A 98,482-nucleotide genomic window follows, 5' to 3' on the forward strand; every position below is an offset into this window, starting at 1 on the left:
GGCGTCCCGGTCGGCCTGGGCTCGCACGTGCACTGGGACCGGCGCCTGGACGCCCGCCTGGCCGCCGCGCTCATGGGCATCCAGGCGATCAAGGGCGTCGAGGCCGGCGACGGCTTCGAGCTGGCCCGCGTCCCCGGCTCCCGGGCCCACGACGAGATCCTCGCCACCGACCAGGGCATCAAGCGCGCCTCCGGCCGCTCCGGCGGCACCGAGGGCGGGCTGACCACCGGAGAACTGCTGCGGGTACGGGCCGCGATGAAGCCGATCGCCACCGTCCCCCGAGCGCTGGCCACCGTCGACGTGTCGACGGGTGAGGCGGCCAAGGCGCACCACCAGCGCTCCGACGTGTGCGCGGTGCCGGCGGCCGGCATCGTCGCCGAGGCGATGGTCGCCCTCGTCCTCGCGGACGCGGTGGCGGAGAAGTTCGGTGGCGACAGCGTGAGCGAGACCCGGCGCAACGTGCGGTCCTACCTCGACCACCTGCACATCCGCTGAGCCGCGGAGCCGGCCGGCTTCCCTCCGGCGGCACAGCTTTTCGTCGTTCATTCAGTTTCCCGACCACACACAGGGGTCCATCGTGTCCGAATCCGTAGACACCAAGCCGTTCACCGACGAGGCGGAACTGCGGCGCAGCAACCGCGCGGTCGTCGAGCGGTACATGAACACCAAGGGGCAGGACCGGCTGCGCCGGCACGAGCTGTTCACCGAGGACGGTGTCGGCGGCCTGTGGACCACCGACACCGGCTCTCCCGTCGCCACCCACGGCAGGAACCGGCTCGCCGAGCACGCCGTCTGGTCCCTGAAGTGCTTCCCGGACTGGGAGTGGTACAACGTCCGGATCTTCGAGACGGACGACCCCAACCACTTCTGGGTGGAGTGCGACGGCCACGGAAAGATCCGCTTCGGGGACTACCCGGAGGGCTACTACGAGAACCACTTCCTGCATTCGTTCGAGTTCGAGAACGGGAAGATCAAGCGGCAGCGTGAGTTCATGAACCCCTTCCAGCAGCTGCGGGCCCTCGGCATTCCCGTCCCCGAGATCAAGCGCACGGGAATCCCCACCTGACCGGACGTCTGACGCGAACGACATCACGCTGGATCGGAGTACGGCATGAAGGACGTCGTGAAGGACGTCATCCGCGATATTCGTATCCGCGGGGCACTGCACCAGCCGGAATGGGGCGATCTTCTCCAACTGAGCCAGGTGAGCGAGGCACTCGCCTCGCGCCCCACCCTCGTCCAACCCGACGACGTGGCCACCATGCGGACCCTGCTCGGCACCGTGGCCCTCGGACAGACCCTGGTGGTGCAGTCCGGGGACTGCGCCGAGGACCCGCAGGAATGCCGGCCCCACCACGTCGCACGCAAGGTGGCGGTGCTCGACCTGCTCGCCGGGGCGCTCGGCCTGATCACCGGCAAGCCCGTCCTGCGCGCGGGACGCATCGCGGGGCAGTTCGCCAAGCCCCGGTCCAGGCCCACCGAAGTCGTCGACGGTGTCGAACTCCCCTCGTTCCGGGGGCACATGGTCAACGGCCCGGAGCCGGACGCCGAGAGCCGCCGGCCCGACCCGCTGCGCATTCTCACCGGCTACATGGCCGCCAGCGACATCGTCGACCATCTGGGCTGGCGCGAGCGGGGTGCGGGCCGGGACGTGGTGAGTCCCCTGGTGTGGACGAGCCACGAGGCGCTGCTCCTCGACTACGAGGTGCCCATGCTCCGCATCGACGAGCAGGGGCGGCTGTTCCTGGGCTCGACCCACTGGCCGTGGATCGGCGAGCGCACCCGCCAGGTCGACGGCGCCCACGTCGCCCTGCTCTCCCAGGTGGCCAACCCGGTGGCGTGCAAGGTCGGCCCCTCGATGGAGCCCGACGAGCTGCTGGCCCTGTGCGAGCGGCTCGACCCGTGGCGCGACCCGGGCAAACTCACCCTGATCGCGCGGATGGGATCCGGCACCGTCGCCGACCGGCTGCCGCGCCTGGTCGAGGCCGTACGCGGCGCGGGCCACCCGGCCATCTGGCTCACCGACCCCGTGCACGGCAACACCGTCACCGCGCCGAGCGGCCACAAGACCCGGCTCGTGGAGACCGTCGCGCTCGAGGTCTCCCGCTTCGTGACCGCCGTGCGCGACGCCGGCGGCGTCCCCGGCGGTCTGCACCTGGAGACGACGCCCGACGACGTCACGGAGTGCGCCGCCACCGAGGCCGAACTCGCCTCTGTCGGCGAGCGCTACACCTCCTTCTGCGACCCCCGCCTCACCCCCTGGCAGGCCATGTCCGTGATCTCGTCCTGGACCGCCTGAGCCCCCACGCATCGAGCAGGAACAGGAACCGAACCCATGACCGGCATACCTCCCATCTCCGCGTATCCGCTTCCCGCCGAGGGCGACCTGCCGCCGGCCGTCGTGTCCTGGAAGGCCGAGGCCGACCGGTCGGTCCTTCTCGTCCACGACATGCAGCGGTACTTCCTCAAGCCGTTCCCCGACAGCCTGCGGCACGACCTGATCCGAGGCGCGGCGCACCTGCGCGAGCGCTGCGCCGAACTCGGCGTCCCCGTCGCCTACACCGCCCAGCCCGGCGGCATGACCGACGAACAGCGCGGTCTGCTCAAGGACTTCTGGGGCCCCGGCATGCGGACCTCACCCGAGGACCGTGAGGTGGTCGACGCCCTCGCGCCGGCCGAGCACGACTGGCTGCTCACCAAGTGGCGCTACAGCGCCTTCTTCAGGACCGACCTGCTCGAGCGGATGCGCGCCGCGGGCCGCGACCAGCTCGTCCTGTGCGGTGTGTACGCCCACGTCGGCGTCCTGGCCACCGCCGTCGAGGCCTTCACCCACGACATCCAGCCGTTCTTCGTCGCGGACGCCACGGCCGACTTCTCGGAGAACCACCACCGCTCGGCCCTCACCTACGCCGCGGAGCGCTGCGCCCGCGTCGTCACGGCGAAGGAGGTGTTCGCATGACGTACGCCGATCTGCTCGGCCAGGTGCTGAACGGGCCGGCGCAGCCGTACGCGCTGCTGCACCGTCCCGGCGCGACCGGCCCCGACGTCGTGGAGGTCCTGACGGGCGAGGTGTCCCTGCCCCCGACCCTGGCCGACATCCCGCTGCCCGCGAGCCCGGCGGACGGCGCCGGCGCGCACCACGAGGTCCTCGTCGTCGTGCCCTACCGGCAGCTGACCGAACGGGGCTTTTCCTGCGCCGACGACGGCACCCCGCTGGTGGCGATGACCGTCACCGGCCAGCAGCGGCTGCCGCTGGAGGAGGCGCTGGCCCGCATCCCCGATGTGCGGACCCCGCTGGCCGGCGGTGACTTCGACGTCGACGACGCGGCGTACGAGGACGTGGTGCGCCGCATCGTCAAGGAGATGATCGGCACGGGGGAGGGCGCGAACTTTGTCATCAAGCGCACCTTCGTCGCCGACATCACGGACTACGGGCCGCGCAGCGCCCCCGCGCTGTTCCGCCGGCTCCTGCAGCGTGAATCCGGCGCCCACTGGACGTTCCTGATCCACACCGGGACCCGCACGCTCGTCGGCGCCTCGCCCGAGCGGCACGTCAGCCTCCAGGCGGGCACGGCGGTCATGAACCCCATCAGCGGCACCTACCGCTACCCGTCGTCCGGCCCCACTCTCTCGGGCGTCCTGGAGTTCCTGGGCGACCGCAAGGAGACCGACGAGCTGTACATGGTCCTCGACGAGGAACTCAAGATGATGGCGCGGATCTGCGCCACCGGCGGCCGGGTCGTGGGCCCCTACCTGAAGGAAATGGCCAAGGTCGCGCACACCGAGTACTTCATCGAGGGACGCACCGACCGCGACGTACGCGACATCCTGCACGAGACGATGTTCGCGCCCACGGTCACCGGCAGCCCGCTGGAGAGCGCCTGCCGCATCATCACCCAGTACGAGCCCGGCGGGCGCGGCTACTACAGCGGGGCGGCGGCGCTGATCGGGCGGGACGCCGACGGTGAGCGCGTCATGGATTCCGCGATCCTCATCCGCACCGCCGACATCAGCGCGCAGGGACGTCTCGGCATCGGCGTGGGCGCCACCATCGTGCGCCACTCCGATCCGGCGTCCGAGGCCGCGGAGACCCGCGCCAAGGCCGCCGCCCTCGTCTCGGCCCTCGGCGGCGGGGAGGAGACGGAGCGCTTCGCCGACCATCCGGTCGTGCGCCAGGCCCTGGGCCTGCGCAACGCGTCCATCGCCGACTTCTGGCTCACCGACGCCGAGGCACGCGCGGCGGCGCGGCCGGAACTGGCCGGGCGCAGTGTCCTCGTCGTGGACGCCGAGGACACCTTCACGTCCATGCTGGACCAGCAACTGCGGTCCCTCGGGCTGCGGGTGACGGTCCGCCGCTTCGACGAGCCGTACACCTTCGAGGGGCACGACCTGGTCGTGATGGGGCCGGGGCCGGGCGATCCGCAGGAGGTCGCGCACCCCAAGATGCGCCACCTGCACACGGCGGTGGGCACCTTGCTGCGCGAACACCGCCCGTTCTTCGCCGTGTGCCTCAGCCACCAGGTCCTCGGCCTCGGGCTCGGCCTGCCGCTGCGCCGCAGGGAGGTTCCCAACCAGGGCGTGCAGAAGGAGATCGACCTGTTCGGCGGCGCCGAACGCGTCGGCTTCTACAACACCTTCGCGCTCGTCGCCGACAACGACGAGTTCGTCGCGGACGGCGTGGGACCGGTCCGGGTCAGCCGGGACCCGGCCACCGGGGAGGTGCACGCCCTGAGCGGGCCCCGTTTCGCCTCCCTGCAGTTCCACCCGGAGTCCGTGCTCACCCGGGAGGGGCCGCGCATCGTGGGCACGCGCCTGGCCGCGCTGCTCGCGCCGGCCGAGGCCGCCGGCCGGGCCTGAGGGCCCTGGAGCGGCCTCACCCGAGCTGCTTGGCCGGCGCGCACCCCCGAGCGCCGGCCCGGCACTCGCCGACATCAGACGAGTGGGAGACCAGATGCATACGTACGTCGTCGTCGACGCGTTCGCGCGCGAGCCCCTCACCGGCAATCCGGTGGCGGTGTTCTTCGGGGCCGACGACCTGACCGCCGAGCAGATGCAGCGCATCGCGCGGGAGATGAACCTGTCGGAGACCACGTTCGTGCTCCGCCCCCAGCAGGACGGCAACGACGCCCGCGTGCGGATCTTCACGCCGGTCAACGAACTGCCCTTCGCGGGGCACCCCTTGCTGGGAACCGCCATCGCGCTCGGCGGACGCACCGATGCGGACCAGCTGCGGATCGAGACCGCCATGGGCGTCATCCCCTTCGCACTGGGGCGCGACGCGCACGGCAAGGCCGTCTCGACCAGCATGCGGCAGCCGGTGCCCGTGTGGGAGCCCTTCGACCGCACCGACGAGCTCCTGGAGGCACTCGGCATCGATGCCTCGACCCTCCCGGTGGAGATCTACCGCAACGGCCCGCGCCACGTCCTCGTCGGCCTGGAGAGCGTCGAGGCGCTGTCGAAGGTGGACCCCGATCACCGCGCCCTGGCCCGTTTCCCCGACATGGCGACCAACTGCTATGCCGGGCAGGGCAGTTCCTGGCGCAATCGCATGTTCTCGCCCGCGTACGGGGTCGTCGAGGACGCGGCCACCGGCTCCGCCGCGGGGCCCATCGCCATCCATCTCGCCCGGCACGGCCTGATCGAGTACGGGCAACGCATAGAGATCACACAGGGCGTCGAGATCGGCCGCCCCTCTCCCATGGGCGCGCTGGCGCACGGGGAGGGCGACCACGTCACATCCGTCGAGGTCGCGGGCCCTGGTGTGGTCACCATCGAAGGGGTGCTTCATGTCTGACCTGACCCAGTCCCACCCGGCCCACGGCACAGCGGTGGCCGCCCGCGGCGGCACCACCCGGTCCGAAACACTCACCGGCACCGTCGAGGTGCCCTTCCCCGAGTTCCTCGCGCCGCCGGCCGAGCCGATGGGGCTGCTGAACACATGGCTCGAGGTCGCCGTCGAGCGCGGGGTGCGCGAGCCCCGCGCACTTGCCCTGGCCACCGCCGACGCGCAGGGCCGTACCTCCTCGCGCATCGTGGCCCTCACCAAGGTGACGGGCACCGGGATCGTGTTCATCACCCACGCCGACAGCCGCAAGGGCCGCGAACTCGCCGAGAACCCGTGGGCTTCCGGTGTCCTGTACTGGCGGGAGACCAGTCAGCAGATCACTTTCGCGGGCCCGGTCACCCAGCTGTCCGACGCCGAGTCGGAGTCCCTGTGGTTCGCGCGGGCGGTGTTCACGCACGCCATGACGACGGTCTCCCGGCAGAGCACGCCGCTGGACGGCCTCGACCACGTCGCCCGGCTGCGTGCCGAGGCCCTGGAGCTGGGCGAACCGCAGCGGCCGCTGCCGCGGCCCGCGACGTTCGTGGGCTACCGCATCGATCTCGCCTCCGTGGAGTTCTGGGCCAACGGCACCGACCGGCTGCACGAACGGCTCTGCTACGAGCGCATCGGCGGCGGCTGGGAGATCAGCCGGCTCCAGCCCTGAGTCCCCTGCCGGGGGACCCCGTACCGCTCCGGCACCCACCCCGACACCAGTCCCTGCGCCCCCGGGAGACACCATCACTTCGTCATCCGCCCCCCAGACCGCCACCGGCACGCCGGTGTTCACCGACCACCACGACCTGCGGGCCCGCAACCGGCGCGCCGTGGAGCAGTACATGCGCACCGGTGCCGAGGCCCGGCTGAGCCGGTACACCCTCTACACCGAGGACGGCACCGCGTCCCTCTTCTACACCGACATCGGCAAGCCCATCGTCGTCACGGGCCGCGAGAAGCTGAAGCGGCACGGCGAGCTGTCCCTGAAGGTGCTGCCCGACTGGCAGTGGTTCGACGTCCACATCTACGAGACCCAGGACCCGTCCGTCATCTGGGTCGAGTGCGACGGCGAAGGGACGATCCGCTTCCCCGGCTATCCCGAAGGCCGTTACCGCAACCACTTCATCCACGGCTTCACCCTGCTCGACGGGCAGATCGCCGCCAGCCGCGAGTACACCAACCCGATCGAGCACATGAAGTCGCTCAGCATCGAGACGCCGCACATCCGGCGGGACTGGATCCCCTCCTCCTGACCTCCGTCCCGCAGACCGCCGGCCGCCCCGGTGCGACAGTGCCCGGGGCGGCCGGCGGTCCGCGCGGTGCTCTCACCACTCGATGAGCGCGAACCCCGCGGCCATGCCGCCGCCGAAGCCGGCCGGCAGGATCAGCTCGCCCGGCCGCAGGGCCCTTTGCGCCGCGCCGAGTCGGGGTGCCGTTAACGAGCGGCGAACCAGGCGACAAGTAACCCGCCGGTAGCCTTCAGAGGTCGGCCCCTCGCCGTCGATGCGGCGAGGGGCCGAGTGGTGCCCGCCGGCGTTCAGGCCGCGGCCGGCTCCGGTTCCGGCTCGGGGTCGGTGGGGGCGGGACCGCGAGTTGGAGGCGGCTGCCCATGTTCAGCCGGACCTCGCCGTACGGCTGGATGTGCATCCAGAACAGCGGGGTCAGGGCGCGTTTGTCCTCGTCGGTGAGGACGTCGGCCCATTCGGGGTCGGCGAGCATGTCTTGGATCATGAGGGGGCAGGCGCCCGACGCCCACTCCCGAGCCTCCGGCCCATTACGACGTAATAGAGGAACCGGCGTCCGCGGACCCGACATCGGAAGTTCCGCTCCCGGAGGCCCTGGCCCCGCCACCCTCCCCAAGCTCCCCTACGACGACGGTGCCTTCCTCGCCATGCGCTGGCCGGTGCTGAGGACCCGCACCAGACGCGACACGGTGCAGCCCGGCCGCTGGGCCCACAACCCGACCTCGACGCCGAAGAGCACCCGCCGGGGCGGGACGGCCGGCGCAGAAGAACGCGCAAGCTCTGCCATCGCCCGCTGGCCCCTAATCGGGTTGTGCCAGCGCTTCGTCCCAGACGTTGCCGCCGTCTGCCCAGGTCCATAGCCACTGGCGCAGCGATGGTGCCGCATGTCGCAGGCCGTCATGAGGGTCCTGGCCCCAGTCCGGTTCCCAGCCGTCGGCATCCCAGAGCAGCACTGGGTGATCAACCGCTATTAGCGAGACGTACCACTCCATCGTGCAGCCGCCGCCCGTCAAGAAGAACCACGACGCCGACGGCCCCCACCCCGCCCGCTTGGCGTGGATGGTCGTCGCGCAATGCCAGTCCGGCAGATGCCAATGCGGAACACGGCGCGGCGTCAGCGACGCAAGGCCGCCCTCCGGCCCGAACCCCCCGTCGCCAACCTCTGTGTAGATGCGGCGGAGCAATCCAGGCAGGGGATACCCGATGCTGCGTTCAGCAAGGTCCACTTCTGTGTTCGTGAGAGGCGGGAACGGCTGATCCGGGAGACACCCACGAGAGGTGGGCACACTCTCCGAGCCCCACGCGAGTGCGTGCAGCCTCTCCAGAAGCGCGTCGTCGTCCGCAGCAGTGCGGTGCGCAGCATCGGTCACGAGCCGGGACTGTAGTACGCGCCACTCCCTGGTCAGCCCGCCAGGCCAGGTGAGACGCGCGTCGGCATGGCCCGGGCGCCAACCGCCGAAGGTCGGAACTGGCCTGTCTTCGGGCTATCTCCGGCTATGCAGCCCTAAGGCAACTGCATTGGCCGGCGAAGGCCCCCGGCAGCCACCGGCCCAAGCCCGCCGTGTCCCGCCCCGACGGACCGGTGCTCCTATCTCGGGCACCAGCCGCAAGGTACGGGCGCCCGGTGAGTGCTTCGTCAGTGTTGCGGGGCGTGCAGCGGGGAGTCGGGCAGGTAAGCGGACCGGACGCCCGGCTGCCATCCGTGCGCGAGGGAGGCTAGCGCGGCCACCGCGGCGGTCCTGACCGGCAGCAGGGTCCGGGGCGCAGGGTCGGTGCCGACGCCCGCGCGGTGCTCCAGGAGCCGTTCGGCAAGGGCCTGCTCGAAGACGCACTGATCGTCGTCGAGCAGGACGCGCAGCAGCCGCTGGTCCGGGTCCAGGGTGCCGGCCGCGTCGAGCCGTTCAGCGGCGTCGCGCGTCGGCGTCGGGCTTGTCCAGCGGGAGCGGGCCGGGGAGGCCGCCGGGATACCGCCCCTGGTGATCCGGATGCACACCGTGCTCGCGTACGTCGTCGACCAGGTCGAAGAACTGCCGAACGCCATGCTCGCCGCCGTGGTGGCGGCCTTCCTCGTCGAGGGCGTGGAGCGGCTGATGCGGTAACCCGTCGGCCCGAACAGTGGTCGGGGCACGCCGTCCGTCGTGGAGTACTGCTTTCACTGTCCGGCGTCCGGCCCGGCGAGCACGTCCGCTGCGCGGACTCGGGCTCGGCGACGGTGGTGTCGCGGACAAAGTGAAGAGGGCCGGGGGACCCGGCCCTCTTGCTCGATCGTCCCGTCCGCGCGTCAGGAGAGCGCCTTCTCCGGCTCGGGGGCGGCCGGCTTGGCACCGGGCGGGGTGGGCACCGGCAGCGGTCCGCTGCGCAGCAGCGCACCGCCGATGACGGCGCCGGCCACGAAGATGGCGGCGCACCACCAGAACACCTGGGTGTAGCCGTGGATCGCGGCCAGCTGGAACAGCGCCGGCCCCGGCTTCCCGTTGGCGTGGCTGGTCAGGTAGTCGGTGGCGGCGCTGGCCGCGATCGTGTTGAGCAGCGCGGTACCGATGGCGCCGCCGAGCTGCGTACCGGCGCTGATGGTCGCCGAGGCGATACCCGCGTCCTGCGGGGCCACGCCGGAGGTGCCGGTGTTCAGGGCGGCGGCGTAGATCAGGCCCATGCCGAGGCCGATCACCATGAGCGGGCCGAGGATCGCCGAGGCGTAGTGGGAGTCCGGACCGATCCGGGTCAGCCAGACCATGGCACCGGCGTTGAACAGCATGCCGGCGGTGATCAGCGGCCGCGGGCCGACGCGCGGCATCAACCGGATGTTGCCCACGTTGCTCGCCACGCCCGTGACGACCATCATCGGCAGCAGGGCGAGACCCGACTCGAACGCCGAGTACCCGAGGTCGGTCTGCAGGTAGTAGATGAGGAAGAGCAGCACGCCGAACATGCCGATGCCGACGACCAGCGAGGTGAGGTAGGCGCCGCCGCGGTTGCGGTGGGTCACGACCCGCGGGGGCAGCAGCGGCTGCTGGGCGCGGGTCTGCCAGAAGGCGAACAGGACCAGCAGCACGGCGCCGGCCACGAGGAAGCCCCAGGTCGAGGGGGTGTGCCAGGTGTGCGTCGCCGCGTTGGAGAAGCCGTAGACGAGGCAGAACAGACCGCCGGACGCCAGGAACACGCCCGGGATGTCCATCCGGGCCTTCACACGCGGCTGCTTGGGCAGCAGACGGGAGCCCACGAGCAGCGGGAAGGCGGCGAAGACCAGGTTGATGTACATGCACCAGCGCCAGTTGAGACCCGAGGTCAGCGCGCCGCCGATCAGCAGACCCAGGCCGCCGCCGCTGGCCGCGACCGCGCTGAAGGCGCCGAACGCCTTGCCGCGGTCCTTGGGGTCGGTGAACGTGGTGGCAAGCAGCGACAGGGTGGTGGGCGCCAGCAGCGCGGCGAAGACGCCCTGGCAGGCGCGGGCGACCACCAGCATGGTGAAGCTGTTGGCGGCACCGCCGACCGCGGAGGCGGCCGCGAAGCCGACCAGCCCGGCCAAGAACGTCTCCCTGCGCCCGAAGAGGTCGGCCAGCTTGCCGCCGATCAGCAGCAGGCTGCCGTAGCTCAGCGCATACGCCGTCACGATCCACTGCTTGTCAGCGCTCGAGAAGTCCAGTGCCTGCTGCGCCGACGGCAGTGCCAGGTTCATCACTGTCGTGTCGAGGGTCAGCATCAGGTAGGCGACGCAGACGACGGCGAGGATGATCCACCGCCGTGAATCTTTTGCCGTTGCCACGGCTGCCGTAGGCACGGCGTTGGGTGTGGACATGAGCTGTCTCCTAGTTGTTGCATCGGTCGGACTTAGCGGTGCCTCGTCCCTATGACAGGCCGCGGCAGCCGAATGTGACGGCCCCCGCCGCCAGGTGCCGGCGCCGGGGCCGTCGGGCTAGGGCCTGTCCGCGGCCCCGGGGTCCAGGACCTCGGACATCACCTGTGCCAGCACGCCCGCCGGGTTCTCGGCCGCGCCCATGGAGCGCCACGCGACATGGTTGTCGGGGCGCACCAGGACGGCGCCGTCGTCGGCGACCTCCCGTACGGCCGCCCAGCCGCCGTCGGCGTACTCCGCGCCGGCCCCGATCCGGGCCACGGTGAGAGGCACCGAGAACTTCTCGGCGACCTGCTCGGCCGCCTCGGCCCACGGGGTGCCCGCGGGGCCGGTGATCAGGGCGAACCTGTTCGAGTCCCCGACCAGGTCGTGGGTGGACAGGCGCTGCCCGTCCCGCTCGATCCACGCGTGCGGCAGCCGGTGCCCGGGCCGGGTGGTGGGGTGGTAGGCGTCGCCCATGGGCGAGCGGTGCGGCGGCTCGGTCCCGTCGGGGACGAGCGCCCCCTCCTCGTAGGCGAAGCCGATCTCCAGGTCGTGCGCCTGGCACTCGGCGCGATGGGTGCCGAAGATCTCCGCCGCCCTGGCGCGCGTGACCGCGCCGACCTCGGACGGGTCGAAGTACTGGGCGAACGCGGACGCGCGGCGCTGCGGCGGGATGTGCGGGCCGAGGCCGAGCGCGGCCTCCGTCATGAGCCGGTGGTGGAACCAGGCGGCCAGACCCCAGTCGACGTTGCGCCCGCCGACCGGCCGCCGCTCGGCCTCGTAGGTGTCGAGCAGGCTGTCGTCGGCGCGGCCGCAGAGCACCGCGGCCAGCTTCCAGGCGAGGTTGTGCACGTCCTGGATGCCGCCGTTCAGGCCGAGCCCGGTGGTGGGCGGCTGGCGGTGGGCGGCGTCGCCGACGATGAACACCCGGCCCGCCCGGTAACGGTCGGCGAGCACCCCCTCGACCGACCAGTGCGACACCTTGTGCACCGTCAGGTCGAGGCCGGGCAGGTCCAGCACCTCGCGTATCCGGGCGGCGACCGCCTCGTGGTCGGAGCGGTCCACGTCACCCAGGACGAAGTGCAGGCCCCACTCCTCGCAGCGCCTGCCCCACGTCGGCCCCATCTCCAGCAGGGTGCTGTTCAGGTCGGGGCGGTACGGGTTGACGAACCAGGTGATGATGGTGCCCTCGTGCCACCACTTCGACAGATCCGCGGAGAAGTACGCGGTGGTGACGTCGACCATCTTGGACACGCCCTGCATCCGCACACCGAGCGCGGGGCCCAGCGTGCGGCCGCCGTCGGCGGCGACGACGTAGTGCGCGGCGACCCTGGTGACCTCGCCGCTTTCCAGATCACGGATCCCGGCGACGACCCGGTCGCCCTCCTCCGCGAAGGAGACCAGTTCGTGGGAGAAGAGCACACGGCCGGGATTGCGCTCCTCGGCCTGCCGGCGCAGGATCGGCTCCAGCCGCAGCTGCGGCAGCTTCACCGGCAGCACGGGGCCGTCCGCCGCGTAGGCCTCGGTCGTCGCGCCACCGCCGAAGGCGTCCATCTCATGGATCAACCGCCGGTCCAGCGGCCCGTCGCCGGTGAGTGTGGTCTGCCAGCGCACCCGGCCGTACTGCTCGGTGGTCGCGGCGTGTTCGACCACGGTGTCGTAGATGCCGTGCTGGCGGAAGATCTCCATCGTGCGCTGGTTGATGTAGTGGGCCTTGGGCAGAAACGACGTGTCCGCATGCCGTTCCACGAGCACGTGGCCCACACCGTGGTCCGACAGGAAGATCGAGGCGGACAGGCCACAGCCGCCGCCCCCCACGATCAGGACCGGAACCTCGGTAACCTCCATATTCGGCCTTCCATAAGGTGAGGGCCGGCCCACATGCAGGGCGTCAGACGATCATGAGCGACCCTGGTCGCCGGCGGGCGGGCCGGGGAAACGGTTCAACCGATGTGTCGTCCCGGAATACGACGGTCGACGCCACCATGACGACGTTCTTCGGCCGATGCTGCGGTCCCCAGCATCGGCCGGAGTGGTTGGCCCGCACTGTTGCTCGGGTTGGCGTCGACTTGGCATGACCGGTGTCCTGCGACGCGGAAGGGACGTGTCACATTCCGCGGGGCCGCCTTGTCATAACGACCGGGACGAACAAACCATCCAGCGAGTGGGGGACCCATGGACGGTGCCGTTCGCGCTCAGAGTTCAAGGCGATGAAAAGGAAGAAAGCGATGAGTGACCTTCAGGCCGTCGTGGACCGCGTCGAGATCGAGGCACTGCGCGGCGAGTTCACCGACGCGGTGATGATGCGCGACTACGGCCGTTTGGCTCTGCTGTTCACGCCGGACGGCGTGTGGCGGATGCCCAACGTCCCCGTCGAGCTCGAAGGCCAGGAGGCGATCCGCGCCTGGGGCAGGCGGGTGCCGGACGTGGTCGACTTCCTCGTGCAGAACACACACCCGGGCCTGATCCGGCTCGGCGGCGACACCGCTTCCGGCCGCACGTACATCTCGGAGGTCGGGCGTGCCCTCGACGGCCGCGGGGCGCAGAACTACGCCATTTACCACGACCGTTACCAGCGCACCGCGGACGGCTGGAAGTTCGCCGAGCGCGTCTACGAGATCCGGTACGAGGACTCCTCGCCGCTGCCCGGCTCTCCGCCTCGCCCGGCTGAGGATGCGTGACCGCCCCGCAAGCCGGACCGCCGTCCACAGCATGGTGCCCCCCCTCGACATGCCGAGGGGGGTACACCACTCGCGGGGCGTGGGGGCGCAGGTCAGCTTCCGCCCGGAACACTGCCGGCGAGCGCGACCGAAGCGAGTCGCCCCGCGGCAGGGCCCTGTGACACGGCCCTCGGCGACGGCCTGACGGCCGCGGGCCGCGCCGATTCCCAAGCCCCCGAAGGCCAGGCCGGCGGTGCGACCACTGTGAGGTGCGGCCGCCAGTCCAAAGAGGGCGCCTGGTTGAGTATCTGCTGTTCCAGCAGTCGCAGCGCCGGACGCGGATCGATCCCCAACTCGTCCGCCAGCCGCCTCCGGTTGGTGCGCAGCACCGCCAGCGCGTCGGCCTGCCGGCCCGCCCGGTACAGGGCCAGGCTCAGCAGTTCGCAACCGTATTCGCGCAAGGGGTGGGCCTGGACGAAGGCCTCGAGTTCGGCCACCGCGACCTCGTGGGCGCCGGCCGCGAGCAGGGCCGCGCAGCGCCCCTCGATCGCGGACAGCCGCAGTTCGTCCAGCCGCGCCACGTCCGGCCGCACATACGGGGTGTCGGCCACCTCGGCGTAGGCCTGCCCGCGCCACAGCGCCAACGCCCTGCCGAACTCATGGACCGCGGACTGCGGATCGCCCCGGTCCAGCGCCTGCCAGCCGGCGACGGCCCGTTCGTTGAAGCGGTGCACGTCGACCTCGGCGACGCGGCCGTCGAGCAGATAGCCGCGTCCGCGTCCGTAGGTGCGCAGCACCGTCGGCGGTCTCCGGGGCGCGCGGTCGGGCTCCAGCACACGCCGCAGGTTGGCGACGTACGCCTGGAGCGAGGCGACCGCCGACGGCGGCGGGTTGCCGGTCCACAGCTCTTCGATGATCACGTCGACGGCCACCGGCTGGCCCACCTTACTGACCAGCAGCGCCAGCAGGGCGCGCTGCTTGGGCGCCCCCAGGTCGACGAGGCAGCCGCCGACGGCGGCCTCGATCGGGCCCAGGGTGCGGAACTCGACCCTGGGGCGCGGCGGTTGCGGAGTCCTTGGCGGCCGCTTCGCGGCCCACCGGACGTCCTCCGCTCGCCCGTGTGCCACAGCCGCGATCTCTCTGCCGTCGTTCGTGACGCCCTTCGTCACGCCGTCCACAGCGGCGATGTCCGCGACGACGTGGCCGGCCGCAGGGATGTGGGGACCGAGTTCGAGTTCTCTGGCCACGTACACCCGCAGTGCCTCGTTGGTGCGGCGAAGCGCCCGGACCTCGCGTTCCAACTCCGCGATGCGCCATACATCCGTATTTCCGGCGCCCGCGCGTGGCCCGCCGTCCGTCTCGGACGGACATCTGCTCCCCGACTCGACGTCGCCGGCTGGAATACCGGCATCGACCTCTTCTTTTGCCATCCGTGAACTCTCCATTTCCACGGTTCGGTCCGGCCGCCCGGCCGGCACGGGAGGCTGTCCCGTCCGATGTCCGGGCGACCGAACCAGGCCGTATCCGGTGACCGACGCCCGGTGCAGCGCGGTGAACGACCTGAATGAGACGACTTTTCACGTGCGCTTGCGCGGAATACGACACCCTCCCGTAAGTGGTGGCGGTTCTGGACCCGGTGAGCGGGAATTCAGGCGTACGTCGTCCGGGATTCCGTTTGAACGGCCCGTCGGTGTTTCCCTCCGCGGCGTCGGACGGGCCGTGTTTCCGCCGCTGTGCGCGACCTTATGCGCCGAAGGTCTTTGCGCCAAGTCGGCACCAATCGATTCTCCAGCCATGCTCAAGGAGCGTGGCCGACGCTGGTGCGCCGGAGCAGTGGGGGCGGCCGCGGACGGCATTGCTTCGTGCAATGTCCCTGAGCGATCACTCTGACTGATCATCAGGATCAACGTGTGGAGGTTCAATGTCCGGAACCGATGATGTCGAGCGCGTGTACGCGGCCATGGAGGAAGCGGCTGGACTGCTGGGTGTGACCTGCGCACGTGACAAGGTCTATCCGCTGCTGACCGCCTTCCAGGACAAACTCACCGAGGGCGTGGTCGTCTTCTCCATGGCGAGCGGGCGCCGTGCCACGGAGCTGGACTTCAGCATCTCGGTGCCGGCGAGCCACGGCGACCCGTACGCCACCGTGGTGGAGAAGGGTCTCTTCCCGGACACGGGCCACCCCGTGGACGACCTGCTCGCGGACACCCAGAAGCACCTTCCGGTGTCGCTGTTCGCCATCGACGGCGAGGCCACCGGCGGCTTCAAGAAGACGTACGCGTTCTTCCCGACCGACGACATGCCCGGGGTCGCCCAGCTGAGCGCCATTCCCTCCATGCCGTCGTCCGTGGCCGAGAACGCCGAGCTCTTCGCCCGCTACGGACTGGACAAGGTCCAGATGACCTCGATGGACTACAAGAAGCGGCAGGTCAACCTCTACTTCAGCGACCTGGACCGGAAGCACCTGGAGCCGGAGTCCGTCCTGGCCCTCGTCCGCGAACTGGGCCTGCACGTTCCCACCGAGCTCGGGCTGGAGTTCTGCAAGCGCTCGTTCGCGGTCTATCCCACCCTCAGCTGGGACACTGGGAAGATCGACCGGCTGTGCTTCGCCGTGATCTCCACCGACCCCGCGCTGGTGCCCTCCCAGGACCCGGGCGACATCGAGTTGTTCCACACCTACGCGACCAAGGCGCCGTACTCGTACGTGGGCGAGAAGCGCACCCTCGTCTACGGGCTCACCCTGTCGCCCGAGGAGGAGTACTACAAGCTCGGGGCGTACTACCACATCACGGACGTCCAGCGGCGGCTGCTGAAGGCGTTCGACGCGCTCGAGGGCTGAGGGGCCGATGCCCCGCCGGGACCCTTGTGCGGTTCGTCGGCCCCGACGCGGCCGAGGGCAGCCGATCGAGGAGACCACGCCATGGAACGGGGCGTGTTGACTCGCCGCAGTCCCCAGGGGTCCGCGGCCGGCCAGACACGTGAGCCCGGCGCGGACCTGGCTCTACGAGAAAGGCGAGGGGGGCGGTCCGGCGCGGACCGCCCCCCTTCGCGCCGTGTCAGCACAGGACGATGACGTTCAGGCCGGCCAGGTCGGCCTGGATGTCGATGCCGGTGATCAGGCCGTCGGCGATGGCGAAGCGGAACACGGCCTGCGGCACGCCGTCCCTGACGTAGGCCAGCCCCGCGGCCCCGTCGATGAGGGCGGGCACCGGGGCCCAGGAGAGATTGGCGAAGGCGCGGGAGACGGCGTCGGAGCCGCGGATCTCCTCGGCCACGCTCATCCCCGTGGTCATGCCCATCCGCACGGCCGCCTGGTCGGCGCGGACCACGATGTCCGGGGCGAGGACGGCCAGCAGCGCCTCGAAGTCGCCCTCGCGGGAAGCGGTGAGGAAAGCGTCGATGAAATCGGCCCTGCCGGCCCTGGCGGTTTTGGCGCCCTCGTCCCTGACCGGCACCTCCTTCGGTGCCGCGCTCGCGGCCTCCGGGTCGACGCCCTGCCGCTGGATGCGGCGGCGGGCGCGGCTGGCCAGTTGGCGGGCCGCGGCCGGTGTGCGGTCCACGATCGGCGCGATCTCCTCGAAGGGCACCGCGAACATGTCGTGCAGGACGAACGCCAGCCGCTCGGCGGGCGTGAGCGTGTCGAGGATGAGGAACATGGCGGCGCCGACCGACTCGGCGAGCAGCGCCTCCTGCTCGGGGTCGGCCGCCGTGTCCGGGCGGGGCGAGCCGTCGGCGTCGGGGATGTCCACCAGATCCTCGCGGCGCGACTTGCGGGACTGCAGCATGTTCAACGACACGCGGGCCACGATGGTGGTGAGCCAGCCGCTCATGTTCTCCACCGATCCGGCGTCCGCGCGAGTGACTCGGAGCCAGGCCTCCTGCACGGCGTCGTCCGCCTCGGTCAGCGAGCCGAGCACCCGGTACGCCACCGCCCGCAGCCGCGGACGGTCGGTCTCGAACCGAGCGGCCAGCCATTCGTTTTCGTTCATCGGGTCACACCCTCCCACCAGTGCCTTGCTTATCTGACAGGCCTGAGCCCACCGATGTGACGGGCAAGGACCGAACAACTGTGACGTGCTCGCGCGGGCGAGTGCCAGTTCGGAATCTCCCGGGGATCCGTGTCCCCGGGCAGCGGGCAGCGGGCAGCGGGCAGCGGGCAGGGCGGGCGCCGGCGGCAGCGGTGTCCTGGCCGGACCCCGCGTGGACGTCGCTGGCCAGCGCGCCTTCACGTGGTGTGTCATGCGTCTGCCGGGGTGCGGGACGCGAACCGGCTTTCCTGCCGCGTCCCCCGGATCCACTCGTCCGCGCCCACCGGGATCCACTCGTTCTTGAGCGCCGCTCCACCACGGCACCGCTCGTGCTCCACCACCGCTGGGGTCCTCGACCGGTGGGCGCCTTTCCCGTGGGCGTCGGGCGCGTCGGCGCGCTCGCTGCGTCAAACAGGCCGGCTTGAGTATGACTTGGGTCACGTCATGGAGTACTTGGCGTTGACCCTCATCCTGTGTCACGATTCCAGCACCCCTAACCTGCCCAAAATCAGCCACGTGGCAGTGGGCCGAGTTCATCCGCGAGGCCGGGGGCAGCAGCGCTGTAGCGCAGTGGCAAGGGCTGTGACGACGGTTCCCCGCAATGAGACCGTGGCGGCCCTGCAACTCGGGACACCTCCTGGGGGAGCCGGAGGACGCCCGACCTGACCTGCCCGGGCCGCCGTTGAAGCCGCCTCCTGTGCCGACCACGGTCATCGCCCGGCCCCTGTGGCGCCGAACCCACTGAACCGTCGCGCAGGGTTTCGTTCACCGCTTTCCCGTCACCCCTGTGCAGCACCGGCCGGCCGCGTCCCGCGGCCGGCCGGTGCTGTTCTGTGCCGCGCCTCAACTCACTGGCGAGCCAACAAAGATGACGTGCCGTCAGTTCTGGCCCACTGCCCTTGCCGTCGATACTCCGAAAGAAGTGGATTCCAGATATGCCCAGGCTATGCAAACCGGCGATGAGCGCGCCGGAGAACATCATCACGGTGGAAGAGACTCTGGAATTTGCGGAAAAGGCGCATGCCGGCAAGCCGCAGCTTCCCTTGGCTCTTCGCCTGATCCGCAACACCGGTGTGAAGAAGCGGCACATAGTCCAGCCCATCGAGCAGACGCTCCGGCACCCGGGCTTCGAGGAGCGCAACCGCATCTACGAGGCCGAGTCGAAGAAGCGCACCCCCGAGGTCATCGAACGGGCCTTGGCCAACGCCGAAGTGGCGGCCCGTGACATCGACGCGATCATCTACGTGTCGTGCACCGGCTTCATGATGCCGTCGCTGACGGCCTGGCTGATCAACAAGCTGGGCTTCCGCTCCGACACCCGGCAGATCCCCATCGCCCAGCTGGGCTGCGCGGCGGGCGGAGCGGCGATCAACCGGGCCCACGACTTCTGCGTGGCCCACCCCGCCAGCAACGTCCTGATCGTCTCCTGCGAGCTGTGCTCACTGTGCTACCAGCCCACCGCCGACGACATCGGCTCGCTGCTGTCCGACGGCCTGTTCGGTGACGCGGTCGCCGCCGCCGTCGTGCGCGGCGTCGGCGGCACCGGCATCGACCTGGAGCGCAACGCCTCCTACCTCATCCCGAACACCGAGGACTGGATCTCCTACGCCGTCAAGGACACCGGCTTCCACTTCCAGCTGGACCGCCGCGTGCCCGGCACCATGGAGCCGCTCGCCCCGGTGCTGCGCGAGCTGGCCAAGGACCACAGCTGGGACGCCGGCAAGCTCGACTTCTACATCGTCCACGCCGGCGGTCCCCGCATCCTCGACGACCTCGCCAAGTTCCTCGAGGTCGACCGCGACGTGTTCCGGCACAGCTGGTCGACCCTGAGCGAGTACGGCAACATCGCCAGCGCCGTCGTCCTCGAAGCCGCCCGCCGGCTGTTCGAGGAGGACACCCCGGCTCCCGGCGCCACCGGTCTGATCGCGGGGTTCGGCCCCGGCATCACCGCCGAAATGGCGCTCGGCACCTGGTCCGCCGACGCTCCCCGGTCCCTCGCCGCCTGAGCCCGGGCACGGACGAAAGAAAGCGAAGCGTATGACTGACCTCATCGTCCCGGCGGGCGCTGGGCGAAAGCTGATCACCCCGGCACAGGAGGTGACGTTCAAGGCCACGAAGGCGATGGGATCCTCCGTATCGATCTTCGAGGTGATCGTGCCGCCGGGCTTCGACGTCGGGGCCCATGTGCACGAACACGGCCAGGAGTTCTTCTACGTCCTGGACGGCGAGCTGGACCTGCTGTGCTTCGAGCCCACCGAGCGCACGAAGGACACCTGGCACGACTGGACGTCCGCCCAGGGCGACCGCGTCATCCGCGCGGGTGAGGGCAGCTGCATGTTCGTGCCGCCCGGCACCCCGCACGCGTTCCGGAACGCCACGGACAAGCCGGTGAAGATGCTCTTCCAGAGCTTCCCCTCGCCCGATCACGAGGACTACTTCGAGGAGATCGCCGAGATCTGGTCGCGGGGTACCGCGGTGGACCCCGCGGCCGTGGAGGAGATGCGCAAGCGGTACGACGTCAGCCAGCTCACGCCGCTGCGCTACGAACCGCCGGCCCCGCGCATCCCCGGCCGGCAAACGCACGCGAAGAGTGGGAGGTGACCACGATGGAACCGATACCCCTGGTCCACGCGAGTCTCGGCGAGCGGGAACTGGCGGCCGTCGCCGAGGTGTTCGCCTCCGGCTGGCCCGCCGGTCAGGGTCCCCGGGGCAAGGCGCTGGAGGCCCGGCTGGCCGAGAAGTACGGCGTCGGTGACGCCGTCGCGGTCAGCAACTGCGGCGCCGCGCTCCACCTGGCCATGCTGGCGCTCGACGTCAAGCCGGGCGACGAGGTGATCGTCGCCGACTACGGGTTCCCGGCGCCCGCACAGGCCGCGCTCTACGTCGGCGCGGTCCCGGTCTTCGCCGACGTGCGTCCCGACACCTGCACCATCGACCCGCAGGCGGTGGCCGACCTGGTCACCCCGCGCACCGTCGGGATCGTCGCGGTGGACACCGTCGGCATGCCCGCCGACTACACGGAACTGCAGGCGATCGCCGACCGCCACGGCCTGTTCCTCGTCGAGGACGCCGCCTGCGCGGTCGGCGCGACGTACCAGGGCCGCCAGGCCGGTGCGCTCGCCGAGGTGGGCTGTCTGTCCTTCCACGGACGCAAGGGCGCCTCCAGCGGTGAGGGCGGCGCCCTGCTCGCCCGCGATCCGGAGATCGGCAAGGACGCGCGGCTGCGCTCCTCCTTCGGCATCGGCAGCATCTTCGACATGGGCAACGTCGTCGGCCTGCCCATCCCGACGTTCACCGAGATCGGCTACAACTTCAAGCTGTCCGACATCGCCGCGGCGATCCTCCAGGTGCAGCTGGGCCGGATCGACGAACTGCTCGGGCGACGCAACGCCATCGCCGCGCAGTACGCCGAACTCCTCGCGGACGAGGAACTCCTGACGGTGCCGACCGTCCCGGAGGACCGCACCCACGCCTGGCAGACCTACATGGTGACGCTGGACGCGAGCGTGGACCGCGCCGCGGTCGCCGCCGAACTGCGCGGCCAGGGCATCGGCTGCGGGCACGGCACGTTCGCGGCCCACGTGCAGCCAGTGTTCCAGGCGCAGCAGAAGTGCCCGGTCTCGGCGGATCTCTTCGCGCGCCAACTCGCCGTACCCATGCACGCGGAACTCAAGTCGAACCAGGTCGAACGGGTCGTGGGCGCCCTGCGCAGCGCGGTGCGCACCCACTCGTCCTTCACACGGGTCCTCGGAGGGGCAGCATGACGAACAATCGGCCATCACCCGTCGGCATCATGCGGCTGATCAACGGCTACTGGGCCACCGGCATTCTCGCCGCGGCCGCCACCCACTCGCTCTTCACCCACCTCGAGAGCGGCGCGGGCACGGCCACCGAACTGGCCGAGCGCGCCGGCATCTCCGAGCGCGGCGCACAGACCCTCCTCGACGGACTGGTCAGCGTGGGTCTGGTCGAGCTGCACGAGGGCCGCTACCGCAACACCCCCGAGGCGTCCACGTACCTGGTCGAGGACACCCCCGTCTCGCTCGCCCCCTTCGCCAGGCTCAAGCTGACGCACACGGGCGCCCTGACCGACCTGGCCGAGGTGGTCCGCGTCGGGGGACCGGTGAAGGACGTGGTGGTCGAGGTCGCCAACAACCCGCACTGGGAGGGCATCGTCACGGCCATCGCCGCACAGTCGGTACCCGCCGCGACGATCGCCGCCGAGGTGCTCGGGCTGGCCGGCGCCGGTGAGATCTCCATCCTCGACGTGGGCGGTGGCTCGGGCATCTACTCGGGCATCTGGCTGGAGGCCAACCCCGCCGCCCGTGCGACCCAGCTCGACTGGGAGCCGATCAACGAGATCGCCCGCCGGCTGCTGGCCGAGCGCGGCGTCGGGGACCGGTTCACCACCATCGACGGTGACTTCCACACCACCGACTTCGGTACCGCGCAGTACGACGTCGCGGTGTACTCCCACATCGCCCACCAGGAGGGCCCGGAGAGCAACGTGGAGGTCTTCACCAGGCTCCGGCAGGCCCTCAAGCCCGGCGGCACCCTGGTCGTCAACGACTACGTCGTCGACGACGACCGCGGCGGTCCGGTCTTCCCGCTGATCTTCGCCTCGGAGATGTTGCTCAAGACCAGGCAGGGCAGCACCTGGCGGCGCAGCGACTACCGCGACTGGCTCGTCAAGGCCGGCTTCGAGGACGTCTCGTTCCACGCCGCGGAGCCCGGCACCCTCGTCGTCGCCCGCTAGCCGGCACACGGGGACGCCCATCGAAGGGAACCGCGCCGGCCGTTCCCTCCGGCACCACCGGACAGAGAGTCAGTGAAGGAATCCCCTATGGCACCCGTGAACGTCTCCATCATCTACTACAGCGCCACCGGAAACCTGCACGCCCTGGCGCAGGCCGCGGCCGAGGGCGCGGAGAAGGCCGGCGCGGCCGTGCGTCTGCGCAAGGTCCGCGAGCTGGCCCCGTCGGAGGCGGTCAACTCCGTCCCTGCCTGGGCCCGGCACATCCAGGACACCGCCGATGTCCAGGAGGCCACCCTCGACGACCTGAGCTGGGCGGACGCGGTGCTGTTCGGCACCCCGACCCGGTTCGGCAACGTCTCCAGCCAGCTCAAGGCGTTCATCGACAGCGCGGGTCCCCTGTGGCAGAAGGGCGAACTGGCCGACAAGGTCGTCTCGGCCTTCACCGCCACCGGCACCGCCCACGGCGGCCAGGAATCCACCATCCTGGCGCTGAGCAACACCTTCTACCACTGGGGCGGCATCATCGTGCCGCCGGGCTACACCGACCCGATCCAGTTCAAGACGGGCAACCCGTACGGCACCTCGCACATCTCGGGCGTCGGCGGCAGCAACGGCGGCCCCAGCGAGGACGTTCTGCAGGGGGCCCGCTACCAGGCCCGCCGGGTCACGGAGACGGCGGCGGCGCTCAAGGCCGGCCGCGCGGCCTGACGGCCTTTCAGGGTGACATCGTCCCGGACGACGTGACCGCGTGGTCCGAAGCCGGCGACGCGGCGGCGGTCCTGGTGCTTCCAGGGCCGCCGCCGCGGCCTGTGCGCGGCCGGCTCCCCATCTGTCCCTTTCCGCAAAGACGCCGCGCGCGTCCCGGCATCCCGCACCGAGCCGGCGAACAGCCCGACTCCATCGCCCACCGCAAAGGAGACAGCCCGATGAAGGGCTCTGTGGCCTATCAATCGATACAGAAACGCGGTCTGCACATCGGTCTTCTGCCGGAGATGGCCGCGGCCGTCAACCCGTCGACGCCGATCGTCCTGGACCACGATCTGGACGCGCTGCCCGAGGCGGGCCGGCGTCTGACGGCGGCTCAGTACGCCGAGCACGTGGACGACCTGGCCGCCCGCCTGTGGGCGGCCGGTGTCCGGCCCGACGAGCGCGTCGTGATCTACAAGACGGCCAACGCCGACCACTGGATGCTCGCCGCGGCGGTGTCCCGTATCGGCGGGGTCGTCGTGAACCTGTCGCCGGCCCTGGACGCCGCGACCGTGACCGTCCTGCTGGGGCGGGTCGACCAGCCGACCCTGCTCACCGACGGGACCAAGTTCGACGTCCTCGCCGACGTGCCGCTAGCGGACCTCACCCGGCGGGTGATCACCTCGGCCGGCGACCGTCCGGGGGCCGTCTCGCTCGCCGGACTCGCCGGCGCGCCGCGGGTCAAGCCGGTGGTCCGGCCGATCGACGAGGCCGCCGTCATCACCCACACCTCCGGCACCACCGGCATCCCCAAGCTCGTCGTGCACACCCCCCGCACCCAGGGCATCCGCCTCGTACCGCAGTGGCGGCTGCTGTCCCTGATGCGGAAGAAGGAGACCGTCGCCATCCACGTGCCCTTCGTGCACTCGCGGATGGTCGCGGCGATGTCCCTGGCGCTGCTGAAGGAGTACCCGGTCCTGCTCATGCGGGAGACGGACCCCGCCGAGGTCGCCGAGCAGTTCCTCGAGCACCGCCCGGCCCTGATCGAGGCGCTGCCCAACTCGCTGATGGAGTGGGAGCGGCTCACCGAGGACCCGCGAGCGCCGTTCGCGTCGGTGAAGGTCTTCAGCAGCACTTTCGACGCGATCCACCCCGGGACGATGAGCAAGCTGCTCAAGTCCTCCGCCCGGCGCGGGGCCCTGTTCTTCCAGATCTACGGGCAGAGCGAGGTCGGCCCGGCCGTCGGCCGCGCCTACTTCCGCCACTCCGCCCACAGGGCGAACGGACGCTGCGTCGGCTGGGCCATGCCGATGGGTGCCGCGAAGGTGCGTGTCGTCAGCCGCGACGGCAAGCGCCCGACGGAGCAGAATCCCGGCCGTATCGAGGTCGCCTGGCCGGGCCTGGCCAAGACGTACTTCGGCGAGCAGGAGCGCTACGACGGCAACCGCAAGGGCGAATGGTGGGGGACCGGAGACGTCGGCTACTTCACCAGGTTCGGCTGTCTGCACATGCTCGACCGGGAGGTCGACATGATCCCCGGGGTGCGCAGCTCCCTGGAGATCGAGGACGTCGTGCTGGGCAAGCTGCCGGAACTCAGCGAACTGGTCGTCGTCCAGGGCCCCAACTGCGAGGCGGTACCGGTGATCTGCACCCACGGCGACGAGCCGCTGGACCTGGACCGCTGGCGCACCGCCGTGGCCGGCTTCCCCCAGCTGGCCGGCCCGGTCCAGATCCCGGAGGAGGAACTGCCGCGCACCGCCACGCTGAAGGTGCAGCGCCTCGCGCTCGCGGACCGGCTGAAGGACCAGCTGGCGAACCGGTAGCCGGAGACCGCATGAAGCGGGGTGCGGCTCCTGTGCCCGTAAGGCGCGCTCCGAAGGAGCTGCACCCTGCTTCACCGAGTCCGACGTGCGCGTCGAGCCCGGTCCCGCGGAACCCGGCTCCGCGGGCCCGGACGGCCGCGCTGTCCGCACACCCGACGGCCCTGGTCTCCAGGGCCGTCTTTTTTGTTTCTGTCCGCAGGAGCGTCCAGGTTTGCCGTCGCACACGAACCAAGGAGCGCCTTCACCATGGTCGCGGCCGGCACACACATCGGAGCCACTCATCCAGGGAGTGAGCCGAACGGCACCCCCCAGGGGCGCTCGGGTGCCGCTCCGGGGAGGATCCGCCCCCGGTCGAGCGTCACGGCCTGGTCGGCGGCGGCCAGTCCCTGTCGTGCGTGGGTGACCAGGAGGGTGGTGCGGCCACGGGTGGCGTCGAGGATGTCGGCGAGCACAGCGGCCGCCGTGTCGGGGTCGAGCCCCTCGGTGGGCTCGTCCAGGACGAGGACGGGCGGATCGGCCAGCAGCGCACGGGCCAGCAGCAGCCGGCTGCGCTGGCCGCCCGACGCCTCGGCGCCGTCCTGGCCGACGAACGTGTCGAAGCCCTTGGGCAGGGACTCGATCCAGTCCAGGATCCGCGCCCTGCGCGCCGCGTCGCGCAGCTCCGCGTCGGTGGCGTCCGGCCGGGCCAGCAGAAGGTTGGCCCGGATCGAGGCGTGGAAGAGGTGGGCGTCCTGCGTCATGCCGGTGATCGCGCGCCGTACGTCGGAACCGGCGCAGTCGCGCAGTTCGCGTCCGGCGACGCGGATGCATCCGGCCTCGTAGGGGACGAACCGCATGAGCGCCGCGATCAGGGTCGACTTCCCCGAACCGCTGGCGCCGAGCAGCACGGTGCGCCGTCCGGGCGGCAGGTGCAGGCTCACCCCGTCCAGGGCCGGTGGGCCGTCCGGGCGGTGACGAACCGTCAGATTCTCGATGTGCACGCCGAGCGGACCGTCGACGGTGAGCGCGGCCGGGACGGCCGGCTCGGTGACCGGGGCCGGGGTGTCGAAGAGGTCGGCCAGCCGGCGTGCCCGGGCACGTACTTCGGCGAGGCGGAACGCGGCCGCCGGCAGCGGCTCGAGGGCCTCGAAGGAGACCAGGGCGAGGACCGCGAGAACCGTGAGGTGTACGGCGGGCAGCCGGCCGTCGGCATGGGCGCGCAGCGCGCTCCAGGTGACGGCGACCAGGGCCGTGCCCTGGAGCAGCAGAAGCACGCCGGAGGCCAGCGAGGTGGTCAGGGCGCGGCGCCGCTCGAGGCGGGCGATCCGCAAGGCGGCGCGCCGGGCGCGCTCGGCGGCGCGGCCCTGGGCGCCGTACGCGGCGAGGTCCGCCGCCCCCTGGGTCAGGTCCACGACGTGCGCGGCGAGTTCGGCGCGTACCGCCGCCTGTTCCCGGCCCGCCGGGTGGGCCACGGCGAGCACCGCCGCCGGCACGAGCAGGGCGGCCACGGCGAGCAGCAGCCCGAGCAGGATGCCGGCCTGGGGCAGCAGCAGCGAGGCCGTCGTGGTGGCGGCGACACAGACCGTGCCTGCGGCCACGGCCGGCAGCAGGACCCGCAGCAGCAGATCCTGGGCGGCGTCGACGTCGTCGACGAGGCGGGTCAGCAGGTCGCCGCTGCGAAAGGCGGGCGTGCCCGCGGGCGCGAGGGGCACCAGCGCCTCGTACACCCGGGTGCGGAAGCCCGCGACGGCCCGCAGGACACCGTCGTGGCCAAGGAGCCGGTCGCTGTAGCGCAGGGCTCCGCGCCCCAGCGCCAGGGCGCGTACGGCGACGATCGCGAGGCTCACCGAAGCGATCGGCGGTTGCTGCGCGGCCCGCGTGATCAGCCAGGACGCGGTGGCCATGAGCGCGGCGGCGGCCAGCTCGCTGCCGGCCGCGGCGAGTGCGGCGGGCAGGAGCCGGCGCCAGTACGGAAGAAGCCGGCGCACAAGGCGCAGGGCCGGGCGGGACCCGCCCGACGGCCGGACGGGGGGTACGGCCGCCGGGCGGGAGCCTGTGCGGCTGTCGGCCGCTGCGTACAGGGTCATGCGGTCACCGGCCCTTCCGCGGGAACCAGTCGGGGCGTCCGGAGGTGACCGGCCCGCACCGTGACGATGCGGTCGGCGTACGGCAGCAGACTCGTGCGGTGGGCCACCACGATCGCGGTGCGGCCGCGCATGAGACGTACCGTGGCTTGTGTGACGGCGGCCTCGCTGGCGGGGTCGAGGTGCGCGGTCGGCTCGTCGAGCAGCAGTACGGGGGCGTCCTTGAGGAAGGCGCGGGCGAGCGCGATGCGCTGGCGCTGACCGGCGGACAGGCCCGCGCCGTGCTCGCCGAGCGGCGTGTCGTAGCCCTGCGGCAGTGCCTCGATGAAGTGGTCGGCGTACGCGTCCCGGGCCGCCTGCCGCACCTCGGCCGCGCTCGCGCCGGGGCGCCCGAGACGGATGTTGTCCGCGACGGACGCCGCGAACAGGTGCGGACGCTGGGGCACCCACGCCAGCCGAGCGCGCCAGTCGTCGGGGTCGAGGCAGGTCAGATCGGTGCCGCCGACCGTGATCCGGCCCGCCGAGGGGGTCACGAAACCGAGAAGCAGTGCGAGCAGCGTGGACTTGCCCGCGCCGCTGGGGCCGACCAGGGCGATGTGTTCGCCGGGGTGGACGTCGAGCGACACGCGGTCCAGGGCGGGGGCGGTGCGGCCCGGATAGTGGACGGTGACGCCGTCGAGGTGCAGGGGGGCGGTGCGGGCGTCGGGCGTCGGGGCGCGGTCGGCCGTGTGCCCGGTGCCCGCCTCGCGCTCGTCGAGAGTCGCGAAGACCTGCTCGGCCACCGTGACGCCCTCGGCGCTGTCGTGGAAGGCGGCGCCCATCGCCCGCAGCGGCACATAGGCCTCGGGGGCGAGGAACAGCACGATCAGGGCGGTACGCAGGTCCATGGTGCCGTCCAGCAGCCGCAGCCCGACGGGAACGGCCACGAGCGCCACGGACAGGGTGGCGACGGTCTCCAGGACGAAGGAGGAGAGGAACGCCAGGCGCAGCGTGCGCATGGTGGCCCGCCGGTGGGCCTGGGCCATCTCGCCGACCCGCTCGGCCTGGTACTGCTCGCGGCCGAACGCGCGCAGCGTCGGCAGCCCGGCCACGACGTCCAGGAAATGACCGCCGAGCCGGGCCAGCAGCCGCCACTGCCGGGCGGTGCGCCGGGCGGTGTGCAGGCCGACGAGCGCCCCGAAGACGGGGATCAGCGGCAGCGTGATGAGGATGATCAGCGCCGAGGACCAGTCGGTCGCGCACAGCCAGGCGAGGACCGTGACAGGTACCACGGCGGCGGCCGTCATCGTGGGCAGGGAGCCGATGACGTACGGGTCCAGGGCGTCGAGGCCGCGCAGCAGCAAGGTGGCCGTCTCACCGTGGCGGCGTGCCGCCGGCCGGAGCGGTGCGGTGCGGCTGAGCCGGTCCGTGAGCCTGTCGCGCAGCGCGTGCTTGGCGTCGGCCGCGGCGCGGTGCGCGAGCACGCCGCGGGCCCAGGCGAGAGCCGCGCGCCCCGCCACGACGGCACCCAGCGCGGCCGGCGCCGCGAAGGTGACCGGGTGCCCGGCGAAGCCGTCCGCGAGAACGGTCGCCAGCAGTGTCGCCTGGGCGACGACGAGCCCCGCGGCGAGGAGCGCCATGGCCGCGGAGCGCGCCAAGTGGCGCCGCAGCACCGGCAGTTCCCGCACCAGGCGGCGTTCGACCGGTTTCATGCGCTATCCCTCCCCGTGCGGCCGCGGCCTGCGAAGCAGTTGCTCAGAAGTAGCTGAGGTGACGACGCCCCGTGCGTCCCCGGAAGGCCCACCAGCTCCACGCCTGGTACGCGAGGATCGTGGGGACGATGAAGAAGCCGAAGACGCTGAGGATCTTCAACGTGGCGTGGTCGGTGATGGCGTCGTCGATGTGCAGGCCGTGGCCCGCCGAGCTGATCAGCAGGTACGGGTACTGGCCCGCCCCCAGCAGGATCACGGGCAGCGCGGTGGCCAGACACGTGGACACGAACGCGCGGACGTGGTTCCCGGCGGAGAAGGACCACCAGGCGGCGCCGTACGCCGCGGCGACGGCAACGGCGATGATCACGGAGGCGGTCCGGTTGGTCATGGAGGCGCCCGCGCCGAAGAGGGTGAGCAGCAGGGCGATCAGTGCCGTCGCCGCGCTCGCGGCCATCAGCCTGACGCCCAACCGCCCCGCCTTTTCGCCGGGTTCCGCCTGTGAGCGCACGGCGACGAAGGCGGCGCCGTGCGCCGCGAACAGCAGCAGGACGGTCGCGCCGCAGGCCAGCACGAACGGGTGGAACACCGCACCGAACCCGACGTGGAAGCTGCCGTCGGCGCGGCGGGGTACACCGTGCAGGAGCAGACCCACCACCAGTCCCCAGCACACGGCGGGCAGCGCGCCGCCGACGACGACCAGCACGTCCCAGGCACGCCGGGCGCGCGCGCCGTGGGCGCGGCGGCGCAGCTGGACGGCGGCGTTGCCGAGGACCAGCCCGGCGAGGATGGCCACGAGCAGCGGGTACAGGCCGGACAGCAGGTTGCCCTCCAGGTGCGGGAAGGCGCCGAACATCACACCCGCGAAGGCGACCAGCCACACCTCGTTGCCGAGGAAGAACGGGGCGATGGCCTCCAGGGCCGGGTTCCTGCCGCTCCGGTCGGCCTCCTGCCCGTCCCTGCTGCCGCCGAGGAAGGGATGGAGCATCTGTGCGCCGTAGTCGTATCCGCCGAGCACGAAGTACCCGGCGAGCATCAGGCCGAGCACGCCCAGCCAGGCGGTCTCCAGACTCATGTCGCTCAACTCTCTCGGATCGAAGGCCGGTTCAGAACGCCGGGGCCGGCTGCTTGTCGCCGATGCCGCCGACGGGGTCCTCGGGCAGTTCCTCGGGCAGCGGCTCGGTGGCGCCGATCTGTGCCGCGTCGGGGCCCCGCACAGCGAAGCGGGTGATCAGGGTCCAGTTCGTGACCGCCAGCGCGACGAAGATCGCGATGAACAGGGTGCAGGAGACGAGCAAGGACGTCCTGCTGACCTGGGAGACGGCGTCCTCGACCCTCAACTGGCCATAGACGAGCCAGGGCTGACGCCCGACCTCGCGCACGACCCAGCCGCCGACCGAGGCGATGAAGGCGAACGGGATCATCGCGGTCATCAGGTAGGAGACCCAGCGCCAGCGCACCAGCCGGTCCTTCCACAGCAGGAAGACGGCGATGAACGTGAGGGTCGAGATGGTGTTGCCGATGATCGTCATCGAGTTCATCCCGATGTGGACCCAGCTCTCGTGCGGCACGTAGGTGCCCGGCCCGTGCTGTTCGACGAGCCGGCGCTGCGCTTCGGCGACGCCGGAGTCCTCCAGGACGGCGTACTTCATGGGCTGCGTCCGCTTGATCACCGGCATCTGCAGCTGGCCGACGACGACGACGAAGAAGGAGGCGAGCATGGACACCCAGGTGCCCAGCCGCATCGAGCTGCGGAACAGCTCGGTCTCCTTGGTGCCGCGGGCGAAGTGCCAGGCACTGATGCCGAGCATGAAGACCCCGCCGGTGGTGAGCGCGGCCAGCACGACGTGGCCGAGGGCGACCAGGGCATTGCCGTTGGTGAGCAGCGCCCCGAAGTCGGTCAGGTAGGCGGTGCCGCCGCGGACCTTGTAGCCGACCGGGTGCTGCAGGAAGCCGTTGGCGACGAGGATGAAGTACGCGGAGGCGTACGCGGTCAGGGCGACGAGCCAGATGAGCGTGACGTGCACGCCGCGGCGCAGCTGGCCCCAGCCGAAGATCCACATGCCGAGGAAGGTGGACTCGGCGAAGAAGGCGACGAGGGTCTCCAGGGCGAGCGGGGCGCCGAAGACGTTGCCCGCGAACTTGCTCAGGCCGCTCCAGCTGAGCCCGAACTGGAACTCCATGACGAGGCCGGTGACGATGCCGACCGCGTAGTTGATGACGTACAGCTGGCCCCAGAAGCGGGTCATGCGCTCGCGCACGGCCCTCTTGGCGGCGTCCTTGGTGTACGCGGCCCGGGTGTGCATGAAGGCCACCAGCGGCACGAGACCCATGGTGAGGATCACGAACAGCCAGTGGATACCGGTGGTGGCCGCGAACTGGAGCCGGGCCAGATCCGCAGCGCTCATGGCGGGACCTTCCTTGCCGGAGGGTGACGGAAAGACGACAACGACGACAGGACGACGGGGGAGGACAGGTACGGGGGTCCTCGCGTCGCGTGTACAGGCGCCGGGCGCCGTCGCCCGTCACCTGTGCGATGACCCTGGTGAGACCGTAGAGACAATGCTTATGCATTTCCAAGACCGGTTTTGCCATGGGACGATGCCTCCACAGGCATAAGTGAAGGTGGATCGTGGATCTGCTGCAATTGCGCTATTTCCAGGCTGTAGCGCGTTTCGAGCACATCAGCCGCGCCGCGGAGGAACTGGGCATCGCCCAGCCCTCGCTCAGCCGCACCATCGCGCGCCTGGAGGCCGAGCTGGGCTCCCCGCTGTTCGAGCGGCAGGGCCGCGGGATCAGGCTCAACGAGTACGGGGCGATGTTCCTGCGCCACGTCGACGGCGCCCTCAGCGAACTCGACGACGGCATCAGGGCCGTACGCGAGGCCGGCGACCTGGGACTCGGCCGGGTCAGCATCGCCTGCGAGACCCTCCTGACCATCACCACGGTCCTCGGCAGCTTCCGCGCCACCCAACCCCGCGCCGACGTACGGCTCTTCCAGTCGAACGCGGAGGAGATGGAACGCCAGCTGCGCGTGGGCGAGGTCGACTTCTGCGTCGCCTCACAGTCGCTGACCGGCCCGCACCTGGAGTCGATCGAGCTCACCCGCGAAGAGGTGCTGCTCGCCGTTCCGCGCGGCCACTGGCTGGACGGGCGGGAGAGCGTGACGATCCCCGAGATCGCCGGCGAGCCCTTCGTCACCACACGCAAGAACCACTGGCAACGCACCCTCCTGGACCGGCTGTTCGCATCAGAGGGGCTCACGCCGGTGCTGTCGTGCGAGGGCGACGAGCCGGGCGCGAGCCAGGTCCTGATCAGCGCCGGTCTCGGCATCGGACTGATCCCGGCGATGTCCCGGCAGGCCGGCACCGAGACACGTGTCCCGGTGGCCTGGGTGCACCTGGACGCCCCCGCCTGCTACCGGCTGCTCTCCCTCGTCTGGCGCCGCGACGCCTACCTGTCCGAAGCCGCCCTGAAGTTCCGGGAGTTCATCACCTCCCGCCCGTTCATGACCCACCACCTGCCCGAACCGCGCCGCCGCACGCCCTAGCGCTTCTCGAGCCGGGCCGGTCCTGGCGCGCGGGAAAGTCCTCTGGTACGGTCCGGTTCTGCCGCTCTGTACCCGGCTTGGGATATCACATGTCCCAACGACCGCTGTGCGACGGCGAGTTGGCGAGGTGTCGCGTCCCCACCAACTCTCCAGCGGTACTCCACCACTCTTCACCGGCCGCTTGATCGGTATCCGGGTCACAGCCTGCGTGCCGCGCGCGGCCGAGCGCTTGGAGTTCTTCCATGCCCAAGATCACGTACGTCTCCTCCAGCGGCAACGAGCGGTCCATCGACGTCCCCGTCGGCACGAGCGTCATGCGCGGTGCCGTATTCAACGACGTCGAAGGCGTCGTCGCCCAGTGCGGCGGCAACATGCAGTGCGCGACCTGCCATGTGTACGTCGACGAGACCACCCTGGACAAGCTGGAACCCCGTCAGCCGGGCGAGGACGAGATGCTCGACTTCACCGCGTGCACCCGCCGGCCCAACAGCCGGCTCAGCTGCCAGCTGAAGGTGACCGAAGCGATGGACGGCCTGATCGTCCACACCCCCGAACGGCAGGACTGATGTCCCATCACGTGCAGCCCGCGTCCGTGGTCGTCGTGGGCGCCGGGCAGGGCGGCTACCGGACGGCGGCGTCCCTGCGCGAGCAGGGCTTTGCCGGGCGCATCACGCTCATCAGCGCCGAGGACGCCCTCCCCTACGAATGGCCGCCGCTGTCCAAGGCGTACCTCAAGGGCGAGGCGGACGAGACACAGCTGTGGCTGCGGCCCGTGACGTACTACGGACGGCAGTCGATCGACCTGGTCACGGGCACCGTGACCGAGATCGACCGGGCCGCCCGCACGGTCCGCCTCGCCGACGGCACCGCCTGTGACTACGGCCATCTCGTGCTGGCCACCGGCGCCCGCCCCCGCACCCTCGACGTGCCGGGAGCCGGGCTGCGCGGCGTGTACACCCTGCGCACCGCACGGGACGCCGCCGCGCTGCGCGACGCACTCACCGTCGCCGAGCGCGTCGTGGTGATCGGGGCCGGGTTCATCGGCCTGGAAGCCGCCGCAGCAGCACGCGGCTCGGGCTGCGAGGTGACGGTCGTCGAGGCGCGGGGCCGCCCGCTCACCCGCGTCGCCTCCGCGCCCACCGCCGAGCACTTCACGCGGCTGCATCGCCGGGAGGGCACCCGGCTGCTGTTCGGCCGGGGCGTCGCGGCCCTGCGCGGCACCTACCGGTGGGGACGCGTGGCGGCGGTGCAGCTGACGGACGGCAGCCGCCTGCCGGCCGACCTGGTCCTGGTCGCCGTCGGCGTCACCCCGCGCACGGAACTGGCCGCCGCGGCCGGCCTCCCGGTCACAGGGGGGATCACCGTCGACGCGCGGCTGCTCACCGAGGACCCGCACATCTCGGCCATCGGCGACTGCGCGGCGTTCCCACAGGTGTCCTCCGGGAACCGTATGCGGCTCGAATCCGTGCAGAACGCGGTGGGCCACGCCCGGTTCGTCGCCCGACGACTGACCGGGGCGGACCGGTCCTACGACGAAGTTCCCTGGTTCTGGAGCGACCAGTTCTCCACGACCCTGCAGATCGCCGGACTCGACGAGGGCCACGACAGCGAGGTGGTCCTCGGGGACGATCCCGAGGCGTTCTCCGTCCTGCTCTTCCGCGGGCAGACGCTGCAGGCGGTCGAATCCGTCAACCGCCCCGCCGACCACCTGGCGGCACGCCAACTCCTCGTCGGAAGAAGCAGGCTGACCCCCCACGACGTCACCGAAGAAGGATTCTCCCGCAAGGGACACCTCGCGCACCTCACAAGCGGCCGGCCGGCGTCCTTCGCCGGCTGATCCAGGCCTGGCCGAGACGTCCGGCACTGCGGGGCGCCAGGCACCAGGCCCGGTGCGTCGTGGACGTCACGGCTCACCCACGGCGGCGGCCCTGCTGCCTAGGTGGTGCTTGGGTTCTTGGTGACACGGAAGTTCGCCATCATGCCCATCGCCGCGTGGTCGAACATGTGGCAGTGGTACACGTACGTGCCCTCGTAGCCCGTGAAGGTCGCCTGCAGCTTGACCGTGCCCCCGGGCGGGATGGCGACGGTGTCCTTCAGCCCGCTCTCAGGTCCGGATGTGACGGGCTTGCCGTCGCGCTCCAGTACGCGGAACTGCACCAGGTGGATGTGGAAGTTGTGCGGAGTGAAGACATTGGCGTTGTGCACGGTCCAGATCTCCGTGGCCCCGTACTCGACCTCGGTGTCGATCCGGTCCATGTCGTACGCCTTGCCGTTGATGAACGCGTCCATGGTCGCGCCGGTCTCGTCCATGCTCAGCTCGAAGCTGCGGTTGACCGTGGCGCTGCCCGGGGCGGGCAGCTTGCGCAGGGTGGCGGGCACGCTGCTGGTGTCCACGGCGGGACCGGTGACCCGGAACTGCAGGACCCTGCCGACCTGGTCGGCGGGGTCGCCGGGCAGCATCGGCGCGGTGTTGGCGAGGATCAGCCTGGTGCCGGCGGCGTACCGGGAGAAGTCGACGACGATGTCGGCGCGCTCACCGGGCGAGAGAGTCACGGATGTCACGTCGACCGGCTTCTCCAGCAGCCCGCCGTCGGAGCCGATCTGCTGGAAGGCCGAACCGTCGGACAACTGCAACGTGAAGAACCGGAGGTTGGCCGTGTTGAACAGCCGGAAGCGGTACTTGCGGGCGGCGACCGCGAAGTACGGCCAGGCCCTGCCGTTCGCCAGCAGCACCGTGCGTTTCATGAAGTCGCCCATGGAGTAGACGAGTTGACCGCTGTCGTCGAAGCGCGCGTCACGCAACGCGATCGGCACGTCGTAGGTGCCCGAGGGAAGATCCAGGCTCCGCTCCACGTCGTCGGTGAGCAGATAGAAGCCGGTCAGCCCGCGGTAGACGGTCTCCGACTCCAGGTGGTGGGCGTGATCGTGGAACCACAGGTTCGCGTGCGGCTGAGCGTTGGGGTACGTGTACGTCTTCGTCCCGCCGCCCGGCGCGATGAGGTCCATGGGGGAGCCGTCGCTGCTCTGGGGAACATGGGCGCCGTGCAGGTGGACCGAGGCGGGCACGCTCAGCCCATTGGTCTGCTTGACCACGACGCGCCGACCGGAGACCGCCTTGATGAGGGGACCGGGGAAGTTCCCGTTGAAGGTACGGACCCGGGTCAGGCGCCCCGGCAGGATCTCCGCGTCCGCTTCCTTCATGGTCATCTCGTAGTAGCTGGTCGTGCCGGACACGCGCGTCGGCTGCAGCACCTTGGGCACCGGCATCGCCTGCTGGAACTGCGGGATGGTCGTCGGGTCCAGGTCGGTGGCCTGTGCAGGGCTGGACATGGCGGGCACCAGCAGGCCCGCACCACCGAGAGCGCCGGTGAGAGCCGCCCCTGTCTTGAGGACGGTTCTGCGCTGGATCATGTCCCCTCCCCGAGGAGTGTTGCGTTGTGACGGAAGATCAAAGGCCTCCCGCACAGAATGCACGGGGTCCCCTTTCGGGGTCCTGGAGCCCGGCTGGAGCACAGGATGTGGACTCCAAGGCGTTGATGCCTCTCGTCCGTCCGGAGCCCGGGAGTGCACGGAGAGGCGGTTCAGTGCTTTCTCGACTGGTCCCCGAGCCGCGGAAACGATGATTGAGCCCGTACGGCCCGAACTCGCCGCTTGGGGGAAACCATGGCTGACGGCGCACCGCGGGGCTTCGCCGCCGCAGTTGAGCTGCGGGGCAGGAACCGCGCCGTTCGCCGAGCACGAGGTCTGGCCGTTCCAGAGGACTCCGGGTCGTGACAGCGGTCCTCATCTGTACGAGCAGCAAGCAGACGTTCCACACCGACACCTGGGGATTTGATGTCCGAAAAAGCTCATACAGAACGCTTGTACTCGGCCGTGGAGGAAGCGGCCGGGCTGTTGGACATACCCTGCTCGCGCGACAAGATGTGGCCGGCCCTGACCGCGTTCCAGGACGTGATCACTTCGCCCATTGTCTTCAACATGGTGACCAGCGGGGGCCGCATCGGAGACCTCTCCTTCGACTTCATGATGTCGCCGAGCGCCGGCGACCCCTATGCGCTTGCCCTGTCGCACGGCCTTGCCGATGAAACGGACCATCCGGTCCGCGCTCTTTTCTCGGACCTCCAGGCGCGATTCCCCGTTCAGGCTTTCGGCGTCGACTACAGGATCAACGGCGGCTTCAGCAAGTCCTACGCCTTCTTCCCGCTGGGCGACTTGCAGGGACTGGCAGAGCTCGCCGGCGTCCCGTCCATGCCCCGCGGTCTGTCCGAGCACGTGAGCACGTTCGCCCACTATGGCCTGGACGGCAAGGTGTCGGCCATCGCGATCGACTATGCGCGCAGAACGTGGAACGTGTACTTCAACGGACTCTCCGCCGAATACGTCGAGCGCAAAGCAGTCCTGTCGATGATTCGCGACTTCGGACTGCCGGAGCCGAGCGAGCAGCTGCTGGACTTCATCGAGACCTCGTCAGCGCTGTACCCCACCTTCGGCTGGGATTCTTCGAAGATCGAGCGGATCAGTTTTTCCACAAGGACCACGGACCCGGCAGCACTTCCCGCTCGTATCGAGCCGAAACTCGAGAAATTCGCCAGAAGTGTGCCGTACGCGTACGAGGGTGAGCGTGTGCTCGTTTACGCCGGTGCACTGTCACACAGCGAGGAATATTACAAGCTCGCTGTCTATCACCAGTTCTCCGAAGCCCATGACCGGGTCCGCTCCGCGAGCTGACGTACGCCGGCGGCCGCTCGGCCACCCGGCTGCTCGGCTGCGGCTTCCGGGACACCGACGACGACATCGTCACCGCGCAGGGCCGCGCCGTCGCGGAGATAATCCTCGACGAGGGCGAGGCGCACTTCCGCGCGCTGGAGAGGGCGTCCGTGGCCACCGCTGTCGCCGAGCACGAGGGGCCGGACTGAACGTGGCACGGCCGCTGCCGGCCGTCGACCCCCGCAAGCAGTGGCCGGAGCTGACGCAGGCACCCCGGCATCTGTACACCGAGGCCGCCGGGGCGGTCGTGGCCACCGACGGCCGGCCCCCCGGCGAGGTCACCCAGGCCGTCCTCGACCTCCTGCAACCACACCGGGGCCGTCCGGCCGGCGGCGCCGAGCGCTGATGACCTCAGGGCCCGCCCGGCGAACCGGCGGCCGAGGCGCTGCGGGCGTACAGCGCGCCGTCGACACCGCTCGGCCGGTGCGCCCCGGTCGCCGGGCCCGGGCCGGGCGGCGGCGGGGCGCGCGGGCTTGCCGCCATCCTCGCGGTGTACGCCGGCCGGTACGAGCGGCTGCGGGCGCGGGACCCCGGTCCGGCGGCCGAACTCGACGCTCGCTCCCGTCGTGCTCGAACCCTCCTGGTGCGCACGGGACGTGCGCTGACGCCACCTCTAGGGTGGCTCTGCAAGGTGTCGCGCCCGCCTGCCGCCCCATCCCCCGTCGGCGGGCGGGCGCGTCGGATCTGTGCCCCGCCGGCGGTCCCCGTCCCGCGCATTCCCTCGCCCTCATGTCACCTCCGCCGGGGCTGTCCTGTCCTGTTGGTGGACGGTGCGTGCGGAAGGGGAGGAAGCGGGAGCCGAGGCCGCCGACGGCCGGGCGCTGAGGACGACCACGGGGCAGAGCCTTTCCCCTAGCGCCCGCCCCGCTCATGTCCAAGGAGGGGCTTCGTGTGATCCGGATCGAAGAGTTCGAGGAAGTGCGGTCCCTGCTGTTCTCGATCGCCTGCCGCGTCCTGGGCAGCGTCAGCGCGGCCCGGGACGCGGTCGAGGAGACCTGGCTGCGCGACGAGAGCGCCCCCACCGTGCCCGTCCCGGCCGAGGCGTTCCCGTCCGCCGAGGTCACTCGCATCTCCCGGAACGTCCTGCGCCCGGCCCGGGTACGGCAGGACACGTACGCCGGTCCGTGGCTCGCCGGGCCGCTGCCGGGCGACGCCGTCCAGAACCCCGAGCGGCCGGCGGAGCCGGCCGCGTCGCTGTCGACGGCGGCCGTGCCGCGGGAGGTCTCCGGCCGCGCCGTCGCGCGGACCGCGCCGGCCGTGGGCTGCTCGGAGTCCGCCTGCCACCAGCGCGCCGCCTCAGTGACGGCGCTGAGCGAGGTCGGCGGCGGGACCCTGCCCCGGCCCGGGTGCGTCGTCGGCGCGGACCAGGTGGCCGGCGTGCTCGCGGCGATCGTCCCGGCGGTGCTCCGCGTCGGCGTCACCGTGCGGCCGCAGGACGTGGACGGCGGCTCCGGCGCGGTCTTCCGCGACCGCCACGGCGCCCTCTTCGGCGCTCTGGCGCTCGACATCCTCGACCGGGCGGATCCGGACCGTCCGCCGGGTGACCGAACCGGAGGGGCTCGGCGGCGCGGGGGAGACGGCATGACGACCGGCGCCCCCACGGCCGCGCCGTCCGCGGGCCGGCCGTCATGATCCGCGTCCTGCTGGCCGACGACCAGCCGGTCCTGCGCGGCGGGCTGCGCGCGCTCCTCGACGCCGAGGACGACGTCGAGGTGGTCGCCGAGGCCGCCGACGGCGCGCAGGCCCTGCGGCTGGTCCGGCAGCGGCTGCCCGACATCCTGCTCACCGACGTGACCCTGCCGGCCGTCGACGGCATCGAGGTGACCCGGCGCATCACCGCCGACCCGGCCCTGGTCCGGGTGCGCGTCGTCATCCTGACCGGTGACGGGCGCGACGGGCACGTCTTCGACGCGCTGCGGGCCGGCGCCGCCGGATTCCTCCTCAAGGACATCGCGCCCACCGACCTCGTGCACGCCCTGCGGGTCGTCGCGCGCGGCGACGCCCTGCTCGCCCCCTCGGTCACCCACAAGGTGATCAGCCGGCTCGTCGCCCGGCCGCTGCCGCCACCCGCGAGGACGGGGCTCCTCGCGGAGCTGACCGACCGTGAGCGTGAGGCCGTCGCCCTGGTCGCGCGCGGGCTGTCCACCGACCAGATCGCCGACCGCATGGTGATCAGCCCGCTGACCGCGAAGTCCCACATCGCCCGGGCCCGGTCCAAGCTGCGGGCCCGCGGCCGGGTCCACCTCGTGGGCCTCGCCTACGAGTCCGGCCTGGTCCCCCCGCACGGCGGCTGAGTACTGCGGAGACCAGCACCGCAGGGGCGACATCCGGATCACCGAGGCCGTGCGCGGCACGGTCGTGCTCCGCACCCGTGCGCAGTGGACCACGGCAGGGCGCGGGGCGCGTCGAGCGGGTGGAAGCACAGCCCGCGCCGGTCGTGCGAAAGAACCGCCCGCGGCCGGCTCCGGACAGGACGTCAGACCCGGCCCCCACCCGGCGACGCGAGATCCAGCAGCAGGTCCTTGACCTCGGTCGCCTCGTACCGCTCGCGGGCACCGCGGGGATCAGAGCACAGCAGGACCGGGCTGTCCTGCGGGTCGACGGGCAGCCGGCCGTGCGTGCCGCGCACGGCGACGGCACCTGCGTCCAGGCCGACCGCGCTCATCAGATACCGCAGGCCCAGCTTCTTGCGCGCCAGCGCCACCGCGGTCCGGAACCTGGCGGCGCCCGGGGCCGCGGGGTCGAAGAACAGCTCGGCCGGGTCGTACCCGGGCTTGCGGTGGATCTCCACCAGCCGGGCGAAGTCCGGTGCGCGGTCGTCGTCCAGCCAGTAGTAGTAGGTGAACCAGGCCTCCGGCTCGGCGACCAGGACGAGATCACCGGCCCGCGGATGGTCCAGGCCGTGTGCCGCCTTCTCCGCCTCGCCCAGCACCTCGGCGACGCCGGGCACTTCGGCGCACACCTTGCGCACCATGGGCAGGTCGGCCGGATCGCGGACGTAGATGTGCGCGATCTGGTGGTCGGCAACGGCGAACGCGCGCGACGTCCACGGGTCCAGGTACTCCATGCCGGCCTGGGTGTACACCCGCAGCAACCCCTCGCGGCGCAGCGCCCGGTTGACGTCGACCGGACGCCTCGCCGGCGTGATGCCGTACTCCGACAGCGCCACCACGGTCGCGCCGCGGTCGCGCGCCGCGTCGAGCAGCGGCCCGAGCACCCTGTCCAGGCGTGCCGCGGCGGACGCGGCCCGCCGCCCGTCCGGGCCGAACCGCTGCAGGTCGTAGTCGAGGTGCGGCACGTACACCAGCGTCAGGTCCGGGTCGTGGCGCGCCATGATGTGCTGCGCGGCGCGGCATATCCACTTCGACGAAGCCATGCCCGCGCCCGGGCCCCAGTAGTTGAACAGCGGGAAGGTGCCCAGCGCGGCGGTGAGTTCGTCGTGCAGCTCCGGCGGGTCGGTGTAGCAGTCGGGGTCCTTGCGGCCGTCGGCGTGGTAGACCGGGCGCGGGGTCACCGTCCAGTCGGTGGCCGCTCCCATCGCGTACCACCAGCAGATGTTGGCGACCGTGTACCCGGGATGGCGCCGGCGTGCCGCGTCCCACAGCTTGTCCCCGCCCACGAGCGCGTTGTGCTGGCGCCACAGCAGGACTTCGCCGAGGTCGCGGAAGTACCAGCCGTTGCCGACAATGCCGTGCTCGCGCGGCGGTGCGCCGGTGAGCAGCGTGGCCTGCACCGAGCAGGTGACCGCGGGCAGGACCGGGGCGAGTTGGGCCTGCCAGCCCGTGCGGGCGGTCGCGGCCAGCCGCGGCATGTGCTTGAGCAGACGCGGAGTGAGCCCGACGACGTCGAGCACGACGAGGGGAGTGGGTCGGCGGTTCAATGGGTCATCTCCCTCACGGGTTGTTCGCGCAGCCCCAGGGCGAGCAGTTCGTCCCGGGCGAAGGCCACCTCGGCGGCGATGCCCTCGGCCAGCCGGCCGGGACCGGAGGGACGCTGGGCCGGCGGCAGCACGTTCCAGGTGTACGTCTCCACCTCCAGGTGGTCGCACAGCGCCCGGTCGCCTCCGACGAGCACGGCCAGCGCACCGCGCAACACGTCGAGCGTGGCGTGCAGCGGCGGCTGCGGGGCGGCGTGCAGCGGCACGTGGTAGTGCACCCGCCACGGCCCGGGGAAGCCCGCCTCGAGCGCGTCGGTCAGGTCGTCGGCGGCGTGCCCGGCGGCGGACCGGGTCTGGTGGAGGAACCGGGGCTCGGCGTATCCCCGCAGCGCGGCGGATGTTCCGGCCTGTTCCGGATGGTCCGCACCGAGGGCGGCGGACACCTGCACCTTCACCACCGGCAGGCCCGCACCGGCCAGCCGGGCCAGCGCGGCGCCCGGCTCCTCCCACCCGCACGCCAGGTGGGCCAGGTCCAGGCACACCCCGAGGTACCGGGTGTCGACGCCGGACAGCCCGTCGGCCACCTGCTCGGTCGATTCCAGCACGCAGCCGGGTTCCGGTTCGAACCCGACGCGGATCAGCCGCCCGGTTCGCGCGTGCACGGCCCGGAGTTGGTCCGCCAGTTCGGCGAGCCGCCGCCCGGCCGCCGCCCGGTGCCGTGCGGTCCAGGGCGTGCGCCAGGCCAGCGGCAGCGTGGACACCGAGCCGCGGGCGGCGTCGTCGGGGAGCAGCCCGGCCAGCACCCGGGCCAGGTCGACCGTGTAGGCCATGCGTTCGTCGGTCAGCCAGTCCGGCCGGTACACGGCGTGCTTGACCACCGGGGCGTGAAAGGCGCGGTAGGGGAAGCCGTTGCAGGTGACCACCTCCAGCCCGCGCGCGTCGAGGTCGCGGCGCAGCCTGTCCACCGCACCGGGGTCGGCGGCGAGCTGCGCGGCGACCGGCGCGGCCAGCCACAGCCCGACCCCGAGCCGGTCGGCGCCCAGGAGCCGGCGTGCCGTCACCGCGTACGCGTCGAGCTGCCCGACGATCTCCGGCAGTTCCTCGCCGGCGTGGACGTTGGTGCAGTAACCGAGGTGGATCGTCTGCCCGTCGCGATGCCGCAGCCGCATCAGCTGCCTCCGCGGGCGATGGAGTTGCCGGCGAACGCCGAGGCCGGCTCGTCCGCCCCGGATGCCGCCGGAGTAATCTCCAGCCGCCCGGACTGGCCGTAGAACTCCACGGGGTTGCGCCACAGCACCCGGTCCACGTCGTCGTCGGTGAAGGCGGCGGCCAGCATCGCCTGCCCGGTGGCGCGGGTGAGCAGCGGGTCGCTGCGGCCCCAGTCGGCGGCGGAGTTCACCAGCATCCGGTCCGGTCCGTACTCGCGCAGCACCGCCGCCATGCGGTCCGGCGACATCTTGGTGTCCGGGTAGATGGAGAAACCCATCCAGCAGCCGCTGTCGGCGACCAGGCCCACGGTCACCTCGTTGAGGTGGTCGATGACGACCCGTCCGGGTTCGATGCCGGACTCCTTCAGCACGTCCAGCGTGCGCCGGGTGCCGCGCTGCTTGTCGCGGTGCGGGGTGTGCACGAGCACCGGCAGGCCGTGCTCGACGGCCATTTCGAGCTGGGCCGCGAACACCTCGTCCTCCTCCGGGCTCATCGAGTCGTAGCCGACCTCGCCCACGGCGACCACCCCGTCCCTGGCCAGGTAGCGCGGCAGCACGCCGAGCACCTCGCGGCAGCGCGGGTCGTTGGCCTCTTTGGGGTTCAGCGCGATGGCGCAGTGGTGGCGGATGCCGAACTGGCCGGCGCGGAACGGCTCCCAGCCGGTCAGCGAGTCGAAGTAGTCGGTGAACGACCCGGCGCTCGTGCGCGGCTGGCCGAGCCAGAAGGCCGGCTCGACCAGCGCGCGCACGCCGGCCGCCGCCATGCGCTCGTAGTCGTCGGTGGTCCGTGAGGTCATGTGGATGTGCGGGTCGAAGATGCGCATCAGACTGTCTCCTCCTCGCGCTCGCCGGACCGTGCCGGCGCCCGGTCGCCGATCAGCGCCAGCAGGGCGGTCGCGTCGGCGGGCATGGTCCGTCCGGCGGCACGCCGTTCGTCGTCCAGGTCGGCCAGCATCCGGGCCAGTTCGCCGTCGGCACGCCGGTCCAGGTCGGCCACCGCGGTCAGCGGTATGTCCATGAACACGCACTTGAGCACGGCCTGCCGCCACATCCCGTCGTCGAGACGGCGGGCACAGGGTCCGACCGCGGCGGCGATCAGCCGCGGGTCGTTGGTGCGGATCGCGTCGTGGAGCAGGTCCGCCGCGCCGGACCCGATGTCCAGGCCGGGCAGGGCGCGGAGCACCGCGCGCTTCTCGGCCGCGCCACCGTTCCGGTACAGCGCGCCGACCTGCTCGGCCAGCGCCGCGCCGCGCAGCGGCAGCGCGGTCAGCAGCAGTACGCGGGCCGCGTCGTCGACGGTCCAGCCCCCCAGCTCCGGGCCGGGGTCCGTGAGCGGGCCCCGGCCGCATCGCCTGCCCGCGGCGGGGAACAGCGCGGCGACCGCGGCCGGGTCCTGCGTCACCTGCCGCTCGGCGGCGTGCAGCCACGCCGGGTCGGCGACCTGGTCTTTCAGCACGTCTGCGAGATGTCCGCCGGGCATGCGACCTCCTCCGCTTCACGGGTTGCGCCCAGGGCCTCGGCTGCGGCGCGGGCGGCGGTGAGGAACGCCAGCGACGCGCGCGCGACCGCGGGTGCGGCATGGGAGTGGCGGGGCAGCTCCACGGCCGTCAACCCGCCGTATCCGGTGTCGGCGAGGGCGCGCAGCGCGGCCGGGAAGTCGACCTCGCCGGCGCCGAACTCCAGGTGCTCGTGCACACCCCGCCGCATGTCGTCGATCTGCACGTTGACCAGGTGCGGACCGGCCGTGGCCACACAGTCCGCCACCGGCCGCGGCTCGATGCAGCGGCAGTGCCCGATGTCGAGCGTCAGGCCGAAGCAGCCCGGCGCGCCGAGCCTGCCGCGCAGCGTGAACCAGTCGTCGATCGTCTCCACCAGCATGCCGGGTTCCGGTTCGAAACCCAGCCGCACACCCGCGGCGTCCGCCGCGGCCACCACCTCCTCGCAGCCCCGCACCAGGCGGTCCCACGCCTGCGTCTGCGGCACCGTGGCGGGCCGTATGCCGGCCCAGAACGAGACGGCCTCCGCCCCCAGATCCGCTCCGATGCGGACGGCCCGCCGCAGGAATTCGAGCCGGGCCGCGGGTTCGTCGTCGAGCAGCGTCGGGGCGTGCTTGCGCCACGGGTCGAGCAGGTACCGGGCGCCGGTTTCGACGACGACGCCGAGCCCGAGCCGGTCCAGCCGCGTCGCCAGGGCCTCGACCCGGCGGGGCAGGTCCGGTCCGAACGGGTCGAGATGGTGGTGGTCGAGGGTGAGCGCGACGCCTTCGTAGCCGAGATCGGCGATGACGGCGAGCGCGTCCTCCAGCCGGTGGTTGGCGAACCCGTTGGTCCCGTAGCCGAATCGCACGCTCGTGCCGGCGGGGGCGCTCATGTCGGCGACACCCGGCTGGCCAGGATCCGGCCGAGCGGTGCGCAGGCGGCCACCACCGCGGCGGTGCCGGGACGCGCCGACCGCGCGACGAGCGCGCCCTGCAGCGCCGGCAGGCCGGTGATCCCGGCCGCGACCGCCGCCCGTACGCTGTCGGCGTCCGGCGTGGCCAGCGCCCGTACCTGGGCGTCCCCGTAGCCGGCCGCGTACCAGGCGGCCAGCGACCGGACCAGCCCGGGGCGCGGCGCCCGCCCCGAGGCCGCGAGGGCGACACCGGCAGTCCCGATCAGCGTCGCACCCGGCAGCAGGCGGCCGCCGCCGGTCACCTCCCGCCGCGACAGGGCGGTGACCGTGTACGTGTGCGCCGCGACGGTGAGCGCCGGCGCGAGCGCACGTCGCCAGCCGCCCCGGCGCGCACTCGCGCCGAGGAGCACGTCGAGTCCGCGGCAGGCGGCCATGGCGGCCGGGCCGGCCGCGGTGCCCTTCAGCTTCAGGTCGTAGGCCCACACCGCGCCGGTCAGCGGCACCGCCACCGCGAGCGCCCGGCGGCCGCCGGCCAGCCCGGCCAGTGCGAGGCCGGCCGCGCTGAGCCCGGCCGCGACGCCCAGGGCGGCGCCCGCCGTCACCCGGCCGGACGGAATCGGCCGGCCGGGACGCTCGTCGGCGTCCAGGTCCCGGTCCGCCCAGTCGTTGGCCGCCATCCCCGCCCAGTACAGGCAGACCGCGGCCGCGGACAGCCCGGCGGTACGCGGCCCGAGGGCGCCCGCGGCGGCGGCGCCGGCCACGGCGTCCCCGGGCACCGACAGCGCCGCGGGCGCGCGGACCAGCTCCATGATGTCCCGCGGCGTGGTCATCGGCCGCCGCCGAGTCCGGCCCCGACTCCGGCCAGGTACGTGCGCAGCGCCTCCCACTGGGCGTGCAGCGCGTGGTCGACGTCGCCCAGCGGGTCCTTGAAGAAGTACGCGAGCGGCGCCAGCGGCCCCGTGTGCCCGGCCGCGTGCGCGGCCAGGGTGATCCGGGCCAGGTCGAGGACGAGTGGAGCCGCGAGGGCGGAGTCGCAGCCCTGCCAGGTGAACTGCAGGCACATGCCCGTGCCGAGGAAGCCGTTGAACGTGACCAGGTCCCACGCCGTCTTGAAGTCGCCGATGTCGGCCACGTAGTCGATGCGGGTGTCGCCGTCGGGCGCGTACCCGAGGGTCTCGCGCAGCACCCGCTGCTTGCTGGCCGCCTTCGCGGCGTTGGCCTGCGGGTCCGCCAGGTTGGCGCCGTCTCCGCCGCCGAGCAGGTTGATTCCCGACCACGAGCGGACCGCGAGGTTGCGCATCGCGAACATAGGCGCGAGCACCGACTTCAGCAGCGTCTCGCCGGTCTTGCCGTCGTGGCCGGCGTAGGGCAGGCCGCGCTCGGCCGCGAGTTCGGCCAGGGCCGGCAGCCGGGCTCCGGTGGAGGGGGTGAAGTCCACGTACGGGCAGCCGCCGTCGAACGCCGCGTAGGCGTACAGCGAGCTGGGCGGCAGCACCGTGCCCGGGCCGGCCAGCGCGGCGGCCAGCGTGCCGAGGTCGGCGTGCGCGGGGTGCGGCGGGGGAGCGGGCTCGGTGGAGGACAGGTTGACCACCACGACCCGGTCGAGGCCGTGCCGCGCGGCGAACGCCTCGATGTCAGCGGCGATCAGCGTGGCGGCCTCGGCCTGCGTGGCGCCGGCCGGGGCGTGCCGCAGGTTCGCCTCCACCTCGTCGAGATCCTGCTCCAGCGCCTGCACCAGCCGGGCCGGCACGATGCCGGCGGCGGCCAGCTGCTCGGCTTTCTTGGCCACCGGGACCGTGGTCACGTCGTGACCGCCGAAGACCAGGTCGCCGAAGCCGGGCAGCGCCGACACGTCCAGCGCGGGATGAGCGGTCACGCAGCCCACCGGGTCGGCCAGACCGGCGCGCAGCGCAAGCGCTCCGGTCACGCTGGTGGTGGCGACGGATCCGCGGGCACCGATGAGCCAGATGCCAGCACGCACGTTGTCTCCTTCGATCACGAGCACAGTGGATCTTGCGGTCTGCGTCGCGGGCCGAGCCGGAAGCGGTACGGACCGGCCCGCGAACGAGATGACCGGACGGGCTCAGCCGATCTTGACGATCTCTCCGTCGCCCGTAGCTCCGATGTCCGAGGAGCTGGTGCAGGCCGGCGCGTCCGTGCAGGCCGGCCACATCATGGTCTTGTTCGCCACGTAGACGGAGCCGTCGCGGCCCGCCAGGAAGCCCGTGGGCGAGAACAGCTTTCCGTCCGCGAGGACGGTACGGGAGTTGTCGCGGTGGTTGATCTGGATGACGTTGCCGACCGGGTCACCGGTCGGCAGGAATCCGGTGGTGTCGAACTGGGTCACGTAGAAGTCACCGTTGGCGCCGAAGCCGCAGCCGCTGATGGCGCTGAAGCCGCTCTGCCAGACCTTCAGCTTGCCGGTTCGGGGCGAGTACCGGTACACGTTGGCCGCGGTGGCCGAGTTGCCGTGCCCGGTGATCTCGCCGACGTACACCCCGCCGTCCGGGCCCACGGCGACGCAGGTGGGCACGGCGTCCGAGCCGGCCGGGGTCTTGGGGACGAAGGCGAGCACGCGAACGCGGCCGTGTCTGTCGACCGAGTCCAGCGTGTTCGACGCCGCGTCCACCAGGTAGAACCCGCCGCCCGGCTTCGTCGTCAGCGCGTAGGGGTTGGAGGCGGGGAAGTTGCTGGACAGGTCCTTGTGGTCCTCCGACCACTGCCAGTTGACCGAACCGGGGTTCGCGAGCACCTTGCGCTGCCCGCCGGTGACGTCCATCAGCGACCCGTACTGCTTGCTCAGCACCGCGGACAGGTCCGTGGGCAGACCGGACGGGACCTGCTCCGGCGACCCGGCCTCAAGCGTGTACACATGGCCATTGGGCCCGACGGCCAGGCCGTTGGGGCCGATCGTCTCTTCCTGGTTGAAGGTCGTCGGCAGTCCCTCGGCGGTCCGCACCGGCGCGCCGGAAGAGATGTCCGCGATCGACCCGGTGAGGCCGTAGCACCTGGTGGCGAAGCCGGTGCCCTGGCAGTCCGTGGGGGTGGCCCCCGCCTCGGAGACCAGGAGGTGACCGTCAGGTCCCCAGGCCAGGCTCCGAGGTGAGTTCAGCCCGCTGGCCACCACGGTGACCGGTGCGTCGCTGGTGAGATGGCTGGTCGGACGGGGCGATTGCGTGGCGGCCTCGGCCGCCTGCCCGGATGGCCCGGCTCCCAGGCCGACGAGCGCTGCTGCTGCCGCCACACCGGCGGCCAGCGTCCTGCTCGTTTTGAGACGCCGCATCTTGGCCTCATTCCCTCCGGTTCGAGTGAAACCACGACTCGATGACTGGTATTCACACAGGACGCACCGGGACCGACTCGCACTGTTGCGGTATGACCCGCCCCCTGCATCTTGTTCTGGCGCCTCAGCATCGATCACGTGACTTGTTTATGACTGCCGATCAAGTTGGCGCCGGCTTGGCGGCGCGCAGCAGGGGCGAGCCGGGCGGCAGGTCAGCGGCTGGAAGAGCCGTACGACGGGGTGCGTCGACCTTAACGGCCGATCATGGTTTTCAAGGTTCGGTTGGCCGGGGTGAGCCGACAGCCTCCAAGACCGTGTCCTGTGTGGTGAGGCGGACGAGTCGCTTGTAGCGGCAGACGGCTGCGGCGAGCCCGAGAGGGAGCGTTCGACGACCCGTCCGCGGCCTCCCGGTTGCTCGTTGGCGGCGACACCTTTGCCGGCGATGCGCACTCCGACTGAGACGCCGACGACGAGTAGGGGCAGTCCGTTCGCGTCCGACAGGACGTGCATCCTGGAACCCGGCCTGCCCCGGTCCACGGGGTTCGGACCTGTGGATGTCGAGATGCAGAGGCACGGTGGCAGGGCCCGCCGGGCGCAGCCGCTGACCAGGACGTAGATGATGGCCCCGAACAGCGCCTCATCAGGGGTTCCTTGCGTGCCACCGCCCTGTGGCCGCCGCACCTTCGGCGCGCGGTATCAAAGCTTCGCGATCTCCCACAGTCCGTCCGGAACAGTCCAGCTCCACGTACCCCGCCCCCTGCGAGGCCCAACGAGCCGCCTCACACAGGACACGGTCTCAGTTCTCTCACTTCCACGTCGACCGTGGGGACTTGGCCGGATCTGTTCCGCGACTCGAGGCCGGCTTGCGGCGGCGTCCGGCCGGCGAGGCGCAGACGGACTTCCCGGGTACGGTCGCGGTCGTCGGTCACATTTCTGAGCCCCGGCCTGTCATGGGGGTGAGACCGCGGATCGGCGCGACCAGCGCGGCACGGAACCAAGGGGACACGGCGGAAGAGACCGGATGCGAGGCATCCGGTCCACTGACACGGGAAGATCAGGAGAGACCATGGGCGACAGGCTCGACATGTCGTTGATGTACGCGATGCACAACGCGCTGCGGCGCGAGCTGGAAATCATGGCCGCGATCACGGGGCGCGTCGACGACGACCCGCGGCGGATCCTCACCGGCGCCGTCGGCTGGGAGATATTCAAGAAGGCCCTGCACATCCACCACAGCGCCGAGGACGAAGCGCTGTGGCCGGTGATGCGCCAGATGGCGGCCGACCGTCCCGACGACCTGGCCCTGCTGGACGCGATGGACGCCGAACACGCCGCCATCGACCCGCTCGTCGAGACCATCGACGCCGCGCTGGCCGACCCGGAGGACGGGCCTGAACGCCTCGCGATCGCCGTCGACGCCCTGGCCACCAACCTGACCGGACACCTCAAGCACGAGGAGGACCAGGCACTGCCGCTGATCGAGGACATCCTGACGCTGGAGCAGTGGCAGCACTACGGCCGCATCCACGGCGCCAAGACCGGGCCCGACGGCCCCCTTCTGACCCCCTGGGTCCTCGACGGCGCCGACCCGGACGCCGTCAACGCCATGCTCGCCGTACTGCCCGAACCCGTGCGCGCCGCCTACCACAACGAATGGCAGCCCTCCTACGCCGCTCTCGACAGGTGGAACAACAAGAGCTGAGACAGGGTCGAGGTTCCCTCGCCCGGCGCTGGTGGCCCCTCGTGCCTGAACGTGCGCGTTCCAGGCGGACAGATCCGGTGCATGTACGACGGACGCGGCCTCTGACGGCCAACACGGCTGGAGCCGATGGCCGTTCAGGGGCCGCGTCCGCATGCCGGGCTGCCGGTCGGGACCGTGCCCTGCCGCCGTGCCCGCGGAGCGGACTCGGCGGCGGCATCGCACGGCGGCCCGCCGCGGACTTCGCGTTCCCGGCCGGAGGGATCACATCTCCGGCCGGCGCTCTGCATCATGGCCGCACAGCTGTGGCCCTCGCTGCGGGCCTGCAGTTGCTCCTCGGAGAGGAAGTAGTCACGGGCCTCAACCACGGTCGTCCCGGAGACGTGCGAGTTCCGCTTCCCGCTCGCCGATGCGGGCGATCAGCGCTGCGCGGTCGTGGGCGGGCACAGCCCGTTTGGTCGCCCGCAGCTCCAGCACCTTCTGCCACCACCGTTCGCGCTCCTCGGGAGACGTCGACTTCACCCCGCCGCGCGAGCAAGACCTGACCGCCTCCGGTCTCGGTCAGGCTGCCTGACCGACCGCGAGTTGTCTCTTCTCAGTGAAGCCAGTCGCCACAGATGCCGCTGACCTGCGGGGACTTGATTGGCTGAGACAGCCGTCGCGTCCTGGGATGCCCCCCTCACCGGGGACGCCCCGGTTATCCCGGGTGCCTCCGAGGCGTAAGGCATGTTGGGCAAGTGCCCTTCAGGCGAAGTGCCTTACAGATGTCCGAGGGGTGCAAGGCAAGTTGGGCACGAGTTGGACGGGCGGCCGTGCGCGTCGGGCTTGGCGTCTACGACGAGCCGATCCGCTTCAACATCCTCTTGCCGGACTACGTTGCCGGGCATCTGCCGCTAGCTCTGCGCGCGTAGGTCACGCTTTTGCTCAGCCGGCGGTGTGGCGACGTCCAGGCGGCGCTTCGCCGCCTCAGCTCCGCGGGGGCCTCTGCAAGAGGCCACTTGGACAGGGAAAAGGCAACTTCGACAGGGCCTCCAGTGGGGGCTATCTTCTCCTGACATTCGGCGCCGCCCGCAGTCGCACAGGGGTTCCACCAGCCTGAGTCACCCGCAAGGGGATGAGTCGATCACGCCCACAGCTCCCCGCCCCCACGCGCAGGCCACCGAATCGAGTCCACGCCCAGACAGCGAGAGCGTCAGGGACTTCCAGACCAGGCTCCTCGGCCAAGGAGAGACGCATGCACCATCTTGCTCTGTACACGTTCGGCGTCCTGAAGTCACCCCTCACCGATCCCGCACGTCTTACGAGGGAGTTCCACGAGAGCGGTGAGGCCGTCTACCGGGAGATCGGCCAGCACCCCGGATATATCGCTCGTGCTGAAGCGGCAGATCGCAGCCTGGGCGCACGGACGGATTTCGACTCGGACTGGGGTGAGTGGGGAGAGTTTGCTGTTCCGGCCTGGTACGGGAAAGGCCGCACTGTGGAAACCACCGCCCTGGCCGCGACCCTCTCACTCTGGACCGACCTGCGATCCGCCTTCGACTCCATCTACACCGGTCTGCACCGCGCGGCGCTCAACAGGCGTTACGACTGGTTCGAGAGGACGGGACACCCGGGTTACGTGTTCTGGTGGGTCACCGACGGCACGATACCGACCTGGCAGGACGGGGTTTCCAGGCTGGAACACCTCCACGACCACGGCTCCGCGCCGTACGCCTTCACCTTCCACCACTCGTTCGATCCGGGCGGAACGCCGACCGGGCTCAAAGGCATCGGACCGAGGAGCGACCTGTCCGTGACCGACTCGCCTACGTGCAGCTGACGATGTTCGAGGTGGCGTGCGCACCCTGTGGGACTGATGCCGGAGACCCGTGCCGGTCGAGCACGGGAAAGGTCATGGAGAGAAACGCCCTGCGCCGCCTTCAGACAGGCCCGCCGGGCTGCCGGGAGGTGCTGTACCTGCTGGGGACGGTCAGCTGTGATCGCCGTACCGGGCCAGCCGTTTGAGGAGGGCGACGGACTCCGCGAGCTGTTGCTGTTCGGCGGGGGACAGCTCTGCCCTGATGGCCTCGGCGAGCCAGTCGGCTCGGCGGCCGCGGCGTGCCTGGAGCGCCTGCAGGCCTGGATCGGTCAGCATGACGAGGACCTTGCGCCTGTCGTCCGGATGGGGCTTCTGGCGGGCGAGGCCTAGGTCCACGAGTTGGCCGACGACCCGCGCCGCCGTCTGGTGGCGGACCTGCTGCCGGGCCGCGAGCTCGCTGGTGGTCATGGGCCCTTCGCGGTCGAGGTAGCCCAGTACCGCGGCCTGCGTCTGCGGCATGGCGTCGGTGGCCCGTGCGCGCCGCACCAGGTTTCCGACGGCGGCTCGCAGGTCGCTGGCGATCTCCTGCTCGTTCACAGCATCACCGTACCCACAGGATAGCTATACAGCAATGCTGTACAGTTTGGCTGTACAAACAGGAGGGAGACCAGTCATGCAGATCACCTCACTTGGGCATTCCTGCATACGACTGCAGCACGAGGGCTGCACCGTCGTCATCGACCCCGGCTGCTTCAGCGATCCGGACGCGCTGGAGGGAGCCGACGCGGTGCTCGTCACGCATGAGCACATCGACCACTTCGTCCCCGACCGGCTGCGGGAGGCCAGCGGCGACATCGACATCTGGACCAACCCGGCGGTCGCCCGCCACCTCACCGACCTCGGCGGACGCGTCCATACCCTCCGGCACGGAGACACTTTCGACATCGGCCCTCTCGAATTCCACGTGTACGGGGAAAAGCACGCCACCATCCACCGCGACTTCGCCGAGTTCGACAACGTCGGCTTTCTGGTCGACGGAGTCTTCCACCCGGGCGACGCGCTCACTGTCCCGGAGGAGGACGTGCGCACGCTCCTCGCACCGGCAGGTGCGCCGTGGGTGAAACTGGCCGAGGTCGTCGACTACGTCAGGGAGGTCGGACCCGGCGACGTCTTCCTCGTTCACGACGCGGTGTTGAGCGCCCCGGCGCTGAGCGCCCACACTCAGATCCTGAGCAGCTTGGTCGGCGGACCGCATGGGCCGGCCGTCCGCACCTGGTCCGCGGGGGACGAAGTCGACCTGTCCAAAGCCGCCGGCTCCTCGAGCCAGGCGGGTCCTCGGACCTGACGGCTGACCGGGCCGAGACGGAGCAGATGCCTCGGCCAGGGCCACACCGGCGGCACCGGCTTGTCGTCGGTCTCACGCGGCAGCAGCGGCGGCTGCCGGTGCCGGTAGGTCCTGGGGAGTGAGATATGCGCAGGGTGGTGGGCTGACCGACACCGAGAGGGCCGCGCGGGAGCGGATCCGGTTGCAGGCTGTCGTCCGCTTCGAGGCCGGGGAGAAGAACCGAGAGGCCGCCGCCGCGCTGCGGATGAAAGAGCGGGATCACGTAAGGCGGACGCGGCTGGACATCGATCGCGGACGGGTCGAACCGCTCCCCACGGCTGTACCGGACCCACGGGATGCGCACACCCCGCCTCTTCTTCGGCTTGGCCAAGGCTTCCCCTCCCCGTACCACGGACAAGCTCCTCCCCGGGGATCTTCCCCCAAGCCAGAAGTCATACCGGCCGAGACTGAAGCTCTGCGACGTGGCCGGGGCGGCTTGGATGCCATCGAAAGCAAGGACGTCGCCTCACGGTGCGAGCCCGGCCCCGTTGCGCGATCAGAGGCGGTGTAGTGGAGCCGTGCTGTCGACCCAGTGCCAATTCACGGGCTGCCACCGCTTCTTGAGGGCAGTGCGTTCCTTGGCGTAGGAGCGCAGCGCGTCCTCCACCACCTGGCCGAGGTCGCCGAGGGAGGCGGGGCACGGGATGCGGAGCATCAGGTGCTGCGTGCGGTGCACGAGGATCAGCTCCCCCGCAGGGGTGCAGTCCGCGAGCGTGAAGTGCTTGAGCAGCTTGTACCGCGCCTCTTCCAGGTCCAGTCGTTGGGCTCGGATTCCCGTGGCTGTCCAGGCGAACAATCCGTACCGGTTGAGGTGGTAGATCCGCTCGCGTGCGGGGTCGGCGGCGATTTCGAAGCAGAAGCCGGTGAAGGGGCTGTCGCGGTGCAGGTGCATGCCGCCGAGCTGGCCGACAATCTCGCCCTTGTCGCTGACCAGGACGAAGGCGAACCGCTGGCCCCGGCTGCCGCCCCGGTAGATGTGTCCGTAGACGGGGACGACGAACAGGTCCTCACGCACCACCGCGGGCCGGCCGAGCCGAGCGTCGTGCCAGTCCAACTGCCGCCCTGTCTGCTCGAGCTCGGCGAGGTGCTCGGTCGACGGGCACGCGGTGGTGGGCGGCGAGGACGGCGCGGTAGCGGGCGGTGTCGGTCGCCGATCCGATGCCGTACGTGGGGGCGCCGCTGATCGTGCCGAAGAGGAGTGCCAGGACGTCCACGGGGTTGGTCACCATGACGACGGGGCGCGTGTAGCCGGCCGGTGTGCAGCCGAGTTCGGCGATCAGGGGAGCGTTCGCGGCGAGTCCGGCCATGCGCACGTTGCGGGTGGCGGTGTTGGTGAATGTGGCACGAGGGCACATCACCACGGCGTCCGCCTGGTCCAACTCGGCGGCGGTGACCGCCTGCACGCGGGTATCGGCGTGGACGACGTGGGCCATGTCGCCCAGATCAGCGACCAAGCCTGCGGCGCTCTCGGCCATTCGGGAGGTGATCAGCAGCCGGTCACACCACGGCTCGCCGACGAGGAGCGCGGCGATGGTCTGACCGATGGCGCCGGCGCCGACGATGCCGACCGTGTGGCCGGTCACCGGGCCGCCGCCCGAGAAGCTCGCCGTCCGCTATGAGGCGACCGTGCTGGTCGCAGCTATCAACGAGTGGCTGTGACCAGCTACTTTCGAAACGCACCCTAGGTCGTTTAGGGACGAACACACCACCACGACTCCGCCCAGGGCGCGTTGGTGGATGACCGGCACCGCCGCGATCAGTTCCTCGGAGGTTTCGTCGACCTGCTGGTGGAAGAGTCGGTGAACTGGCCGGCCGGCGCCGCCTGGACCACCTTCTGCTGGGCGAGGTCGATGGACGGTAAAACGCATAACGCACCCTCCACCGACTGTCCCCGCGGGCGTCGTGGACGGCCACCGGTGCGGTCCCTGGCAGTCGGCGAGGCGCTGCCGCAGCCCGGTGCGTGGGGGAACGTCATCGGCTGGTCACGGCCAGGCGACCGGCGAGTTCGACGCGGGAGCGCACGGACAGCTTCGCGTAGATGTGGCTGAGGTGGTATTCGACCGTCTTGACCGACAGAAACAGTGTGGCCGCTACTTCGCGATTGGTGTGCCCTTTGATGACGAGCACTGCCACCTGCATCTCCTGTTCCGTGAGGTCGACCGGTGCGCGGTTGCGGCGGTTGGACGTCCCGAAGCCTGCCGCCCGGAGCTCCCTTTCGGCAAGGGCAGTCCACGGATCGGCACGTAACCGCTCGAACACCTGCCGGGCGGCGGTCAGTGGGCGATGTGCGGCACGGCGCTTTCGAGTTCTGCGCAGGAACCGCCCGTAAGCCAGCTCCGTACGAGCCCTGGCGAAGGGGTCCTCCAGGTGCTCGTGCAGTTGTAGCGCGCCCCGGTAGGCGTGCTCAGTGGCTTCTTCACCATGGTCGACAAGCCCTCGGCATCGCTCCAGGACGGCCTTCCCCCAAACCGACGGGGCGCGTTGGACCTGTCCTCGGAGCTCGGCCAGGCCCGCACGCGCTGCCGTGGGGTCGCCGGCGGCCAGGTTGGCTTCGATCAGGTCGGGCTGGTGCTGCAGCACCGTCGGTTCCCGCAGCTCCAGATCGCTCAACTGCCGCTGGAGATCGTTCAGACGTGCGGCGGCTTCCGCGTACCTGCCGGTCCCCAGGTCGAGCAGGCCGAGCGCTGCTTCGATGTAGGGGCTGACCAGCTCCGCGCCTGTGCTGTCGAGCAGTTCACGGAACTGGGCCGCGTGCTCGGTACAGAGCGCGGTGCGTCCCTGTGCAGCTTCGATCCGGGCCAGCGTGGACAGCGCGTAAGCCTGCAGGACCGGCTGTTCGGTCTCAGCCGCTAGGCCTGCTCCTTCACTGGCCAGGGCATAGGCTTCGTCCCAGTGGCCCGTGCGCAGTTTCGTCTCGGCGAGGACGGTCAGATACGGCGCGAGCCGTTCAGAGGCGCCGGCGCCGCGCGCACCTCGCACAGCCCGCTCCAGCAGGGTCCGGGCCGCCGGGTACTGCTCGAGCCACATGAGGTCCATGGCGAAAAAGCTCGTCACCTCGACGCCGATGGTGAGCGGGTCGGTGGAGTTGAGGAAGTCCTCGCAAGAGGCGAGAACAGCGGCTGCCGAGGTGCGCTCACCGGAGAGCATCAGAGTGTGGGCCCTCATGACGGCGGCGGAATGATCACGGAGGGGGAGGGCGTCGCTGCGGCGGGTCAGAGCAGCGGCCCGGTTCGCGGTCTCACGGGCTCGGCGGATCGCGCCGCCCATGCACGCTGCCCCCGCGGCAGCGACCAGCAAGGGCACAGCCTGGTCCGGTTGGCTCTCTTCGAGCCCGGCCACCACATCGACCAGCTGGTCGTGGACACTGCGAGGTGGCTGACGCACCAGCAGGATTTGGCTGCGCAGCCGGGCTGTTTCGGCGAGTACGGCCGTGTCCTGTGTGGCTTCGGTCGCCGCCTTGGTCAAGTTCAACGCCTGATCGCCTCGACCGGCGAGTTGGGCCGCCTCGGCCGCGGCGAGCAGATAGCGGCCCCGGTCAACGGGAGAGGAGGTCAGGTCGGCGGCGCGCTCGTATGCCCGGCAGGCAGCAGGCAGGGCGCCTCGGTCGCGGGCCCGCGCTGCGGTACCGGCCAGGGCGACCGCGGCTGCCGTGTCCGGGCCTGCCGCCGCGGCGGCCAGGTGCCAGCTGCGCTGGTCACGGTTCACAGCGCCGTCCCGGTCGGTGAGCGCCGCAGCCAGGGCTCTGTGCGCCTGCCGTCGTTGGTCGGGCGCCGCCGTGTGGTAGGCGGCGGCGCGCAGCAGTGGATGGGCGAACCTGACCCTGCCACCGGACATCTCGATGACCCCTGCGGACTCGACCGGCTGCAGGACGTCGGCGCCCAAGTCGAGGCCGTGCAGCGCTTGCGACAGGACGGCTGCATCCTCGGTGTAGCCGGCGGCCAGAACGGTCACTGCCCGGCGACTCGGCTCCGGCAGGGCTGCCAACTGGGTGGAATAGGCAGCGGTCAGCCGTGGGCCGACCGGCAGCGGGCTCTGCGCTCCCCGTACGGCCCACGGGGATCGGCTTAATGCAGGTGCGGCTTCAAGGAGCGCGAGCGGGTTGCCCGCGGTCTCCCTGTACAGCCACTCGAACGGCTCGCCTTCGGCTGGGACGTCAGCCACCTGCTGGACCAGCGCTGCGGCAGCCGCAGGCTCCAGCCCGGCGAGATCCAGCGTCGGAAGGCCGGCCTGGCTGAATACGCATCGCTGGCCGTCACGTGCCGTGACCAGTACGGCTACCCCCTCGGCCTTCAATCGCCGAACAGCGAAGAGCAGTGCTTGGGCACTGGCCTCATCCATCCAGTGCGCGTCGTCCACGGCGACCAGCACCGGGGCCGTTGCTGCGGCATCGGTGAGGAGGGTCAACACGGCCGCTCCCAGTGTCAGCCGGTCTGGTGTTCCCGCCGACTCCAGTGACAGGGCTGTACGCAGCGCCCGCGCCTGCACCGCAGGCAGCCTGTCGATCAGGTGACCCACGGGACGCACGAGCTCGCCGAGGCCGGCAAAGGCGAGTTCGGCTTCCATTTCGATCCCACGAGCCTGCAGTACGGTCATGCCCTCGGCCCCGTCCACCGCATGCTCCAGCAACGCGGTCTTGCCGATGCCCGGTTCACCGCGGACCACCAGTACGCCGCTTCGGTTCTGTCGGGCATCGGCAAAGAGGTGCCGGACCTTCCCCAGCTCCTTGGTGCGCGACAGCAGTCCCGTCCGCCCATGCCTGCACGCCATTGCTCCCCCACTAGCCACAACCATCAGTGCCGACAGGCACACCCGCCGTCACGATTGTCGCCTCACCAAGGCCGCTCCCGCAGGACTAGGGAACATCCTGGTCCGCAATCTCCCCGTCCAGGCGAGCGTTGACCCGAAGCCCCGTCGGGCTCCGGCCACGGGGGCGCACGAGAGCAGGCATGACTGCCGTCAGAGCGAAGCGAGGTATGGGGACATGCGGCGTCCCTCGCAGTTCACCACTGTGCTGATCTTCATCATCACCGCACTGGTACTTCCCGTGGTCACCAACGTTGCCAGCGCTGCCCTTCCGGAGAGAATCAAGCCGTACGTGTGGCTTGCCTGGCCCGCCGCAGCAGTGTCCGCCGTCGTGGCAGCTGTGCTGGACACGCGCCGCCACCGTGCCTCCGCGACGGCGCCCGGGGGCGGGACGCAGGCCGACAACGAACATCGCCTTCGCCGCGCGGTGGACGACCTGGCTCGGACCGTGCAGCGTCAGTGGACCGCTGAAGCGGGGCTGCGGATGCTGCACCGGCCGCAGCCGTTGCACCTGCGCTGGGCCTCCACCGGCCGACCCGTTTCCGCCGGCGCTTCCGCGGTCCTCGGGCACGATGTGGTGGGCGGCCGGCCACTGCGGCTGCGGCTGCGCGGCGGCAGCGGGGACATCGTCACCGCGTTCACGCGGTTGCCCAGGCGACGGCTGGTCCTGCTCGGCGATCCGGGGGCAGGCAAGACGGTGCTGGCCATCCTGCTCACGCTTGGCCTGCTGGACCAACGGTGCACACACGGCGGGCCGGTGCCGGTGCTGCTGTCGCTGTCGTCGTGGAATCCGCGCACCGAGCATCTGCACGCATGGGTGACCCGACGGCTGATCGAGGACTACCCGGCCCTCGCCAACGAGGACGTCTTCGGCCCTGCGGCCGCCGCCCGACTCGTCACCGGCGGTCACATCCTGCCTGTCCTCGACGGCCTGGACGAGATGCCTGTCGGCCTGCACACCGAAGCCATCGACGGAATCGACCGGGTCCCTCCGGCGAGTCCCGTGGTGGTCACCTGTCGCAGCGCGGAATACGAGGCTGCCGTCGCCGCCGGGGGGATGGTGCTGAGTACCGCGGCGGTGGTGGAGCTGGAACCCGTGGGAGCTCAGGAGGTCATCACGTTCCTGTCCGCCGGGAGGGTAGCTGGGGACGATCGCTGGGCGCCACTGCTGGCCAGGCTGCGCGAGCGTCCCGGCGGGCCGCTCGCCCAAGCGCTGTCGTCGCCGCTCATGACTGCTCTCCTGCGCACCGTCTACACCGATCCGGCCGCCGACCCGGCCGAACTCCTCGACTCCGACCGGTTCCCCGACCGGTGCGCCATCGAGGGGCACTTGCTGGAGGCGTTCATCCCCGCCGTCTACTCTCACCGCCTCCCGTCGCCAGGGGCGGACGGGCTCGATGCGGCGCCACTGCGATATCCCGCCGAGTCGGCCAGGAGGTGGCTGACCTTCCTCGCCGGCCACCTCCAGCAGCATCGGACCCACGACTTGGCCTGGTGGCACCTACACCGTACCTTCCCCCTGGTCGGACGTCGGGCGGTCGGGCTCCTGCTGGGCCTCGTCAGCGGGCTCGTCGCGGGTCTCGGCGTGGGGGTGGGAGTCGGGCTGGAGGTCGGCCTCGCGGCCGGCGTGGCCGGCGGGTTCGGTGCCGGGCTGGTAGCCGTGCCTCCGTCACACCCTCTGAACGCCAGCTTCCGACTTCGGCGAGGTCTGACGTCGTTGGGGAGGAGGTTCGTGCCGGGACTGGCGGTCGGTCTCACCATGGGGGCTGGTGCCCTGCTCGCCTTCGGCGCCGTTGTCCGCATGGGCGCCACGCTCGGAGGCGGACTGGAGACCGCGGTGAAAGTCGTCTGTGTGACAGGGCTCAGTGCCGGCTTCACCTTCGGCGCCATGATGTGGCTGAACACCCCCGCCGATGCGTTGTCCTCACCGGGTTCACGGTCCGTCCTGCGGAGCGATGGCCTGGTCACCGCCATCCGCATCGTCGTGGAGACCCTCGGATCTGGGCTGCTGGCAGGGCTGGCGACAGGACGGTACGGGTTCTCCATTGCTGTCGGATTCACCTGGGCACTGGCTGCGGGGTTGGGAGGGGGTCTGGCTCTGGGACTTGCCGGCAGATGGGCGGGCAGGTTCCAGACCGGGCTGGTGGGGAGCGCGTGGAGCTGGTTTCTCCTCACCCGCGTATGGCTGGCTCTTCGCGGCCGACTCCCCTGGCGACTGATGCGATTTCTCGACGACGCCCACCGGCGCGGCATACTGCGGCAGGCGGGAGCGGTGTACCAGTTCCGTCATGCCCGGCTACAGGACCACCTTGCGGCACAGGAGTCTTCGGCACCGCAAAGCAACCCGATACCGCACCTGCGCACTCCCGCAGGGTCACATCAGCCCGTCAGGGCTTCGGGCGGTCAGGGTCGGGTAGCCGGAGACCATTGCTGATCCCCGGCCCCCTCAGAACCGGACGTGTGAGCTTTCCCCGCATCCGGCTCAAGCAAGCCCCATGGGCTTCGCAGGTCAGCAGGGTTATGTGGCCCGTTTGCCGTCCCCAGCGTGGTGCTGGCGGTGGCATTCGGAGTGCACGAGGTGAAGGTTGTTCCGCTCGTCCGTGCCGCCGTCTCGCCGGTAGGTGAAGTGATGCTTGTGGAGCATCTTCTTCGAGGCCGCGAACCAGTTGATCCACTCGCGTGGGCTGTCCGGTTCGTACTCGGCTCCGACGATCAATGCCTGCTTGCAGAGAGGACAGAGCCCCTGCTGCCGAACCGGCAGGAGAACACTCGTCTTGTCCATCGGCGGCGGCGCTTTCCTGCGGCGGCGGTCCCGCCAGTACTCGGTCAGCGCGGGGTCGTCCGGGGACGCTCCGCCCTTGACGAGCTGGTGGCGGACGATGCCGGTCCAGGCGAACTTGATGAGGAAGGCACCGCTGTCGCGGTCGCCGAACACCCACCGATCTCGCCGGGATGGGTGGAACTGGCCGAAGTACCGGGCCACGACCCAGTGACTCGACTTGTTGCGGTGACGGCGTTTAGCCCACCCTAGGGACTGCGCCCGCATACGCGAGGGAAAATCGCCCGCCCGGACGCCCCGGGATCACCGCCGGGCCATGGTCGGGGCGACCACGAACCCCACCATGAGGCCGACCACGTCTCCACGCATCACGGGCACCCCCGACCACGGCTGGCCGGACGGGCGGCGGCGTGTCCCAGATGACAGCGAATTCGAACATGCGCGTCGGCGGGGCCGCCGCGCCGTGCCGTCGTCAGCGCGGCGGCGATGACAGGCCGGGGACGTCGGCGGGGGAGAGGTCGGGGCGGGCACGGTGCAGGCGTGCGGGGTGACGCCACCGGCCGGAGGCGTCGCGGGCGACGTCGACGCCGACTTCCACCAGCGTGACGTCCAGCATCTCCCGGCTGCCCCACCCGGCGGAGAACGACAAGCCCTGCCACGGATGCCCGCCCTGCGCCGGGACGAGTAGCCCGGCGACTGTGCGGCTCGCTGTCTGGGCGAGAGTCGTGGTGCGGCCGGCGTACTGCAGGCGGCCGCTGTCGTCGAACCTGCCGAGCAGCAGGCCGGTGGGAGCGGCGAGTGTGCCGGTGACCGCGCCGACGATCGCCTCAGTCGTCTCGCGCACCTTGTACTTCCGCCAACCGCGCACGCCAGGCTCGTATACGCCATCCAGCCGCTTGAAAAGCACGCCCTCCATCCCGGCCGATGCCCACGTCAGCCACTCGCGCACGGTGTCCTGGTCGGTGGTCGAGGGGCACAGCACCCACGGGGCGGACAGCCGGCGGGCGGCGAACACGGACTCGAGCGCGGCCCGGCGCCGCCAATACGGCCATCCGGTCGTGTCCGTCCCGGACAGCCGCAGCAGATCGAACGCGACGAAGTGGGCCGGCCACTCGGCAGCCGCCCGGGCCGCCCTGGCGCCGCGCCGCTGAAGTCGGTTCTGCAGTTGCTCGAAGGCGAGCCGTCCCGCGGCGTCCCATACGACCAGCTCGCCGTCCAGCGCGGTCGCGTCCGGCAACTGTGCGGCCCCGGCCCCAATCTCCGGAAACGCCGGAAGCATCTCGGTGCCGTGCCTGGAGCGCAGCACTACTCGGCTTGCGTCGACGGAGACCAGGGCGCGGAACCCGTCCTTCTCCAGACTTTGACGTGTCTCATGAGACATGGTGGTGGGCGTCGCTGGCTCGCCTTGCAGATGGATGGGACTGTGTTCGTCGCCAGCGAAGACGACCGTGGGCCATGCTGGCAGCTGCGAGGGTGTGTGCATGAATATGACACCGGATGGACGACCTATCCCGCCCCCGCATGCCGACGAGCGCGCCATGCTGGAAGCATGGCTGGACTTTCACCGCGCGACGCTCGCCCTGAAGTGTTCGGGCCTCAAAGATGATCAATTACGGATTGCTGCAGCGTCACCCTCGTCGATGACGCTTCTCGGCCTCGTTCAGCACATGGCTGAAGTGGAGCGCAACTGGTTCCAGCGCGTATTCGCAGGTCAGGACTTGGCGCCGGTTTTCGGGGAGAGCAACCTTGACGGTTTCAGGCTTCGGCCGGAACGAGGACTGGATGAGGCGATGAATGCCTGGCAATCGGAGATCGCCCGGGGCCGCGAACTGATCGCTGACGCATCGCTGGACGACGACGGGCGCCTGCCCGAGCAGGAAGCGGGTCACGTCGGCGATCAGGGAGTCTCCCTGCGCTGGATCATGGTGCACATGATCGAGGAGTACGCACGTCACAACGGTCATGCCGATCTCATCCGAGAACAGATCGACGGAGCTACCGGCGCATGAAATGTGCTAGCGCTGCCATGCCCCGAGCCATCAGTCGTTGGCACGGTGCCGGAGGTCATTCCCGCACTGCGTGCCCGCGATCGAGAGGGATCACCACGGCTGACCGTTTCGCGAGTTGATCGCGGAGTGCGGCATTCTCGGCGAGCAGGGCCGCGATGACCGTGGCGGCGGCGTCGACTTCGTCTTGGAGGCGTTGTCGCTCGTGTCGGTTGTCTCGCAGTTGGCGGCGGAGGCGGGCGATCTGCGCGGCCTGGGCCTGGTCGTGTTTGCTTGCCGCGCTCTGGCTGACGTGGTTGTCCCAGTCGACGAGCACTGCAGTTGCCCGGTTCATCGTGGCCCGGCTGACGCCCGCCTCCCGCCAGAGGTTCTGCTTGGTGAGCTTGCCGTCGGTGCGGATGGGCCGACCAGTGAAGAGCCGTTCCATGGCTTCTCGAAGGGCCTTCTCGGCCGTGGGTGAGGGGCCGGGCCGGGCAGGGGCGGTCATGTTTCCCCCGACTTGGTGAGCGCGACCTCGATGTCGCGGATCTGCTGGTCAATCAGGGCTCTGCGGTTCGCCGGGAGTGTGGGGAGACTCCGCAGTTTGGTCAGGGAGGCGTGCTCGGCCCGCCAGATTGGCAGGTGCTCCAGGGCGATGATGCTGTTGCTGCAGCGTGCAGGCTGACAGCGGTCGATCAGTGGCCCTCGGTGTCCTGGGGGCACGATGGCGTCTTCGAGGCACTTCGCGCCGACGGGGTTGTTCTCGTCCAGGGTGCAGTGGTTGAGTTTTCCGAACCGGATCGACAGGTGCGTGCGTTTGAGAAGGCCGTGTTCGACGCGAATGTCCCCTCGTTGGGCCTTCCCAGTCGCTCGGAGGGCTTCGGCCTTCTCCCGGACGGCAGCGAAGGCCAAACGCATCTGGTCAGCGCCGGGCCCGAAGCCGATAGCCTCGCCGCGGCTGTCGGCGTCGAAAAGGTCCCTCAGCCGTTGGAACCGACGTTCGGCGATGGCGGTGGTGAGGAGGCGGGCCCAGGAGGGGTCGTGATCCATGTAGCCCTGGGTCCAGCGATTGGCCAGGGCTCGGGTGGCTGCGTGCTTGAGCTGCATGCCGACGGCGATTTCCGATCCGGGGTAGTCGCGGGTGAGCATGGCCATGGTCCGGCGGAACATGTGCGGGGTGACCTTGCTGGGAGGGATCTCGGCAAGACCGGTGATTCTCCGGTGACGGTTGACGTGCTTGATGAAGCATGTGATAGCGGTCTGGCTGGTGAAGCCATTGCCGTGGAAGCTCGCGGAGTGACCCCCGCGAAGGCGAGGGTGTCGTTCATCGACAGGTGCATGGCGGTTTCGATGGCCTGCGCAACCGGTGTGATGATCCACCAGTGGGCGGTGGGCAGGTCGGGATCGAGCTTGCGTTTGACCGACTTCACTGCTGGGGTGCCGAAGTACTCGGTGAGAGCATCTTTGGTGATCTCGCGGATCTCGCAGTCACGCATCATCGACAGCGCGGCGACGAAGACATAGCAGGCATTGCGCAGGGCCAGGCATTCGATTGCGAGTTCGCGGGGTTGGAGACTGTCGTGCCAGGGGCCGCGGCTGTCGTCCTCCCTGGTCACCTCCCGCAGTCCGTCGATCAGACTGGTGCGGATGCGGCCCTCGGCAACGAGCCGTTCGGCGGTGGCCCGGCGGGCCAGGCCGGCGCGGTTCTGCTTGGTGAAGAAGGCCATCTTGCGGGACTCGAAACCGATCAGGAAGGTCAGCAGCTGCCAGTTCACCGTCAGTCTCCCCGTGAGCTGGTGCACTGGGACCTTGTTGCCGGGATCGGCGACCCACGCGGTGAAGCGGGTGTCCGCCTCGGCCGTGGACAGCGGGTGGGCTTCGGCCTGAAGACGGTGCCAGTAATCGAGTGCGCGCAGGATGTCGGGGCCGAAGTCGTTGATGTAGGTCCATGCAGCGCGGACAAGCGGGAACCAAGTCTCCGGCCTGATCACAGGGGTCTTCAGTTCGGGGACGGTGGGGTGGTCGACGACGGCGTTCGTGCTCCTGTCGGGCCAGGGATCACGTGCCAGCCCGCTGCTGGCCAATGTTCCCCGGAAACGGTGCAGGGTCTTGATCACATGGACGTGTCCGGTGGCGCTGGCCGCTTCCCCCTGCTGACAGCGGTGCTCGATGTAGGTCTTGAAGTCGTCGTCGCTCCAGTCGCCGACCCATGGGGCAAGCTGCCGGGAGACACCGTAGGCGTGCAAGGCTCGCAGGTGTCCGATGCGCTGGGAAACCGTGTGCGGTGCCACCGGGTCGGGCGGAAGATGCAGCCCGCGGGCGAGTACGGCTGGGTGGCGCGGGTTGAACCAGATCATGGCCATCTCCCGAGCCAGGAGATTCCACTGAGGGTCCAACTCGCGGAAGTCACGCGGAAGCCGGCGGCAGCCAGGTTCGGGGCCCTGCGGACGATGCCGTTCAGGTCCCAGCAGCCGGTGTTGCCGAACAGCGGCGGACAGGCGCCCTCCAGGACCGGGTGGGACTGGATGACGGGCTCGTCGTCCCGGAAGACGGAGACGGGCAGGGCGAGCGGCAGGCGGCTGATCATGCGTCGAACTCCACGTGTGCCGAGAGGGGAAGAGGCAAGGCTGCCTTGCCTTCGGCGATCTGGCGGCGGGCCTGAGCGATCTCTGCGTCGGTGCGGGCCTTGATCGCTTCGGTGACGTTCACGCGGCTCTGTCCCCAGAGCGTGTGGAAGAGCTGAGGCGACAGTCGCAACTGGAGGCGTTCGAGATGGTCAGAGAAGAGCAGAAGCTGCGGGAGGTTCGAGGGCAGCACGAACGCGTTGCGGCATTCGAGGCAGCGGGTGGGGGCGACCGGGCAGAGCTGGCCGGCGCGTCCGTAGGGAGAGGCGAAGGGGTCCCTGCAGCTGGAGACGCCCATGTCGAGCTGCCCAGTGCGGAGCTGTTCGACCTCTTCCTCCAACAGCCCCAGGGCGGCGGCGGAACCCGGCTGGCCCAGGGACTGCTCGGCTTCCTCTCCCAGCACGACGGGACCAGCCACCGCTTTGTCGAGCCAGCGCCTCTGTGCTGTGGTGATCACGCTGCCGGCGATCATCTTCAAGGTCGTGCCGTGCGCGTAGTGGCGGTGGAAGGTCTGGACCGAGTGGTCGTCGGCGATGTCACTGACGCGGCCCTTGAAGGCGATGGCCTTCTCGACCTTGCTGGACTTGCGAAGGCGCCGGATGTCTGGCTGGCCGTCGACTGACAACCCTCGCTCCCGCAGCCAGCCGGCGAAGGTCGACGCCCGGTCGAGCCTGGCGGGTGTGACCTGCGGCCAGAACATCGCGGCCCGCAGGAACAGCGGGACAGGTGAGATGCCGAACCGCTCGGCCAGCGGCCTGTTCAGTTCCAGCAGCCGACGGCAGATCTCCCCGGCATCGAGCCGGGGCCGGGCCGGGTGCAGCAGAGCCGGGCTCGCCGGCTCCGGTGTGCTGAACGCCTGGCGCATTCGGGCGCGTGCCCGGCCCTTGCTGAAGTCGATGGTCACGCTGGAGGAGCCCAACTCGATGTCCTGCTCGGTAAGCGCGGTCACTTCCTCCGGGGCCCGGCCAGTCGCTGCCATCAGCAAGATCCGGTAAGCCTGCAGATCGGAATTGTGCAGGAACAACTGCCTCACCAGGCCCCTGACAACGGCGGCCTTCGCGGCGACTGGGCGGGTGCCGGCCGGTGCCAACTGCCGCAGGCTCGGCGGCATGTCCCGCCAGGACGGCAGGGCCTTGCTGATCTCCGTGCAGTTCAGGGCATCGTGGGCGATCACCCAGAGGAGGTTGGCCTCCTCGGTCCAGCCGCCCTCGCGTGGATCGCGGCCGTGGGCCGCGAGGTCCCAGCCTCGGGCGAGGCGCCTCTCGACGTCCAAGCGGGCGGTCCAGGCGGCCTGGACGATCTTCTTCCTGTCGGCCCGGGAGAACTCGTCCAGCTCAGTGGTCTCCCCCCGGCGCAATCCCAGGGCGCCTTCGAGCCAGCCGTGCAAGTGTCCGGCGACCACACGCTCGGCGTGGAGCGACCGCCGCCCGATCAGTGTCCTCAGCCGACCCGCATGCCAGGCCGGACTTCGCGAGCCGGGCCTGTGCCGGGACGGCAGCAGACGGACCCATTCCGTCACCGCGTGGTGCAGGTCCGGGTCGGTGCCCGCCAGACTCGCCCGGTGCGGCCGGGGGACGGTGGCATCGACGTGCGTGCAGAACGCCTCGATCGTCTGCCGGTAGTGCGTCGCCGAGGTCGGCCCGTAACGGGCGTCCTCCACCAACTCCACCCACTCGTCGGCGAGTTCCCCGGCCAGCGTCGCGCAGGTGAAGCGTGCCGGATCGAACGTCACCGTCCGAGGGCGGCCCTGTCCGTCGACCGTCGACACCTCTCGAACGCCGACCCGGGCCGGTGCCACTGGTCGAGGAACAGGGGCGGGGAAATCACGGGTGTAGTGGCCGCGTCGGGGCATGACCGGCGTCCTCCAAGTCCATCAGGCTGCGGGCGATCGTGATGTAGGAGGCGCCGCCGGCGGCCGTCCACTCGCGGAAGGCGTCATCCACCTCCCGCATCGGGTCCTTCAGGTAGCGGATGTAGCGGTAGGTGGTCGACGGGTGTGCATGGCCAAGGCGGCGCTGGACCACCAGCAGCGGATTGCCGGTCATGTGGTCCAGCAGCGTGGACATCGGCAGTCCCTGGTCCTCCGCGTCGTTCAGGGCTTCGCGCGTCAGGAAGATCAAGAGCCGCAAGGCGAAGGTGTGCCGAAGGTCGTGATAAACCCAGCACCGTCTGGGCAGCACCGGCGCGTGCCGGTCGCCGGCCCACGCCTTTATCCGGTCCCAGGCCCTCCAGCGGGTCTTGTCCCAAGCCGAGAAGGTGAGCATTTTGCCGCCCTGACCGATGAACAGCGCCAGCGGATCCAGGCCGTCACCGGACTCCCGCACCGCCAGACGTCGCAGGTCCGGTTTCATGTTCTTGATCGTGCGCGTGATCGTCAGGCCGTCGAGCACCCCGCGGACCCTCGTGCCGTCGGCCTCCAGCCGCTGGATCACGAACAGCTCTCGGTGCCGCCGTCGAAGTGAGCGCTGGGCCTTCGCCACGATCTCCGGACGTTCGAGCAGCAGGTAGGGATCAAGCAGTTCCATCGGGTCCGGCGCAACATAGACCGAGCGCGGCCGTCCGAACTTGGCGCAAGCCTTCAGCTCGACGTCCGCGAACGCCGGGCGCTGGCCATCCACCAGACCGAGCTCGGGCAGGAGCAAGGTGGACCACTCTTGGATGCGAATCCCCGTCATCAGCGCCAGTTCGCAGGCGGCGCGGTTTCGGTGAGGCCGCCAGCCCCGGAACGAGATATCCAGCCCGGCATCCGGAGCCAGTCCTCCGAAACCCACGTCCCGCAGGTAGAGGTACTGGTCAAGCTCCATGTGTCGTACGCGCAGGTCAGGGCGGATTCCGCTGGTGAGGTTGTCACGCCGGGGGTGTCGCCCGCCAGGGCTGCCGGGCGACGACACCGATCCGGATCAGATACCGGTAAAGAGACTCGATGCCGGCCCAGTCTCGGTCCCACGCGGCGTCACCGACGACTTCCTCCGCCGCGTCCTGCCGCCATAGACGAAACTCCTGAAGGTCTGTCTCCGTGACTGACTGCAGATCCGTCTCCCGGGCCAGCAGGAAGTGCAGCAGCATCAGTACGGAGTACGCGTACGACCGCATCGTCTTGGCATCCTTGCGGTCCAGTGCCAGTGACCGGAACCACGACGACACCGGCTCGACCGGGCGCATCGCTTCGTCCAGCAGGATCGGCGTACCCGAAGGCACCAGGCGCCGGGCGAACAGAGCTGACAGCTCCGTCTGACTCAATCCAGCGACCTGGCCGACCTTCCAGACCTTTCGCTGGTCGGTGAAGAACAGCTGCACGTGACCCCACAGGCATGTGTCACCACTCTGGCAACGTGCAGTCTTTCGGTGCCGGTCGAAGGTGTGCTGGGAGACGCCGCGATGTCACTCGGATGAGACAACTTCAAGTGTCTGGAGAACCATCCCACTTGGGCTCCGCCGCCCAGCCCGGCCGCAGCTCGGGCCCGGGCACGGGTGCGCTCAGCATGGGTTCCGGCGGCGTCCACGTCACACCGGATCCCTTCCACCGAGCGCTCCGGTGCTGTCCTTCTGCTGTTGACTACCGCTCTGCTGATACGCGGTCAAATAGCCGTGAATGGAGGGCTGGGGCGTTGAGGGCGAGCGGGGGTGAGTGGAGACGTTCACCGGAACGTCACGACCAGACAACACCGTCACACCGGCCGTCAGAAGCCCCCCGGTCGCTTCTCGTCGCGAGGTGCCGGGCGTTCACCCGGTGGGGACCGGGACGGCTACGCCGATTTCCCCCGTCACTGTGAAGTGCTGAGCAGGACACCCGTTCTTCGGTGCGGTCACGACCTGAGGGTTGCTCAGGTCGCCGTCCACTGCAGTGCCACGCAGGGTCTCCTGGGCACACGCCTCGTCGATGCCCGCGCTTCTGAGCTGCAGGGCTGAACCGTTGATGTACACCCGGACCGGGGTTGGCCTGGTTATCTTGGGTGGTTCTTCTGGTGGGTTCGAGGCCCAAACGAAGACTGCCAGGCACGCGGCGATGAGGAGACCGGCGGACATCAGGTTCCTCGTGAGCTGCTGGTAGAGAGTTCGGGACTGCCAGGCATTCGCCAGCCGGATGCACAGATCGGCTGTCTCCTCCAGCTCTTGTATCCGCTCGCTCAGAGCGGTGTCGCCTGGGCTCTGCTTCAGGCCTTGGCGGGCGATCCTGAGCTCTTTGCGCAGCTCAGTGGGGTAGGTGAGCGGGGCGGGAAGGTTCTGGGTGTTGGCGACGAGTTCTCGAAGCAGGTCGTCGGCGTCTGTCGAGGGCCCGGCCGCTTGGATCGTCGAGGCCTGGGCCTGGGCGATCTGTGCCTTCACCTCACGCTCGCACAGATCGCCCCAGTTCAGTGCTGGAGCGATCAGCACCCTTGAGGCCTGCACGATGAGGAAGCCCGTCGCTATCAGAGCCACCACAGCCGCCCCCAGCGCGACAGACAAGTAGTTGCCGTCTTCCACCTTTGTCACGGCCTGCAGCTGCAGTCCTGCCACCAGCAGGGTCCCGATGGCAGCGAACGCGCTGACCATCCAGCGTGCTGCGGACCGAACGGAGGTTCCATGGTCTTCGCTGACGGGGTCAGGAGCGGCCTCAGCGGGTTCCGATGCGGCCATGGAGGCCCTCCAGAGGTGTTGGCAAGGGTGGCGGCGGGCACGATTGGCTCAATGTAGCTACACGATGGACTACTGTTGTGGGCATAATTGTAGGTACATTCTCCTGGAAGGAGGTAGCCGTCATGCCCACACTCGGTGTTGCGAACGCGCGCATCGTGACGATGAGAGAGTTGGCCAACAGTGCCAGCCGGATCATGCGGGAGTTGAACGATCAGAACCAGCCCGCGATCGTCACGAAGCACGGGCGGTTCGTCGCCCTCATCCAGCCCCTCGAGGGCGCCCAGGTCGAGGCCATCTCGCTTCGGAAGCTGGCTCTGCAACTCCCGGACAGCGATCAAGCGCAGGACGATGCGGTCAGTGGCGCAGACGCCTTGCGGGAGCTGGGCCTGGGTAGTTGACTTCCCTATCCACGACACGCTGTGACTGGGCTATAACTGAGGGGTGCCCATACCCTTCTGGTTCAGCAGGCGAGCCCTGCGAGACGCCGCCCAGTTGGACTTAGACGTCCGCTTACAGTTGCTCCACGTGATCCAGCACGAGCTTTCCCGAGCTCCAGACTCGGTGGATCCTGACGAGGGACGGCTGGACAAGGGCTACCTCTATCGACGTGGGCTGACCAAGGCGAAGCGCCAAGAACTCGACGCGGCTGATCGACAAGGGCGGGACCTTGACGAGGGCCCACCCGGCAGCCACCCGTGGCAATACGTGATCATCTATCGGTCACTCAACTTCACGGAGTGCATCAAGTACCAAGAGAAAGCGGGCATCATGGTTGAGCGCATCGTCAGCGAAGCGGAAATGGCCGGCGTCTTCCTGATCGAGAGCGGACTTCCGTACTCACTCCTTTCTTGACTGCACACCGGGTACGGCGCGAGCTCGCCTGCGCCTGGTTGACGGGGTGAGTCGGGGCGGTAACCCATGTTGGCAGGGACCAGTGTTTGGCTGATGGCGAGCCACTCCGCCGCGAACGTGCCGCCACTGTGACGGGGGAGGGCCACAGCGTGGCGGACATGAGCACGTACGGGCACCAGGCGGACCTGAATGCGGAGCAGTTTGGGGGAGGACAAGCAGACCGACGCCGTCGGTGAAGGCCTGGCGGCCATTGCTACGCGCTGCACCTGACCCACATAGGCGCCCGAGAATACGACCCGGCCATCGGGCAGTTCCTCAGCGTCGACCCGATCCTGACCCTCGACCAGCACCAGTCCCTCAACGGCTACGGCTACGCCAACAACTCACCCGTCACCTTCAGCGACCCCGACGGCCTTCGGCCCATCACCGCCTGCGAGTACGGCTGCAGCGACGGCGGCGACACCTACCGGGACTGGATGACACCGAACGGCGACGGCACCTGGCGCTACCACCACGAGGAGACCCACTACGTCTACACCTCGACGGGAGACCTCCACACCGTCGTCAAGATGGGCAGCGACCTTCCGGCTCTCGGGAAGACCATCCGCTTCAAGGCCTACAACCTCAAGCCTCAGAAAACGGTCTTCAAGGTTCTCGCCACCACCTTCCTGCCCGACCCGACAGCCTGGAAGGACTGCCTTTCCGGCTCAGGCGTCCCAAGTTGCCTTATTGCCGGCACGGACCTCCCCCTGGGCAAGGTCTTCAAGCTGGTCCCCGACTCGCTGAAGAGGAAGGGTGCCAAGGCCGTCGAAGGCTGGATAAGCAAGGTCCTCAAAAAGGGATGCAAGTGCTTCCTCGCCGGCACCGACGTCCTGATGGCCAACGGCAAGACCAAGGACATCGAGGACATCAAGGTCGGAGACAAGGTCCGCGCCACCGATCCCGAAACCGGTAGGACCGTCTCCAAGCGGGTCACCCGCCGCATCGTCACCGACAACGACAAGCACTTCAACGAGCTGTCCATCGCCACCAAGAACGGCATCGAGAAGCTCACCGCAACACACGAACACTCCTTCTGGTCTCCCTCTCAGCGTGACTGGATCCCCGCCGGCAAACTCCGGCCCGGCATGACCCTGCGCACCGACGACGGCACCACCGTCATCGTCACCGCCAACCGGTCATTCACCAAGCGCGCACGCACGTACAACCTCACCGTGCAGGGCCTGCACACGTACTATGTGCTGGCAGGGGCTACACCGGTCCTCGTTCACAACAGCAATGGCTGCCCCACTGGGAGGTTGTCGGACCCCCTGCCCAGGGGGATGAACAACAAGATCGCTTCGGCCTACGACGACGTGAAGGCAGGGCGGATTCCTTCGCACGACACCTATTCAGGGCGCGAACTTCCGTGGTGGGCGGGATCTAAGGAATACCGCGTGCCTGGTAGGCCGGAAACCGACAGGATCCTGGAAAAGGAGTTGCCCAACGGCGTCAAGGTGTACGGTTGGACATCCACGCATTACACGAAGATTCAATGCTTCAGTGCACCCCACTTCCCTGACTCGGGGTGGAATTAGTAGCCTTATTCGTTAACTGGCGCGGTGACACTTCGGTGTCGCCGCGCCAGCTCCGGTTAGGGGTCAAGCATGACTGGTGAATTGTCTATGGTGATTGAGGCGGATTTCCCGCTGTATGTGGTGGCCGATGATGAGTCTGGAGACGTACTCGTCGCAGCCGAAGAGGTGGAGGGTTTTTTTGTCGACCCGGAGGAGGAAACGCCGGAAGTGGTATTCCTGAGGGCTCATGAGGTTAACAGGGGTCGGCGAAGGACTGAAGACGCAGTACTGGAGATTTTTAATCGTCGACGGGAAAAGATTGGCGAGTACTTCATCGGCCGGGTTGTGCTCGGCGATGTCAGCGCAGAATCGTCAGACGGTAAAATTTCGAGCGTCCTGTATCGGTTCTTTGGTAATCGCTGCGAGTATCCCGGTGCTGCAAAAATCTGGCGACGCTGGGCATCGGAAGTCGCGATGGAGAAGGGAGAATGGCTTCAATGGCCGACGAGTCACCACCGTGCCTGGCTCCATGTTGTCCAGAACGCTTGGTTTACCTCGAATCACAGGGCCGCCCGCTATGGAGTCGATGACGTCGCACATTTGGATGGCGCCCAAATCTCCACGAAGTCGGGATTCTTCTGCGCACTGGGTGAGGCGGTTAATGGTCCTGGTGGGTACTTTGGGTCAAATCTTGACGCCCTGGCTGAATGTATTTCTTCGAGTTTCAGAGAGGGGCCTCCGGTGAAGATCGTTTGGCGAAATTTTCAGGCGTCCGAGGAGTCGCTGGATCGCGATTTTCTGGACTCGGTCATGGAGGTTATGCGCGAATTTCGCATAGATGTCACTATTTGCTGACTTTCATTCTTCATGAATATGTGCAAGCAAATTTGACGCCCCGCCGGGCGGTGCCTGGCGGGGCGTCTGAGTGGGGTGACGGCAGTAGTTGACGGCAACGTCAGCGGACGGGGACGGGGCAGGGCGGCGGTTCGTCGCTGTTGCCGTTGCCCGTCTCGGTGGTCTGCGGGTTGCCGAGCGCGGTGCCGAGGGTGTCGATGGCGTCTCGCTGGAGGCGGAGTCGGACGTGTGCGTAGACGGTGGCGGTGACCCCGATGTGGGCGTGGCCGAGGAGTTCCTTGATCACAACGAGTTCGACGCCCTGTTCCAGGAGCAGGGTGGCGGTCGAGTGCCTGAGGTCGTGGAAGCGGATGCGGCGGAGGCCGGCCTTGCGGAGGAGCGTGGTGAAGGCGCGGGTGAGGTTGGTCGGGTCGATCGGTGTGCCCTGCGCAGTGGTGAACACGTGCCCGCTGTGCTGCCACGTGGTGCCCGCGGCCTCACGTTCGCGCTGCTGCTGCTCGCGGTGAAGCTTCAGGGACTGGAGACACCGTGTGGGGAGGGCGATGCGGCGTTCGGAGGCCCGGGTCTTGGTGGGCAGCGTGGTGAGCCCGCCTGCGGCGGTCCGCTGAAGGGTGCGGCGGATGGCGGCGGTGCCCCGGTCGAGGTCGAGATCTTCCCAGCGCAGGCCGAGGAGTTCGCCCTTGCGCAGTCCGGTGTGGAGGGCGAGTTCGAACAGCGCGTGCAGCCGGCGACCTCCTGCGGCTGTGAGGACCTGGCGGGCTTCGTCGGCGGTGAGGGGTTCGAAGCGTCGGGGACGTGGGGTGTCGGTGCGGACATTGCGGGCGACGTTGCGCGAGATCTCCTCTTCGCGTACGGCGTGCTCCGGGGCGGACTTGAGCACGGAGTGGATGTAGGTGAGTGTCAGCGGGGAGAGCAGCTTGTGGCAGCACTGGCCGGCGGCGCAGCAGCGGGGCTGGTCGCGCCGGGCGTCGATGCCGCGCGTGCAGCACTGGCAGGTGGTGCGGAGCTGGTTGAGCCAGGTGCGGACGTCCTTGGCGGTGAGCTTGGTGAGCTTCTTCTTGCCGAGGCCGGGGTTGAGGTAGCGGCTGACGCAGGCGGTGTAGCGGGTGTGGGTGTTCTCGCGGAGGTGGTGTACGGCGACGTTCTCCAGCCAGTACGTCAGGTACGCGGCCACGCTGCCCTGCGCGGAGGGGACAGGAAGGCCGCGGTTGCTGGCGGCGATCTTCTCGGTGAGTTTGGCCAGGGCTTCCTTGCGGGTGGTGCCGTAGACACGGATGCGGCGGCGGGTGTTGCCGGGGGCGAGGACGTATCCGGCGGCTTCCCAGCGGCCGTCCTTGCGCTGGTAGACGGTTCCGTCGCCGTTGGCGCGCACGCGGCGGGAGGCGGGGTTGTCTCGGGGCGTGGTCATTAGGCGGCTTCCTGTTCGAGGCGGGTGCGGATGAAGTCGGTGAGGGCGTGGGCGGGGATGCGGCGGGCGCGGCCGAGGGTGAGCGAGGCGAGCTGGCGGGTGCGGAGCAGGTCGTAGACGGCGGAGCGGCCGAGCTGGAGGCGGGCCATCACCTGGGGGACCGTGAGTAGATCGAGCGCCGGTGCCGCCTCCGCACAGGGGACGGTGGTCGGGGGCGAGGCCATCAGCAGCCCCCTTCGGCTGCGAACTGCCGTTCCAGTTCCCTGCGGTGCCAGACGTGGGCGGCGAGGAGCGCACCGCCGGGGCTGTATCCCGAGCCGAGGTAGTCCCACTGGCCGACGACCAGCGTGGTGTCCGGGTCGGGCTCGGGCAGGCCGGCGTGGGCGCGGGCCTGTTCGGTGCGCCAGGCGCGGCGGGCGGCGCGCAGCGCGCCCAGGGTGGTCGAGTAGGAGCGGGACTTGGTGGAGAAGTGGCCCCGAAAGCCGAGACTCCACCGCGCAGAACGCCTACCGGAGCCTCAAGCAGGCAGGACTTGTGTACGCGGTCAAGGGGCGCGGTGTCTTCGTGCGCCAGGCCCCGGAGCCGGGCAAGCACCACGGGCCGATCACGAACTACCTGCTGCGAGACGAGATCGCCCGCGAGGCCCGTGCGGCTGCCGCCGAGTTCGCCGACCTCAGCGATGACGAGTTGCTGGAGCGGGAAGCGGAGCTGGACCGGCGATGGGTCACGATCCGCGAGGAGCATCAGCGAGTCTTCAACGAGCGCCGGAAGGTAAAACGCGCGAAGAGCCGACGCGGCCTGTTCCTGCCACCCCTCCATGACGACGACACCGATCCGGACGTGTCGCCGAGCCAGAAGCTGGAGGCCGCACTGGCCGAGTCGAGGAAACGCCGGCAGCAGCGCACCTGATCGACAGCCTCACAGATCGACCAGTGGTGAGCTGTTCAGAGTTTCTTTACTTGATCAAGAAGGGCGTCCCGCTTGCGCGGGCCGCCGCGCGTCGGCGGCCTGTGACCGCCGCCCGCTCCTGTCTGCCGCCCCGCTGGCGACGCCCACCGGCCACTCGGCGCGCAGTGGCAGGCAAGCGAGCCGACTCCGATCCCGGAAGCAACCGCAGCGGCACCGGCAGGCCGACTCCGCCGAACGCCGCACAGCACCACGTCAGGCTCGGCAACCGAAGGCCGCGATCGATCTTCGTCGGCGTGGGTCACAGGCGAAGCCACAGATCGAGCAGCCCATCCCGCGCCGAGCGGCCAGGCCGGAGCGGGGCGGATGCTGTGACGGAAGGAAGAGGCGTGGTTGAGGCCGGTGCGGGGTTGCTGGAAGCACACGTGGCGGGTGATCTGTCGGCGCACCCGCCGTCGTGGCTGACTTTCTGTGGCTGAGCGTGAAGGAGCGACGGGGATCAGGTGACCAGCGACGGTGGTGCGATCGTCCGTGCTCGGTCGTACAGGTCGAGCGCCGTTGCGTTCTTCAGATGAGGGCGCAAGAGACCGAACATCGCCTTCACGCGCTCGTCGGCGCGGCCGGACTGCACCTTGGGGTAGTCGTCGAGGGCCTGGTGCCAGGTGACGCAGGCCGCCTCCAGGTGGCCGAGTTCCAGCTGCCTCTCGGCCAGCAGTCCGCGACGGTGTACTCGTGTGCGCTGGTACGCGCTGGGGCGGAGCCGGTCCGCTTGTTGCATGGCTTCGACGGCTCCGGCCTTGTCACCGAGTTCGTAACGCACCTGGCTGACGTGGTAGTTGAGCGAAGAGGGGTCATACGAGCCGAACGCCTTGCCGCGTGACTCGGCACGGTCCATGGCCGCCTCGGCCTCCCGGATGTAGCGCAGCGCGCCCGCACGGTCGCCGGTCTGCGCGGCGGCGTGCGCCTGCTGGCCGACGCGGAAGGCCAGCATCCGAGGGCCGGCTTTCGGGGAAGCCGCGGCAGCGGCATCGGCCAACTCCATAGCCTTCGCCCCGTGGCGGACGTCGACCGCCTGGACGCTCATGCCCCGCAGGGTGGTGCAGTACGTCAGGTGGTCCTCGGCAGCGCCCGCCAGCTCCAGAGCCTTGACGTAGTAGCGCTGCGCGAGACCGTGCAGACCTTCGTCCACGGCCATGTAGCCGGTCAAGTAGAGAAGGTCCGAGGCGGCGGACAGCATCGCCTTGCGTACATCCTCAGGCGCGTCAGCGCGCAGGTACGAGGCCACAGTGTTGACCATGAACGAGGCCGCCATAGGGCGTGCGTGACGGCCGCCGAACTCATCGTCCAGCTCCGAGACACGCTCGGTCATGGCAACGACCATGTCCACTTCGTTCATGCCGATGCGACTCGTGCGGCCGGACCGAATGGCATCGGCACGCCCGACCACATCAGGCCAGCCGGGAATGGTGACGGCCACGGAGAACAGGCCGGCACCCAGGACACTGCGGCGGGACGGGTCCATATCCTGTCTCCCCAGGTCGATCACCCCTTCCACGGTATCCGCAGCCGCGGAGGAGCGATCGCGTGGAACCGGTAGCCCGGCCTCGGCATGGGTGACGGGTCGGCCAAGGCGGCGGGAGAGAGCTTCGAGGATGCATCCGCGCACCGCGCCGCGAGGGACGGTGCCCCCGAGCCAGTGACTCACCGCCGACTCGTCATAGCGCAGGGGGATTCCGGTCTCGGTACCGACGCGGTTCACCGCCCGCGCGAACTGGCGGTGAGTCCAGCGGCTCTCGGTGAGCAGGCGCCCGAGCGCCCCGTTCGGTTCACGCTTGGCCATGCCCTCAACTCCCCGTGACCTTGCGAACTTTCAAGGCTTTCAAGTCCTGGCGCTGCGGCAACGGTACCGCTGAGCGTGGTCGTGCGGTTGCGTAGAGGCAGCAGGCAACGGCGAGTCCTCGCCGCAGCCGTCGTCTGAAGGGCTGAGGGATGAGAAGCGAAGCACGGGCCCGTCTGGCCCGGATGACCGAGGAGCGAGGCATGGACGGGGTGTTGAGGATCGACACCTCCCAGGGCGCGGACCTGCCGCCGGGTTCGAACCGGTTCTCGCCGTGTCTCTGCCCGCAGCACGGCAGTGCCACGCCCCAGTACGGTGCGGAGAAGCTGAGCGTCGCAGTACGCGAGGCCAATCAGCGCAGCCGCGGAGAGCGGCTGTGAACCGGTTAGCCGCAGCCGTCGGCCACTACGCCGGACCACTCCTGATCATCACCATCTCGGGATCGGTCGGCTTCGTCCTGGGCGTCGCCGCCGCATCCACACCCGCCTGACTCCTCCCCGTCACGCATCCAGGCTCCCCACCTGTGATGAGGGAGGGCCCGCCGTCGGAAGCGGTGGGCACCCCGTCCGGCTGCCTTCTTCGCAAGGGTCCGGCAGCCGGACGGGTCCAACTCCGCAGCATCCGTCGCGGAGTCCACTGAAAACCGTAAGGGAGAAAACGATGAACGTGGACGAGCTGTTCACCGGCGATCTGATCACTGGCGTCCCGGCCGTCGAGGCCGCGCTGCTCGACAAGATGCCGGGCGGTGGCGACAACAACGGCGACCACTGCAGCAAGTGATCCAGGGCTGACGCCAGGCGGGGCGGGGCCGTTCGCGGCTCCGCCCCGCCGCACGACATCGGAAAGGGACGACATGCTGTCGATGCGTCTGCGCCTGGCTGATCTCCAGGAGCCCAAGCGGAGATCGCAGGGCGGCCGTTGGAACAACGGCGAGAGCTGGATCGAGCCCGTAAACGTGTCCACTCTGGTCATGGAGGTCAACGACGACCAAGCGCCGCGCGTACGGGTCCGGGTGAAGGAGTGCAAGCGGGACGAGGCCGACTTCGTCGAACTCACCATGGAGCCCGGACAAGCCCGCCTGGCGGCGGGCGTCTTCGGCACAGCCCCGCTCTATCTGACAGGGAAGGCCGAGGAGCTGCACGCCTCGTGGGACCTGACACTACTGCGACCGTATATGCAGGCCGATCGCCTGGTGCCGCGCGTTGTCGCTCGAACGCTGACGAGGCAGCACCGCTAGTGAGGATTCGGCGCTGTTGAAGGCCGCGCAGCAGGCGGGGAAGAACCAGAAGGTGCAGGCTGACCTGGACACCCTGTTCCAGCAGCTGTCACGCGGAAATATGAATCCGGGCCTCGGAAGCAAGGCGCTGGCAGGAACTGATGTCACCTACGCGCGAGGAAGGAACGGCGGTCGCCTGTTCTTCCGGAACGTGGACGGAGGGATTCAGATCGTTGGGAAATCCGATAAGGCGAACGAGTCCAAGATGATTGCGAGGCTGAATCAGCTCTATGGCCAGTGACCCTCTCTACCGCGTAGAGAACCAGCAGTTCAGTGCGCTCTTCATGTTGGGCGCGGAGGACGACAAGGAAACCGTTGAGAATGTTGACGCGGAACTCACCCTCCCGGATGGGACGCGGTGGAGCGCCACGTTCATGACGCTGCGCGCGATCGAGCAAGTGATGGATCGATGGAAGGAGACTGGGGAATGCTCCGGCGGGGCATATTTTCAGTGTCCCGATCTCGTGATCATTCCGGAGGGGGGTCTAGCTGCGATGCTGGATTCCTTCAAGGGGATCATCGATTCAGGCGGACCTGAAGGAGTTTTGCAGTTCCTGGGCGAAAGCTAGCTCACCCGTAGGTGCTGTCGCAGCGTGAGACAGGATGCCCCTTTCCCGATTGGCGGAGAAAGGGGCATCCTGGTCTTTGACGGCAACGCTGACGGCAACGTCAGCGGACGACGGCTGTGGCGGGTGGGTTATTGGGGTCGTCGTCGGTCACGCCCAGGGCGTCGATGGCTTCGCGTTGGAGGCGGAGTCGGACGTGGGCGTAGACGCCGGCGGTGACGCCGATGTGGGCGTGGCCGAGGAGTTCCTTGATCACGATGAGGTCGACGCCTTGTTCCAGGAGGAGCGTGGCGGTCGAGTGTCGTAGGTCGTGGAAGCGGATGCGCCGGAGCCCGGCCCGGTCGAGGAAGCTGCGGAAGCGGCGGGTGAAGTTGGCCGGGTCGAGAGGTCGACCGGCCGGGGTGGTGAAGACGAGGCCGCTGTACTGCCAAGCTGCCCCTGCGGTCTCGCGCTCCGTGTCCTGCTGCTGTTTGTGCTCCTTGAGGGAGTGGATGCATTCGGTCGGGAGGGCGATGCGGCGTTCGGATGCGCGGGTCTTGGTAGGCAGATGCGTGAGGCCGCCGGTTCGGGTGCGTTGGAGCGAGTGGCGGATGGTGGCGGTGCCTACGTTGAGGTCGAGGTCCTCCCACCGGAGGCCGAGGAGTTCACCCTTGCGGAGTCCGGTGCGGAGGGCGAGTTCTGTACAGCGCGTGGAGCCGGTCGGCGCGGGCTGCGTCGAGGAACTGGCGGGCTTCGGCCGCGGTGAGGGGCCGGAAGCGCCTGGGCTGGTGCGTGGTGATCTTGACGTTACGGGCGACGTTGCGGGGCAGTTCGTCTTCGCGGACGGCGTGTTCTAGCCTGCGCGTTTCACTTGCGGCCGTGTCCGGATCTTGTGCGGAAAGACGAAAGTGCCTTCTGAGCTGGGATGATGAGGTTTGTCTAGGGCTTCTGTCACCACAGCAGGAAGGCACTTTATGCGTGCACACTACCGGGTTGCGTCCCAAGCTCGTCGTCTCGGCCGACGGTCGCGGAGTGGTCAGCCACGCCGGATCCCGCCTGCTGGCCGATCTCGCCGATGCCACGGGCCTGAGCGGCTCCTTCGCCAACGCGCTGCGCCGGTTGCGGCCGCGCGGCACCGGCCACGATCCGGGCCGGGTGGCGGTCGACCTGGCGGTGATGCTCGCCGACGGCAGCGAGGCAATCGCCGATCTGGCCCTCCTGCGCGATCAGCGCGAGGTGTTCGGTCCGGTGGCTTTCACCCCCACCGCTTGGCGCGTCCTGGCCGACATCGACACCACCACACTCGCGGCACTGCGCACGGCCCGCGCCGCTGCGCGGGAGATCGCCTGGCTGCAGGCCGCCGAGACCCGGCGCGGGATACGATCTCCCGCGCGGGCGACGCGACCTGCCTGGCCTGGTCCTGGACCTCGACGCCACCCTCGTCACCTGCCACTCCGAGAAGGAACAGGGGTGAAGTGCCGGGTGAGGGTGGCCCCTTCGATCGGGCACCATTGGGCCGGGTGAAGACGTAGCCGCTGTCCTGCCAACTTTCGCCTGCTGCTTCGCGTTCCTGGCGTTGCCGACAGCGATGCTGTTCGAGGGAGCGCAGGCACTGCGTCGGCAGGGCTATGCGCCGTTCGGAGCTCTGGGTCTTGGTCGGGAGGGCGGTCAGGCCGCTGGAGTTGGTGCGCTGGAGGGTGCGCCGGATGCTGGCAGTTCCTCCGGCCAAGTCGAGGTCTTCCCGCTGCTCGATGCGATCCCGTGCTGCCTGATCACCCAGCGACAGAACGCTGGCCTCAGTTGCGAAGTGCTGTCGCGAGCAGTGCGTTGACGGCGCTGCGAGGCCGGATTCGGGCAGCCGTTTGGCGCTGCCCAGCCGCGTCAGGCGTACAGGTAGTTGTGGGTCCAGTAGCCGCTGGACGTGAACTCCCCTCCGCACCGGTGACACGGCGCAGTGCGCCCCTCGTCGGCGAACTCAAACAACGTTGTACACGCCGATCACAGTGTCACGCAGGAGCTGTTCTTCGTGCACCTTGTGGCTGATGCATAGGCGACGATATCCAGCGCGGTCGGTGTGCGGCCGCACTGACAGGGTTGCCGGCCGGAGGCGGGGATGACCAAGAATTCGCTGATGGAATCAAGTGGAATCCTCAGCAGGCCCTCGATGTAGCGGAGTTCTGCGGCGGGAGTTTCAACTACAGGTCCTTGATAGCGGCCGCTCAGAGGTGGCCGTCCAGGAACTTCCGTACCTCGCCGATGGTCATAGGCCCCGTGCCGTGCGCCACCGCCTCTCCCTCCTTCAGCAGGACGCAGGACGGGGCTCCGGTGATCCCGTATCGCTCGGTTGCGGCCGGACAACGCGTGACGTCGGCGCGGACGGCCGTCAGGCGGCCCGTGTAGTCGCCGGCGATGCCACCCACGACGAGGTCCATCACCCGGCAGGGCTCGATTGCCTTGGGCCATGTCCCGGTGAAGTATGCGAGGACCGGAACTCCGCTCATCCCGAGGATGAAATTGAACTCCGCGTCCTCACCGGGCCGGTGAACCCGCTTCGCCATGGAAGCTCCTGACCTCACGTCCGTTATTCCACCCCCATCATCCCTCGCGCGGTGTGCCAGGCCGGCCCGGTCGGTCGTCCGGTTGACCTGTCGGAAGGGAGGCACGGGGCCGTCGCAGAACCACGGTGGTCCCCGGCGCGAGCGGCCCGGCCCCCCGCCCCTGGTGACCCGGCCTGGCCGCCCCGCCGGTCACCCAGCTGCAGCCCGCCGCGCGCCCGTGGGTCAGCTCGTGCCAGAACAGCGCCTCCACGACGACATGAAAGCTGTTTTCAAGGGCATAGCGGACCAGATCACCGACCAGATGCTCGATGAGCGCGTCGACGAGCGGGCCGGTGCGCATCGTCCACCGGATCCAGTCGACCGTATCCGCCACCGCGCTTCTCAGAGACAGCGCCCCCGACGGGCTTCCCGAGGCCTTGTCTGGCCTTCACATCAACCCCTGGTCTCAAGCTGGCCAATACCGCTTTTCCCGGGGCCGCATGAGCCAGCTGATGGCACCGAGAACGAGGCAGTACTCGTCAGCTGACCCGAAGACCGACCGCCAGCGTCAATTCAAGGACCCGGTGTGGCGATGCGAGATCCGGAAACAGCTCCCGCAGCTGTGACATCCGGTACCGGACTGTCTGGGGATGGACGAACAACGCCGCCGCCACCTCGTCCCGTCTGCCCTGGTGCAGCAGCCACGCCCGCAACGTCTCCTCCAGCCGCCGTGCGGTCGCGACAGGCAAGGTCCGCAACGGTGCGAGGGCTCGGGCACGCAGGTCTGCGAACGCGTCCACGTCGGCGCTCAGCACCAGCTCGGGCAGGTGGTCCTCGGTGTCGCGAATATCAGAGGAGAGGGAGCGCGCGCGTACGGCTCGTGCGTACGAGGCGGACGCACGAGTCCATGGCCGGGCCGGGCCGACCACGGCGGTGCGGTCGGTTAGCTGCCGCAAGAGATGTGATCGGTCCGCATCGGGGACGAGCAGCACACCGGTGGCGTCCGGCAGATCGTCGAGGACGAGGGTGCTCGGGTCGAGCGCGCGGTAGGCAGGTCGGGCCTGGGCGGCGGGCAGCAGGACCGCGGTCAGCGAAACCGGAGGCTGCCACCCGGCCCGTTGAACAGAGGCCAGCAGCACGTCCGGGCTCGCGCCGGCGAGGAGGTCGCGGGCCAGGTGTTCCAGGTGGCGCTCGTGGGCCCTGCCCCGGGCGGCCAGTTCGTCGGCGTGGCCCGCGGCGCTCGCGGCGGAGAGCTCGTCGATGTAGGCGAAGGTCAGCTCGGCGAACTTGGCGACCTCGGCGGCGGGCAGACCTGCGGGTACGGCACCCGCTGCCAGGCATCGCCAGGCCACGCGGGCGCCGACGCGGTAGGCGCTGAGTAGGGCGTCCATCGAACGGCCGTCGCGCACCTCGCCGCGGCCCAACTCGTAGGCTGCGTCACCGGCGTCGCCGCCTGTGGCGTTCCCGCTCGCGAGGTCCAGGTAGTCCCCCAGGGCGGTGCGGACGGCTCGGCGGATCGTGCCGCCCATGCGGCCCGAAAGGGCGTTGGCGTAGGGAGGGACCTCGTCGATGATCGCCTGGACGACCTCGTCGGCAGTGGTCTTCAGCGCGGCCCGAAGTGCGGTGACCGTCGTCTCGTCCAGGGCCAGTTCGCTGGCCCTCCGGATTGCATGGCTCACGTTTTGTTCCCTGCGAACAATTCAGCCGATCAGATTTACGTCCTACGGTCAGGACTTTACGCCTTGAGGCGCAGCAAGCTGGAGTCATGACGAGTGCAGCCCTCCGCAACAGGGCGTGGAAACTGCTGGAGATGGTCACGACGCCGCTGCTGCCGTCGGACTACCTCGACCTGGTCAGTCCGCTGCGTGCGGGCGCTGACCTGCGTGGGCGCATCGAGGCCGTGCACCCCGAGACGGGTGACGCCGCGACTGTCGTGATCAGGCCGGGACGGGGCTGGCGCGGCCACACAGCCGGTCAGTACGTGCGGATCGGGGTCGACGTCGACGGGGTGCGCCTGTGGCGTGCCTACTCCATCACCTCGCCGACAAACCGCCAGGACGGCCGCGTCACGATCACCGTGAAGGCGATCCCGGACGGCAAGGTCAGCAACCACCTGGTCCGCAGGGCGAAACCGGGCACGCTGATCCAGCTCGACCAGCCGACCGGTGACTTCGTGCTGCCGCAGGCCAAGCCCGCCAAGGTGCTCTACCTGACGGCCGGCAGCGGCATCACGCCCGTGATGGGCATGCTGCGCGACATCGAGTTCGACGACGTCGTCATGGTCCACTGCGCGCCACAGCCGCAAGACGTGATCTTCCGCAACGAACTGCACGACCTGGTCGCGGACAAGAAGCTGCGGCTCACCGAGGTGCACACCGACACAGACGGCATGCTCGACATCGCCCGTCTCGACGAACTCGTGCCCGACTGGGCCGAGCGCGAGACCTGGGCTTGCGGGCCCGCGGGCCTGCTCGACGCCGCCGAAGAGCACTGGACCGAGCACGGCGTCCAAGAGCGCCTTCACACCGAACGCTTCCGCCCCAGCATCGTCGTCGCCGGCGACGGCGGCGGCGAGGTCACGTTCAGCGCCACCGGCAAGACCGTCGACGCGGACGGCGCCACGCCGTTGCTGGACATCGGCGAGGAGGCCGGCGTGCTCATGCCCTCCGGGTGCCGCATGGGCATCTGCTTCAGCTGCGTCACGCCGCTCAAGGCGGGCGCCGTCCGCGACCTGCGCACCGGCGAGATCACCGAGGCCGAGCCGGGCGTCCTCATCCAGACCTGCGTGTCCGCCGCGGCGGGCCCCTGCGACATCGAACGGTAGGAGCACCTTGACCGCCATCGACCCCACCGCCCACCTGACCGCGGAGCAGATCGAGGAGCTTGGCCGCGAGCTGGACGCGATCCGCGACGAGGTGATCGCCGGCCGCGGCGAGAAAGACGCCGCCTACATCCGTAAGGTCATCTTGGCGCAGCGCAAACTCGAGCTGGTCAGCAGGGGCGTGCTGCTGTTCTCGATCTTCCCGCCCGCGTGGCTGCTCGGCACCGCCGGGCTGTCCGTGGCGAAGATCATGGACAACATGGAGATCGGCCACAACGTCCTGCACGGCCAGTGGGACTGGATGCGGGACCCGAAGATTCACTCCACCACCTGGGAGTGGGATCACGTCTCGCCGTCCGAGCAGTGGAAGCACTCGCACAACGAGCTGCACCACACGTACACCAACGTGATCGGCAAGGACAACGACCTCGGCTACGGCATCATGCGCGTCGACGAGGACCAGAAGTGGCACCCGTTCCACCTCGGCCAGCCGCTGTGGAACTTCATCAACGCCTGCTTCTTCGAGTACGGCATCGCAGCGTACGACCTGGAGCTCGGCAAGCACCTGCACAAGCGCCGCCGCAACAACCCGGAGTTCCGCGCGCGAGCCAAGGCCGTGGGCCGCAAGATCCGCAAGCAGGTGCTCAAGGACTACGTGATCCACCCGCTGCTGTCGGGCCCGTCGTTCCTCACCACGCTCGCCGCCACGTTCACCGCGAACCTGGTCCGCAACATCTGGTCCCACTCGGTGATCATGTGCGGGCACTTCCCCGAGGGCGTGCAGGTCTTCGAGCGCCGGTCGATCAAGGGCGAGACGCGCGGCCAGTGGTACCTGCGCCAGATGATGGGCTCGGCGAACATCAGCGGCAGCAAGGCCATGCACTTCATGACCGGCAACCTGTCGCACCAGATCGAGCACCACCTGTTCCCGGACCTGCCGAGCAACCGGTACGCCGAGGTCGCGGTGAAGGTGCGCGCGCTGTTCGAGAAGTACGAGCTGGAGTACGTCACCGGGCCGCTGCCCAAGCAGGTGTTCTCCGCGTGGCACAAGGTCTTCCGGCTCTCGCTGCCGAACAAGAAGCCCAAGGTCAAAACGCCGGACCGCGAGCAAGAGCTCGTCGCGGCCTGATTCCCGGTATTGGTTCAGATCTTTCGGCCGTACCGGCGGCACCACTGGGTTCGGTGAGATCCGCTGCGGACGGTGGGCGACCGCGACGACAGACCACACGACACAGGATCCGGGGCAGCCCGGTGCCCGGCCGCGCTGCTACCTCAACGTGCGCCAGGAGCTCCACACAGCCCCCGGCAAGGTGTTGCAGTGCGCTGACCTGCCATGGTCGAGCCGATAGCCGGGCGCGTACGCGCACCGCACTCGGCGTCGTGGGTGAGCGCGGAGTGCCGCAGCCGGTGCAGGGTCCAGCCGTCGAGGTCCTCGATGTCCTCGGGTGAGGCGAGCGGGTTGGCCAGCAGCCGCGTGGCGTACTCGAAGATCTCCTCGGCCCGCCGGTAGGAGAGCCGGGCACGTCCGGTCTCCGGGCACACGTCCAGCGACGGCGTTCCGGCCGGGGCCTTGCGGCCGGTGAGGAACAGCGGCCCGCGGGTGCGTCCAGCGATGAGCCGGGGCAGCAGCTGGGCGGTGCCGGACTGCCAGTGAATCCACTCCGTCGCCCCGCCCTTGGCGGTGATCTTGCCGCGCTTGTCCTGCGGGTACAGGTCCTCCACGTTCAGGCACAGCACCTCGTCGGCCCGGGCTGCGGACTCGTAGAGCATCCTCCACTGCGTCTTCTCCCGCAGGGCGACGTCCAGGCGCCACAGGGCGGCGATCTGGTTCTCGGCGAGGGCATTGGTGCGGTCCGGCGGGGCCGGGCGCCGCTCGATGCCGATCGTCGGATCGACGGCGATCCAGCCCTGGCGCTGCCACCAGCCGATCGCCTTGCGGGCGATGGACAGCTCCCGGTTGACGGTGTCGGCGTCCATCTCGTCCGCCCGGGCCGCCGCCAGCTCGGCCAGGACCTCCGGGAGTACCGGGTCGTCGATCGCGGCGACGGGGAAGGCGGGCGGCTTCGCGCCCCGGCGGGCCGGACCGGTCGGCGCCGCCTCGCCGGCGAACATCCACCCCCATGTCGTCAGCGAGATCCGGTAGACCCTGGCGGAGGACCTCGCGATGCCCGCGCCGGTGAGGTACCGCTCGACCGCCGTGGTGTACGGGGCCGGAGGGGCGGACAGAGGCACCACCCGGGCGCGCGGCACACGCAACACGCCCCCATTCCCGAGTTCGGTCACTCGTTCGATCGCCATGGCCGCCCTGCCCTCCAACACTGCCGCAGTAAATCCGTACACCTCACCTCGGCGGCCGGAATGCCCCGTCGCAGGTCGCGAAGATCACGGTAAAGGACCCGCCGCAGTACTTTGTAGCGCCGGTTTTCGTTCTGATCCGGCTGGAGGCCGCGAAGTACAAACAAGCAGCCGAGCTGTCCCGTACCAGCGACGCTCTTACCCGCTACATCGACGACAACCTCGCCTGACCACGCCCGCATTGCCCGGTTCCGTCGAAGTCCTGAACGGTCGGCCCCGGAGCGTCCGGCCCCGCCGAGTAGCGAAGATCCGTTCCCAGGGGAGGCGCAGGTACGAGATGGTCGGGGGAGTCTGAGGGGATCTCACCCTCGGCTCCCACAGGTCCGTCTGTGGTGCGTCAAGCCGGTTCTTCAGGCCCCTGGGCGTGCGGTGAGCTCGGCTCAGTCAGGGGGTCGCGTCCCCTGTTTAACCCTGGTGGGGGCAGAAATACTGGACGGGTGAACCTGCCTGAACTTGGAGCCTTCCTGCAGTCACGGCGTGCGCGGGTCACCCCTGCGGAGGTCGGTCTGCCCACCGGGCCGCGCCGCCGGGTGCCCGGTCTGCGCCGCAACGAGGTCGCCCAGCTGGCCGGTGCGTCGGTGGACTACTACATCGAGCTGGAACGCGGCCGGGGCGCGCAGCCGTCGACGCAGATGCTGGCGGCCCTGGCCCGCGCGCTGCGCCTCGACAACGACGAGCGTGACCACCTGTTCCGCCTTGCCAGCCGCCCTGTGCCGACGGTCCAGGGCACCGCGATGCATGTGCAGCCGGCCATGCTGGCGCTGCTCGACCGGCTCGACACCACCCCGGCGCAGATCATCACCGACCTGCACGAGACCCTCGTGCAGAACCGGCTCGCCGCGGCGCTGTTGGGCTCGCCCCTCCACGCAGACGGTCATACGGCGAGCTTCGCGTACCGCTGGTTCACCGACCCCGACAGCCGCTGTCTGTACCCCGAGGAGGACCACCCGCACCATTCCAGAGTCCTGGTGTCCGATCTGCGGGCCGCCGTGGCGCGCCGCGGCCACGACGCGCGGTCCACGCAGATGGTCGCCCTCCTCCACCGGGCCAGCCCGGAGTTCACCGAGCTGTGGGGCACCGGAGACGTCGCCGTACGCCGCGGCGACCGCAAACGCGTCAACCATCCCGAGCTGGGCGTCGTCGACATCAACTGCCAGAACCTGTTCAGCGAAGACAGTCGGCAACGCCTGCAGTTCTTCACCGCCCCGGCGGGCAGCCCGGCAGTTGAGCAACTGCGCCTTCTCGCCGTCATTGGCATCCAGGAACTCGGCGGCAACTCCACCGGCTCCGACATGAACGCCGCGCCGTAGCGCGTACCGGCACGGCAGCAGGCATTCCCGGACGAAACACCCCGCGCACCGGGTCGGTGGGCGCGCCGCCACCGGACAGAACACCCCTTCCCTGCGACAGACGTGAACCGGATTCCGTCACGGTCGCGTCGCCATGCCCTGCTGCCTTGCTGCCTTGCTGCCTTGCTGCCTTGCTGCCCGGCGTCCGCTGGCCGTCGGCCGCCGGACGTCCGTCAGCTGATCCACGACCGCCCTCGACGAGGGCCGAACTCCAAGGGACTCCACCGTGCGTGCTCTCGAAGTCACCGCTTTCGGCACCCCCGACGTACTGCGCCTGGTCCACCGTCCGGATCCCGAGCCGCGACCCGGCACAGTACGGGTGCGTATCCACGCCACCATCGTCAACCCGGTCGACTGCTGGGTGCGCCGGGGCACCATGGCCAACCGCACCCCGAACCTGTCGTTCCCGTTCACGCTCGGCTTCGACATCGCGGGCACCGTGCTGGACGACACCGACGTGTTCACCGCCGGGCAACGCGTCATCGGCCTTTACCCGTGGTTCGTCGAGGGCACGGGCAAGGGCGCGAACGCCGAGATCATCCACGCCGACCCGCGCTGGCTGGCACCGCTGCCGGACAGCGTGGACTGGGCCACCGCAGCCACGGTCCCGCTCAACTCGCTGACGGCCCGCCAGTCGTTGTACCTCCTCGACTACACCCCCGGTGACACCGTCCTGGTCACCGGCGCCAGCGGTGCTGTGGGCAGCTTCGCCTCCCAGTTCGCCGTGGCCGACGGCGCCGAGGTCGTGGCCGTGGCGTCCGCCGACGACAAGGCATACGTCACCTCTCTTGGCGTCAAGCACGTGCTGTCCCGCGACGAACCGCAACGACTCGTCGAAGCTGTCCGGAAGGTCACACCGAACGGCGTCGACCGGGTCTTCGACGCCGCTCTCATCGGCGCGCCGCTGCTCGGTGCCGTCCGCGACGGCGGCAGCTTCGTCTCCGCCGTCGAGGCTGTCGCCCCGGCTCCCGAGCGCGGCATCACCGTCAGGGGCGTGCACGCCGTACCGGACAGTGCCCAGCTGTCCGACATCATCCGCCGTGTCGCGGCTGGGGAGCTCACCACTCGGATCGCCGAGGTCCTGCCCGTCGAGGACGGTGCGGAGGCACACCGCCGCATCGAGGCGGGCGGTCTCCGCGGCAAGCTCGTCCTCACGTTCTGACTCCGTGCCGCGGCGACGTGCCACGCTGCCGGTCTGCGGCCGGTCCGCCCCCGCGCCCCAGGCCGCTCGCGGCCGCCGGGACCTGTCTCTGCGCGACCACGGGACACCCGGCCGTACTGCTGATCACCGTCGGCTCACCGGGAACTCCTTCCTTCATCCCTTCACCCCTTCCTTCAGGAGACAGTCATGCGCGTCATCACCCAGCACATCGTCGGCGACCCGTCCGTACTCGAGATCGCCGAGATCGCCCGCCCGGAGCCGAGCTACGGGCAGGTACTGATCAAGGTCGGTGCGATCGGCGTCAACCCGGTCGATGGGCATGTGCGCTCGGGAGCCATGGCGATGCTCGGCCGGCCACCGTTCACCGTCGGCTGGGATGTCGCCGGTACCGTCGAGACCGTCGGCCCCGGCGTGTCCGCCTTCGCTCTCGGTGACGAGGTCCTCGGCATGCTCGCCCTTCCCGGAGCGGGCAACACCTACGCCGAGTATGTCCTCGCCTCGATCAACGAGATCGTTCACAAGCCCACCGGACTCACCGTCGAGCAGGCGGCGGGCCTTCCGATGGTGGGCCTCACCGCCTGGCAGAGCCTCGTCGGTCTCGCGCAGATCCAGCCGGGACAGCGAGTGCTGGTGCACCGGGCCGCGGGCGGTGTCGGCCACCTCGCCGTGCAGATCGCCAAGGCCCGCGGTGCCCACGTGCTCGGCACGGCGAGCGTGGGCAAGCATGAGCTGCTGCGCCGCCTGGGGGTGGACGAGCCGGTCGACTACCGCACCCGGGACTTCGCTGAGGTCGGCCAGGTCGACGTGGTGTTCGACCTCGTCGGGGGCGAGTACGGCGAACGCTCCGCCTCTATCGTCGCTCCTGGCGGCGTGCTGATCAGCGCGTATCCCCAGGACACCGGCGTCACGCCGGACCGGATCGCCGAGCTCGGCATCCGGCACGCCGTCACCATCGTTCACCCGTCCGCGCCCGACCTGGCCCAACTGGCCGCTCTCGTCGAGGCCGGACGACTCACCGTCCACGTCGACCAGGTACTGCCGCTGGCCGAGGCCGCCAAGGCCCACGGGATCGTCGCCGCGGGCGCGGTCACCGGCAAGCTCGTCCTGGTGCCCTGATAGCCGCCTCACCCGAGCCGCGCGAACACTACGTACCCGCGCCGACGCTGATCGCAGAGCGTCGTGTACGTCGTTCACGGCGACGGCGTGCCATTCATACCCCGGCGTGGGCGCCGAACGCGTCCGACCGGCGTTGGACGCCCCCCGGCCGCCGGCCTACCCGGCGGCCGGACACCAGAAAGTAACTGACAAAAAGAAGGAGTCGTCATGAAACGGCGGACAGCCCTGCTTCTCGGTGTCGTTGCCCTGGCGGCGGCCCCGACCGGGCAGGCGTACGCCCACCTGGGCCACGCGGAGTCCCCCGACGGGACGCCCACGGGGGCCGAACCGTCCTACGGGAAGGGGTGGCGGCCCCTGGCACCGATCGCGAACGGGCCCCGGCAGGAGCACAGCGTCGCCGCGGTCGGCGACAAGGTCTACGTCGTCGGCGGCGTCCTCGCCGAATCGGGCTTCCCCACCACCAGTCGGATGGAGGTCTACGACACGCGACGTGGCACCTGGTCGGACGCGGCGCCGCTGCCCGTCGCGATGAACCACCCCAACGTCGCAGCGGTCGACGGCATGATCTACGTCCTCGGCGGGCTGTCCGGCGGGGCCGAGTGGCAGGCCCTGCGCGACTGCTTCGTCTACGACCCGCGTGGGGACCGGTGGATGCGGCTGCCGGCGATCCCCGTGGGCATCGAGCGGGGCAGCGCCGCGGTGGGTGTGCACGGAACGAAGATCTACCTTGCGGGTGGTATGCGAAAGCTGGTGCCGGTCCCCGGCGGTCTCCACGACACCGTGAACACGGTGTCGTCCTATGACGTCGTGACCCGCCGGTGGAAGACGCTGCCGAGCTTGCCGCAGGCCCGCGATCACGTCGGTGGAGCCGTCGTCGGCACGACGTTCTACGTGCTCGGCGGCCGGGACCGGGGACAGGTGAACGTGCGGGGCACCGTCTACGCCTACGACCTGCGCTCCCGCCGCTGGTGCGAGCGGGCACCGATGCCGACCGCCCGCGGCGGCATCGCCACCGCGGTGGTGGGAACGAAGATCTACACGTTCGGTGGCGAGGGCAGGCGCGACGGCACCGGTCCGGATGCCGTCTTCGCCGAGAACGAGGCGTATGACACCGTCCACGACCGCTGGCAGCGGCTTGCCGCGATGCCGGTGCCGCGCCACGGCACGGCAGCCGTCGCCGTAGGCGACACGATCTACATCCCCGGTGGCGGCACCGCGGGCGGTGGCAATCCGGTGGACGTCAACGACGCCTACCGGCCCGCCCATCGGTGGGCCTACGACCACCCCCAAACGAGCCACCGGTAGTCGGATGGGGCCTTGCCAGTAGGCGGCTGCGTGGATGTCAGAAGCTGTTGTCTTTCCGGGTCTGAGGACGGCGTTTTCGCTGGTCGGGCATAGGGGCGACGATCCTGTGGGAGTGGTGGTCTGTCGTGTCGCCGCTGCTGTGGAGGTCATGGATGCCGTCGGTTGTGGGGCTGTTGGAACAGCGTGAACTCGTCGCTCGCCGTCGCGTGGACGAGCTGCGGGAGGAGGCCGACCGCCTCCAGGCTGAACTGGCCGTGGCCAAGCGGGAGACTGGAAAGAATGGGCCATCGCTCGCTCGCGGGTGGGCGAGGTGCTTGCCCCGGCAGACGAGACCGAGCATGGCCACGACCAGGCCGACCGGACAGCACCGACCGCCGACGGACAGGCCGAGGAGGCATCGTCAACGCCGGAAGCGGCGAAGGTGAAGTCGCAGGTGCCGGTGTGTTGTGAAGGGCTTGCGTGGTCGGCGTTGTCGGTGGCCTACCAGCGCATCCTCACCGCGCTGGCGGACCGGGCCCGGCTCGGGCAGGGGCCGATGACCTGCCAGGAGATGGCCGCCTTGTTCGGCATGGCGTGGTTCCGGCGCGGGTGGAGGCGCTGAGGTCGAAGGCGAAACGTCTGGTCGCGCGCGGCTGGCTGGCCGAACCCGCGCCGGGCCTGGCCCACCAGGGGCGAGTGCTCCCCGCACCCGCGGGGATGGTCCCGGAGAACGTCGTGTCGACCACCACAGTCACGAGTGCTCCCCGCACCCGCGGGGATGGTCCCGACCGGACGCACCGCTCGCCGGACGGTGGAGCGACCACCTCGCACTCTGGGCGCAGCACCGCACCGACCGCGAAGGCGACTTCCCCCTCAGCCAGTGCGTGGTCCAGCTCTCCGCTCCCGAACTCGCCGCCGACCAGTTGCTGGGCGTCACCGAGTTCGCGGGCCTGGCCGGTATCGCCGCCTCCACCCTGCGCTCGTACGCCTCCCGCGGCGAAGGGAACGTCCCCCTGCCCCAGGCCACGGTCGGCGGACGCAGCGCCTGGTCCCGCCCGGTCGCCCAGGACTGGGTCACCCAGCGCAGCCGCTCCCCGGTGAACGTCGCGGCCGCCGTGGCCGGGCCCGACCCCGACGCCCTGCCCGCCGGCGTGAGCGACCTGTGTGAACGCCTCACCGCCAAGTTCCAGGCCCTGCTGTGGGGCCGCCCGCAGAACCGTAAGCGCTGGGTGCTGCGCCACCGCAACGAGCCGGACGTGCGGGAGATCTCCAACGAACTCGCCCTGCACGTCGCCACGCGCTTGGACGACATCATCCCCACCGACCACCTGGCCACCACCATCCGTCACGCCATCCTCGACGAACTGACGGAACAGCACGGCAGGGACAGCGACGAAGGCGACGACCGCACGCACTTCTACGCCCTGACCACCCCCGTCGCCAAGACCCTGGACTGGCTCATTCGCCATCACCCCGACTACGGCCAGTACGCCATCGGCGACATCGTCCGCGAGGCCCAAAGCCGCCTCGGCATCCCCCGCGACGCCGTGGCCGACACCCTGCTGCGTTCCCTGTCGATGGACGGCAAGCTCGACAGCGCCAGCCTCACCGCGTACCTCGACCTGGCCCTGCCACCGGAGAAGACCCACTGACAGGCACAACCGCAAGCCGCTGCCTGGCAGCCACGCGCATGGGCCTCCCCGGCTGTTCGGCCGAGGAGGCCCATGCCCAACAGCCCGCGCGTTAGAGCAGGCGGTCGATGCGGTGTGCGGTTGTCCGCTGGCCTGGATCAGTCCAGGTAGTCGGCCACCAGCAGGACGAACTCGTCGGGTGTGGCCAGTCGGATGCCGAGGTCTTCGGCCTTGGCCCGCTTGGATCCGGCGCCTTCCCCGGCGACGACGAGGGCGGTCCTTTTCGACACGCTGGAGGAGGAGCGTCCGCCGGCCCGCTCGATCAGCTCGTTCATCTGGTTGCGGCTGAGCTGCTCCAGAGGTCCGGTCATCGTGCCGGTGACCACCACCGTCATCCCGGCGAGCGGACCGCCGGCCGAACACCATCAGGGCCCTCGCCGACCCCGGACGTGTCCTCACCGACTGCGGATGGGGGAGTGGCACCGGGTTCGGTCATATTCAGCCCGGCCGCTGTCAGTTTGTCGATCAGCCCCGCGAGTTCGGCCAGTTCGGCGACAATCGCGGGTGCCTTCTCGGCGCCAATCCCCTCGACCTGCTGCAGGGCCTCGGCGTCGGCGGCACGGATGTTGTCCATGGTGGCGAAGTGCCCGGCGATACGGCGGGACATGGAGCGGCCCGTGCCGCGGACGCCGAGCGCGCACAGCACCCGCGACAGCGGCCGTGTCCGGGCCGTGGCGAGCGCGGCCAGCAAGTTGTCCGTGCTGGTTCCGCCCATCCGCTCCAGCCCGAGAAGCTGGTCGCGGGTCAGGGTGAACAGGTCGGCGAGATCCGCGACCAGGCCCGCCTCGACCAGTTGCACGATGCGGGTGGCGCCCAGGCCTTCGATGTCCAGCTGGTCGCGGCCTACGGCGTAGTAGAGCGAGGCGACCAGGTGGCAGTTGCGGCCCTGCTCGCACCGCCAGCGTTCCTGGCTGTTGTCGATACCGGATCCGCACCGCGGGCACACGTCGGGGAAGATGATCGGTTGCTCGTCGCCGGTGCGCAGGTGGGCGACCGGGGCCTCGATGCGCGGGATGACGTCGCCGGCGCGATGGACCATCACGTGGTCGCCCAGGCGCAGGTCGCGGCGGGTGATGTCGGCCGGGTTGTGCAGTGTGGCGTAGGTGATGGCGGAGCCGTCGATCTCGACCGGTTCCAGAACGCCGCGCGGGGTGATGATGCCGGTGCGGCCCACGTTCCAGTCCACTGCCAGCAGCCGGGTGATCTTCTCGGCGGCGGGCAGCTTGTAGGCGATCGCCCACCGCGGCGCCCGCGAACCGGACCCGGCCGCCTGCTGATCGCAGGCCAGGTCGGCCTTGATGACGATGCCGTCGATCCCGAACGCCAGCCCGGCGCGCAGCGCGGCGATCTCCTGCACCCGGCCCAGGACCTCATTGGTGGTGGCTGCGGTGATGCCGGGCACCGCCGTGGTGGCGGTGGTGTTCACTCCCAGCTCGCCCGCCAGCGTCATCAGCTCACTGTGGGCGAATCTGCCCAGCTGTGCGGCCAGGGCGTCGTCGGTGTCGGGCAGCGGCAGCAGGCCGTAGCCGAAGAACGTCATCGGGACCGTGTAGGCGCGGTCCTTGGCCCGCAAGGTGCCGGCGGCCGCGCCCCGGGGGTTGGCGAAAGGCTGCCCACCGTGCGCGGTGCGCACCTAGTTGGCGTGCTCGAACTGCGCATTCGTCATGAGGACCTCGCCGCGCAGCTCCACGCTGACCGGCTGGGACAGCGTTTCGGGCAGGCCTTCGACGGTTCCCATCGCGTGCGAGACGTCCTCCCCGGCCGTCCCGTCGCCGCGCGTGATCAGCCGGGTCAGCCGCCCGCGGGTGTAGCGGGCGGCGATGGCGAGTCCGTCGAGTTTCGGCTCGACGCAGAAGCGTTCCGCCTCGTGTCCGATCCGGCGCGCCAGCGAGGCCGTCCAGGCCGTGAACTGCTCGGGCGAGAACACGTTGCCCAGGCTCAGCATGGGCACCGTGTGCGGCACGTCGCCCTCCACGGCACCGCCGGCGACCTTCCCGGTCGGCGAGTCGGGCAGCACCTGATCGCGATGATCGGCCTCCCACGCGGCGATGCCCCGCACCAGCCGGTCGTAGGCGTCATCGTCCAGCGGGGAAGTGCCGTCCGCGTAGTAGGCGGCCGCGGCTTTCACCACGGTCTCGACCGCCTGCGCGTAGGCAGCGGCATCCACGATCTGCGCAACTGGTGTGGTCATGCCCGTCATCCTGCCTGCCACCACTGACATTGCTACTCGTAGCGGCTCCCGGCGGCCGTGGGCACCCACCAGAGTCCGCCTGTCGACAAGCGGGCGCCGGCCCGGCCGGTCGGAGAGGACGCGCAGCGGCCTGACACCTGCCGCGCATCCTCCCCGGCCGCCGTGAACGGTGGGGCGTCACAGCCGCAGGAACAGATACAGCGCGGCCCACGCGCCCAGGCCCAGGGACAGTGCAGGGACGAGCGCGGGCGCTTGCGCGGCGACGAGGACCACAAGACCGGAGCCGAAGAGAGCGACGGCGAGGGCGGTGCGGTTGTCGGGGGCAGGGGACACGGACGGCCTCCAAGGTGTCGGTGCGGCCGGCCGGTTGGCGAGCCGCAGCGACTTTGGAGGGCCAGGGGGTTAGCCATGCAATTCCGTGCGGTTCCCCTGCAGGTCGGTCAGTCCTCAGCTGTCTCGTTGAGGATGTCAAAGGCGTTAGGCACGCTTTCGTCCCCTCCGTCCCAGGAGTGATGGGGGGCCTCCAAGGCACTCGGGGCGTCTTCGCCCCAGGGGTGCTGGCCCTTGGGGGGAACTGACGGCTGGGAGTGCGCCGACGGCTGCGGTTCCGGCGATTTCCGGGGCCGACCCCGGGGCGTTTCCGCAGGCCAGTGCTCGTTGAGCAGGTTCAAGAAGCTGTCTGGGTCGGCGACCAGGGCGTTGAGGCAGGCGACGACGAAGGCCTTCATCTCGCGGCCCCGATCGGTCAGTTCCTTCTGGGCGTCCGCTTTGAGTGGGGCGGGCGGTCGCACGGTCAGGGGTGGGTCGCGGTGCTGGCTACTCATACGGAGAACTTTCCATCAAGTGGCTTGCCACTTTCAAGGTCGGGGGCTACATTAAAAGTGGCAAGCCACTTTCTCTGAGGGGATTGCATGGACACCGACCCAGTCACCAGCGCCCAGAGCCGCACGGCCAGCGCGCTCAAGATCGAGTTCACCCCCGCACTGTCCGGAGACGCGGAAGTCGAGCCGGGCATCGGCTATCTCCAGCCCGGTGGCCTTGTCGTGTAGACCGGCTGGTCGTATCCGCGGCACGGTGAGGAGCCGGGACTGCGCCAGCACCCCGCCTACGAGGACAGCAGCGTCCAGTGCTGGCACATCTCCACCCCCTGCGGGCACCGCGCGACCCGCTTCCGCTACCTCACCCGACCCGAGGCTGAGGCCGCGGCCGCCCAAGTGACTGCCGCGTTGCCCGGGGGTGTGTGGCCGCGGGAGGCTGACACCGCGGCGCTGCTGCCGCTCGCGCTAGAGGCGTCCGAGCAGCCGGCGCTGCTGCCGCTCACCCACCGGGGCAAGCCCAGCTGGGGTTCCGGCTACGGCGGTGACCTCGCCAGCTTCTGGATGCCCGACACCCGGGACGAGTACGAACGGATGATCGCCGCGCACGGCCGGATCCCGAAGAACTGCCAGGCGTGCGCCCGGACCGTGCGCGCGCAGAAGAAGGCGGGCTGGGGGCTGCGGACGAACCACTGGCCCGTGTGGTCGGTGCACGGTCGCAGTGGCGCCGACCGCTACGTCCGTCCGCACTGCCCGTGCACCGTCTGCATGCGTATCGATGTGCGCATCGGGCCCGTCAAGCCCCTCACCGACGAGCACGGCGCCACGATCACGGGCTCCTGCGCCGTCTATCCCTGGACGGAAATGCGGTCCGTCATCGGCGCCGTGGAGCGGGAAGAGCGGCCCGTCGCCTGGTTCCGGCACTTCCTGCGCGATGCCGGGTGCGTGGTGATCGACGAACGTTCCGGCGTGGGCCTGTGGCCGACAGGCGTCCGGCACGACGACGCCCTGTTCTGCGAAACCGGAGAAACCGGAGCGCTCGATCTCGACGACATCACTCACGACTCCTGACGAGACCAGCCCGGCGCAACCAAGCCCTATCTGTCCACATCCGCGCAGTCAGCGTGGTGTGGGACCAGCCTCCTGGCGCAGCGCAACCAGCTTCCGGGAGGCACTCCGATGGCCAAAGGAGGAAGACGAAATGACGAACCACGACGTGGCCGTACCGGAGGTCGAGGTGGCCCGCTACGCGGCGCCGCGGGTCAGCGTTTCGCCGGTGACCCAGGTGATCTGGCCGGAGCCGCTCGACAAGCGTTCGATGCCCGGCCAGTACCAGAAGGTGCTGCTCGACACCCGGACCGGTGAGCTGCGGTTCCACGAGAACACGCGACACCTGGAGCCGTGGAACCCGGCCTGGAAGGCAACCAACGACGTGCCGCGCGAGACGTGGAACCGCTGGTACCCGGGAACGGGCTTCGCGCACAACGGTCCGCACATGTGGTTCGGGCCGGTACCGCAGTTACTGTCCTGGACGGTCGACTCCGGCGTCGAAGAACTGCCCTACCTGGACATCGCGGCCGCCAACGCACTGCTTCATGAGCTGACCCCTGTCGCGCAGGCCCTGATGGACGGCCTGTTCGACGGCGGTGGCGACCTCGACTGGTCCGCCGCCTCGGCCCGCGCCGGCCGCAACATCCGGCGCCTCGTCTCGGAGACCACCGACCGACGCTGGAATTCGCAGACTGGGACGCTCAACACGGCCGCCTGGCCGCTGGTGAGATCACCTCCACCACCGCGGAAAGAGCCCGGGCGGCCTGCGGAGGCTCCATCTGCTTCGAGGACGAAGCGGGCTTCACCCGGCGGCCGCCCAAAGGACGCACCTGGGGCCGGCGCGGCCGCACACCGGTCGTGACCGTCAGCGGGCGACGCTCGGGCCGGCTGTCGGTGGCCGGACTGATCGCGATGCGGCCCGGCTCCCGCACCAGGCTGTGTCACCGCCTGCGCACCCATCCCGCGGGCAAAGGCAAGCGCCGCAGCATGGGCGAGCGCGACTTCATCGCCCTGATCGACGGCACCCACCAGCTCCTCAAAGCGCCGATCGTGCTGGTCTGGGACCGGCTGAACACCCACGTCTCCCACGCCATGCGTGAGCTGATCGCCGAGCGGAAGTGGCTGACGGTGTTCCTGCTGCCCGCCTACTCACCCGACCTCAACCCGGTCGAAAGCGTGTGGGCACACGTCAAACGCAGCCTGGCCAACCTCGCCGTCGTCGCCCTCGACCGCCTGGAAACGCTCGTCCGCAACCGCCTCAAACGCCTCCAGTACCGGCCCGACACCCTCGACGGCTTCATAGCAGGCACCGGCCTGACCCTCGACAATCCAGCGTCACCTTGACGAGCCGAAGTCAGTAATTCAATTAGAGCCCATGTTCGATTTTCTGGGCAAGCGGAGACACACGGCAGCCGGGGAGCAGCAGGTGGGTGGTGAGCAGCCGCTCTCGCGTCTGGACGCGCTGCGTTTCGCCCGGCGCGTCGTCGAGCAGCAGGCCGTCCGGCAGCT

Annotated in this window: 93 protein-coding genes and 8 pseudogenes (1 of these 101 running past the window's edge); 51 read left to right on the top strand and 50 right to left on the bottom strand. The window is 69.9% G+C overall.

Features of this window, described 5'->3' with window-relative positions; translation table 11 throughout:
• The 8 genes from aroC to ACIBBH_RS28395 all read left to right on the top strand — a co-directional run.
• Positions 1-495, top strand: the 3' portion of a protein-coding gene (gene aroC / locus ACIBBH_RS28360) for a chorismate synthase (RefSeq protein WP_399409350.1). It extends 690 nt beyond the left edge of the window; the window shows 495 of its 1,185 coding nt (coding positions 691-1,185); the start codon falls outside the window, past its left edge; its stop codon occupies positions 493-495.
• Positions 496-577: 82 nt separating this feature from the next.
• Positions 578-1,066, top strand: coding sequence for a PhzA/PhzB family protein (locus tag ACIBBH_RS28365; RefSeq protein WP_399409352.1), 489 nt, complete (start codon positions 578-580; stop codon positions 1,064-1,066).
• A gap of 57 nt (positions 1,067-1,123) precedes the next feature.
• On the top strand, positions 1,124-2,299 hold the full coding sequence (locus ACIBBH_RS28370) for a 3-deoxy-7-phosphoheptulonate synthase (protein WP_399409527.1): 1,176 nt from the start codon (positions 1,124-1,126) through the stop codon (positions 2,297-2,299).
• A 36-nt stretch (positions 2,300-2,335) separates the two neighbouring features.
• Positions 2,336-2,959, top strand: coding sequence for an isochorismatase family protein (locus tag ACIBBH_RS28375; RefSeq protein WP_399409354.1), 624 nt, complete (start codon positions 2,336-2,338; stop codon positions 2,957-2,959).
• Entirely contained in the window at positions 2,956-4,857 is a 1,902-nt protein-coding gene (locus ACIBBH_RS28380) for an anthranilate synthase family protein (protein WP_399409356.1), read from the top strand. Before ACIBBH_RS28375 ends, ACIBBH_RS28380 begins: the two co-directional genes overlap by 4 nt.
• A 94-nt stretch (positions 4,858-4,951) precedes the next feature.
• On the top strand, positions 4,952-5,794 hold the full coding sequence (locus ACIBBH_RS28385; RefSeq protein WP_399409358.1) for a PhzF family phenazine biosynthesis protein: 843 nt from the start codon (positions 4,952-4,954) through the stop codon (positions 5,792-5,794).
• Entirely contained in the window at positions 5,787-6,488 is a 702-nt protein-coding gene (gene phzG / locus ACIBBH_RS28390; protein ID WP_399409360.1) for a phenazine biosynthesis FMN-dependent oxidase PhzG, read from the top strand. The genes ACIBBH_RS28385 and phzG overlap by 8 nt, the downstream gene beginning before the upstream one ends.
• A gap of 115 nt (positions 6,489-6,603) precedes the next feature.
• Entirely contained in the window at positions 6,604-7,071 is a 468-nt protein-coding gene (locus ACIBBH_RS28395; protein ID WP_399409362.1) for a PhzA/PhzB family protein, read from the top strand.
• A gap of 226 nt (positions 7,072-7,297) precedes the next feature.
• On the opposite strand, the gene ACIBBH_RS28400 is transcribed toward ACIBBH_RS28395, so the two are convergent.
• The 6 genes from ACIBBH_RS28400 to ACIBBH_RS28425 all read right to left on the bottom strand — a co-directional run bounded on the left by ACIBBH_RS28400 (position 7,298) and on the right by ACIBBH_RS28425 (position 12,745).
• The gene (locus tag ACIBBH_RS28400; RefSeq protein WP_399409364.1) at positions 7,298-7,537 is read right to left on the bottom strand and encodes a hypothetical protein; all 240 of its coding nucleotides are present in this window, start codon (positions 7,535-7,537) and stop codon (positions 7,298-7,300) included.
• Positions 7,538-7,684: 147 nt separating this feature from the next.
• Positions 7,685-7,849, bottom strand: a complete 165-nt coding sequence (locus tag ACIBBH_RS28405; RefSeq protein ID WP_399409365.1) for a hypothetical protein — start codon at positions 7,847-7,849, stop codon at positions 7,685-7,687.
• 13 nt (positions 7,850-7,862) lie between these two features.
• On the bottom strand, positions 7,863-8,432 hold the full coding sequence (locus ACIBBH_RS28410) for a hypothetical protein (RefSeq protein ID WP_399409367.1): 570 nt from the start codon (positions 8,430-8,432) through the stop codon (positions 7,863-7,865).
• A 266-nt stretch (positions 8,433-8,698) separates the two neighbouring features.
• Positions 8,699-9,055, bottom strand: a complete 357-nt coding sequence (locus tag ACIBBH_RS28415; protein ID WP_399409369.1) for an Imm49 family immunity protein — start codon at positions 9,053-9,055, stop codon at positions 8,699-8,701.
• 288 nt (positions 9,056-9,343) lie between these two features.
• The gene (locus ACIBBH_RS28420; protein ID WP_399409371.1) at positions 9,344-10,858 is read right to left on the bottom strand and encodes an MFS transporter; all 1,515 of its coding nucleotides are present in this window, start codon (positions 10,856-10,858) and stop codon (positions 9,344-9,346) included.
• A 117-nt stretch (positions 10,859-10,975) separates the two neighbouring features.
• Positions 10,976-12,745 carry an FAD-dependent monooxygenase gene (locus ACIBBH_RS28425; RefSeq protein WP_399409372.1) on the bottom strand — a complete coding sequence of 590 codons (1,770 nt, stop codon included), beginning with the start codon at positions 12,743-12,745 and terminating at the stop codon, positions 10,976-10,978.
• 380 nt (positions 12,746-13,125) lie between these two features.
• On the opposite strand from ACIBBH_RS28425, the gene ACIBBH_RS28430 reads away from it, so the two are divergent.
• Positions 13,126-13,578 carry a nuclear transport factor 2 family protein gene (locus ACIBBH_RS28430; protein WP_399409373.1) on the top strand — a complete coding sequence of 151 codons (453 nt, stop codon included), beginning with the start codon at positions 13,126-13,128 and terminating at the stop codon, positions 13,576-13,578.
• Positions 13,579-13,670: 92 nt separating this feature from the next.
• Here ACIBBH_RS28430 and ACIBBH_RS28435 read toward each other — a convergent pair whose 3' ends face one another.
• Complete coding sequence (locus ACIBBH_RS28435; protein ID WP_399409374.1) at positions 13,671-14,987, bottom strand: BTAD domain-containing putative transcriptional regulator; 1,317 nt, start codon at positions 14,985-14,987, stop codon at positions 13,671-13,673.
• Between the two features lie 491 nt (positions 14,988-15,478).
• Between ACIBBH_RS28435 and ACIBBH_RS28440 the strand changes: the two genes are divergently transcribed.
• Positions 15,479-16,396, top strand: coding sequence for an aromatic prenyltransferase (locus ACIBBH_RS28440; RefSeq protein ID WP_399409376.1), 918 nt, complete (start codon positions 15,479-15,481; stop codon positions 16,394-16,396).
• Positions 16,397-16,613: 217 nt separating this feature from the next.
• Here the strand turns inward: ACIBBH_RS28440 and ACIBBH_RS28445 are convergent, their stop codons facing one another.
• Positions 16,614-17,546 carry a sigma-70 family RNA polymerase sigma factor gene (locus ACIBBH_RS28445; protein WP_399409378.1) on the bottom strand — a complete coding sequence of 311 codons (933 nt, stop codon included), beginning with the start codon at positions 17,544-17,546 and terminating at the stop codon, positions 16,614-16,616.
• A gap of 974 nt (positions 17,547-18,520) precedes the next feature.
• On the opposite strand from ACIBBH_RS28445, the gene ACIBBH_RS28450 reads away from it, so the two are divergent.
• From ACIBBH_RS28450 to ACIBBH_RS28475, 6 genes are all read left to right on the top strand, one after another.
• Positions 18,521-19,591 (top strand): type III polyketide synthase, encoded by a 1,071-nt coding sequence (locus tag ACIBBH_RS28450; protein WP_399409380.1) that lies wholly within the window; start codon positions 18,521-18,523, stop codon positions 19,589-19,591.
• 31 nt (positions 19,592-19,622) lie between these two features.
• Positions 19,623-20,186, top strand: a complete 564-nt coding sequence (locus ACIBBH_RS28455) for a cupin domain-containing protein (protein WP_399409381.1) — start codon at positions 19,623-19,625, stop codon at positions 20,184-20,186.
• A 5-nt stretch (positions 20,187-20,191) separates the two neighbouring features.
• Positions 20,192-21,349 (top strand): DegT/DnrJ/EryC1/StrS family aminotransferase, encoded by a 1,158-nt coding sequence (locus ACIBBH_RS28460; protein WP_399409383.1) that lies wholly within the window; start codon positions 20,192-20,194, stop codon positions 21,347-21,349.
• Positions 21,346-22,341, top strand: coding sequence for a methyltransferase dimerization domain-containing protein (locus ACIBBH_RS28465; RefSeq protein ID WP_399409385.1), 996 nt, complete (start codon positions 21,346-21,348; stop codon positions 22,339-22,341). Before ACIBBH_RS28460 ends, ACIBBH_RS28465 begins: the two co-directional genes overlap by 4 nt.
• 87 nt (positions 22,342-22,428) lie before the next feature.
• On the top strand, positions 22,429-23,049 hold the full coding sequence (wrbA, locus tag ACIBBH_RS28470; RefSeq protein ID WP_399409387.1) for an NAD(P)H:quinone oxidoreductase: 621 nt from the start codon (positions 22,429-22,431) through the stop codon (positions 23,047-23,049).
• 218 nt (positions 23,050-23,267) lie between these two features.
• Positions 23,268-24,851, top strand: a complete 1,584-nt coding sequence (locus ACIBBH_RS28475) for a class I adenylate-forming enzyme family protein (RefSeq protein ID WP_399409389.1) — start codon at positions 23,268-23,270, stop codon at positions 24,849-24,851.
• 278 nt (positions 24,852-25,129) lie between these two features.
• Here ACIBBH_RS28475 and cydC read toward each other — a convergent pair whose 3' ends face one another.
• Genes cydC through ACIBBH_RS28495 form a run of 4 tightly spaced genes read right to left on the bottom strand, consistent with a single transcriptional unit; the run spans position 25,130 to position 31,010 of the window.
• A complete protein-coding gene (cydC, locus tag ACIBBH_RS28480) occupies positions 25,130-26,917 on the bottom strand; it encodes a thiol reductant ABC exporter subunit CydC (RefSeq protein ID WP_399409391.1) in 1,788 nt (595 codons plus the stop codon).
• On the bottom strand, positions 26,914-28,605 hold the full coding sequence (cydD, locus tag ACIBBH_RS28485) for a thiol reductant ABC exporter subunit CydD (protein WP_399409393.1): 1,692 nt from the start codon (positions 28,603-28,605) through the stop codon (positions 26,914-26,916). Before cydD ends, cydC begins: the two co-directional genes overlap by 4 nt.
• A gap of 43 nt (positions 28,606-28,648) precedes the next feature.
• A complete protein-coding gene (locus ACIBBH_RS28490) occupies positions 28,649-29,677 on the bottom strand; it encodes a cytochrome d ubiquinol oxidase subunit II (RefSeq protein ID WP_399409396.1) in 1,029 nt (342 codons plus the stop codon).
• 31 nt (positions 29,678-29,708) lie between these two features.
• Entirely contained in the window at positions 29,709-31,010 is a 1,302-nt protein-coding gene (locus ACIBBH_RS28495; RefSeq protein WP_399409397.1) for a cytochrome ubiquinol oxidase subunit I, read from the bottom strand.
• A 224-nt stretch (positions 31,011-31,234) separates the two neighbouring features.
• Between ACIBBH_RS28495 and ACIBBH_RS28500 the strand changes: the two genes are divergently transcribed.
• The 3 genes from ACIBBH_RS28500 (at position 31,235) to ACIBBH_RS28510 (ending at position 33,989) form a co-directional block, all read left to right on the top strand.
• Positions 31,235-32,152 carry a LysR family transcriptional regulator gene (locus ACIBBH_RS28500; protein WP_399409399.1) on the top strand — a complete coding sequence of 306 codons (918 nt, stop codon included), beginning with the start codon at positions 31,235-31,237 and terminating at the stop codon, positions 32,150-32,152.
• A gap of 242 nt (positions 32,153-32,394) precedes the next feature.
• A complete protein-coding gene (locus tag ACIBBH_RS28505; protein WP_399409401.1) occupies positions 32,395-32,718 on the top strand; it encodes a 2Fe-2S iron-sulfur cluster-binding protein in 324 nt (107 codons plus the stop codon).
• Positions 32,718-33,989 carry an NAD(P)/FAD-dependent oxidoreductase gene (locus ACIBBH_RS28510; RefSeq protein WP_399409403.1) on the top strand — a complete coding sequence of 424 codons (1,272 nt, stop codon included), beginning with the start codon at positions 32,718-32,720 and terminating at the stop codon, positions 33,987-33,989. The genes ACIBBH_RS28505 and ACIBBH_RS28510 overlap by 1 nt, the downstream gene beginning before the upstream one ends.
• Positions 33,990-34,087: 98 nt before the next feature.
• On the opposite strand, the gene ACIBBH_RS28515 is transcribed toward ACIBBH_RS28510, so the two are convergent.
• Complete coding sequence (locus ACIBBH_RS28515) at positions 34,088-35,563, bottom strand: multicopper oxidase family protein (protein ID WP_399409405.1); 1,476 nt, start codon at positions 35,561-35,563, stop codon at positions 34,088-34,090.
• A gap of 450 nt (positions 35,564-36,013) precedes the next feature.
• Here ACIBBH_RS28515 and ACIBBH_RS28520 point away from each other — a divergent pair, with 450 nt between their 5' ends.
• Positions 36,014-36,880: an aromatic prenyltransferase gene (locus tag ACIBBH_RS28520; RefSeq protein WP_399409407.1), complete on the top strand. Its 867-nt coding sequence runs from the start codon at positions 36,014-36,016 to the stop codon at positions 36,878-36,880.
• A pseudogene (locus ACIBBH_RS28525) lies at positions 36,877-37,265 on the top strand (shikimate kinase). The gene ACIBBH_RS28520 and the pseudogene ACIBBH_RS28525 overlap by 4 nt, the downstream one beginning before the upstream one ends.
• A gap of 5 nt (positions 37,266-37,270) precedes the next feature.
• Here ACIBBH_RS28525 and ACIBBH_RS28530 read toward each other — a convergent pair.
• Positions 37,271-37,402: a hypothetical protein gene (locus ACIBBH_RS28530; protein ID WP_399409409.1), complete on the bottom strand. Its 132-nt coding sequence runs from the start codon at positions 37,400-37,402 to the stop codon at positions 37,271-37,273.
• A 408-nt stretch (positions 37,403-37,810) separates the two neighbouring features.
• Between ACIBBH_RS28530 and ACIBBH_RS28535 the strand changes: the two genes are divergently transcribed.
• Both ACIBBH_RS28535 and ACIBBH_RS28540 read left to right on the top strand, forming a co-directional pair.
• The gene (locus ACIBBH_RS28535; RefSeq protein WP_399409411.1) at positions 37,811-38,551 is read left to right on the top strand and encodes a hypothetical protein; all 741 of its coding nucleotides are present in this window, start codon (positions 37,811-37,813) and stop codon (positions 38,549-38,551) included.
• Complete coding sequence (locus ACIBBH_RS28540; RefSeq protein ID WP_399409413.1) at positions 38,548-39,213, top strand: response regulator; 666 nt, start codon at positions 38,548-38,550, stop codon at positions 39,211-39,213. The genes ACIBBH_RS28535 and ACIBBH_RS28540 overlap by 4 nt, the downstream gene beginning before the upstream one ends.
• A 182-nt stretch (positions 39,214-39,395) precedes the next feature.
• On the opposite strand, the gene ACIBBH_RS28545 is transcribed toward ACIBBH_RS28540, so the two are convergent.
• From ACIBBH_RS28545 to ACIBBH_RS28585, 9 genes and pseudogenes are all read right to left on the bottom strand, one after another.
• Positions 39,396-40,799 carry a nucleotide pyrophosphatase/phosphodiesterase family protein gene (locus ACIBBH_RS28545; protein WP_399409415.1) on the bottom strand — a complete coding sequence of 468 codons (1,404 nt, stop codon included), beginning with the start codon at positions 40,797-40,799 and terminating at the stop codon, positions 39,396-39,398.
• Entirely contained in the window at positions 40,796-41,965 is a 1,170-nt protein-coding gene (gene eboE / locus ACIBBH_RS28550; protein ID WP_399409417.1) for a metabolite traffic protein EboE, read from the bottom strand. Before eboE ends, ACIBBH_RS28545 begins: the two co-directional genes overlap by 4 nt.
• Positions 41,965-42,828 (bottom strand): TatD family hydrolase, encoded by an 864-nt coding sequence (locus ACIBBH_RS28555; RefSeq protein WP_399409419.1) that lies wholly within the window; start codon positions 42,826-42,828, stop codon positions 41,965-41,967. Before ACIBBH_RS28555 ends, eboE begins: the two co-directional genes overlap by 1 nt.
• The gene (locus ACIBBH_RS28560) at positions 42,828-43,484 is read right to left on the bottom strand and encodes an EboA domain-containing protein (RefSeq protein ID WP_399409421.1); all 657 of its coding nucleotides are present in this window, start codon (positions 43,482-43,484) and stop codon (positions 42,828-42,830) included. Before ACIBBH_RS28560 ends, ACIBBH_RS28555 begins: the two co-directional genes overlap by 1 nt.
• Positions 43,454-44,374 carry a sugar phosphate isomerase/epimerase family protein gene (locus ACIBBH_RS28565; protein ID WP_399409423.1) on the bottom strand — a complete coding sequence of 307 codons (921 nt, stop codon included), beginning with the start codon at positions 44,372-44,374 and terminating at the stop codon, positions 43,454-43,456. Before ACIBBH_RS28565 ends, ACIBBH_RS28560 begins: the two co-directional genes overlap by 31 nt.
• Complete coding sequence (locus ACIBBH_RS28570) at positions 44,371-45,225, bottom strand: SCO3242 family prenyltransferase (protein ID WP_399409425.1); 855 nt, start codon at positions 45,223-45,225, stop codon at positions 44,371-44,373. Before ACIBBH_RS28570 ends, ACIBBH_RS28565 begins: the two co-directional genes overlap by 4 nt.
• Positions 45,222-46,376: an inositol-3-phosphate synthase gene (locus ACIBBH_RS28575; protein WP_399409427.1), complete on the bottom strand. Its 1,155-nt coding sequence runs from the start codon at positions 46,374-46,376 to the stop codon at positions 45,222-45,224. Before ACIBBH_RS28575 ends, ACIBBH_RS28570 begins: the two co-directional genes overlap by 4 nt.
• Before the next feature lie 102 nt (positions 46,377-46,478).
• Positions 46,479-47,678: a ScyD/ScyE family protein gene (locus ACIBBH_RS28580; RefSeq protein WP_399409429.1), complete on the bottom strand. Its 1,200-nt coding sequence runs from the start codon at positions 47,676-47,678 to the stop codon at positions 46,479-46,481.
• Positions 47,679-47,949: 271 nt separating this feature from the next.
• Positions 47,950-48,461, bottom strand: a pseudogene (locus ACIBBH_RS28585) (hypothetical protein).
• 283 nt (positions 48,462-48,744) lie between these two features.
• On the opposite strand from ACIBBH_RS28585, the gene ACIBBH_RS28590 reads away from it, so the two are divergent.
• Positions 48,745-49,380 carry a hemerythrin domain-containing protein gene (locus tag ACIBBH_RS28590; protein ID WP_399409431.1) on the top strand — a complete coding sequence of 212 codons (636 nt, stop codon included), beginning with the start codon at positions 48,745-48,747 and terminating at the stop codon, positions 49,378-49,380.
• A 134-nt stretch (positions 49,381-49,514) separates the two neighbouring features.
• Here ACIBBH_RS28590 and ACIBBH_RS28595 read toward each other — a convergent pair whose 3' ends face one another.
• Together ACIBBH_RS28595 and ACIBBH_RS28600 are read right to left on the bottom strand one after the other, a co-directional pair.
• Positions 49,515-49,745 carry a hypothetical protein gene (locus ACIBBH_RS28595; RefSeq protein WP_399409433.1) on the bottom strand — a complete coding sequence of 77 codons (231 nt, stop codon included), beginning with the start codon at positions 49,743-49,745 and terminating at the stop codon, positions 49,515-49,517.
• The gene (locus tag ACIBBH_RS28600) at positions 49,738-49,899 is read right to left on the bottom strand and encodes a hypothetical protein (protein WP_399409434.1); all 162 of its coding nucleotides are present in this window, start codon (positions 49,897-49,899) and stop codon (positions 49,738-49,740) included. The genes ACIBBH_RS28595 and ACIBBH_RS28600 overlap by 8 nt, the downstream gene beginning before the upstream one ends.
• 712 nt (positions 49,900-50,611) lie before the next feature.
• Here ACIBBH_RS28600 and ACIBBH_RS28605 point away from each other — a divergent pair.
• A complete protein-coding gene (locus tag ACIBBH_RS28605) occupies positions 50,612-51,196 on the top strand; it encodes a DUF3291 domain-containing protein (protein WP_399409436.1) in 585 nt (194 codons plus the stop codon).
• Between the two features lie 150 nt (positions 51,197-51,346).
• Here ACIBBH_RS28605 and ACIBBH_RS28610 read toward each other — a convergent pair whose 3' ends face one another.
• The gene (locus ACIBBH_RS28610; RefSeq protein WP_399409438.1) at positions 51,347-51,772 is read right to left on the bottom strand and encodes a MarR family winged helix-turn-helix transcriptional regulator; all 426 of its coding nucleotides are present in this window, start codon (positions 51,770-51,772) and stop codon (positions 51,347-51,349) included.
• 76 nt (positions 51,773-51,848) lie between these two features.
• Between ACIBBH_RS28610 and ACIBBH_RS28615 the strand changes: the two genes are divergently transcribed.
• Positions 51,849-52,520 carry an MBL fold metallo-hydrolase gene (locus ACIBBH_RS28615; RefSeq protein ID WP_399409440.1) on the top strand — a complete coding sequence of 224 codons (672 nt, stop codon included), beginning with the start codon at positions 51,849-51,851 and terminating at the stop codon, positions 52,518-52,520.
• Between the two features lie 535 nt (positions 52,521-53,055).
• Here the strand turns inward: ACIBBH_RS28615 and ACIBBH_RS28620 are convergent.
• The 3 genes from ACIBBH_RS28620 to ACIBBH_RS28630 form a co-directional block, all read right to left on the bottom strand.
• Positions 53,056-53,574 carry a hypothetical protein gene (locus ACIBBH_RS28620; protein ID WP_399409442.1) on the bottom strand — a complete coding sequence of 173 codons (519 nt, stop codon included), beginning with the start codon at positions 53,572-53,574 and terminating at the stop codon, positions 53,056-53,058.
• A complete protein-coding gene (locus tag ACIBBH_RS28625; RefSeq protein WP_399409444.1) occupies positions 53,567-54,142 on the bottom strand; it encodes an NAD(P)-binding domain-containing protein in 576 nt (191 codons plus the stop codon). Before ACIBBH_RS28625 ends, ACIBBH_RS28620 begins: the two co-directional genes overlap by 8 nt.
• A gap of 388 nt (positions 54,143-54,530) precedes the next feature.
• The gene (locus ACIBBH_RS28630; RefSeq protein ID WP_399409446.1) at positions 54,531-57,326 is read right to left on the bottom strand and encodes an AAA family ATPase; all 2,796 of its coding nucleotides are present in this window, start codon (positions 57,324-57,326) and stop codon (positions 54,531-54,533) included.
• 214 nt (positions 57,327-57,540) lie between these two features.
• On the opposite strand from ACIBBH_RS28630, the gene ACIBBH_RS28635 reads away from it, so the two are divergent.
• Positions 57,541-59,796 (top strand): NACHT domain-containing protein, encoded by a 2,256-nt coding sequence (locus tag ACIBBH_RS28635; RefSeq protein WP_399409448.1) that lies wholly within the window; start codon positions 57,541-57,543, stop codon positions 59,794-59,796.
• A gap of 84 nt (positions 59,797-59,880) precedes the next feature.
• Here ACIBBH_RS28635 and ACIBBH_RS28640 read toward each other — a convergent pair whose 3' ends face one another.
• A complete protein-coding gene (locus ACIBBH_RS28640) occupies positions 59,881-60,297 on the bottom strand; it encodes an HNH endonuclease (protein ID WP_399409450.1) in 417 nt (138 codons plus the stop codon).
• Between the two features lie 316 nt (positions 60,298-60,613).
• On the bottom strand, positions 60,614-61,522 hold the full coding sequence (locus ACIBBH_RS28645) for an ATP-dependent DNA ligase (protein WP_399409452.1): 909 nt from the start codon (positions 61,520-61,522) through the stop codon (positions 60,614-60,616).
• Between the two features lie 100 nt (positions 61,523-61,622).
• Here ACIBBH_RS28645 and ACIBBH_RS28650 point away from each other — a divergent pair, with 100 nt between their 5' ends.
• Positions 61,623-62,150, top strand: a complete 528-nt coding sequence (locus tag ACIBBH_RS28650) for a DinB family protein (protein ID WP_399409454.1) — start codon at positions 61,623-61,625, stop codon at positions 62,148-62,150.
• Between the two features lie 55 nt (positions 62,151-62,205).
• Here ACIBBH_RS28650 and ACIBBH_RS28655 read toward each other — a convergent pair whose 3' ends face one another.
• The 8 genes from ACIBBH_RS28655 to ACIBBH_RS28690 form a co-directional block, all read right to left on the bottom strand.
• Positions 62,206-62,574 (bottom strand): hypothetical protein, encoded by a 369-nt coding sequence (locus ACIBBH_RS28655; RefSeq protein WP_399409456.1) that lies wholly within the window; start codon positions 62,572-62,574, stop codon positions 62,206-62,208.
• Positions 62,575-62,630: 56 nt separating this feature from the next.
• On the bottom strand, positions 62,631-63,176 hold the full coding sequence (locus ACIBBH_RS28660; RefSeq protein WP_399409458.1) for a hypothetical protein: 546 nt from the start codon (positions 63,174-63,176) through the stop codon (positions 62,631-62,633).
• Positions 63,107-64,483: a hypothetical protein gene (locus ACIBBH_RS28665; protein ID WP_399409460.1), complete on the bottom strand. Its 1,377-nt coding sequence runs from the start codon at positions 64,481-64,483 to the stop codon at positions 63,107-63,109. The genes ACIBBH_RS28660 and ACIBBH_RS28665 overlap by 70 nt, the downstream gene beginning before the upstream one ends.
• Positions 64,480-64,713, bottom strand: a complete 234-nt coding sequence (locus tag ACIBBH_RS28670) for a hypothetical protein (RefSeq protein ID WP_399409462.1) — start codon at positions 64,711-64,713, stop codon at positions 64,480-64,482. The genes ACIBBH_RS28665 and ACIBBH_RS28670 overlap by 4 nt, the downstream gene beginning before the upstream one ends.
• On the bottom strand, positions 64,710-66,482 hold the full coding sequence (locus tag ACIBBH_RS28675) for a hypothetical protein (protein WP_399409464.1): 1,773 nt from the start codon (positions 66,480-66,482) through the stop codon (positions 64,710-64,712). The genes ACIBBH_RS28670 and ACIBBH_RS28675 overlap by 4 nt, the downstream gene beginning before the upstream one ends.
• Positions 66,483-66,573: 91 nt before the next feature.
• Positions 66,574-67,554 (bottom strand): hypothetical protein, encoded by a 981-nt coding sequence (locus ACIBBH_RS28680; protein ID WP_399409466.1) that lies wholly within the window; start codon positions 67,552-67,554, stop codon positions 66,574-66,576.
• A gap of 43 nt (positions 67,555-67,597) precedes the next feature.
• On the bottom strand, positions 67,598-67,990 hold the full coding sequence (locus ACIBBH_RS28685; RefSeq protein WP_399409468.1) for a site-specific integrase: 393 nt from the start codon (positions 67,988-67,990) through the stop codon (positions 67,598-67,600).
• Between the two features lie 483 nt (positions 67,991-68,473).
• Positions 68,474-69,367 (bottom strand): hypothetical protein, encoded by an 894-nt coding sequence (locus ACIBBH_RS28690; RefSeq protein ID WP_399409470.1) that lies wholly within the window; start codon positions 69,365-69,367, stop codon positions 68,474-68,476.
• Between the two features lie 122 nt (positions 69,368-69,489).
• On the opposite strand from ACIBBH_RS28690, the gene ACIBBH_RS28695 reads away from it, so the two are divergent.
• The 4 genes and pseudogenes from ACIBBH_RS28695 (at position 69,490) to ACIBBH_RS28710 (ending at position 72,630) form a co-directional block, all read left to right on the top strand.
• Positions 69,490-69,765, top strand: coding sequence for a hypothetical protein (locus ACIBBH_RS28695; RefSeq protein WP_399409472.1), 276 nt, complete (start codon positions 69,490-69,492; stop codon positions 69,763-69,765).
• A gap of 127 nt (positions 69,766-69,892) precedes the next feature.
• Positions 69,893-70,219 (top strand): hypothetical protein, encoded by a 327-nt coding sequence (locus tag ACIBBH_RS28700; RefSeq protein WP_399409474.1) that lies wholly within the window; start codon positions 69,893-69,895, stop codon positions 70,217-70,219.
• A gap of 266 nt (positions 70,220-70,485) precedes the next feature.
• Positions 70,486-71,505, top strand: a pseudogene (locus ACIBBH_RS28705) (polymorphic toxin-type HINT domain-containing protein); the annotation flags it as partial.
• Between the two features lie 360 nt (positions 71,506-71,865).
• Positions 71,866-72,630, top strand: coding sequence for a barstar family protein (locus tag ACIBBH_RS28710; protein WP_399409476.1), 765 nt, complete (start codon positions 71,866-71,868; stop codon positions 72,628-72,630).
• A 100-nt stretch (positions 72,631-72,730) separates the two neighbouring features.
• Here the strand turns inward: ACIBBH_RS28710 and ACIBBH_RS28715 are convergent, their stop codons facing one another.
• From ACIBBH_RS28715 to ACIBBH_RS28725, 3 genes and pseudogenes are all read right to left on the bottom strand, one after another.
• Complete coding sequence (locus ACIBBH_RS28715) at positions 72,731-74,038, bottom strand: tyrosine-type recombinase/integrase (RefSeq protein ID WP_399409478.1); 1,308 nt, start codon at positions 74,036-74,038, stop codon at positions 72,731-72,733.
• Positions 74,038-74,262 (bottom strand): helix-turn-helix domain-containing protein, encoded by a 225-nt coding sequence (locus ACIBBH_RS28720; protein WP_399409480.1) that lies wholly within the window; start codon positions 74,260-74,262, stop codon positions 74,038-74,040. Before ACIBBH_RS28720 ends, ACIBBH_RS28715 begins: the two co-directional genes overlap by 1 nt.
• Positions 74,262-74,534, bottom strand: a pseudogene (locus ACIBBH_RS28725) (replication initiator); the annotation flags it as partial. The pseudogene ACIBBH_RS28725 and the gene ACIBBH_RS28720, both read right to left, overlap by 1 nt.
• A gap of 38 nt (positions 74,535-74,572) precedes the next feature.
• Between ACIBBH_RS28725 and ACIBBH_RS28730 the strand changes: the two are divergent.
• On the top strand, positions 74,573-74,947 hold the full coding sequence (locus ACIBBH_RS28730) for a hypothetical protein (protein ID WP_399409482.1): 375 nt from the start codon (positions 74,573-74,575) through the stop codon (positions 74,945-74,947).
• Between the two features lie 496 nt (positions 74,948-75,443).
• Here the strand turns inward: ACIBBH_RS28730 and ACIBBH_RS28735 are convergent, their stop codons facing one another.
• Positions 75,444-76,784: a tol-pal system YbgF family protein gene (locus ACIBBH_RS28735; protein WP_399409484.1), complete on the bottom strand. Its 1,341-nt coding sequence runs from the start codon at positions 76,782-76,784 to the stop codon at positions 75,444-75,446.
• Positions 76,785-76,933: 149 nt separating this feature from the next.
• On the opposite strand from ACIBBH_RS28735, the gene ACIBBH_RS28740 reads away from it, so the two are divergent.
• The 4 genes from ACIBBH_RS28740 to ACIBBH_RS28755 all read left to right on the top strand — a co-directional run bounded on the left by ACIBBH_RS28740 (position 76,934) and on the right by ACIBBH_RS28755 (position 78,626).
• Positions 76,934-77,161: a hypothetical protein gene (locus ACIBBH_RS28740; protein WP_399409486.1), complete on the top strand. Its 228-nt coding sequence runs from the start codon at positions 76,934-76,936 to the stop codon at positions 77,159-77,161.
• A 473-nt stretch (positions 77,162-77,634) separates the two neighbouring features.
• Positions 77,635-78,018: a hypothetical protein gene (locus ACIBBH_RS28745; protein WP_399409488.1), complete on the top strand. Its 384-nt coding sequence runs from the start codon at positions 77,635-77,637 to the stop codon at positions 78,016-78,018.
• 16 nt (positions 78,019-78,034) lie between these two features.
• On the top strand, positions 78,035-78,298 hold the full coding sequence (locus tag ACIBBH_RS28750; protein WP_399409490.1) for a hypothetical protein: 264 nt from the start codon (positions 78,035-78,037) through the stop codon (positions 78,296-78,298).
• Positions 78,288-78,626 (top strand): hypothetical protein, encoded by a 339-nt coding sequence (locus ACIBBH_RS28755; RefSeq protein WP_399409492.1) that lies wholly within the window; start codon positions 78,288-78,290, stop codon positions 78,624-78,626. The genes ACIBBH_RS28750 and ACIBBH_RS28755 overlap by 11 nt, the downstream gene beginning before the upstream one ends.
• A gap of 100 nt (positions 78,627-78,726) precedes the next feature.
• Here ACIBBH_RS28755 and ACIBBH_RS28760 read toward each other — a convergent pair.
• A pseudogene (locus ACIBBH_RS28760) lies at positions 78,727-79,459 on the bottom strand (tyrosine-type recombinase/integrase); the annotation flags it as partial.
• Positions 79,460-79,550: 91 nt separating this feature from the next.
• Between ACIBBH_RS28760 and ACIBBH_RS28765 the strand changes: the two are divergent.
• Positions 79,551-80,067, top strand: a pseudogene (locus ACIBBH_RS28765) (transposase); the annotation flags it as partial.
• Between the two features lie 754 nt (positions 80,068-80,821).
• Here the strand turns inward: ACIBBH_RS28765 and ACIBBH_RS28770 are convergent.
• The 3 genes from ACIBBH_RS28770 to ACIBBH_RS28780 all read right to left on the bottom strand — a co-directional run bounded on the left by ACIBBH_RS28770 (position 80,822) and on the right by ACIBBH_RS28780 (position 82,818).
• A complete protein-coding gene (locus tag ACIBBH_RS28770) occupies positions 80,822-81,160 on the bottom strand; it encodes a thioredoxin family protein (protein WP_399409494.1) in 339 nt (112 codons plus the stop codon).
• A gap of 37 nt (positions 81,161-81,197) precedes the next feature.
• Positions 81,198-81,533: a hypothetical protein gene (locus ACIBBH_RS28775; protein WP_399409496.1), complete on the bottom strand. Its 336-nt coding sequence runs from the start codon at positions 81,531-81,533 to the stop codon at positions 81,198-81,200.
• A 145-nt stretch (positions 81,534-81,678) separates the two neighbouring features.
• Positions 81,679-82,818, bottom strand: a complete 1,140-nt coding sequence (locus ACIBBH_RS28780; protein ID WP_399409498.1) for a PucR family transcriptional regulator — start codon at positions 82,816-82,818, stop codon at positions 81,679-81,681.
• An 86-nt stretch (positions 82,819-82,904) separates the two neighbouring features.
• Between ACIBBH_RS28780 and ACIBBH_RS28785 the strand changes: the two genes are divergently transcribed.
• The 3 genes from ACIBBH_RS28785 to ACIBBH_RS28795 are packed head-to-tail and all read left to right on the top strand — an operon-like array spanning position 82,905 to position 85,309.
• The gene (locus ACIBBH_RS28785) at positions 82,905-83,963 is read left to right on the top strand and encodes a ferredoxin reductase (RefSeq protein WP_399409500.1); all 1,059 of its coding nucleotides are present in this window, start codon (positions 82,905-82,907) and stop codon (positions 83,961-83,963) included.
• 7 nt (positions 83,964-83,970) lie between these two features.
• Positions 83,971-85,089 carry a fatty acid desaturase family protein gene (locus tag ACIBBH_RS28790; RefSeq protein WP_399409502.1) on the top strand — a complete coding sequence of 373 codons (1,119 nt, stop codon included), beginning with the start codon at positions 83,971-83,973 and terminating at the stop codon, positions 85,087-85,089.
• A gap of 58 nt (positions 85,090-85,147) precedes the next feature.
• Positions 85,148-85,309, top strand: coding sequence for a DUF6207 family protein (locus ACIBBH_RS28795; RefSeq protein ID WP_399409529.1), 162 nt, complete (start codon positions 85,148-85,150; stop codon positions 85,307-85,309).
• On the opposite strand, the gene ACIBBH_RS28800 is transcribed toward ACIBBH_RS28795, so the two are convergent.
• Positions 85,233-86,258, bottom strand: coding sequence for a site-specific recombinase (locus tag ACIBBH_RS28800; protein ID WP_399409504.1), 1,026 nt, complete (start codon positions 86,256-86,258; stop codon positions 85,233-85,235). The genes ACIBBH_RS28795 and ACIBBH_RS28800 overlap by 77 nt on opposite strands.
• A gap of 494 nt (positions 86,259-86,752) precedes the next feature.
• Here ACIBBH_RS28800 and ACIBBH_RS28805 point away from each other — a divergent pair, with 494 nt between their 5' ends.
• The 6 genes and pseudogenes from ACIBBH_RS28805 to ACIBBH_RS28830 all read left to right on the top strand — a co-directional run bounded on the left by ACIBBH_RS28805 (position 86,753) and on the right by ACIBBH_RS28830 (position 92,878).
• Positions 86,753-87,625: a helix-turn-helix domain-containing protein gene (locus ACIBBH_RS28805; protein WP_399409506.1), complete on the top strand. Its 873-nt coding sequence runs from the start codon at positions 86,753-86,755 to the stop codon at positions 87,623-87,625.
• A 265-nt stretch (positions 87,626-87,890) separates the two neighbouring features.
• Positions 87,891-88,826: a zinc-binding alcohol dehydrogenase family protein gene (locus ACIBBH_RS28810; RefSeq protein ID WP_399409508.1), complete on the top strand. Its 936-nt coding sequence runs from the start codon at positions 87,891-87,893 to the stop codon at positions 88,824-88,826.
• 186 nt (positions 88,827-89,012) lie between these two features.
• Positions 89,013-89,942, top strand: a complete 930-nt coding sequence (locus ACIBBH_RS28815) for an NADP-dependent oxidoreductase (protein ID WP_399409510.1) — start codon at positions 89,013-89,015, stop codon at positions 89,940-89,942.
• Positions 89,943-90,149: 207 nt separating this feature from the next.
• Positions 90,150-91,247, top strand: coding sequence for a Kelch repeat-containing protein (locus tag ACIBBH_RS28820; protein WP_399409512.1), 1,098 nt, complete (start codon positions 90,150-90,152; stop codon positions 91,245-91,247).
• Positions 91,248-91,399: 152 nt separating this feature from the next.
• Positions 91,400-91,943: pseudogene (locus ACIBBH_RS28825) on the top strand (hypothetical protein); the annotation flags it as partial.
• 167 nt (positions 91,944-92,110) lie between these two features.
• The gene (locus ACIBBH_RS28830) at positions 92,111-92,878 is read left to right on the top strand and encodes a hypothetical protein (protein WP_399409533.1); all 768 of its coding nucleotides are present in this window, start codon (positions 92,111-92,113) and stop codon (positions 92,876-92,878) included.
• Positions 92,879-93,015: 137 nt separating this feature from the next.
• Here ACIBBH_RS28830 and ligA read toward each other — a convergent pair.
• Together ligA and ACIBBH_RS28840 are read right to left on the bottom strand one after the other, a co-directional pair.
• Positions 93,016-95,108, bottom strand: a pseudogene (ligA, locus tag ACIBBH_RS28835) (NAD-dependent DNA ligase LigA).
• Between the two features lie 177 nt (positions 95,109-95,285).
• A complete protein-coding gene (locus tag ACIBBH_RS28840; protein WP_399409514.1) occupies positions 95,286-95,441 on the bottom strand; it encodes a hypothetical protein in 156 nt (51 codons plus the stop codon).
• A 578-nt stretch (positions 95,442-96,019) separates the two neighbouring features.
• Between ACIBBH_RS28840 and ACIBBH_RS28845 the strand changes: the two genes are divergently transcribed.
• The 4 genes from ACIBBH_RS28845 to ACIBBH_RS28860 all read left to right on the top strand — a co-directional run bounded on the left by ACIBBH_RS28845 (position 96,020) and on the right by ACIBBH_RS28860 (position 98,317).
• Positions 96,020-96,157, top strand: a complete 138-nt coding sequence (locus tag ACIBBH_RS28845; protein ID WP_399409516.1) for a hypothetical protein — start codon at positions 96,020-96,022, stop codon at positions 96,155-96,157.
• Between the two features lie 177 nt (positions 96,158-96,334).
• A complete protein-coding gene (locus tag ACIBBH_RS28850; RefSeq protein WP_399409518.1) occupies positions 96,335-96,994 on the top strand; it encodes a hypothetical protein in 660 nt (219 codons plus the stop codon).
• A 130-nt stretch (positions 96,995-97,124) separates the two neighbouring features.
• Entirely contained in the window at positions 97,125-97,835 is a 711-nt protein-coding gene (locus ACIBBH_RS28855) for a hypothetical protein (RefSeq protein ID WP_399409519.1), read from the top strand.
• A complete protein-coding gene (locus ACIBBH_RS28860; RefSeq protein WP_399409531.1) occupies positions 97,751-98,317 on the top strand; it encodes a transposase in 567 nt (188 codons plus the stop codon). The genes ACIBBH_RS28855 and ACIBBH_RS28860 overlap by 85 nt, the downstream gene beginning before the upstream one ends.
• Positions 98,318-98,482: the final 165 nt, after the last annotated feature.

Source organism: Streptomyces sp. NPDC051636 (assembly GCF_044453765.1).
Lineage (GTDB): Bacteria > Actinomycetota > Actinomycetes > Streptomycetales > Streptomycetaceae > Streptomyces.

Excerpts from the sequence above, each read along its gene's own strand:
- ACIBBH_RS28375 (WP_399409354.1), top strand. The coding sequence starts at position 2,336 with ATGACCGGCATACCTCCCATCTCCGCGTATCCGCTTCCCGCCGAGGGC.
- ACIBBH_RS28380 (WP_399409356.1), top strand. The coding sequence starts at position 2,956 with ATGACGTACGCCGATCTGCTCGGCCAGGTGCTGAACGGGCCGGCGCAG.
- ACIBBH_RS28385 (WP_399409358.1), top strand. The coding sequence starts at position 4,952 with ATGCATACGTACGTCGTCGTCGACGCGTTCGCGCGCGAGCCCCTCACC.
- phzG (WP_399409360.1), top strand. The coding sequence starts at position 5,787 with ATGTCTGACCTGACCCAGTCCCACCCGGCCCACGGCACAGCGGTGGCC.
- ACIBBH_RS28400 (WP_399409364.1), bottom strand. The coding sequence starts at position 7,537 with ATGCTCGCCGACCCCGAATGGGCCGACGTCCTCACCGACGAGGACAAA.
- ACIBBH_RS28405 (WP_399409365.1), bottom strand. The coding sequence starts at position 7,849 with ATGGCAGAGCTTGCGCGTTCTTCTGCGCCGGCCGTCCCGCCCCGGCGG.
- ACIBBH_RS28420 (WP_399409371.1), bottom strand. The coding sequence starts at position 10,858 with ATGTCCACACCCAACGCCGTGCCTACGGCAGCCGTGGCAACGGCAAAA.
- ACIBBH_RS28425 (WP_399409372.1), bottom strand. The coding sequence starts at position 12,745 with ATGGAGGTTACCGAGGTTCCGGTCCTGATCGTGGGGGGCGGCGGCTGT.
- ACIBBH_RS28430 (WP_399409373.1), top strand. The coding sequence starts at position 13,126 with ATGAGTGACCTTCAGGCCGTCGTGGACCGCGTCGAGATCGAGGCACTG.
- ACIBBH_RS28435 (WP_399409374.1), bottom strand. The coding sequence starts at position 14,987 with ATGGCAAAAGAAGAGGTCGATGCCGGTATTCCAGCCGGCGACGTCGAG.
- ACIBBH_RS28440 (WP_399409376.1), top strand. The coding sequence starts at position 15,479 with ATGTCCGGAACCGATGATGTCGAGCGCGTGTACGCGGCCATGGAGGAA.
- ACIBBH_RS28445 (WP_399409378.1), bottom strand. The coding sequence starts at position 17,546 with ATGAACGAAAACGAATGGCTGGCCGCTCGGTTCGAGACCGACCGTCCG.
- ACIBBH_RS28450 (WP_399409380.1), top strand. The coding sequence starts at position 18,521 with ATGCCCAGGCTATGCAAACCGGCGATGAGCGCGCCGGAGAACATCATC.
- ACIBBH_RS28455 (WP_399409381.1), top strand. The coding sequence starts at position 19,623 with ATGACTGACCTCATCGTCCCGGCGGGCGCTGGGCGAAAGCTGATCACC.
- ACIBBH_RS28460 (WP_399409383.1), top strand. The coding sequence starts at position 20,192 with ATGGAACCGATACCCCTGGTCCACGCGAGTCTCGGCGAGCGGGAACTG.
- ACIBBH_RS28465 (WP_399409385.1), top strand. The coding sequence starts at position 21,346 with ATGACGAACAATCGGCCATCACCCGTCGGCATCATGCGGCTGATCAAC.
- wrbA (WP_399409387.1), top strand. The coding sequence starts at position 22,429 with ATGGCACCCGTGAACGTCTCCATCATCTACTACAGCGCCACCGGAAAC.
- ACIBBH_RS28475 (WP_399409389.1), top strand. The coding sequence starts at position 23,268 with ATGAAGGGCTCTGTGGCCTATCAATCGATACAGAAACGCGGTCTGCAC.
- cydC (WP_399409391.1), bottom strand. The coding sequence starts at position 26,917 with ATGACCCTGTACGCAGCGGCCGACAGCCGCACAGGCTCCCGCCCGGCG.
- cydD (WP_399409393.1), bottom strand. The coding sequence starts at position 28,605 with ATGAAACCGGTCGAACGCCGCCTGGTGCGGGAACTGCCGGTGCTGCGG.
- ACIBBH_RS28490 (WP_399409396.1), bottom strand. The coding sequence starts at position 29,677 with ATGAGTCTGGAGACCGCCTGGCTGGGCGTGCTCGGCCTGATGCTCGCC.
- ACIBBH_RS28495 (WP_399409397.1), bottom strand. The coding sequence starts at position 31,010 with ATGAGCGCTGCGGATCTGGCCCGGCTCCAGTTCGCGGCCACCACCGGT.
- ACIBBH_RS28505 (WP_399409401.1), top strand. The coding sequence starts at position 32,395 with ATGCCCAAGATCACGTACGTCTCCTCCAGCGGCAACGAGCGGTCCATC.
- ACIBBH_RS28510 (WP_399409403.1), top strand. The coding sequence starts at position 32,718 with ATGTCCCATCACGTGCAGCCCGCGTCCGTGGTCGTCGTGGGCGCCGGG.
- ACIBBH_RS28515 (WP_399409405.1), bottom strand. The coding sequence starts at position 35,563 with ATGATCCAGCGCAGAACCGTCCTCAAGACAGGGGCGGCTCTCACCGGC.
- ACIBBH_RS28530 (WP_399409409.1), bottom strand. The coding sequence starts at position 37,402 with ATGGCGGCAAGCCCGCGCGCCCCGCCGCCGCCCGGCCCGGGCCCGGCG.
- ACIBBH_RS28540 (WP_399409413.1), top strand. The coding sequence starts at position 38,548 with ATGATCCGCGTCCTGCTGGCCGACGACCAGCCGGTCCTGCGCGGCGGG.
- eboE (WP_399409417.1), bottom strand. The coding sequence starts at position 41,965 with ATGCGGCTGCGGCATCGCGACGGGCAGACGATCCACCTCGGTTACTGC.
- ACIBBH_RS28555 (WP_399409419.1), bottom strand. The coding sequence starts at position 42,828 with ATGCGCATCTTCGACCCGCACATCCACATGACCTCACGGACCACCGAC.
- ACIBBH_RS28560 (WP_399409421.1), bottom strand. The coding sequence starts at position 43,484 with ATGCCCGGCGGACATCTCGCAGACGTGCTGAAAGACCAGGTCGCCGAC.
- ACIBBH_RS28565 (WP_399409423.1), bottom strand. The coding sequence starts at position 44,374 with ATGAGCGCCCCCGCCGGCACGAGCGTGCGATTCGGCTACGGGACCAAC.
- ACIBBH_RS28570 (WP_399409425.1), bottom strand. The coding sequence starts at position 45,225 with ATGACCACGCCGCGGGACATCATGGAGCTGGTCCGCGCGCCCGCGGCG.
- ACIBBH_RS28580 (WP_399409429.1), bottom strand. The coding sequence starts at position 47,678 with ATGCGGCGTCTCAAAACGAGCAGGACGCTGGCCGCCGGTGTGGCGGCA.
- ACIBBH_RS28590 (WP_399409431.1), top strand. The coding sequence starts at position 48,745 with ATGGGCGACAGGCTCGACATGTCGTTGATGTACGCGATGCACAACGCG.
- ACIBBH_RS28605 (WP_399409436.1), top strand. The coding sequence starts at position 50,612 with ATGCACCATCTTGCTCTGTACACGTTCGGCGTCCTGAAGTCACCCCTC.
- ACIBBH_RS28615 (WP_399409440.1), top strand. The coding sequence starts at position 51,849 with ATGCAGATCACCTCACTTGGGCATTCCTGCATACGACTGCAGCACGAG.
- ACIBBH_RS28630 (WP_399409446.1), bottom strand. The coding sequence starts at position 57,326 with ATGGCGTGCAGGCATGGGCGGACGGGACTGCTGTCGCGCACCAAGGAG.
- ACIBBH_RS28635 (WP_399409448.1), top strand. The coding sequence starts at position 57,541 with ATGCGGCGTCCCTCGCAGTTCACCACTGTGCTGATCTTCATCATCACC.
- ACIBBH_RS28645 (WP_399409452.1), bottom strand. The coding sequence starts at position 61,522 with ATGTCTCATGAGACACGTCAAAGTCTGGAGAAGGACGGGTTCCGCGCC.
- ACIBBH_RS28650 (WP_399409454.1), top strand. The coding sequence starts at position 61,623 with ATGAATATGACACCGGATGGACGACCTATCCCGCCCCCGCATGCCGAC.
- ACIBBH_RS28655 (WP_399409456.1), bottom strand. The coding sequence starts at position 62,574 with ATGGAACGGCTCTTCACTGGTCGGCCCATCCGCACCGACGGCAAGCTC.
- ACIBBH_RS28660 (WP_399409458.1), bottom strand. The coding sequence starts at position 63,176 with ATGGATCACGACCCCTCCTGGGCCCGCCTCCTCACCACCGCCATCGCC.
- ACIBBH_RS28665 (WP_399409460.1), bottom strand. The coding sequence starts at position 64,483 with ATGATCTGGTTCAACCCGCGCCACCCAGCCGTACTCGCCCGCGGGCTG.
- ACIBBH_RS28670 (WP_399409462.1), bottom strand. The coding sequence starts at position 64,713 with ATGATCAGCCGCCTGCCGCTCGCCCTGCCCGTCTCCGTCTTCCGGGAC.
- ACIBBH_RS28680 (WP_399409466.1), bottom strand. The coding sequence starts at position 67,554 with ATGGAGCTTGACCAGTACCTCTACCTGCGGGACGTGGGTTTCGGAGGA.
- ACIBBH_RS28690 (WP_399409470.1), bottom strand. The coding sequence starts at position 69,367 with ATGGCCGCATCGGAACCCGCTGAGGCCGCTCCTGACCCCGTCAGCGAA.
- ACIBBH_RS28695 (WP_399409472.1), top strand. The coding sequence starts at position 69,490 with ATGCCCACACTCGGTGTTGCGAACGCGCGCATCGTGACGATGAGAGAG.
- ACIBBH_RS28710 (WP_399409476.1), top strand. The coding sequence starts at position 71,866 with ATGACTGGTGAATTGTCTATGGTGATTGAGGCGGATTTCCCGCTGTAT.
- ACIBBH_RS28715 (WP_399409478.1), bottom strand. The coding sequence starts at position 74,038 with ATGACCACGCCCCGAGACAACCCCGCCTCCCGCCGCGTGCGCGCCAAC.
- ACIBBH_RS28720 (WP_399409480.1), bottom strand. The coding sequence starts at position 74,262 with ATGGCCTCGCCCCCGACCACCGTCCCCTGTGCGGAGGCGGCACCGGCG.
- ACIBBH_RS28735 (WP_399409484.1), bottom strand. The coding sequence starts at position 76,784 with ATGGCCAAGCGTGAACCGAACGGGGCGCTCGGGCGCCTGCTCACCGAG.
- ACIBBH_RS28740 (WP_399409486.1), top strand. The coding sequence starts at position 76,934 with ATGAGAAGCGAAGCACGGGCCCGTCTGGCCCGGATGACCGAGGAGCGA.
- ACIBBH_RS28745 (WP_399409488.1), top strand. The coding sequence starts at position 77,635 with ATGCTGTCGATGCGTCTGCGCCTGGCTGATCTCCAGGAGCCCAAGCGG.
- ACIBBH_RS28755 (WP_399409492.1), top strand. The coding sequence starts at position 78,288 with ATGGCCAGTGACCCTCTCTACCGCGTAGAGAACCAGCAGTTCAGTGCG.
- ACIBBH_RS28770 (WP_399409494.1), bottom strand. The coding sequence starts at position 81,160 with ATGGCGAAGCGGGTTCACCGGCCCGGTGAGGACGCGGAGTTCAATTTC.
- ACIBBH_RS28785 (WP_399409500.1), top strand. The coding sequence starts at position 82,905 with ATGACGAGTGCAGCCCTCCGCAACAGGGCGTGGAAACTGCTGGAGATG.
- ACIBBH_RS28800 (WP_399409504.1), bottom strand. The coding sequence starts at position 86,258 with ATGGCGATCGAACGAGTGACCGAACTCGGGAATGGGGGCGTGTTGCGT.
- ACIBBH_RS28815 (WP_399409510.1), top strand. The coding sequence starts at position 89,013 with ATGCGCGTCATCACCCAGCACATCGTCGGCGACCCGTCCGTACTCGAG.
- ACIBBH_RS28820 (WP_399409512.1), top strand. The coding sequence starts at position 90,150 with ATGAAACGGCGGACAGCCCTGCTTCTCGGTGTCGTTGCCCTGGCGGCG.
- ACIBBH_RS28845 (WP_399409516.1), top strand. The coding sequence starts at position 96,020 with ATGGACACCGACCCAGTCACCAGCGCCCAGAGCCGCACGGCCAGCGCG.
- ACIBBH_RS28855 (WP_399409519.1), top strand. The coding sequence starts at position 97,125 with ATGACGAACCACGACGTGGCCGTACCGGAGGTCGAGGTGGCCCGCTAC.